115 protein-coding genes (1 of these 115 only partly in view) are annotated in these 111,807 nt (G+C 59.3%); 67 read left to right on the top strand and 48 right to left on the bottom strand.

Annotated elements, in window-relative coordinates; translation table 11 throughout:
• On the bottom strand, positions 1-192 hold the 5' portion of the coding sequence (locus tag JZX87_RS00575; protein WP_148145862.1) for a hypothetical protein. It extends 30 nt beyond the left edge of the window; the window shows 192 of its 222 coding nt (coding positions 1-192); its start codon is at positions 190-192; its stop codon lies off the left edge, out of view.
• Between the two features lie 152 nt (positions 193-344).
• Between JZX87_RS00575 and JZX87_RS00570 the strand changes: the two genes are divergently transcribed.
• Complete coding sequence (locus JZX87_RS00570; protein ID WP_148145861.1) at positions 345-533, top strand: DUF3008 family protein; 189 nt, start codon at positions 345-347, stop codon at positions 531-533.
• A gap of 80 nt (positions 534-613) precedes the next feature.
• Here JZX87_RS00570 and hutX read toward each other — a convergent pair whose 3' ends face one another.
• Both hutX and hmuQ read right to left on the bottom strand, forming a co-directional pair.
• On the bottom strand, positions 614-1,132 hold the full coding sequence (gene hutX, locus JZX87_RS00565; protein ID WP_206822982.1) for a heme utilization cystosolic carrier protein HutX: 519 nt from the start codon (positions 1,130-1,132) through the stop codon (positions 614-616).
• A gap of 9 nt (positions 1,133-1,141) precedes the next feature.
• Positions 1,142-1,489: a heme-degrading protein HmuQ gene (gene hmuQ / locus JZX87_RS00560; protein WP_112454187.1), complete on the bottom strand. Its 348-nt coding sequence runs from the start codon at positions 1,487-1,489 to the stop codon at positions 1,142-1,144.
• Between the two features lie 164 nt (positions 1,490-1,653).
• Between hmuQ and JZX87_RS00555 the strand changes: the two genes are divergently transcribed.
• The 3 genes from JZX87_RS00555 to JZX87_RS00545 are packed head-to-tail and all read left to right on the top strand — an operon-like array spanning position 1,654 to position 4,402.
• Positions 1,654-2,538 carry a heme/hemin ABC transporter substrate-binding protein gene (locus JZX87_RS00555; RefSeq protein WP_206822980.1) on the top strand — a complete coding sequence of 295 codons (885 nt, stop codon included), beginning with the start codon at positions 1,654-1,656 and terminating at the stop codon, positions 2,536-2,538.
• A gap of 14 nt (positions 2,539-2,552) precedes the next feature.
• Positions 2,553-3,623: a FecCD family ABC transporter permease gene (locus JZX87_RS00550; protein WP_286193982.1), complete on the top strand. Its 1,071-nt coding sequence runs from the start codon at positions 2,553-2,555 to the stop codon at positions 3,621-3,623.
• Positions 3,620-4,402, top strand: a complete 783-nt coding sequence (locus JZX87_RS00545; protein ID WP_206822978.1) for a heme ABC transporter ATP-binding protein — start codon at positions 3,620-3,622, stop codon at positions 4,400-4,402. Before JZX87_RS00550 ends, JZX87_RS00545 begins: the two co-directional genes overlap by 4 nt.
• Before the next feature lie 2 nt (positions 4,403-4,404).
• Here JZX87_RS00545 and JZX87_RS00540 read toward each other — a convergent pair whose 3' ends face one another.
• Positions 4,405-4,761: a YbaN family protein gene (locus tag JZX87_RS00540; protein ID WP_206822976.1), complete on the bottom strand. Its 357-nt coding sequence runs from the start codon at positions 4,759-4,761 to the stop codon at positions 4,405-4,407.
• Positions 4,762-4,949: 188 nt separating this feature from the next.
• Between JZX87_RS00540 and galE the strand changes: the two genes are divergently transcribed.
• The 7 genes from galE to JZX87_RS00505 all read left to right on the top strand — a co-directional run bounded on the left by galE (position 4,950) and on the right by JZX87_RS00505 (position 12,439).
• On the top strand, positions 4,950-5,939 hold the full coding sequence (galE, locus tag JZX87_RS00535; protein ID WP_148145854.1) for a UDP-glucose 4-epimerase GalE: 990 nt from the start codon (positions 4,950-4,952) through the stop codon (positions 5,937-5,939).
• Between the two features lie 13 nt (positions 5,940-5,952).
• Complete coding sequence (locus JZX87_RS00530) at positions 5,953-6,348, top strand: VOC family protein (RefSeq protein ID WP_206822974.1); 396 nt, start codon at positions 5,953-5,955, stop codon at positions 6,346-6,348.
• A 12-nt stretch (positions 6,349-6,360) separates the two neighbouring features.
• The gene (gene ung / locus JZX87_RS00525) at positions 6,361-7,053 is read left to right on the top strand and encodes a uracil-DNA glycosylase (RefSeq protein WP_148145852.1); all 693 of its coding nucleotides are present in this window, start codon (positions 6,361-6,363) and stop codon (positions 7,051-7,053) included.
• A gap of 145 nt (positions 7,054-7,198) precedes the next feature.
• Positions 7,199-8,128, top strand: coding sequence for a ring-cleaving dioxygenase (locus JZX87_RS00520; protein WP_206822971.1), 930 nt, complete (start codon positions 7,199-7,201; stop codon positions 8,126-8,128).
• Between the two features lie 54 nt (positions 8,129-8,182).
• The gene (locus tag JZX87_RS00515; protein WP_206822969.1) at positions 8,183-8,803 is read left to right on the top strand and encodes an alpha/beta hydrolase; all 621 of its coding nucleotides are present in this window, start codon (positions 8,183-8,185) and stop codon (positions 8,801-8,803) included.
• Between the two features lie 88 nt (positions 8,804-8,891).
• On the top strand, positions 8,892-10,316 hold the full coding sequence (locus tag JZX87_RS00510; RefSeq protein ID WP_206822966.1) for an aldehyde dehydrogenase family protein: 1,425 nt from the start codon (positions 8,892-8,894) through the stop codon (positions 10,314-10,316).
• Between the two features lie 206 nt (positions 10,317-10,522).
• Positions 10,523-12,439, top strand: coding sequence for a diguanylate cyclase (locus tag JZX87_RS00505; RefSeq protein ID WP_206822965.1), 1,917 nt, complete (start codon positions 10,523-10,525; stop codon positions 12,437-12,439).
• Between the two features lie 111 nt (positions 12,440-12,550).
• Here JZX87_RS00505 and JZX87_RS00500 read toward each other — a convergent pair whose 3' ends face one another.
• Positions 12,551-13,120, bottom strand: coding sequence for a transglycosylase SLT domain-containing protein (locus tag JZX87_RS00500; RefSeq protein WP_148145949.1), 570 nt, complete (start codon positions 13,118-13,120; stop codon positions 12,551-12,553).
• Positions 13,121-13,334: 214 nt separating this feature from the next.
• On the opposite strand from JZX87_RS00500, the gene JZX87_RS00495 reads away from it, so the two are divergent.
• Together JZX87_RS00495 and JZX87_RS00490 are read left to right on the top strand one after the other, a co-directional pair.
• Complete coding sequence (locus JZX87_RS00495) at positions 13,335-14,660, top strand: DUF3422 family protein (RefSeq protein ID WP_206822961.1); 1,326 nt, start codon at positions 13,335-13,337, stop codon at positions 14,658-14,660.
• 181 nt (positions 14,661-14,841) lie between these two features.
• Positions 14,842-15,072 carry a hypothetical protein gene (locus JZX87_RS00490; RefSeq protein ID WP_183821171.1) on the top strand — a complete coding sequence of 77 codons (231 nt, stop codon included), beginning with the start codon at positions 14,842-14,844 and terminating at the stop codon, positions 15,070-15,072.
• 79 nt (positions 15,073-15,151) lie between these two features.
• Here JZX87_RS00490 and JZX87_RS00485 read toward each other — a convergent pair whose 3' ends face one another.
• A complete protein-coding gene (locus JZX87_RS00485; RefSeq protein WP_206822960.1) occupies positions 15,152-16,039 on the bottom strand; it encodes a DMT family transporter in 888 nt (295 codons plus the stop codon).
• Between the two features lie 273 nt (positions 16,040-16,312).
• Here JZX87_RS00485 and JZX87_RS00480 point away from each other — a divergent pair, with 273 nt between their 5' ends.
• From JZX87_RS00480 to JZX87_RS00465, 4 genes are all read left to right on the top strand, one after another.
• Positions 16,313-17,611 (top strand): adenylosuccinate synthase, encoded by a 1,299-nt coding sequence (locus JZX87_RS00480; protein WP_148145843.1) that lies wholly within the window; start codon positions 16,313-16,315, stop codon positions 17,609-17,611.
• 58 nt (positions 17,612-17,669) lie between these two features.
• Positions 17,670-19,976 carry a hypothetical protein gene (locus JZX87_RS00475; RefSeq protein WP_206822959.1) on the top strand — a complete coding sequence of 769 codons (2,307 nt, stop codon included), beginning with the start codon at positions 17,670-17,672 and terminating at the stop codon, positions 19,974-19,976.
• Positions 19,977-20,126: 150 nt separating this feature from the next.
• Positions 20,127-20,570 carry a DUF2946 family protein gene (locus tag JZX87_RS00470; protein WP_206822958.1) on the top strand — a complete coding sequence of 148 codons (444 nt, stop codon included), beginning with the start codon at positions 20,127-20,129 and terminating at the stop codon, positions 20,568-20,570.
• 115 nt (positions 20,571-20,685) lie between these two features.
• Positions 20,686-22,095 carry a PepSY-associated TM helix domain-containing protein gene (locus JZX87_RS00465; RefSeq protein ID WP_206822957.1) on the top strand — a complete coding sequence of 470 codons (1,410 nt, stop codon included), beginning with the start codon at positions 20,686-20,688 and terminating at the stop codon, positions 22,093-22,095.
• Between the two features lie 79 nt (positions 22,096-22,174).
• Here the strand turns inward: JZX87_RS00465 and JZX87_RS00460 are convergent, their stop codons facing one another.
• From JZX87_RS00460 to JZX87_RS00430, 7 genes are all read right to left on the bottom strand, one after another.
• On the bottom strand, positions 22,175-23,230 hold the full coding sequence (locus tag JZX87_RS00460; RefSeq protein WP_206822955.1) for a 2,3-butanediol dehydrogenase: 1,056 nt from the start codon (positions 23,228-23,230) through the stop codon (positions 22,175-22,177).
• Between the two features lie 195 nt (positions 23,231-23,425).
• Positions 23,426-24,328: an RNA polymerase sigma factor RpoH gene (gene rpoH, locus JZX87_RS00455; protein WP_148145838.1), complete on the bottom strand. Its 903-nt coding sequence runs from the start codon at positions 24,326-24,328 to the stop codon at positions 23,426-23,428.
• Positions 24,329-24,524: 196 nt separating this feature from the next.
• Positions 24,525-25,310 carry a class I SAM-dependent methyltransferase gene (locus JZX87_RS00450; protein WP_206822954.1) on the bottom strand — a complete coding sequence of 262 codons (786 nt, stop codon included), beginning with the start codon at positions 25,308-25,310 and terminating at the stop codon, positions 24,525-24,527.
• Positions 25,311-25,674: 364 nt separating this feature from the next.
• Entirely contained in the window at positions 25,675-25,980 is a 306-nt protein-coding gene (locus JZX87_RS00445) for a DUF1127 domain-containing protein (RefSeq protein WP_206822953.1), read from the bottom strand.
• Positions 25,981-26,066: 86 nt separating this feature from the next.
• Positions 26,067-26,240: a hypothetical protein gene (locus JZX87_RS00440; protein ID WP_206822950.1), complete on the bottom strand. Its 174-nt coding sequence runs from the start codon at positions 26,238-26,240 to the stop codon at positions 26,067-26,069.
• A 119-nt stretch (positions 26,241-26,359) separates the two neighbouring features.
• On the bottom strand, positions 26,360-27,196 hold the full coding sequence (locus JZX87_RS00435) for a helix-turn-helix transcriptional regulator (protein WP_286193979.1): 837 nt from the start codon (positions 27,194-27,196) through the stop codon (positions 26,360-26,362).
• 124 nt (positions 27,197-27,320) lie between these two features.
• A complete protein-coding gene (locus tag JZX87_RS00430) occupies positions 27,321-28,346 on the bottom strand; it encodes an RluA family pseudouridine synthase (RefSeq protein WP_206822949.1) in 1,026 nt (341 codons plus the stop codon).
• Positions 28,347-28,373: 27 nt separating this feature from the next.
• Here JZX87_RS00430 and JZX87_RS00425 point away from each other — a divergent pair, with 27 nt between their 5' ends.
• Complete coding sequence (locus JZX87_RS00425; RefSeq protein WP_148145834.1) at positions 28,374-28,760, top strand: hypothetical protein; 387 nt, start codon at positions 28,374-28,376, stop codon at positions 28,758-28,760.
• Positions 28,760-29,581 carry a TrmH family RNA methyltransferase gene (locus JZX87_RS00420; protein ID WP_206822948.1) on the top strand — a complete coding sequence of 274 codons (822 nt, stop codon included), beginning with the start codon at positions 28,760-28,762 and terminating at the stop codon, positions 29,579-29,581. The genes JZX87_RS00425 and JZX87_RS00420 overlap by 1 nt, the downstream gene beginning before the upstream one ends.
• A gap of 12 nt (positions 29,582-29,593) precedes the next feature.
• Here the strand turns inward: JZX87_RS00420 and JZX87_RS00415 are convergent, their stop codons facing one another.
• Positions 29,594-30,733, bottom strand: a complete 1,140-nt coding sequence (locus tag JZX87_RS00415) for a coiled-coil domain-containing protein (RefSeq protein ID WP_206822945.1) — start codon at positions 30,731-30,733, stop codon at positions 29,594-29,596.
• Positions 30,734-30,841: 108 nt separating this feature from the next.
• Positions 30,842-31,351 carry a DUF1134 domain-containing protein gene (locus JZX87_RS00410; protein ID WP_244654349.1) on the bottom strand — a complete coding sequence of 170 codons (510 nt, stop codon included), beginning with the start codon at positions 31,349-31,351 and terminating at the stop codon, positions 30,842-30,844.
• Positions 31,352-31,859: 508 nt separating this feature from the next.
• Here JZX87_RS00410 and chpT point away from each other — a divergent pair.
• A complete protein-coding gene (gene chpT / locus JZX87_RS00405) occupies positions 31,860-32,507 on the top strand; it encodes a histidine phosphotransferase ChpT (protein WP_148145830.1) in 648 nt (215 codons plus the stop codon).
• A gap of 106 nt (positions 32,508-32,613) precedes the next feature.
• Positions 32,614-32,976 (top strand): response regulator, encoded by a 363-nt coding sequence (locus tag JZX87_RS00400; RefSeq protein ID WP_148145829.1) that lies wholly within the window; start codon positions 32,614-32,616, stop codon positions 32,974-32,976.
• A 147-nt stretch (positions 32,977-33,123) separates the two neighbouring features.
• Here the strand turns inward: JZX87_RS00400 and ctrA are convergent, their stop codons facing one another.
• Positions 33,124-33,825 (bottom strand): response regulator transcription factor CtrA, encoded by a 702-nt coding sequence (gene ctrA, locus JZX87_RS00395; RefSeq protein WP_046794530.1) that lies wholly within the window; start codon positions 33,823-33,825, stop codon positions 33,124-33,126.
• 422 nt (positions 33,826-34,247) lie between these two features.
• Here ctrA and JZX87_RS00390 point away from each other — a divergent pair, with 422 nt between their 5' ends.
• Positions 34,248-34,598 carry a flagellar export protein FliJ gene (locus JZX87_RS00390; RefSeq protein ID WP_112454130.1) on the top strand — a complete coding sequence of 117 codons (351 nt, stop codon included), beginning with the start codon at positions 34,248-34,250 and terminating at the stop codon, positions 34,596-34,598.
• A 121-nt stretch (positions 34,599-34,719) separates the two neighbouring features.
• Here the strand turns inward: JZX87_RS00390 and JZX87_RS00385 are convergent, their stop codons facing one another.
• Positions 34,720-34,998, bottom strand: coding sequence for a GNAT family N-acetyltransferase (locus JZX87_RS00385; RefSeq protein ID WP_183821180.1), 279 nt, complete (start codon positions 34,996-34,998; stop codon positions 34,720-34,722).
• 111 nt (positions 34,999-35,109) lie between these two features.
• Between JZX87_RS00385 and JZX87_RS00380 the strand changes: the two genes are divergently transcribed.
• The gene (locus tag JZX87_RS00380; RefSeq protein ID WP_183821181.1) at positions 35,110-35,580 is read left to right on the top strand and encodes a paraquat-inducible protein A; all 471 of its coding nucleotides are present in this window, start codon (positions 35,110-35,112) and stop codon (positions 35,578-35,580) included.
• Positions 35,581-35,643: 63 nt separating this feature from the next.
• On the opposite strand, the gene sciP is transcribed toward JZX87_RS00380, so the two are convergent.
• A complete protein-coding gene (sciP, locus tag JZX87_RS00375) occupies positions 35,644-35,919 on the bottom strand; it encodes a CtrA inhibitor SciP (protein WP_105414767.1) in 276 nt (91 codons plus the stop codon).
• Between the two features lie 243 nt (positions 35,920-36,162).
• On the bottom strand, positions 36,163-37,194 hold the full coding sequence (locus JZX87_RS00370; RefSeq protein WP_183821182.1) for a DUF2793 domain-containing protein: 1,032 nt from the start codon (positions 37,192-37,194) through the stop codon (positions 36,163-36,165).
• Between the two features lie 273 nt (positions 37,195-37,467).
• Between JZX87_RS00370 and JZX87_RS00365 the strand changes: the two genes are divergently transcribed.
• From JZX87_RS00365 to JZX87_RS00310, 12 genes are all read left to right on the top strand, one after another.
• The gene (locus tag JZX87_RS00365) at positions 37,468-38,721 is read left to right on the top strand and encodes a sarcosine oxidase subunit beta family protein (RefSeq protein ID WP_183821183.1); all 1,254 of its coding nucleotides are present in this window, start codon (positions 37,468-37,470) and stop codon (positions 38,719-38,721) included.
• 8 nt (positions 38,722-38,729) lie between these two features.
• The gene (locus JZX87_RS00360; RefSeq protein ID WP_183821184.1) at positions 38,730-39,002 is read left to right on the top strand and encodes a sarcosine oxidase subunit delta; all 273 of its coding nucleotides are present in this window, start codon (positions 38,730-38,732) and stop codon (positions 39,000-39,002) included.
• On the top strand, positions 38,999-41,956 hold the full coding sequence (locus JZX87_RS00355; protein WP_206822944.1) for a sarcosine oxidase subunit alpha family protein: 2,958 nt from the start codon (positions 38,999-39,001) through the stop codon (positions 41,954-41,956). Before JZX87_RS00360 ends, JZX87_RS00355 begins: the two co-directional genes overlap by 4 nt.
• A 6-nt stretch (positions 41,957-41,962) precedes the next feature.
• Positions 41,963-42,514, top strand: a complete 552-nt coding sequence (locus JZX87_RS00350) for a sarcosine oxidase subunit gamma (protein WP_206822943.1) — start codon at positions 41,963-41,965, stop codon at positions 42,512-42,514.
• A gap of 173 nt (positions 42,515-42,687) precedes the next feature.
• Entirely contained in the window at positions 42,688-45,114 is a 2,427-nt protein-coding gene (locus tag JZX87_RS00345; RefSeq protein WP_206822942.1) for a GcvT family protein, read from the top strand.
• A 267-nt stretch (positions 45,115-45,381) separates the two neighbouring features.
• Positions 45,382-46,284: a branched-chain amino acid ABC transporter permease gene (locus JZX87_RS00340; RefSeq protein WP_148145820.1), complete on the top strand. Its 903-nt coding sequence runs from the start codon at positions 45,382-45,384 to the stop codon at positions 46,282-46,284.
• A gap of 37 nt (positions 46,285-46,321) precedes the next feature.
• The gene (livM, locus tag JZX87_RS00335; RefSeq protein WP_404945113.1) at positions 46,322-47,674 is read left to right on the top strand and encodes a high-affinity branched-chain amino acid ABC transporter permease LivM; all 1,353 of its coding nucleotides are present in this window, start codon (positions 46,322-46,324) and stop codon (positions 47,672-47,674) included.
• Positions 47,674-48,552, top strand: coding sequence for an ABC transporter ATP-binding protein (locus tag JZX87_RS00330; RefSeq protein WP_148145818.1), 879 nt, complete (start codon positions 47,674-47,676; stop codon positions 48,550-48,552). The genes livM and JZX87_RS00330 overlap by 1 nt, the downstream gene beginning before the upstream one ends.
• A complete protein-coding gene (locus JZX87_RS00325; RefSeq protein ID WP_206822939.1) occupies positions 48,552-49,280 on the top strand; it encodes an ABC transporter ATP-binding protein in 729 nt (242 codons plus the stop codon). The genes JZX87_RS00330 and JZX87_RS00325 overlap by 1 nt, the downstream gene beginning before the upstream one ends.
• A 39-nt stretch (positions 49,281-49,319) precedes the next feature.
• Entirely contained in the window at positions 49,320-49,673 is a 354-nt protein-coding gene (locus JZX87_RS00320) for a DUF6867 family protein (protein WP_112454103.1), read from the top strand.
• Between the two features lie 140 nt (positions 49,674-49,813).
• Positions 49,814-50,938, top strand: coding sequence for a branched-chain amino acid ABC transporter substrate-binding protein (locus JZX87_RS00315; RefSeq protein WP_148145816.1), 1,125 nt, complete (start codon positions 49,814-49,816; stop codon positions 50,936-50,938).
• A 187-nt stretch (positions 50,939-51,125) separates the two neighbouring features.
• A complete protein-coding gene (locus tag JZX87_RS00310; RefSeq protein ID WP_206822937.1) occupies positions 51,126-51,626 on the top strand; it encodes a PAS domain-containing protein in 501 nt (166 codons plus the stop codon).
• A 316-nt stretch (positions 51,627-51,942) separates the two neighbouring features.
• Here the strand turns inward: JZX87_RS00310 and JZX87_RS00305 are convergent, their stop codons facing one another.
• The 5 genes from JZX87_RS00305 to JZX87_RS00285 all read right to left on the bottom strand — a co-directional run bounded on the left by JZX87_RS00305 (position 51,943) and on the right by JZX87_RS00285 (position 58,147).
• On the bottom strand, positions 51,943-52,869 hold the full coding sequence (locus tag JZX87_RS00305) for a response regulator (RefSeq protein WP_206822936.1): 927 nt from the start codon (positions 52,867-52,869) through the stop codon (positions 51,943-51,945).
• Positions 52,862-56,248 (bottom strand): hybrid sensor histidine kinase/response regulator, encoded by a 3,387-nt coding sequence (locus JZX87_RS00300; protein ID WP_206822934.1) that lies wholly within the window; start codon positions 56,246-56,248, stop codon positions 52,862-52,864. Before JZX87_RS00300 ends, JZX87_RS00305 begins: the two co-directional genes overlap by 8 nt.
• A gap of 183 nt (positions 56,249-56,431) precedes the next feature.
• Entirely contained in the window at positions 56,432-56,776 is a 345-nt protein-coding gene (locus tag JZX87_RS00295) for an SMR family transporter (RefSeq protein WP_148145812.1), read from the bottom strand.
• A 3-nt stretch (positions 56,777-56,779) separates the two neighbouring features.
• On the bottom strand, positions 56,780-57,340 hold the full coding sequence (locus tag JZX87_RS00290) for a TetR/AcrR family transcriptional regulator (protein WP_148145811.1): 561 nt from the start codon (positions 57,338-57,340) through the stop codon (positions 56,780-56,782).
• A 75-nt stretch (positions 57,341-57,415) separates the two neighbouring features.
• Positions 57,416-58,147 (bottom strand): DUF1194 domain-containing protein, encoded by a 732-nt coding sequence (locus tag JZX87_RS00285; protein WP_206822932.1) that lies wholly within the window; start codon positions 58,145-58,147, stop codon positions 57,416-57,418.
• A 254-nt stretch (positions 58,148-58,401) separates the two neighbouring features.
• On the opposite strand from JZX87_RS00285, the gene JZX87_RS00280 reads away from it, so the two are divergent.
• The 19 genes from JZX87_RS00280 to JZX87_RS00190 all read left to right on the top strand — a co-directional run bounded on the left by JZX87_RS00280 (position 58,402) and on the right by JZX87_RS00190 (position 75,311).
• Positions 58,402-60,294: an acid phosphatase gene (locus JZX87_RS00280; RefSeq protein WP_206822930.1), complete on the top strand. Its 1,893-nt coding sequence runs from the start codon at positions 58,402-58,404 to the stop codon at positions 60,292-60,294.
• 208 nt (positions 60,295-60,502) lie between these two features.
• Entirely contained in the window at positions 60,503-61,792 is a 1,290-nt protein-coding gene (gene urtA / locus JZX87_RS00275; RefSeq protein ID WP_206822929.1) for an urea ABC transporter substrate-binding protein, read from the top strand.
• Positions 61,793-61,979: 187 nt separating this feature from the next.
• Positions 61,980-63,584, top strand: coding sequence for an urea ABC transporter permease subunit UrtB (urtB, locus tag JZX87_RS00270; protein WP_206822928.1), 1,605 nt, complete (start codon positions 61,980-61,982; stop codon positions 63,582-63,584).
• A complete protein-coding gene (gene urtC / locus JZX87_RS00265; protein WP_206822925.1) occupies positions 63,581-64,756 on the top strand; it encodes an urea ABC transporter permease subunit UrtC in 1,176 nt (391 codons plus the stop codon). The genes urtB and urtC overlap by 4 nt, the downstream gene beginning before the upstream one ends.
• Positions 64,757-64,760: 4 nt before the next feature.
• Positions 64,761-65,522, top strand: coding sequence for an urea ABC transporter ATP-binding protein UrtD (gene urtD, locus JZX87_RS00260; protein ID WP_206822923.1), 762 nt, complete (start codon positions 64,761-64,763; stop codon positions 65,520-65,522).
• Between the two features lie 265 nt (positions 65,523-65,787).
• A complete protein-coding gene (gene urtE / locus JZX87_RS00255) occupies positions 65,788-66,483 on the top strand; it encodes an urea ABC transporter ATP-binding subunit UrtE (protein WP_148145804.1) in 696 nt (231 codons plus the stop codon).
• A 203-nt stretch (positions 66,484-66,686) separates the two neighbouring features.
• On the top strand, positions 66,687-67,844 hold the full coding sequence (locus tag JZX87_RS00250) for a CE1 family esterase (RefSeq protein ID WP_206822921.1): 1,158 nt from the start codon (positions 66,687-66,689) through the stop codon (positions 67,842-67,844).
• Positions 67,781-68,602 carry an urease accessory protein UreD gene (locus JZX87_RS00245; protein WP_206822920.1) on the top strand — a complete coding sequence of 274 codons (822 nt, stop codon included), beginning with the start codon at positions 67,781-67,783 and terminating at the stop codon, positions 68,600-68,602. Before JZX87_RS00250 ends, JZX87_RS00245 begins: the two co-directional genes overlap by 64 nt.
• A gap of 33 nt (positions 68,603-68,635) precedes the next feature.
• Positions 68,636-68,938 (top strand): urease subunit gamma, encoded by a 303-nt coding sequence (locus JZX87_RS00240; RefSeq protein WP_112454072.1) that lies wholly within the window; start codon positions 68,636-68,638, stop codon positions 68,936-68,938.
• An 11-nt stretch (positions 68,939-68,949) separates the two neighbouring features.
• A complete protein-coding gene (locus tag JZX87_RS00235; protein WP_183821201.1) occupies positions 68,950-69,213 on the top strand; it encodes a DUF1272 domain-containing protein in 264 nt (87 codons plus the stop codon).
• A gap of 11 nt (positions 69,214-69,224) precedes the next feature.
• Positions 69,225-69,530: an urease subunit beta gene (locus tag JZX87_RS00230; protein WP_148145800.1), complete on the top strand. Its 306-nt coding sequence runs from the start codon at positions 69,225-69,227 to the stop codon at positions 69,528-69,530.
• Position 69,531: 1 nt separating this feature from the next.
• Positions 69,532-69,891 carry a GFA family protein gene (locus JZX87_RS00225; protein ID WP_148145799.1) on the top strand — a complete coding sequence of 120 codons (360 nt, stop codon included), beginning with the start codon at positions 69,532-69,534 and terminating at the stop codon, positions 69,889-69,891.
• A 4-nt stretch (positions 69,892-69,895) separates the two neighbouring features.
• Positions 69,896-70,312: a lysozyme inhibitor LprI family protein gene (locus JZX87_RS00220; RefSeq protein WP_206822919.1), complete on the top strand. Its 417-nt coding sequence runs from the start codon at positions 69,896-69,898 to the stop codon at positions 70,310-70,312.
• Between the two features lie 71 nt (positions 70,313-70,383).
• Positions 70,384-72,093 carry an urease subunit alpha gene (gene ureC / locus JZX87_RS00215; protein ID WP_206822918.1) on the top strand — a complete coding sequence of 570 codons (1,710 nt, stop codon included), beginning with the start codon at positions 70,384-70,386 and terminating at the stop codon, positions 72,091-72,093.
• Positions 72,094-72,104: 11 nt separating this feature from the next.
• Entirely contained in the window at positions 72,105-72,548 is a 444-nt protein-coding gene (locus tag JZX87_RS00210) for a GNAT family N-acetyltransferase (protein ID WP_206822917.1), read from the top strand.
• 10 nt (positions 72,549-72,558) lie between these two features.
• Entirely contained in the window at positions 72,559-73,230 is a 672-nt protein-coding gene (locus tag JZX87_RS00205; protein WP_206823849.1) for a TIGR02117 family protein, read from the top strand.
• A 175-nt stretch (positions 73,231-73,405) separates the two neighbouring features.
• On the top strand, positions 73,406-73,948 hold the full coding sequence (locus JZX87_RS00200; protein WP_206822915.1) for a peroxiredoxin: 543 nt from the start codon (positions 73,406-73,408) through the stop codon (positions 73,946-73,948).
• A 136-nt stretch (positions 73,949-74,084) separates the two neighbouring features.
• Entirely contained in the window at positions 74,085-74,585 is a 501-nt protein-coding gene (gene ureE / locus JZX87_RS00195) for an urease accessory protein UreE (RefSeq protein ID WP_206822913.1), read from the top strand.
• A 54-nt stretch (positions 74,586-74,639) separates the two neighbouring features.
• Positions 74,640-75,311: an urease accessory protein UreF gene (locus JZX87_RS00190; RefSeq protein ID WP_502711290.1), complete on the top strand. Its 672-nt coding sequence runs from the start codon at positions 74,640-74,642 to the stop codon at positions 75,309-75,311.
• Positions 75,312-75,346: 35 nt separating this feature from the next.
• Here JZX87_RS00190 and JZX87_RS00185 read toward each other — a convergent pair whose 3' ends face one another.
• Positions 75,347-75,538 (bottom strand): hypothetical protein, encoded by a 192-nt coding sequence (locus tag JZX87_RS00185; RefSeq protein ID WP_206822912.1) that lies wholly within the window; start codon positions 75,536-75,538, stop codon positions 75,347-75,349.
• Positions 75,539-75,827: 289 nt separating this feature from the next.
• Between JZX87_RS00185 and ureG the strand changes: the two genes are divergently transcribed.
• A complete protein-coding gene (ureG, locus tag JZX87_RS00180) occupies positions 75,828-76,439 on the top strand; it encodes an urease accessory protein UreG (protein ID WP_148145792.1) in 612 nt (203 codons plus the stop codon).
• A gap of 178 nt (positions 76,440-76,617) precedes the next feature.
• On the opposite strand, the gene JZX87_RS00175 is transcribed toward ureG, so the two are convergent.
• From JZX87_RS00175 to JZX87_RS00120, 12 genes are all read right to left on the bottom strand, one after another.
• On the bottom strand, positions 76,618-77,301 hold the full coding sequence (locus tag JZX87_RS00175) for a Crp/Fnr family transcriptional regulator (protein ID WP_183821210.1): 684 nt from the start codon (positions 77,299-77,301) through the stop codon (positions 76,618-76,620).
• Positions 77,302-77,453: 152 nt separating this feature from the next.
• Positions 77,454-80,792 (bottom strand): efflux RND transporter permease subunit, encoded by a 3,339-nt coding sequence (locus JZX87_RS00170; protein WP_206822909.1) that lies wholly within the window; start codon positions 80,790-80,792, stop codon positions 77,454-77,456.
• The gene (locus JZX87_RS00165) at positions 80,789-82,000 is read right to left on the bottom strand and encodes an efflux RND transporter periplasmic adaptor subunit (protein WP_206822907.1); all 1,212 of its coding nucleotides are present in this window, start codon (positions 81,998-82,000) and stop codon (positions 80,789-80,791) included. Before JZX87_RS00165 ends, JZX87_RS00170 begins: the two co-directional genes overlap by 4 nt.
• Positions 82,001-82,300: 300 nt before the next feature.
• A complete protein-coding gene (locus tag JZX87_RS00160) occupies positions 82,301-83,278 on the bottom strand; it encodes an ABC transporter substrate-binding protein (protein WP_206822905.1) in 978 nt (325 codons plus the stop codon).
• Between the two features lie 55 nt (positions 83,279-83,333).
• Entirely contained in the window at positions 83,334-84,461 is a 1,128-nt protein-coding gene (locus JZX87_RS00155; RefSeq protein WP_206822903.1) for an ABC transporter permease, read from the bottom strand.
• Complete coding sequence (locus tag JZX87_RS00150) at positions 84,458-85,357, bottom strand: ABC transporter permease (RefSeq protein WP_206822902.1); 900 nt, start codon at positions 85,355-85,357, stop codon at positions 84,458-84,460. The genes JZX87_RS00155 and JZX87_RS00150 overlap by 4 nt, the downstream gene beginning before the upstream one ends.
• Positions 85,357-85,692 (bottom strand): hypothetical protein, encoded by a 336-nt coding sequence (locus tag JZX87_RS00145; RefSeq protein WP_206822901.1) that lies wholly within the window; start codon positions 85,690-85,692, stop codon positions 85,357-85,359. The genes JZX87_RS00150 and JZX87_RS00145 overlap by 1 nt, the downstream gene beginning before the upstream one ends.
• Positions 85,689-86,072 carry an endonuclease domain-containing protein gene (locus JZX87_RS00140; protein ID WP_206822900.1) on the bottom strand — a complete coding sequence of 128 codons (384 nt, stop codon included), beginning with the start codon at positions 86,070-86,072 and terminating at the stop codon, positions 85,689-85,691. The genes JZX87_RS00145 and JZX87_RS00140 overlap by 4 nt, the downstream gene beginning before the upstream one ends.
• A gap of 184 nt (positions 86,073-86,256) precedes the next feature.
• Positions 86,257-87,048, bottom strand: a complete 792-nt coding sequence (locus tag JZX87_RS00135) for an ABC transporter ATP-binding protein (protein WP_206822899.1) — start codon at positions 87,046-87,048, stop codon at positions 86,257-86,259.
• Between the two features lie 7 nt (positions 87,049-87,055).
• Positions 87,056-88,510 carry a dihydropyrimidinase gene (gene hydA, locus JZX87_RS00130; RefSeq protein WP_206822898.1) on the bottom strand — a complete coding sequence of 485 codons (1,455 nt, stop codon included), beginning with the start codon at positions 88,508-88,510 and terminating at the stop codon, positions 87,056-87,058.
• A 112-nt stretch (positions 88,511-88,622) separates the two neighbouring features.
• Positions 88,623-89,099 carry a GNAT family N-acetyltransferase gene (locus JZX87_RS00125; RefSeq protein WP_206822896.1) on the bottom strand — a complete coding sequence of 159 codons (477 nt, stop codon included), beginning with the start codon at positions 89,097-89,099 and terminating at the stop codon, positions 88,623-88,625.
• The gene (locus JZX87_RS00120) at positions 89,096-90,349 is read right to left on the bottom strand and encodes a Zn-dependent hydrolase (RefSeq protein ID WP_210348959.1); all 1,254 of its coding nucleotides are present in this window, start codon (positions 90,347-90,349) and stop codon (positions 89,096-89,098) included. The genes JZX87_RS00125 and JZX87_RS00120 overlap by 4 nt, the downstream gene beginning before the upstream one ends.
• Before the next feature lie 237 nt (positions 90,350-90,586).
• On the opposite strand from JZX87_RS00120, the gene JZX87_RS00115 reads away from it, so the two are divergent.
• Positions 90,587-91,228, top strand: coding sequence for a TetR family transcriptional regulator C-terminal domain-containing protein (locus tag JZX87_RS00115; RefSeq protein WP_206822894.1), 642 nt, complete (start codon positions 90,587-90,589; stop codon positions 91,226-91,228).
• A gap of 415 nt (positions 91,229-91,643) precedes the next feature.
• Here the strand turns inward: JZX87_RS00115 and JZX87_RS00110 are convergent, their stop codons facing one another.
• Complete coding sequence (locus tag JZX87_RS00110; protein WP_148145780.1) at positions 91,644-92,678, bottom strand: glutamine synthetase beta-grasp domain-containing protein; 1,035 nt, start codon at positions 92,676-92,678, stop codon at positions 91,644-91,646.
• Between the two features lie 416 nt (positions 92,679-93,094).
• Here JZX87_RS00110 and JZX87_RS00105 point away from each other — a divergent pair, with 416 nt between their 5' ends.
• Positions 93,095-93,286 (top strand): DUF2735 domain-containing protein, encoded by a 192-nt coding sequence (locus JZX87_RS00105; protein WP_183685231.1) that lies wholly within the window; start codon positions 93,095-93,097, stop codon positions 93,284-93,286.
• Positions 93,287-93,332: 46 nt separating this feature from the next.
• Here JZX87_RS00105 and JZX87_RS00100 read toward each other — a convergent pair whose 3' ends face one another.
• Complete coding sequence (locus tag JZX87_RS00100) at positions 93,333-94,370, bottom strand: YeiH family protein (RefSeq protein ID WP_206822892.1); 1,038 nt, start codon at positions 94,368-94,370, stop codon at positions 93,333-93,335.
• 114 nt (positions 94,371-94,484) lie between these two features.
• On the opposite strand from JZX87_RS00100, the gene JZX87_RS00095 reads away from it, so the two are divergent.
• Complete coding sequence (locus JZX87_RS00095) at positions 94,485-95,405, top strand: LysR family transcriptional regulator (protein WP_206822889.1); 921 nt, start codon at positions 94,485-94,487, stop codon at positions 95,403-95,405.
• A gap of 68 nt (positions 95,406-95,473) precedes the next feature.
• Here the strand turns inward: JZX87_RS00095 and JZX87_RS00090 are convergent, their stop codons facing one another.
• From JZX87_RS00090 to JZX87_RS00080, 3 genes are all read right to left on the bottom strand, one after another.
• Positions 95,474-96,094 (bottom strand): acetate uptake transporter, encoded by a 621-nt coding sequence (locus JZX87_RS00090; RefSeq protein WP_206822887.1) that lies wholly within the window; start codon positions 96,092-96,094, stop codon positions 95,474-95,476.
• A gap of 253 nt (positions 96,095-96,347) precedes the next feature.
• Positions 96,348-98,255 carry a methyl-accepting chemotaxis protein gene (locus tag JZX87_RS00085; RefSeq protein ID WP_206822885.1) on the bottom strand — a complete coding sequence of 636 codons (1,908 nt, stop codon included), beginning with the start codon at positions 98,253-98,255 and terminating at the stop codon, positions 96,348-96,350.
• A gap of 390 nt (positions 98,256-98,645) precedes the next feature.
• A complete protein-coding gene (locus JZX87_RS00080; RefSeq protein WP_206822883.1) occupies positions 98,646-99,050 on the bottom strand; it encodes a rhodanese-like domain-containing protein in 405 nt (134 codons plus the stop codon).
• 82 nt (positions 99,051-99,132) lie between these two features.
• On the opposite strand from JZX87_RS00080, the gene ftrA reads away from it, so the two are divergent.
• On the top strand, positions 99,133-100,134 hold the full coding sequence (ftrA, locus tag JZX87_RS00075; protein WP_502711289.1) for a transcriptional regulator FtrA: 1,002 nt from the start codon (positions 99,133-99,135) through the stop codon (positions 100,132-100,134).
• Positions 100,135-100,176: 42 nt separating this feature from the next.
• Here ftrA and preA read toward each other — a convergent pair whose 3' ends face one another.
• Together preA and JZX87_RS00065 are read right to left on the bottom strand one after the other, a co-directional pair.
• On the bottom strand, positions 100,177-101,490 hold the full coding sequence (preA, locus tag JZX87_RS00070) for an NAD-dependent dihydropyrimidine dehydrogenase subunit PreA (protein ID WP_183821223.1): 1,314 nt from the start codon (positions 101,488-101,490) through the stop codon (positions 100,177-100,179).
• A gap of 15 nt (positions 101,491-101,505) precedes the next feature.
• Positions 101,506-102,867 carry an NAD(P)-dependent oxidoreductase gene (locus JZX87_RS00065; protein ID WP_206822877.1) on the bottom strand — a complete coding sequence of 454 codons (1,362 nt, stop codon included), beginning with the start codon at positions 102,865-102,867 and terminating at the stop codon, positions 101,506-101,508.
• A 223-nt stretch (positions 102,868-103,090) separates the two neighbouring features.
• Here JZX87_RS00065 and JZX87_RS00060 point away from each other — a divergent pair, with 223 nt between their 5' ends.
• From JZX87_RS00060 to JZX87_RS00040, 5 genes are all read left to right on the top strand, one after another.
• A complete protein-coding gene (locus tag JZX87_RS00060) occupies positions 103,091-104,086 on the top strand; it encodes an MDR family oxidoreductase (RefSeq protein ID WP_206822875.1) in 996 nt (331 codons plus the stop codon).
• 360 nt (positions 104,087-104,446) lie between these two features.
• The gene (locus JZX87_RS00055) at positions 104,447-104,872 is read left to right on the top strand and encodes a hypothetical protein (protein ID WP_148145769.1); all 426 of its coding nucleotides are present in this window, start codon (positions 104,447-104,449) and stop codon (positions 104,870-104,872) included.
• Between the two features lie 159 nt (positions 104,873-105,031).
• Positions 105,032-105,355 carry a FliM/FliN family flagellar motor switch protein gene (locus tag JZX87_RS00050; RefSeq protein WP_148145768.1) on the top strand — a complete coding sequence of 108 codons (324 nt, stop codon included), beginning with the start codon at positions 105,032-105,034 and terminating at the stop codon, positions 105,353-105,355.
• A gap of 162 nt (positions 105,356-105,517) precedes the next feature.
• Positions 105,518-105,928, top strand: coding sequence for a DUF2325 domain-containing protein (locus tag JZX87_RS00045; RefSeq protein WP_148145767.1), 411 nt, complete (start codon positions 105,518-105,520; stop codon positions 105,926-105,928).
• Positions 105,909-106,130: a hypothetical protein gene (locus JZX87_RS00040; RefSeq protein ID WP_183821228.1), complete on the top strand. Its 222-nt coding sequence runs from the start codon at positions 105,909-105,911 to the stop codon at positions 106,128-106,130. The genes JZX87_RS00045 and JZX87_RS00040 overlap by 20 nt, the downstream gene beginning before the upstream one ends.
• A 22-nt stretch (positions 106,131-106,152) precedes the next feature.
• Here JZX87_RS00040 and JZX87_RS00035 read toward each other — a convergent pair whose 3' ends face one another.
• The 4 genes from JZX87_RS00035 to JZX87_RS00020 all read right to left on the bottom strand — a co-directional run bounded on the left by JZX87_RS00035 (position 106,153) and on the right by JZX87_RS00020 (position 107,607).
• The gene (locus JZX87_RS00035; RefSeq protein ID WP_183821229.1) at positions 106,153-106,503 is read right to left on the bottom strand and encodes a DUF423 domain-containing protein; all 351 of its coding nucleotides are present in this window, start codon (positions 106,501-106,503) and stop codon (positions 106,153-106,155) included.
• Between the two features lie 22 nt (positions 106,504-106,525).
• Positions 106,526-106,915, bottom strand: a complete 390-nt coding sequence (locus JZX87_RS00030) for a group II truncated hemoglobin (RefSeq protein ID WP_206823844.1) — start codon at positions 106,913-106,915, stop codon at positions 106,526-106,528.
• 122 nt (positions 106,916-107,037) lie between these two features.
• Positions 107,038-107,217: a hypothetical protein gene (locus JZX87_RS00025; RefSeq protein WP_206822874.1), complete on the bottom strand. Its 180-nt coding sequence runs from the start codon at positions 107,215-107,217 to the stop codon at positions 107,038-107,040.
• Positions 107,218-107,304: 87 nt separating this feature from the next.
• Positions 107,305-107,607 (bottom strand): hypothetical protein, encoded by a 303-nt coding sequence (locus JZX87_RS00020; protein WP_206822873.1) that lies wholly within the window; start codon positions 107,605-107,607, stop codon positions 107,305-107,307.
• A 424-nt stretch (positions 107,608-108,031) separates the two neighbouring features.
• Here JZX87_RS00020 and JZX87_RS00015 point away from each other — a divergent pair, with 424 nt between their 5' ends.
• From JZX87_RS00015 to JZX87_RS00005, 3 genes are all read left to right on the top strand, one after another.
• Positions 108,032-108,754, top strand: a complete 723-nt coding sequence (locus tag JZX87_RS00015) for a response regulator (RefSeq protein ID WP_148145762.1) — start codon at positions 108,032-108,034, stop codon at positions 108,752-108,754.
• 3 nt (positions 108,755-108,757) lie between these two features.
• Positions 108,758-110,125 carry an ATP-binding protein gene (locus JZX87_RS00010; protein WP_148145761.1) on the top strand — a complete coding sequence of 456 codons (1,368 nt, stop codon included), beginning with the start codon at positions 108,758-108,760 and terminating at the stop codon, positions 110,123-110,125.
• Positions 110,126-110,485: 360 nt separating this feature from the next.
• Entirely contained in the window at positions 110,486-111,550 is a 1,065-nt protein-coding gene (locus tag JZX87_RS00005) for a porin (RefSeq protein ID WP_206822872.1), read from the top strand.
• Positions 111,551-111,807: the final 257 nt, after the last annotated feature.

Here is a 111,807-nt window from a genome sequence, read left to right as displayed (position 1 = left end):
CATGGGGCTTGGGCGACCATCTGGCTGGTCGCCGTCTTCGCGCTGATCCGCATCCTCCAGATCTGTTTCGACAAGGTAGGCGTCCCTGTTGCCGAGGCGTGCAGCCTCTTTCAGCGCTTCGGGATTGGTGGTGTCGAGCTGCTCGCGTTCGATGTCCGTTGCAATAGGCTTATTCGGATTTGCAGTGTTCATGGTCGTTTCCTTCCCGTTGAGTGTGCCAACTACAGGTGTGCCGTAGGCTGTCTGAGAAACCCTTGGCGAATGCAGAGGTTCCGCGCTTGTCGATTGGAACGAAAATCGCAGTCGGCGTGTTGGAAATGGAGATAATCCCAAGGAGGAGAAACATGCCGGCGAAATCGAAGGCACAGCAGAAGGCAGCAGGCGCAGCCCTTGCGGCCAAGCGCGGCGATGCAAAGAAAAGCGATCTCAAGGGCGCTTCGAAAGAAATGGAAAAATCGATGAGCGAGAAGCAGCTGGAGGAGTTTGCTTCGACCAAGCATAAGAGCAAACCCGAACACGTCGCGCATCGCTGAATTGCATATTTCCGGTCCGAACCCGGACTTCCCGGAAAGGCGGGTGCTTCAGCAGGCACCCGCCTTTTCCTTTTTGTCGATCAGGCGTAGCTGGCGCGCAATGCGTCGAATTTTGCCAGCTGTTCGGGGAGCAGTTCGCGTGCCTCGTCGCGCTTGACGAAGACCTTGAACATTGGCGCGCCCTTGGCATTCATGAACCAAATGGAACAGGAGCGCCGCCCGTGGAAGGCGCGGTCGACAAAGGTGATCGAGGCGCAGTTGTCCTTCTTGATGTGACCGCCGATCGGGCTGTCACCATGAATGTTGAACCAGCCATGGCCTTCCGAACCGACCGGCAGCTCACCATCGATCTCGGCTACAAGATCCTCGGTGTGGACGAGGAAGAGGACGATGCCCCAGGTGGTCAGCTCGTTCCAGATGTCGAGAAAGCTTTCTTTCGGCGCAATGACGGCCGAACCCTCGGGCAGAATTTCAAGAATCTCGGCGGGGGTAACGTCTGCAGCGGCAGCGATCGACTCGACGATGCCATCGGGCTTTTCGGCGAGTGCAGCCAGAGCCCGTTCGCGACGGTCAGCTGTGATTTCGGATACGGCGTTCATCGATGATCCTCAGGCCGCGTCGGCGGCGCGTACGCCGTTCTTGTCTTCGTGGATGATGACTTCGAAACCCTCGAAATGCGGGCCGGAGAGATATTCCACCTTGCCGCGGTTGTTGCCGGCATTGGCATGGGCTGCGCGGAATTGTTCGGAAGTCGTCCAGGCCTTGAAATGCTCGAATGTTTCCCAGACCGTGTGGGACGCGTAAAGCGAATGGTCTTCGGCCTTGGGGCCTTTCAGCATGTGGAATTCGATATAACCTGGCAGTTCCGCAAGGCGGCCCTGACGGTCGCGCCAGATCGCTTCGAATGCTTCTTCGAAGCCCGGAACGACGCGAAAACGGTTCATTGCAATATACATGAAAACTTCCCTCACTTAAGTTTCATTTGCCAGTCAAGATATCTGCCGGCCCTCCCCTTGAAAAGCCAAAAAAACTTGCGTAGTCAACTCAAGTTATTGAAATTTGCAGCGCTGCCTAATCCTGCTTTCATCAGATGTGCGGCAACGCCAAGGGGTGGATCACAATGGTTTCCTGTTCCAAATTCGGGCGTCTTCTTGCAATAATTCTGCTGGGATCGACGATAAGTGCGGGCGGCGTTCTCGCTGCCGACAAGGGCAATCCCGAAGCAAAACGCATCGTCTCGGTCGGCGGAACGATCACCGAAATCCTTTATGACCTCGGTGCTCAGGACCGTATCGTGGCGCGCGACTCGACCAGCTTTTATCCGGCTGACGCCAATTCCAAGCCAGATGTCGGCTATATGCGCCAGCTTTCGGCGGAGGGTATTCTGGGGCAGAAACCAGACCTGATCCTGATGGAGGAAGGCTCCGGCCCGCCGCCGGTGCTGGAGATCCTGAAGGCCAGCGAGGTACCGATGGTCGTGATCCCGACACCTCCAAAGGCGGACAAGATCGGTCAGAAGATCCGTGATGTCGGTGCGGCCGTCGGATTGTCCGACAAGGCGGAGGCGCTGGCGAAGAAAACCGAGGATGGCTTGAAGGCGGTTGCAGCCGATGTGGCCAAGATCAGCGGCGGCAAGAAGAAGGTTCTTTTCGTTCTGTCTATTTCGAATGGCCGCCTGATGGCTGGCGGTGCCGATACCGAAGCGGGTGCGATCATCGAGATGGCAGGCGGCGTCAATGCCGCGCCGACGATCAACGGCTACAAGCCGCTTTCCGATGAGGCGGTGATTGCTGCCGCACCGGATGTAATTCTGTCGATGTCGCGTGGCGATCATTCGATTACGCCGGAACAGATGTTCGCTCTTCCCTCGATGCAGACTACGCCGGCTGCGGCAAACAAGGCGCTGGTTTCGATGGATGGCCTGATGCTGCTGGGCTTCGGGCCTCGCACACCGGAAGCTGCGCGGGCACTGGCAGCCAAAATCTATCCGGGCGTAATCAACTGATGAAGGCGCTCGCCATGCCCTTTCGCCGGACGGGTGAGGGAGACCGGACGTCTCAGGGCGTGCTGGTGCTCTTTCTGCTGGCTGTCCTGCTCGTCTTTTCCTGCCTGCTCTCGCTGCATGTCGGGCCAACAGGTGTGGGTTTGCGAGATCTTTTCTCCTATCTCACCGGCAATGGTGACAGCCTGACAACACAGGAACGGGTGATCCTCGAAGCGGTGCGCCTGCCGCGCACGGCGCTCGGGTTGCTGATTGGTGCGGGGCTCGCGGTTTCCGGCGCGATGATGCAGGGCCTGTTTCGAAATCCGCTCGCCGATCCTGGCATTGTCGGGGTAACGTCGGGAGCGGGGCTTGCCGCCGTCTGCGCCATCGTGCTCGGAGGCGGCGTGCTCGCACCTATAGCCGTAGTGCTTGGCAATCAGTTTTTGCCACTGATGGCATTTTTCGGCGGACTGCTGGTCACGTGGGCTCTTTACGCGATCGCCACGCGGGACGGACGTACCTCGACCACCGCGCTTATTCTCTGCGGTATCGCGATTGGCGCGCTTGCAGGAGCTTTCATGGGGCTTCTGATCGTTATGGCAGATGACCGGCAGCTGCGCGACATTACTTTCTGGAGCCTTGGCTCTCTAGGTGGCGCCACCTACGGCCGCGTGCTTTCGATCCTGCCTTTCATCGTTTTCGTCATGGGGATCATTCCTTTTGTCGCCAAAGGTCTCGATGCGTTGATTCTCGGCGATGCGGCGGCCTTTCACATGGGCATTCCGGTTCAGCGGTTGAAGAAAATTGTCGTCGTCGCCGTGGCGGCCGCCTGTGGCTCTACCGTGGCCGTAGCCGGATCTATCGGATTTGTGGGCATCGTTGTGCCGCATCTGCTCAGGCTTGCGATGGGGCCGTCCCATCGTTTCCTTTTGCCGGGATCAGCATTGGGGGGAGGAGCATTGCTCCTGATCGCGGACAGTGTTGCGCGCACTGTCGCAGCACCTGCTGAACTGCCGATCGGTGTCATTACCGCGCTGTTCGGCGCACCTGTCTTCCTGTTCCTGCTGATCGGCAAGAATGGTATCGGCGCGCGGGATCTGCCATGATCATTGCCGATAAGGTCACCGTCAGCCGTTCAGGTCGCAAGCTGATCGACGACATCTCGATCGAGCTGAAGCCCGGCCAGTTTACCGTCGTCATCGGCCCGAACGGAGCCGGCAAATCGACGTTGATGAAGGTATTGTCGGGCGAGATGCAGCCGGATAGCGGTCTTGTCTCGTACTATGGGACGAGCGTCGATCTCTGCCAGCCGGCCGATCTTGCCAGACGCCGTGCAGTGCTGCCGCAGGCGACGCAGCTTGCTTTTCCGTTTACGGCACTGGAGATTGCGCGCATGGGCGCGGTTGCGCATGGCGCACTCAATCCCGGCGAAGAAGCGCGCAAGGCCCTGTCGCGCGTGGGGCTGAGAGGCTTCGAGAGCCGTCCTTATCCGTCAATGTCGGGCGGCGAGCAACAGCGGGTGCAGTTTGCCCGCGCGCTCGCACAGGTGCCGCAGGCCGTCGTCGATGGCGTGCCGCGAGCGCTGTTTCTCGACGAGCCGACGGCAAGCCTCGATCTCGGCCATCAGATTTCGGTGCTCGAGACTGCTCGGGATTTTGCGTCAGCCGGCGGCATGGTGCTTGCCATCCTGCACGATCTCAATCTGGCGGCGGAATTCGCCGATCATCTCGTGGTGCTGCATCACGGCCGGGTGGTCGCGGAAGGCGCCTGCCACGAGACGGTGAGCGACGACATCATTGCTTCGGTCTATGGCATTGCGGGTGCCGTCGGTCGCGTGCCTGCGGCGCATATTCCCTATGTTCTGCCGCAGTCGCGGAACCGGTGATTTTAGGCGCTCGGCCTTGTGATCATAAAAATCGCGGGGCCGATCATAAGGGCTGCGACGAGTATGGCCAGCCATGCCGAAGGGTGGGAGCCAAACCAAAAACCGGCATAACTCAGACCCATGAGCGAGATCGCCGTGATTTTCGCGCGCCGTGAAATCGCGCCGCGCTCACGCCAGTTTTTCAGCGGCGGGCCGAATGTGTTGTGGTTCATCAGCCAGGCCTCAAGCTTCGGCGAGGAGCGCGCGAAACAGGCGACGGCCAGCAACAGAAAAGGCGTCGTCGGCAAAACGGGCAGAAATGCACCGACCACGCCGAGTGCCACAAAGAACCAGCCGAGACAGAGAAAGACGTAACGCATGAAGGGCCTATGGCGAAAACCTGAACAGGATAGACAAGTTTGCTTGCCGCGTCCTCATGTAAAGAGTCAACTCGGCCCGACAAGATCGCACCGCAATTTTTAGCTGCTGTGCATGTGCAGCATGCGCCCTTCCCATTTGATCCCGGGGAGCTATATTGCCGCCGGCTTCAACAACCTTTGAGGACATGATGTCGAAGAAGAAAGTGCTTGTGGTGGGCGGTGCCGGTTATATCGGCTCCCATACGTGTCTGGTACTGGCTGAAAGAGGTTACGAGCCCGTCGTTTTCGACAATCTCTCGAATGGACACGCGGAATTCGTCCGCTGGGGCGAGCTCGAACAGGGCGATATCCGTGACCATGCGCGACTGGATGAAGTGTTTGCAAAACACAAGCCCGAAGCGGTTCTGCATTTCGCGGCTCTCATCGAAGTAGGGGAATCGGTCAAGAACCCGGTCGGTTTCTACGACAACAACGTGGTGGGCGCGCTGACGCTGATGTCGGCTGCGATTCAGGCCGGTGTGAAGGCCTTCGTCTTCTCCTCCACCTGCGCGACCTATGGTCTGCCGGTTCAGGTGCCGATGGACGAGAGCCATGGCCAGGCGCCGATCAATCCCTATGGCCGCACGAAGTACATTATCGAGCAGGCATTGAAGGATTACGGCCAGTATATGGACCTGAAATCGGTCATGCTGCGCTATTTCAATGCCGCAGGCGCTGATTTCGAGGGCCGGATCGGTGAGTGGCATACGCCGGAAACCCATGCGATCCCGCTCGCCATCGAAGCCGCCCTCGGCCGTCGTCAGGGCTTCAAGGTGTTCGGCGACGATTACGACACACGCGATGGCACCTGTGTGCGCGACTATATCCATGTTCTCGACCTTGCCGATGCGCATGTGCGCGCCGTCGACTATCTGCTGGCTGGTGGCGACATGGTTGAGCTCAACCTGGGCACCGGCACCGGCACGACAGTGAAAGAGCTGCTTGCGGCAATTTCGGACGTTTCCGGCAAGCCGTTCCCGGTGGAATATGTCGGCCGTCGTGAGGGCGATTCCACCTCGCTCGTCGCCAACAACGACAAGGCGCGCGAAGTCCTGGGCTGGGAGCCGCAATATACGCTCAACGACATTATCAAATCAGCCTGGGACTGGCATAAGCGCTCGAACCACGTGATGAGTTAAGGAAAACATAGCCATGGCCAAGATGGTCCATTCGATGATCCGTGTTCTCGAAGAGGCGCGGTCAGTCGATTTCTATGACAAGGCCTTTGGTCTGAAAGTCGCCAGCCGCGTGCCCTTCGACGGCTTCACGCTGATCTATCTCTCGAACCCGGAAACCGGGTTCGAGCTGGAGCTGACCGTCAATGCAGGGCGCGAGCAAGCCTATGATCTCGGAAACGGTTACGGCCATCTGGCCGTGACGGTCGAGGATATCGAGGCCGAATATAAGCGCTTCACTGATCTGGGCCTCGCCGTCGGCAAGCTCGTCGAGATGCCGCATGAGGGCAAGCCGTTTGCGCGCTTCTTCTTCGTGACAGATCCGGATGGCTACAAGACGGAAGTCATCCAGCGTGGCGGACGTTTCCAATAAAAGGTGAATGGCATGGCTGAAGGTGAGATCAAGCTGGAAGAGAGCTGGAAATTCGCTCTGGAGGGCGAGTTCGCAGACCCGTACATGGCTGATCTCAAACGTTTTCTCGTCTCCGAAAAACAGGCGGGAAAACGAATCTTCCCAAAGGGTTCCGAGTATTTTCGCGCGCTGGACCTTACCCCGCTCGATGAGGTGAAAGTGGTCATTCTCGGTCAGGACCCGTATCACGGGTTTGGCCAGGCGCATGGTTTGTGCTTTTCGGTGCAGCCGGGGGTGAAGACGCCGCCTTCGCTCGTCAATATCTACAAGGAAATGCAGGCCGATCTCGGCATTCCGCCGGCAAAACATGGCTTCCTCGAAAGCTGGGCCGAACAGGGCGTGCTTCTCCTGAACAGCGTACTTACCGTGGAGGAAGGCAAGGCGGCCGCCCATCAGGGCCAGGGCTGGGAAAAATTCACCGATGCCGTCATTCGCACGGTGAACGACGAATGCGACGGGATCGTCTTCATTCTCTGGGGTTCCTACGCGCAGAAGAAAGCGTCCTTCGTCGATCAGGAGCGGCATCTGGTGTTGAAATCCGCGCATCCATCGCCGCTTTCTGCCCATAACGGCTTTCTCGGCTCGCGCCCGTTTTCCAAGACCAACGAGTATCTGCAGTCGATCGGTAAGGATCCTGTCGATTGGCAATTGCCGGAAACCGTCTGATCAGTGAACGGTACGCATTCTTCGTCAACGATAAGCGAACAATCCGTTCGGATGTGTTTATCTATCCAATCTGCGTCTGATCGACCAAATATCACCCCATGAACAGCGGGCCGCGAGGCGGCTCCACAGGAACAAGGGGTTTGATATGATTACCCAGATCAGGGGCCTGCACCACGTCACGTCGATGGCCGCGAGTGCCTCCACCAACAATAAATTCTTCACCGACACGCTCGGCCTGCGCCGGGTCAAGAAGACCGTCAATTTCGACGCGCCGGATGTCTATCATCTCTACTACGGGGACGAAGTCGGCACACCGGGTTCGGTGATGACTTACTTTCCCTTCCCGCATATCGCACAGGGACGTCCCGGCACCGGCGAAGTGGGTACGACCGTGTTTTCCGTGCCTGAAGGTTCTCTCGGTTACTGGACCGATCGGCTGACCAAGGCTGGTGCCGATGGGTTGAAGGCCGATGATGCTTTCGGTGAGAAGCGACTGCATTTTGCCGGCCCCGATGGCGACGGTTTTGCGCTTGTCGAAGTCAGGGATGACAATCGTGCGCCCTGGATCGGCAATGGTGTCGGTGCAGAGGAGGCAATCCGTGGGTTCCACTCCGCCTCGATGCGTCTTCGTGATGATGGCTCAACGGCCGAGCTTCTGAAGTTCATGGGCTATGAGCAGGTCGATGCCAGGGATGGCGTTACCCGCTTCGGCGTTCCGGGCGGCAATGGTGCCGACTTCATCGACGTCGAGACGATGCCGAATATTTCGAGCGCGCGTCTCGGGGCCGGTTCGGTGCATCACATCGCCTTTGCCGTCGACAACCGCGAAAAGCAGCTCGAAGTCCGCAAGGCTCTGATGGATACCGGTTATCAGGTCACCCCGGTAATCGACCGGGATTATTTCTGGGCGATCTACTTCCGCACGCCGGGTGGCGTGCTGTTCGAGATCGCCACCAACGAGCCGGGCTTCGACCGCGATGAAGACACCGCGCATCTCGGCGAAGCTCTGAAGCTGCCGACCCAGCACGAGCATCTGCGCAAGGCGCTCGAAGAACATCTGGAACCGATTGCCTAAGATTATTTCAGGGCAGGGCGTTTGCGTCCTGCCACCGTCATTCAGGAGATTTCAATGGGTTACGACAGCTATCTGCATCGGGTGCGCCCCGGTGCGCCCGGATCGCCGATCCTGTTCGTCTTTCACGGTACGGGCGGCGACGAAAACCAGTTCTTCGATTTCGGTAGCCGCCTTCTGCCTGGCGCTACTGTGGTCTCGCCGCGCGGCGACGTTTCCGAACATGGTGCTGCGCGCTTTTTCCGGCGCAAGGCTGAAGGTGTCTATGACTGCGACGACCTGGCGCGTGCCACGGAGCGGATGGGCGACTTCATTACCGCCAATCGCGAGCGTTACGAGTCCTCAACCGTGCTTGGCCTCGGCTTCTCCAACGGCGCGAACATCCTCGCCAACATTATGATCGAGAAACCCGGCCTTATCGAAGCCGGTGTGCTGATGCATCCGCTGATCCCGTTCCAGCCGGCCGAGCGCAAAGTGGCAGAAAAGGCGCATGTTCTGATTACGGCTGGCGAGCGTGATCCGATCTGCCCGGTGCCGGCAACACTTGAGCTCGGCGAATATTTCAAGCGGCAGGGCGATGCTGTGACGTTCGAATGGCACGCAGGCGGCCATGAGATCCGGCCGAACGAGATCGAGGCGATCAAGGCATTCCTCGCTCCCTATGGCGGACAGGCCTGATATTTCAAAGTCTGCTCTCCGGGCTTGCGGAAGCGCATGGTGTTGGCCGATAGTGCCTTCTTCATAGCGCGCAAGCCCGGAGGACGGCATGAGCAATCACCTGAAATTCTTCATCAATGGCGAATGGGTGGAGCCGGTGGTCCCCGTCGCACTCGATGTCATCGATCCCTCGACGGAAGAGCCCTTCACGCAGATCGCACTCGGCTCCAAGGCCGATGTCGACAAGGCTGTCGCTGCTGCCAAAGCTGCGTTTCCGGTATTTTCGAGATGGACGCAGAGCGAGCGGCTTACGCTCTTGAAACGAATTCTCTGGGAATATGAAAAACGTGCCGAGGATATCGCCCAGGCAGTCAGCCGCGAGATGGGCGCGCCGATTGCGTTCGCTCGCAATTCCCAAGTCGCAGCCGGCCATGGCCATCTGAGTGCAACGATCACTGCGCTCGAAACCTACAAGTTCACCGAGGATCGCGGTACGACGCGCATCGTCAAGGAACCGATCGGCGTCGTGGCGCTGATTACGCCATGGAACTGGCCGCTCAACCAGATTACCTGCAAGGTCGGTCCGGCAATCGCCACCGGCTGCACGATGGTGCTCAAACCCTCCGAGATCGCACCGATCTCCGGCGTTATCTTCGCCGAGGTGATGGAGGCGGCGGGAGTGCCGAAGGGTGTGTTCAACATGGTCAACGGCACCGGCCCGGATGTGGGGCAGGTGATGGCGGGGCATCCGGACGTCGACATGGTGTCCTTCACCGGCTCGACGCGTGCCGGCATCATTGTGGCGAAGACGGCTGCCGACACTGTCAAGCGCGTGGCGCAGGAACTTGGCGGCAAGTCCGCAAACATCATTCTGCCTGATGCTGATCTCAAACAGGCCGTGGCCGATGGGGTAACCGGTTGTTTCGGCAATTCCGGCCAGTCCTGCGATGCGCCGACGCGCATGCTGGTGCCGCGTGCCTGGCATGAAGAGGCGCTCAACGTTGCACGGGAGGCTGCCGAGAAGCTGGTCACCGGCGATCCTCAAGCTGAGGGAACTGATCTTGGTCCGGTTGTCAGCAAGGTGCAGTTCGACAAGATTCAGCGTCTGATCGAGGCAGGTATTTCGGAAGGCGCTACGCTGGTCACCGGCGGTCCGGGGCGACCGGAGAACCTGAACCGTGGCTATTATATTCGCCCGACCGTGTTCGGTAACGTCAACAATAACATGACGATCGCGCGGGAAGAGATTTTCGGTCCGGTTCTGTCGATCCTGCCTTATGACGGCGAGGAAGAGTCAATCGAGATCGCCAACGATACGCCCTATGGTCTTGCCGCCTATGTGCAGGGCGAGCCGGAACATGCGAGGAAGATCGCGCCGTATTTGAGGGCCGGGTCGGTTTATCTTAATTATCCCGATTGGGATCTGTTTTCTTCCTTCGGCGGCTACAAGCAGTCCGGCAACGGGCGCGAATATGCCGACTGGGGCATTCACGACTTCCTCGAGATCAAGAGCGTCGTCGGTTACGGCAATTGAAGGCTGCTGTCCGCGGGCGGCTTTGCCGCTCGCGGGGATATTCTCGCCGGGTCCGGCGCTCAGGCCGATAAAACTGAGTAAGTTTCTGTTAACTCTGGTTAAAGCTTTTCCCTCCGGCGTCGATCTCCGCTAATCCAACCTTGTGGGGGAAACCGTACAATGGGTCGGATAGAAGCCAGCATGATGCTGGTGCGAGGGTTAAAGATTTGAACAGTCTCTGGGTTGGATTGCTTGCGAATATGGCGGTGGTGGCGCTGGTCATATCGCTCTGGTCCAACATTCGCCTGCCGGTTTTCGGTCAGAAAGAATCCATTCGGGGATGGGCTTTCGGTATCCTGTTCGGCCTTGGGGCGATCAGCCTGATGTTGATCCCGTTCCAGCTCGGCTCAGGTTTCTTCATCGATCTGAGGATGACGATGATCGGGACCTCTGCGTTTATCGGCGGCCCTCTTGCGGGTATCGTGACCACGATCATAGCGGCGGCTTTCCGCGTTTATCTTGGTGGAGCAGGGGCTACGATCGGACTGGTCGGAATAGCATTCGCCTGCGCTGCCGGGCTTGTCGGTTGGCGTTTGAAGACGAAGGATGCGCCGTCTCTCAAGGCGAACGTGCTGTTTTCACTGGTGATGGCGATTGGCGCGATGGCGCCGGGTTTTGTCTATGCCCTCTATCAGGATATCGATACCGGCCCTCAGATTCGTTTGCCTTACATGACGCTTGTTTTCGTGGCGACCTTGATGGCTTGTGTCGCGCTTGCCAACGAGATCAGGCGAAGGGAGACGGAGGCGCGAAACCACATGTACCGCCATGTCATCAACAGCTTGCCGGAGGCGCTGAACGTCAAGGATCGTGAAGGCCGGTTCATCATGGCGAACCCGGCCACCGCCACCCTGATGCAGGCGGAGAATGCCGATGCGCTGATCGGAAAGACAGACTTCGATTTCTTCTGCCAGGAAGTGGCCGCAGCTTTTCGTGCCGACGAGGAAAAGGCGTTGAAGGCTGGAACCGCGATAGTCGAAGAGCAGATGCTTGCCCGAATGGATGGCAGCCGGTCTTATCTTTCCACGCTCAAGGCCCCGTTCACCGACATTGATGGTAATATCATCGGGCTCATCACCCATAGCCGCGATACGACCGACAAGAAGCTGCTTGAGGCAGCCCTTACACAGAGCGACAGGCGTGCTGCCGAAGCTCTGTCCAGCATTTCCGATGGTCTCGTGATGTTCGACAAGGATCTCACGCTCGTCTTTTGTAATGAGCGCTACCGGGCAATGTTTTCCGTTACCGCCGATCTGCGCGTTCCCGGCACGCCGGCAGCCGCCATTCTTTATGCTTCGATTGCTCGCGGCGAACTCGTCGGGATACCGCAGGAGCAGGTCGCGCAGTGGGTGGATATCGCGCTTGGGCGATTGAAACAGGGTGGCACTGTTCAGTTTCCGCTTGCCGACGGGCGCTGGATCGAATCTCGTACACGCCCGACGCCGGAAGGGGCCTGTTTTGTCATCTGCTCCGACATTACTGCCGCCAAACAGCATGAACTGGAACTGCAGAACCTGAATGACAGGCTTTCCGTGCTTGCCGAGACCGATAGTCTGACCGGGCTTTTGAACCGCCGCGCTTTCGATGCGGTGATGGCCGAGGAGCTCGATCGGGTTGCGCGTGGCGAAGGGTCGCTCGCACTTCTGATGATCGATGTCGATTACTTCAAACGCTTCAACGATACCTATGGCCATGGAGCGGGCGATTCCTGCCTCAAGACAGTCGCCGATTGCCTGAGAGCGGCAGCCCGCCGGACCAGTGACCGGGCCGCCCGTTATGGTGGAGAGGAACTCGCACTGGTTCTGCCGGATATCGATGAAGCGGCGGCACTGAAGATTGCGGAGGAGTTCTGCGAGCGATTGAGGGGGCTGCGCATTCCTCATACGGGAAGCGACAAGGGTATCGTGACTGTCAGCATCGGTGTTGCCACGCTTGGGCCTGGTTCGGGGCCGACGGATGCAGTACGCCTCATTGCTCGCGCTGACGAGGCGCTTTACACGGCAAAGCGTGATGGGCGGGATGGTGTCAGGATCTGGGAACCCAGCCGGCCGCGCATTGTCCATTCCGATAATGCGCGGTCCTGATTATCTTCGGATGTGAGGCAGGTGTTGCGAGAAAGAGCGGGCTGCCCTTTCTCCAGATACGCCGTCGCGTGATCGAAGGGTTCGCAAGCCCGCTTGGCTCCGCCTTCATGCTCAGTATCCGCAACCCTTCAACTGTGCTGCGTAACGTGCTGCCATTCCTGCCGATTTCTGAGCGGTCTGCCTCAGGCTGCCGCTAAAATTGCCGCGGTCATATCCCGCATGTCCGGCGTAGTAGGCGAGGTAAAGATTGTAAGCGTCGTTTCGGGCAACGCCGTTCCGTGCCGCAGTCTGGTTATGATACCAGGCAACGAAACGGATCGCATCGCCGAAGTCATTGCGGCGAGCTGCCCAGCGGCCGGTGGCACGCTGATAGGTGGCCCAGGTGCCATCGAGGGCTTGCGCGTAACCATAGGCCGATGATGCCCGCTTGCCGGGGATGAAGCCGAGGAACCATTTGCGGGGCGGACGGGCATTGGCCCGGAAGCTTGATTCGACGTAGATCGTCGCCATCAGGATCGGTACGGGCACGCCGTATTCGCGCTCTGCGGCACGCGCTTGTCGCTCCCAATTGTTGAAGAAACCGTCGCGCTGCTCGAAAATCGCGCAGGCGTTGCTAATCCTGCTGGGTGCGCTGGCGCAGCCGGCGAGAGTGAGGAGCGCGATGAAAAACGCAATACGCATCGCAGAAACACGGGTCATGCCCGATAGATGACTCTTAAGATTTAATGAAAAGTTTAAGGATCGCATGTTCCCCGAAGTTGTGAGCAGCATGGTCCTTGCAAGGATGCTTTGAACAGCGGATTCTGCGGCAAAGCGCCACGTCGTGCGGTTGCGCGCATTTGATAATAGTCAAGCATGAAGGTGGGTTTTGAAAAGCCCAATTGGGGAAGCATGCATGTCCAAGCGCAGTTTTTCGTTTCCGGTCGCTGATGTAAGAGCGCGAGCGCTCGGTGAAATCCATGCGCGACCCTACACGCTGCTGCCGCTACCACGGGTTATCTTCCAACTGGCGTTCCTTACGGAAGCCAATCTGTCCGCAGACCATTCCATCCTTGCGGAGCTTTCTTTGGGGCAGGGCGTCCCTGCACCGTCTCCCGATACCAGCCACCACACGATGAGCTGGGGCAGCGGCACGCTGCGCTGGGAACGACATACGGAATTTTCGACCTACTTCTGGGACACGCCTGCGCCGGCGACATTCGGAGGCGAAATTGCGGTCAACCCGTTCGGCGCGAGCTTTGCCGCGCCTGGTCCGTTTATCTCCGGTGTGCGTATCGAGGTTCGGCCTGCGGGCGACGATATGTCGGATATTACCTCCCGTTTCGATCCGACGAGCCTCTGCCAGAGTATGGTGGCCGACAATCAGGCAACGCTGATCACCGATTTTCGGCAGGATGGCGATGGGCTGACGAAGTTTTTGGTGCTTGATCATGGCATGACCGATGCTGCGCGTGGCATGCTCGTCCAGCGTATTCTCGATATAGAGACCTATCGCACGCTGGCGATGATGGGCTTGCCGATGGCGCAGAGCCTTTCACCGGAAATCAGGCAGTTCGAGGCCCGGTTTACCGCAATCACGCAACGCATGAAGCAGCATGCGCGTGACGAGGCGGACGAGATGCTTCTGGAAATCACCACGCTTGCGGCGGAGCTGGAAGCCAATGCCGCGCTCAGCCTTTACCGGTTCGGCGCAAGCCGCGCCTATAACGACATCGTTCTCGACCGTGTGGGCATGTTGGCGGAAAAGGCTCTGCCCGGCAGTGAGACGCTGGGCGCCTTTCTCCATCGCCGTCTGGCGCCTGCCATGCGAACCTGCCAGTCGGTCGAAGAGCGGCAAATGAACCTGTCCCGCAAGCTGACCCGTGCTACTGCGCTGCTGCGTAGCTGGATCGATGTCGATCTGCAAAAGTTCAATACCGAGATACTTGCTTCGATGGACAAGCGGTCGCATCTGCAATTGCGTCTGCAGCAAACCGTCGAAGGTCTGTCGGTTGCTGCAATTTCCTATTATGTGATCGGGCTGGTCGGTTATCTTGCGAAGTCGCTGCACTATGTCGGGCTGGCGATCATGCCGGAGGTACTGACCGGGGCTTCCGTGCCTATCGTTGTGATAGCGATATGGCTGCTTGTTCGACGTATCCGCAACAGGCATGATGACGATGGTGGCCGCAAGCTCAACTGGCGTCAACGTCGTGCGGATGAGCGTGATGCCGAAAAATGACCGGTTGCCTATTCTGTTTTCTGCCTGACGGGTGATCTTTCCTGTGCCAAGCCGGGAAAAAGAGCCATTTCAGTAAAATTGCATCTTTCCATTTAAGCCCGCCGAAAAGTTGTCCCGCCTAAAGTCGTGCCAGAACGAAACGCGATGGTCAGAGAGCCGTCCGTAAAACAGGGTTCAGGCAATGATCAGGAAGCTTATTATTTCGGCGGCTGTTCTGGCCGCACTTATCCACGGCAAGGAAGCCAGTGCTGCTGGCCCAGGCGGCTTTGCACGCGAACTTGCATCCGTTGTCGTCAAACAGGCCGAAGTGGACCATGCAATTACCGACGTGGATGTCTATTTCGACATGTTTGGCTCAGATGAAGCCAAGTCGATAGCCGTGCAGGATTGCTTCGACTGCATCGACATCTAGTGCTCGCGGATGGTCGGCGCTGATTGCCGGCGGGTGTTGCGCCTGTCTCTATTGTCTCTATTTCGACATTTGCCGGACCTCAGGTGAGGGCCGGCTTTCCGCGTTCGGCTATGGCTATGCCGCCAAGCGCCAGGACCAGTGCGATGACATGGAACAGCTGTAACTGCTCGCCGAGAAGCATGACCGAGAGAAGCGTACCGAAGACGGGCACGAGATTGATGAACAGCCCGGCGCGGTTGGCGCCAATGTCCGTCACGCCTCTGATATAGAGGACCTGAGCCACGAGTGAGGCAAATACGGCCGTGTAGAGCGCCACCATCCAGCCCGTCATATCCGGCCAGATCATACCGCCACTCGAATATTCCCAGCCTGCGAGCGGAATGCTGAAGACAAGCGCAAATAGCGCCGGCACTGCCATCAGGCTTTTCCAGCTGATCGGCGGGCGCCATCTGAGTGCGATCGTGTAGAGAGCATAGGCGGCGATCGCTATGATCATGATCGCGTCACCGAAGTTGACCGTCAGGGTGACGAGCGTGGCGAAATCCCCGTGAGCTGCAGTCAACAGACTACCGATTGCGGTCAGGCTGAAACCGACGATCTGGAGCCAGGACACTTTCGTTCTGAACAACGCGAAATTCAGGATGAAGATGAGGACGGGAATCAGCGTCTGCTCGACTGTGACGTTGATCGCGCTTGTATAGGTTGCGGCTGTGTAGAGCACCGCGTTGAAGACGACGTAGCCCACGATGCCGAGGAAGCCGAGCACGGGAATATTCGCGCGGATCACCGGCCAGTCCCGGCGCAAATCCTTCAGCGAGATGGCGAAGATGATGACGACGGCAAAGAACCAGCGCCAGAAGGTCAGCATCATCGGGCTGATATGGCCGATCGCAAGCTTGCCTGCGACTGCATTGCCGCCCCAGCACAGCGTGGCGATGACGAGAAACAGATAGGCTTGGCGATGCACGTTGCCTCCTAGACACGCCGCCCTGCCGACGCCAGTATGCTCTTACGATTTGGCAAATAGCGTGCGGTTTTGGCCTTTGTCACGCAAAAACCTTGTCGCAGTCACAAACAGGTCGCTTTCCTCACGCCAAGGCATTATAGATGCGCGCGTTTGTGGAGCCGTTGGCCGTGACCGACCGGCTTCGAGAAAAAGAACTTGTGTAAGGCTCGCTGTCGATCGAGGTCATAGACCGGCATCGTCGAGCGGGTTTCGTCCAAAGGGCAGGAAGCAGATATGACGAACTGTGTCGTAGTGGGTTCGCAATGGGGGGATGAGGGCAAGGGCAAGATTGTCGACTGGCTCTCGGAGCGCGCCGACATCGTTGTGCGTTACCAAGGCGGTCATAATGCCGGCCATACGCTCGTCATCGATGGCGTCAGCTACAAGCTGTCGCTCCTGCCTTCCGGCGTCGTTCGTCCAGGCAAGATGGCTGTCATCGGTAATGGCGTCGTCGTCGATCCGCATGCGCTGATTGCCGAAATGGGCCGGCTTGCTGCCCAGGGTGTGACCGTAACCCCCGAAAACCTGCGAATCGCTGAAAATGCCACGCTGATCCTGTCGCTCCACCGCGAGCTCGACGGCATGCGTGAAGACGCCGCCTCCAACAGCGGCACGAAGATCGGCACGACCCGGCGTGGCATCGGCCCGGCTTACGAAGACAAGGTCGGCCGCCGCGCCATCCGCGTCATGGATCTGGCCGACCGCGATGCGCTGGAAGCCAAGGTCGAGCGCATTCTCACCCATCACAATGCCCTGCGTCGTGGTTTCGGTGCTCCGGAAGTCGAGCACAAGGACATCATGGAGGAACTGACCTCCATCGCCGATACGGTCCTGCCGTTCATGGACAGCGTCTGGCAGTTGCTGGACAAGGAGCGCCGCAAGGGTTCGCGCATCCTGTTCGAGGGTGCGCAGGGCTCGCTGCTCGATATCGACCACGGTACCTATCCGTTCGTCACCTCGTCGAACACCGTTGCCGGCCAGGCCGCTGCCGGTTCCGGCATGGGGCCGGGTTCGCTCGGTTATATCCTCGGCATCACCAAGGCTTACACGACACGCGTCGGCGAAGGCCCGTTCCCGACGGAACTGACGGACGAAATCGGACAGTTTCTTGGGGAAAAAGGTCATGAATTCGGCACCGTGACGGGCCGCAAGCGCCGTTGCGGCTGGTTCGATGCTGCTCTTGTGCGCCAGTCGGTTGCAACCAACGGCATTACCGGCATCGCGCTGACCAAGCTCGACGTTCTCGATGGTCTCGAAGAGCTGAAGATCTGCGTCGGCTATATGCTTGACGGCCAGAAAATCGATTATCTGCCGGCTTCGCAGGCCGCTCAGGCGCGTGTCGAGCCGATCTACATCACGCTCGAAGGCTGGAAGGAATCGACGGTCGGCGCCCGCACCTGGGCCGAACTTCCTGCCCAGGCGATCAAGTATGTGCGCCAGGTCGAAGAGCTTATCGGTGCCCCGGTTGCACTGTTGTCCACAAGCCCGGAACGCGACGACACGATACTTGTGACCGACCCGTTTGAAGATTAATGTCAAGAATTGATTATCCATTCGGCCGGCCGATGCCGGCTACCATGAGAAAGTGCTGATGGCTGATTTTGTAGCGGTGATCCGCCGCGCTGTTGACGGTTTGGCGACCAACACGCCCGAGGCGCGCACGCGGGTTTATGAAAAGGCCCGCGGTGCCGTCCAGCGCCAGCTTGAGAACATGAAGCCTCGTCCGCCGGAGGAAATGCTGCGGCGGCAGATGGACAAGCTGGAAGCGGCCATCATCGAGGTCGAGACCGAGCATGCGGAAGCGCTTCCGGCGGAGCCGGAGGTAGCTGTCGCTCCTGCGCCGGTGCCCTATGAGGCGCCGGAACCGGTCGAGGAATATGCCGAAGAGCCGGCAGCAGCCGCGGAACCACAGTATGCGGAAGAGCTTGCCGCTTCGCATTCTCTTGCCGAACCCTATAGGGAAGAGGAACCTGCCGAGGCAGAAACCGTAGCCGAACCCTATCGCGAGCCGGAAACGCATTGGGAAGAAGCGCCACATTCCGAGGCCGCAGCGAAACCGGCAGAGCACGACTGGCGGGAAGCCGCCGAAGAGCCTGTGGCAGAGCGCTACGGCGATTGGCGTGACGATGTTCCCGAGGAAAAGGTCGAATATCCGCAGCAGGTTGCTGTCGAGGAGACGACCTATAGCCCTGAAGCTGATTCGCGCGAGGAAGCCTCTCCATTCGCCGAAGAACGCCATGAAACGCATTCCTTTGCGGAACGTGACTCTGCTCCCGCTGAATGGCAGGTAGAACCGCAGGCGCCGACGCAGGATTACGTCGCACCGGAAACCGTATCTGCGGACCACACGACATGGGCCGCCCCGGAACGGGAGCCGGTTCACCAGGCCGAAGAACATCGTGCAGACTCGGCGTGGAACGAGGTCGACGCCCTTACCCGCCATCTCGATGCCGGACATCGCAGCGCGCCGGTTGCCGCCCATTTCGGGGAGGAGATGCATGTCTCCGCCGAGCCGGTCCGCATGCCGCCAGCGACAGATATGCCGCAGACATCCCGGCCGGCGGACGAAGTCGACGAAGACCCGTTCGCAGCCTATGTAAACGCGCAGCCTTCCGCGCCCGTGGAGCAGCCGAAACAGGCACAGCCGCAGTCGCAGCAGGATGAGCAGCGTGACCCGTGGAGCGATCTGGAAGATCTGATCGGCTACACGAAGGATGCACCTTCTTCGGAGCAGAAGCCGCAAAAGGCGGCCGATGAAGATGATTTCAGCGATCTGCTGTCGCCGCCGGCCAAGCCCTATCGGGTGACGCCGGTTCGCAAGCGCAACTATGCCGGCATGATCCTCGGGCTTCTCGGCCTGATCATCATCGGCGGTGGCGCTTATGGTGCCTGGATGTATCGCGACAAGCTCAACGACATGGTTGGCGGTCTGATGCCGTCGGGCTCCAGCACGAGCGAAACGGCTCAGCAGACGCCTGCTGCGAGCGCGCCGGCAAATTCCGGTACTGCCGCACAGCCGCCCGCTGCCCAGCCTCAGCAGAGCGCATCAACGCCTGCGCAACCACAGACGACCACGCCGCCGCCGGCTGACGGTTCGTCGACCGCGACGAAGTTCACGCAGAGGCTTCTCGAAAACGGAAGCGAAGTCGATGCAGGCCCGGGTGATGCGGGTAGCCTCGCGCAAAATGCCGAGGGACAGTCTGTTGCCCAGTTGAATGCCCCGCCGGCCGATCCCGCACCCGCAGCACCTTCGACCACCGGTACGGCAACTCCTCCTGCCGGAACTGCGGCACCGGCAACGCCCAGCGCGTCGGCGACAGAAGTGCCTGCTGCTGCCGGCGAGAAGATGTTCCTTTACGAGGAGCGTATCGGGCAATCCGCGCCAACAGCTATCGAAGGTAGTGTCTCCTGGTCTCTCCAGCGTGAGCCGGGCCAGAATGGGGGGCCGGCGGAACCCGTGGTCCAGGGCCGTATCACAATTCCGGGTCGTGGCCTGACCGCCCTTCTGACCGTCAAGAAGAACAGCGATTCGTCGCTGCCGGCGAGCCATCTGATCGAGATCGTCTTCGCAGTCCCACCGGACTTTGAAGGCGGTGCCATCGACAGCGTTCTGCGGATCGCGATGAAGCAGACCGAGCAGGATCGTGGAAACGCACTGGTTGCCGTTCCGGCGAAGATCACCGACGATTTCCACATGATCGCTCTCAACGACTTCCCGGATGCGCAGAGGACCAATCTCGAGCTCCTGCGGACCCGCAATTGGATCGACATCCCGCTTGCCTATCGCAACGGTCGCCGCGCTCTGCTGACCCTGCAGAAGGGACCTGATGGCGTGAAGGCTTTCGACGAGGCGATCCGCGAGTGGAGCCAGAACACGACCGGCCAGACCGGCCAGTAAGTATCGCTCAAGCAAAATCAGAAGGCCCGCAGGTTTGAAAACCTTGCGGGCTTTTTCTTTTGGTGGGTTGTGGTTGGGCCGAATGTCGCGCGACGATATGCGCTAATGTCGCATTGACAATCATCACCTTGATTGTGATGAGGTTCAGCCATGCGTTTCCTTCGGCACCTTATCAGAGACGGATTTTGCGGCGGCCCTTCGGCCGCTCTGATCGGCGTGCTGATGGCGCTGCAAGCCTTGATCGGCGGATTCGGCACCGGTGCGATGGCATTTGCCTCTCCTGCGGAAATGGTCATCTGTTCCACCGATAGTGTCGGTGATCATTCGCAGCATGCGGTTGATCCGCATGCTGGCCATGGCGGGAAGCATGGTTCGGGTGAGCCGAAAAACGCCAAGCATGCCACGGATTGCTGTCTGACCGCCTGCCAGGTGGCGGCTGCGGTCCATGTCGGTATTCCGTCCAAGGCGCCGGCACCGGTCGGGCGCATCGCGATCGACGCGGCGACGCTTGTTTCCGTAGTCGAGGCGTCCGTCACCCCGCGGAAGCTCGGCCTTAGCGGCGATGCAAGAGGCCCGCCGATCCTTCCAGTCTGACGTCACGTTTCCCGCCGGTTTCTACCGGCTGTCGTCCTATTGGAGATCATCATGACCTTTTCCCGGATAGTTCTTCCGGCGTCGCTGTGCGCAGCGTCCTTTTTGGGAGGCGCATATGCAGGCTGAGCCCGCGCAACCGTCCTTTGCCGCCATCAGGCAGTTCATCACGCGCCTTCACTTCTATGTCGGCCTGTTCGTCGGGCCTTTCCTGCTTGTTGCTGCGGTAACCGGCACGCTTTACGTGCTCACGCCGCAGATCGAGAGCATGTTTTACAGCGATCAGCTAGTCGCGCGCACTGCCGGCCCCGAGCATCCGCTGTCGGAGCAGATCGCGGCGGCAAGGGCATTGATCGGAGAGGCGCCGCGGCTGTTTGCCGTGAGGCCCGCGACCGCGCCTGGGCTGACAACGCGGGTGATGTTCACCCAGCCTGATCTGGGGGAATCCGAAACCCGCACTGTGTTCGTCGATCCGGCATCGCTGGCGGTTCAGGGCGAGTTGATCACCTATGGTACGAGCGGCATCCTGCCGTTACGCATCACGCTCGATTACCTGCATCGCAACCTGCTGCTCGGTGATATCGGACGGCATTACAGCGAGCTTGCCGCATCCTGGTTGTGGTTCTCGATCCTCGGGGGCCTGCTGCTGTGGTATTGGCAGCGAAGCGTGGCGCGTCCCAAGGCTGCCAAGGTCAGTGGCTGGCAGCGTTCGCGCAGGCTCCATACGCTGATCGGCCTGTGGACGGCGCTGGGCCTGCTGTTTCTCTCCGCAACCGGGCTTACCTGGTCGCGCTGGGCGGGTGGCAATATCGATACGTTCCGCAACGAAGTCGGCTGGATCACGCCGGCCATCACCACGGCGCTCAATCCGCAGGCGGAAGAGCCGGTTCTGGGCGAGCATGCGGCGCACGGCATGGGTGCGGCGGTCGAGACGGCACCGCCGGTTTCCGAAGCGGATATGGTTGCCCGTTTTGATCGAGTGGTCAGCTCAGCTCGCGCAGTCGGTATCGATTCGCCGATGATCGAGATCCGGCCGCCGCGCACCGTTGGCCAGGCATTCCGTGTCAGCGAGTATGATCGCAGCTGGCCGACGCAGGTGGATACGATCGCCGTCGATCCCTCCAATTTCAACGTCACGAGCCGGGCGGATTTCGAAGCGTTTCCGATCGTCGCCAAGCTGATCCGTTGGGGGATCGATGCCCATATGGGCGTGCTGTTCGGTGTTGCCAATCAGGTCTTGATGGCGGTGCTCGGCCTCGCGCTGACAGCGATGATCATCTACGGCTACCGCATGTGGTGGCTGCGCCGTCCCGCGCCCGGCGCATCGGCACGAACGCTGATCCGCAGCTTTTCCTACCTGCCGCCCGTCGCCAAGATCACGGCGCTTGCGGTGGCTCTTGTCTTCGGTATCGCCCTGCCGGTGATGGGTGTCAGCCTGCTGGTCTTCCTGTTGATCGATTTCTTCCGTGCGGCGCTTGCGGAGATGATGGAGGCCGAACGGCGCAACATGCCGCCGGGCATGCGCTGAGGCGAAGAGCTGCAACAAAAAAACAAGCCCGCGGTGATCGCCGCGGGCTTGTCGTTTATCTAAGCGATTTTGGGACCGATCAATCGGGGGAGCGAACCAGAATCTTGATCTGGCTCTTTTCCGCAACCAGCGTATCGAACCCTTGGGCAACGATATCGTCCAGTTCGATGCGCTTGGTCACCAGTTTCTCGGCGGAGAAATAGCCCTGGACCATGAGGTTCATGACGGCCGGGAAGACGTCGCGATAGGCGATCGTGCCCTTCAGGCTCTTTTCCTTCAGGACCACCGTGTTGGGCTGGAAGGGGGCTTCCTTTTCCCAGATCGAGACGATGACCGTCTCGCCCTCATAGCGGGTCGCGTCGATGCATTGCTGAAGGACGGCAGGCACGCCGGTGACTTCGAACGTGACATCAACGCCGCCGGGCGTCAGTTCGCGGATCCGCTGGGCTGCGTTTTCCTTGGACGGGTCGATTATGCTGGTGGCGCCGAGTTCGATCGCCTTGGCGCCACGCTGCGGAGAAAGCTCGACGACATGGATGGCGGAAGCGCCTGCCACCTTCAGGGCTTCGACCACGAGCAAGCCGATCGGGCCGGCGCCGAAGACGGCTGCGGTGCCGCCAGCCTTTAGGCTGGAAATGCGCACGGCATGCAGGGCGACCGCTGCCGGCTCGACGAGAGCGCCCTGTTCGTAAGACAGCCCCTCGGGCATCTTGTGGACCCAGCGCTCGCCCACCGTCGTGTAGCCGGCAAAACCGCCGCCGCCACCGGAAAGGCCGTGGAAGCCGAGATTGTCGCAGAGATTGTATTTGCCGTGGAAGCAGGCATCACACTTGCCGCAGGCGAGGATCGGCTCGACCACGACGCGGTCGCCCGGCTTGACGCGCTCGACACCTTCGCCGATTTCGGACACTTCGCCGGAGAATTCGTGGCCCATGATGATCGGGGCGACGTCGTGGCTGACCGGATGCGGAGCCTTGACCGGCACGAAGATCGGGCCTGCCACATATTCATGCAGGTCGCTGCCGCAGATGCCGGCCCATTTGACCTTGATCTTCACCTGTCCTGCTGCGGGCTTCGGCTCGCTGACTTCCTCGACGCGAATATCCTTGGCGCTGTACCAGCGTGCTGCTTTCATTGCTTATTCTCCTCTAGGCTCTGACTTGCGCAGTCAGTCGGTTCTATCGGGGAAGCATGCGGAACTTGATGCACGACAGCGTGAGGGAAACTCGAAACCTGGTCAAAGTGTCGCAGCTTTGAGACAGGTGCGGATACAAAAAAGCCGCAACCATTTGGCCGCGGCTTTTCTAAATTAGTCTTTATTTTTGGATGATTAGGCGTCGACCACGCGCAGGGCCTGGGCCTGTGCGAGGGCTTCCTTCTGAACGGCGTCCTGCACTTTTTCGAAGGCGCGGACCTCGATCTGGCGCACGCGCTCGCGGCTGATGTCGAATTCCGACGACAGCTCCTCCAGCGTGATCGGATCTTCGGTCAGGCGACGGGCCTCGAAGATGCGGCGTTCACGATCGTTCAGCACGCTCAGCGCCTTTGCCAGCATACGGCGGCGCGTATCAAGCTCGTCCTGTTCGATCAGCACGTCTTCCTGGCTGTCCGAGTCATCCACCAGCCAATCCTGCCACTGGCCGGCTTCGCCTTCGGAGGCGCGGATAGGCGCGTTCAGCGATGCGTCGCCAGAAAGCCGGCGGTTCATCGAGATGACCTCTTCCTCGGACACATTCAGCTTGGTGGCGATCTCTGCGACCTGATCAGGCTTCAGATCGCCTTCATCGATCGCCTGAATCTTGCCCTTGAGGCGGCGCAGGTTGAAGAACAGGCGCTTCTGGTTGGCGGTCGTGCCCATCTTCACCAGCGACCACGAGCGCAGGATGTATTCCTGGATCGAGGCCTTGATCCACCACATGGCGTAGGTGGCAAGGCGGAAGCCGCGTTCAGCGTCGAATTTCTTCACGGCCTGCATCAGGCCGACATTGCCCTCGGAGACCACTTCGCCGATCGGCAGGCCGTAGCCGCGATAACCCATGGCGATCTTTGCCACGAGACGAAGGTGGCTGGTCACCAGCTTGTGGGCGGCATCACGGTCGCCATGCTCGGCGTAACGCTTCGCAAGCATGTATTCCTGCTGGGGTTCCAGCATGGGGAACTTGCGGATTTCGTCGAGATAACGATTGAGGCCGGCTTCCCCGGCGGTAATGGAAGGCAAAGTATTGCGGGCCATAAAGCACCCCTTTCCAAACGTTGTCGGCTCCCTCAGACGTCTATTGTCCCTGCTTGAAGGCGAACCGAATATGGCGCGGATCGTTCCCGATCCCGCACCAATGCAGGTATCAAGTAAGTACGGCGGAACAGTGATTCAAGATATCACGAAGGCGTTATATCATTACGTTTTGGTAATGCTTCTGCGCCTTTTCGGGTCACCGATAGACCCGTTCCGAAAGGGCTCTCATTCCTGACCTGACCATCATTTCATAGACCATGCGGCGGGCTATCGGATTGTGCAATCTTACTGCCTTGGAGCCGAGGAAGTCGGTTTCGACGTGATCGAAGGCGCGAAGGTCGGCGGCATCATCGATGATGCGGCGATAGAAATCGTGAAACTGCCTGCGACACACATAGGTCTTGTACTTGGTCATGCAGAAGGTTGCGAGTTCGTGCTGTCGTTCCCGCAGAAAGTCGGTCACGCCGACGGTCACTTCCGGCCATGCCGGATTGAACGTGTCGTCGAACGCGATGATGCCGTGCGGAGCCAGCGTGCTGAGCGCCAGCATGCTGTCAGCGCTCACATGATGCAGCATATGTCCGCCATCAATGCTGAAGAAGCGCGTATGGCCGATCTTGCCGACGATCTCGTCTGGCTGAAGCTGCGTGCTGTCGCCGCTGATGACCAGATCCTGATCCACCGGCAGGTTCAGCCTCTCTCCATTGTCGATGAAACGCCGATATTGCGTAACCGTTTCTCCCGCCTTCTGCTCTATGTCGAACAGGTCGATCGCGAGGATCTTTTCGGTGCTGCCGCAGACTTTTTTGAAGAGAAAGTAAGAGCGTCCGTAAAACACGCCGATCTCGGCAATGCCGCCGCTCAAGCCATGTGCGCTTTGCGCCTGCAGCAAGGCCATGAACACAAGCGCATCGGGCGGATCGATATAGCCCTCGACGGTTTGCAGGTCCTTGAAGATGAATTTCCGGATATCTCCGTTCATATCGCTGGTCCTCTCCCGTTCGTAGGGCTGCCCCGGTGAGGCGAATGTGACAAGGAAAGTCGATGCGGACGGATGATCTATGAAGTCCTGATTTTCCTGATGTTCTTGCTGCTCTGCAGCAAAAAAGATTGATTCTGGTCTTTATTGTCTGTTTTCAAGGAATCTTCCTCGGTCTAGGTATTCCAAATAAGTACATTGTTTTCATAAATTGGAAATGTATTATTTTAATATTGTTTTTATGCAGTCGTTTCAGCCGCTGGTTGCTTTTATCTCTCTGGATGCATCGAATTCGGCCGTGCATCGATTTTCAGATGCACGGCCGCCACAATTGGTGGGTGGTTTGGTTGGCATGAACGTACCCGGGTTAGAGGCTGCGTTTTTCCAGATCATGTGCGCTGCTTCGGCGATAGCGGCTATAGCCGCCCCAGGCCTGGCAGCGGGAAAGGCCTATATCCTTGAGCTGTTCGTCATTCAGGTCCATCAGCGCAAATGCGGTGCGGCGCCGATTGAGCCATGCGGCGATCCTGCCAATGGGATTGGTGAAGAGGTTTTCCTTCTTCGCCGACTCCGATGAGACGCTTGTATTGCCATCCGCGTCGGGCGGCAGATCGAAGGCATAGTCTATCGGTTCCGGTGCGCGGCCAAAGGCCGCCCGGTTTTCATTCTTCATGATATCCTCCTGGGGTGTCGGCCTAATCTTTTCTGGCCGGGAAGGGGCGGCTGTTCAGCCGCTCCCGTTATTGCCATGCCCGAGGCTCAGCGGCCGGTATGGGCTCCTGTCGATGCGGCTGCGCGTGCTGCAGCTTCCGCTTCACGAAGAACGGTGGCGCATTCCTCGCAGCATACTTCGACGGTCTTTCCGCCTATCCTGACGGCGATGCGGGTGTCATCCAGTTCGCAATCGCACACGGCGCAGGTATTATCCTTCATCTCATCTCTCCGGTGTTTGGTTTCGATACGCTGAGGAAACACCCATCAGGGATTTTGCGCTGTCAGAATCTTTAGCGATCTGCAGTTCGGCGCCGCTGAAACGGTCATGTCGGCGCCAGTCAGCGCAGTCCGGCAAAACGCTGGAATTCGGCCGGCGTGCGGCCATAGGCTTGCCGGAAGGCAGAGGAAAAATGGCTGTGGCTGGAGAAGCCGAGATCGAGACCGAGCTCGGTCAGGTCGTCATAGCTGCCGAGCATGTCGAGCGCACGAGCAAGCCGGAGGCGCAGCTGGTAGCGATAAAGCGGCATGCCTTCCACCTTGCGGAAGACCTGGGTGAGATAGACGGGCGACACACCGGTCTCGTTGGCAATCTCCGACAATGTCCAACGTCGCGCGAGGTCGGAGGAAAGCAGTAGCTTGGTGCGGTTGACGAGTTTCTGGGTGCTGAAACCGGGTGTCGGGGGACGTGCGGTCCGCTCGCCGACGGAGCGGCGTACAAGTGTGAGCGCCAGAGCCTCGCCTTCCAGCGGTTCGGCGATCCGGTTGAGCAGGCTGTGGCGCAAGAGGGCCACCTGTGCCTGCGCGCGAGCATCTATGCCGAGGCGCTGCTTGTTGAAGGCGAATTTTTCTCCCGCGCGGCGATGGAGGGCGGGGACCACTTCGTCGAACAAGGCTTCCGGCAGGCCGACGCTGATCGAGCAGTCGCCACCTTCGACCGGGTGGCTTATGCGATAGACGTCTCCCTTGTTGAAGAACAGAACCTGGCTGGCCTCGGCCACCGCCTCGTCATCGCCAATATGGCGCATGAAGACGCCGCGATAGGGAAAGACGAGGCATGTGTTGTTCGCCGTCTCTTCCTCACTCATATGCCGGCATGCGCCGTCGCAAACGACATCCCAGACCGTAACGAGCTCGGTCTCCAGTAGTTTGGTCGATTGCATATGGCTCACGGACATGGCGACAGGGCATTCTCCCGGTAATCATCGCCGAGATATACGCTTGTTCGCGTTTTGTTTCCATACCCAAAAAATGGGGCGTAATCCTTCGCGACGAGGTTACGCCCGCTTCGCAAGTTTTGTCTTAGCCGCGCAGAGCTTCGACCAGTGCCACCATATCGTCTGGCATCGGTGCTTCGAATTCCATGATCTCGCCGGTGCGGGGATGTTCAAAGGCCAGCAGGAAGGCATGCAGGGCCTGGCGCGGGAAGGCGGCGACGACGCTTCTTACCGGTTCGGGTAGACGGTTCGCCTTGGTGCGGAAGCCGCCGGAATATTCCGGATCGCCGACCAGCGGATTGCCGACATGCGCCATGTGAACGCGGATCTGGTGGGTGCGGCCCGTTTCAAGCCTGCATTCGATCAGGGAGGCAAGCGCTGTGGCGTCAGGCGTTTCCTGAAAGCGCTCCATCACCTCGTAATGGGTGACCGCATGACGGGCGTCGGCGGAATCCTCGCGCTTGACCGCGCGCTTGGTGCGGTCGCCCGTGGCGCGGCCGAGCGGCGCGTCGATCGTGCCCTTCAACTGGCTTGGACGGCCCCAGACGACGGCTTGATAGGCGCGCTCCAGATCTCCCGAACGGCCGTGATCGGCGAATTGCTCGGCGAGATGGCGGTGGGCGATGTCGTTCTTGGCGGCAACCATGACGCCGCTCGTCTCCTTGTCGAGGCGATGAACGATGCCGGGACGCTTGACGCCACCGATGCCGGAAAGGCTTGCGCCGCAATGATGGATGAGCGCGTTGACCAGCGTGCCGGTCCAGTTGCCGGCGCCTGGATGGACGACTAGGCCGGCCGGCTTGGCGATGACGATCAGGTCGTCATCCTCATAGAGAACTTCAAGCGGAATATCCTCGCCCTTGGGCTCTGGATCCTCGGGTTCAGGCTGGACGAGTTCGATCACGTCGCCGGGCTGAATCTTCTTCTTCGGCTCGGTCACGACCTTTCCGTTGATCGTGACCGCACCTTCCTCGATGAGCGCCTTGATGCGGTTGCGGGACAATTCTCCGTTAACCTGTGCCGTCAGCCAGGCATCCAGCCTTCCGCCGTCGTCCTCTCCGGCATTCAGGACTTTCCTTGGCAGCCCGGCTTCGCTAAAGGTCTCGCTCATTCAATCATTCCGTTCAAAGGACAGTCCATGCCGCAGCCCGATCTCGAGGACAAGGAACAGCCACTCGATCCGGCCATGGAGCGTATCCGCCAGAAGATGGTGCGCCTGCAGCTCATTTCGGGCGGTATCTTGGTGGTGTGCTTTATGGCGGTCATTGCCGCCATTGTCTACAAGATCTCCCAGCGCCCGGAAGCGCCTGCGATTGCCGCTACCTCCGGTGGTTTCTCCGTTCCTGCCGATCAGCCGCTTGCCGTAACCGCGGCCCTGCCGCCGGGCTTCGATATCCAGCAGGTTTCGCTTTCGGGTAGCCAGGTGCTGTTTTACGGCGCACTGAACGGCACTCCGAAACTCTTCATCTTCGATCTCTCCGTCGGTCGAGTGATCGCCGACGTGACGGTCGGCCAGGGGCGGTGATGAATGTGATCCGCATCGAAAATGCGGATGATGCCCGCATCGACGAGTTCCGCTCCATTCGCGAACGGGATCTCGTCGGAAGGCATGGACGTTTCATCGCCGAGGGAACGGTAGTGCTGCGCATGCTGGCGGCGGCGCATAAGCGCGGTGGCGAGTTTTTAGCCGAGAAAATCCTCATTCTGGAAAACCGGCTTGCCGGGGTGGCCGACATTCTGGCCGATTTTCCGGCCGATGTGCCCGTCTATGTCGCCGACAGCGCGGTGCTGGACGGTATCGTCGGCTTTCACCTGCATCGTGGCATCCTTGCTGTCGGCAAACGGGTGAGGGACGTGCAGGCTTCGGAATTGCTTGCTTCGTTGCAGGACCGTGCGCTTGTGGCGGCCGCGATCGGCATATCCAATCACGACAATATCGGTTCGATCTTTCGCAATGCGGCAGCTTTCGGTGTCAGCGCCGTACTGCTCGATGAAAGCTGTTGCGATCCGCTTTATCGCAAGTCCCTGAGGGTGTCGGTCGGTGCCGTTTTGCAGGTTCCTTACGCGCGGGGCGGAACGACACTGGAGTTGGTGTCTGGTCTTTTCGAGAAAGGCTTTTCCGTGTGGGGGCTTTCTCCTGCCGGTCGAACGGAAATCCGCAAGGTTCAACCGCAGCCGCGGATGGCGCTTTTGACCGGAAGCGAGGGAAATGGCCTGCCCTCGGCGTTGATGGAAAAAATCGAGACGGCCAGCATCGCTCAGGCGCCAGGTCTCGACAGTCTCAATGCAGCGACAGCAACAGGTATCGCGCTTTATCAAATTGCCAGTGCCCAAGGGGGCATCTGACCGATCCCAGGCTTATTGATTTGTTGTCGATCCGCTGGTCGTTTCGAGCAGCGAGCGGACGCGTGTCGCGAGGCTCCGGCGTTCGCCTCCCGCAGGCTTGCCGGCAATCATGGCATTGATCGGCGATGATTTGCCCTCGGAGAGCGAAGTCATGGCCACCATGTTGGCGGCGATCGTTGCCATTTCCTCGCGCAATACGTCGTCGTTAGTGGTCGTCTTGGCATTCGCCACGCGCTCCGAAAGCGCCGTCGCACGGTTTCGCGAATCACCGGCAAGCTGGGTAACGCGGGCTTGCGTATCGTCATCCGATTTTGCCGGAGGGGCCTTTGTCGAGCTATTGGCGGGTGTTTCCTTTGCAACTGCCAAGGCCGGCTTCATCTCGCTCTTGACCGTCATCTTTTCACGCAAGCGGGCCAGCTCCTCGTTGCGACGCTCCAGCGCCGTTTCCTTGTCGGTCCTCAGGGACACTTCCTTGGTGAGTTTGTCTTCCAGCTTCGTAGAACGGTATTCCTCGTTGGCAAGGCGCGTTTCGGCTTCCTTGGCCCTTGCCGTCTGGATACGGACATCCTTGCGAAGAGTATCACGTTCCTCTCGCAGGGCACTGATGCGGAATTTCAGGTTCTCGACTTCGGTCTCTCGGGTCGAAAGGTCTATCCGGGTATTGTCCCGCTTGGATACGAGAAGCTCGATCTCCTGTTTCAATTCCTGGATATCTATATCCTTGCCGATGCTCTGTTCTTCCGAGGCCTCCAGCGCGGCCTTCAATTCGGCGATATAGCTTTCTTCCTGACGCAACTGCGATTTCAAGTCTGCGGCAGCAACATCCAGATTTTCGGCAACGGCCTTCAGTTCGATATTGTCGGCAGTGAGCCTGCGGACTTCGTCCCTGAGGTTGTCGCCCTGCAACGTCAGAGAGACGATCTTGTCCTTCTCCTGCACCAGCTCCTGCTTGGTGCGCGCATTTTCTGCTGCGTAGACGGCGCGCGCCATGTCGCGTTGGGCCCGCACTTCCTGCGGGCTGATCGGTACCGTGGCCCTAATGCGGTTTTCGGTGAAGACAACGATGCGGCGATGAATTGCAGGCGCAACCAGCATCGCGATCAGTAGGGCGCTCAGGAAGCCAAGGCCAAAAAGCAGAGCAAATTCGATCACGACCGGGCCGTCTTGGTGTGGATGTGCAGGGATGCACGTTTAAGCATGCAGATCAGAAAGCGGCAAGCACGCAGTTTGTCGTCAACTCGCCTCAACCCACAAGGAAAATCAGAAGGGGTTCCAGGTGGGCGAGCGGGTCAGCTTCAGATAGCCGATATTGACGCCCAGGCGTGCGCCAACACCCGTCCTGATCGGAACGAGGATGACGTTTTCGTTGCGCAGCACGGTCATGCCGACGCCTGCGACGACAAATGCGGAGCCGGATACGCCGCCGAACCTGGCATAAAGCGAATCAACCGATGGGAGATCGTAAACGAGCATCATCACGCGCGTGCCCTGACCACCATAGTCGATGCCAAGCGACGGGCCCTGCCAGAAGCTCGGGTGCTGGCCGGCATTCTTGGTGTAAAGCTGGCCTTCCCCATAGGTGAGGCCGGCGATGAAGGCGCCGGAGCCTTCCTGGCCGAGGATGTAACCATTCGGCAGACCGAATTTCTGGAAGGCGTTTTCCACCACCTTCGCAAGTCCGCCACTGGTAGAGCCGAAGAAGCCGTGACCTGCATCGACGACTTCCTGCAGCGAATACTGGTTGCTGTTTTGCTGCGCGGCAGCCGGCATGGCGCAAAGCCAGACAGTCGCAAACGCAGCGATCAGGGCATTCAGGCGAAGGGCGAGAGCGGAGACGTGGAGGCGGCGCATGTTCAGGTCCGTTTTTAATTCGTCCGTAAGGCGTAGCATCATGCTTCAGCGCGTACCATTCTGGCGAGATGATATTAACAACCAGTTAAGCATTTCAAATACTAAGATGTTGATATCTTTAAGGATGGGTACTGCTACGCATCGCTGACGTGACTTTTGCCATTCTTCCGGCAACCGTCTCCGACCCGTTACTGCAGCATGATTGGCTCGCTGAACTTGTCATTGTTGAGGCGTCGCCCGCCGTCATGGATGAAGAACAGATTGCCGAAATGGGACAATTCGACAATCTTTGTCATCTTCTTGAGCGTGGGCTTAATGGTCAATTTACCAAACGTAGTGTCATTATGCCGGCCTTATCGTTCCATCCCCGCACAACCTTGCCATGGCAAAGAGCGGCGGTTGGCGCCAGATGCATCAGGAGAACAGCATGCCGAAAAACCCCAATCTCACCCTGAGCGGTCCGGATCTGGCGGCACTCCTGTGCAGCCGTGTCTGCCATGACGTGATCTCGCCGGTCGGTGCAATCAACAATGGTCTCGAGCTCCTCGACGAGGGGGCTGCCGATGCCGACGCGCTCGATCTCATCCGCACTTCGGCGCTTAACGCCTCGGTACGTTTGAAGTTTGCTCGGCTTGCCTTCGGTGCTTCTGGTTCTGTTGGCGCATCTATCGATACCGGCGAAGCTGAAAAGGCTGCCAAGGATTTCGCTGCGGCAGAAAAGAAGACTGAGGTTACCTGGAGCGGTCCGAGGGCGATCATCCCGAAAAACCGGGTCAAGCTGCTGCTTAACCTGTTTCTCGTGGCCTATGCCGGCATCCCGCGTGGGGGGTCGGTGGAGGTCGAGCTTGAGAACCCGGAAACGGACGCCCGTTTCACAATCACGGTCAAAGGTCGGATGATGCGGGTTCCGGCCAAGTTCGTCGAGATCTGCACCGGCGTTCTGGAAGAGGCTGTCGATGCTCACACGATCCAGCCTTATTATACGGTTCTGCTTGCTGAAGAATGCGGCATGGATCTGAAGCACGTCGTTTCCGAAGACAAGATCAGCTTCATTGCGGAAATGGCGACCGAATAAGCTTAGGCGAGGGCGCCCCTTTCGGGGGCGCGTAACGTTTCGTTAGCCGCGATCCGCTATATCTGCAGGGTCTACCGCCGTGGCGGTCGCTGAAGGGGAGCGGGTGATGCAACGTCTGATGATCGCAGATAGTACTGATATTGTGCGGAAAGTCGGCAAGCGTATTCTTTCCGAACTGGGATTTCTTGTCGCTGAAGCGGGCGATTCTCGCGATGCGCTGAGAGGCTGCCAGACCGAACTGCCGAATTTCATGATCGTCGATGCGAGCCTCGACGGGGCGCTGGACCTGATTGCTGCCGTGCGTGCGCTACCCAACGGAAAGAGCGTTAAGATTTTCTACTGCGTCATTGAGGCTGATCTGAAGCGGATGATGGCAGGCAAGCGGGCAGGGGCCGACGATTTCCTGCTGAAGCCATTCGACCGCAAGATCCTCACTTCGGTGTTTTCTCCTTACGCTGCCGCAGCCTGATCGCGGCCGAAGTTCTGACGTCCAGGTTTGAACGGCGACCTCGGTCGCCGTTTTTTGTTGGGTGCACTTAACATGCCTAAGGCGGACAAAATAAAACCCGCCTGGCGCACCAAGCGGGTTTTAAGGCAAAGGGGAATGCCGTAGGCGTCAGGCCGTTTCGGCGTATTCCGCACCATCCGGCTCGCGAAGCACGTAGCCGCGTCCCCAGACGGTTTCGATGTAGTTTGCGCCACCGGCAGCGTTTGCAAGCTTCTTACGCAGCTTGCAGATGAAGACGTCGATGATCTTCAGTTCCGGTTCGTCCATGCCGCCGTAAAGGTGGTTGAGGAACATTTCCTTGGTGAGCGTGGTACCCTTGCGGAGCGAAAGCAGCTCCAGCATCTGGTATTCTTTGCCCGTCAGGTGAACGCGCTGGCCGCCGACTTCGACGGTCTTGGCGTCGAGGTTCACGATCAGTTCGCCGGTGATGATGATCGACTGGGCGTGACCCTTGGAGCGACGGACGATCGCATGAATGCGAGCAACCAGTTCGTCCTTGTGGAAGGGCTTGGTCATGTAGTCGTCGGCGCCAAAGCCGAGACCACGTACCTTGTCCTCGATGCCGGCCATGCCGGAAAGGATGAGGATCGGCGTCTTGACCTTGGACAGACGGAGCGTCCGCAGAACTTCATAACCCGACATGTCGGGCAAGTTCAGGTCAAGAAGAATGATGTCGTAGTCGTATAGCTTGCCAAGATCGACGCCTTCTTCACCAAGATCAGTGGTGTAGACATTAAAGCTTTCCGATTTCAGCATCAGCTCGATGCTCTGCGCTGTCGCGCTGTCATCTTCGATGAGTAGAACCCGCATATTTTTCCCCTTTACCGCCGCGCAAGGTTACCTTTTGCCCCCTCACTCGTTACGGATCCAGACTGTGCCTGATTTGGAAGCTGCCACCAAATGGTTAACAAACTGTGACCTGATTTGGCAAGGTGCATCAATTTATTAAGCAAAATAAGTAGCAGCCTGTTTTCCTTTACGGATTGGACATCACCATGTTGAATCAGCGAACGAGGAAGTTTCGCTAAGTGATTCTTGCGGCTGACACATTGCCGCTGTCCAATTCGGACTTGGTATTTACCGACCCTTAAACGATCGTCTTTATCATTAATGATGCCCGTAAACGAAAAGTTAACGCCGCGTCAAATTTATTAACGCGTCAGAAATTTTTTGATCTGCAGTGTAACAGGCAGATCACGGGCCGGGGTGTTGGTATCCACGGAGTATTGCGTATGAAGTCGCGTGACAGCCTTGTTCGCCTGAAGGGATTTCAGGTTAACGAAAAGCGTCGTCAGCTGCAGCAGTTGCAGATGATGATGGCAGAATTCGAACGGATGGCGAAGGAACTGGAACACCAGATCACGCTTGAAGAGAAAAAGTCCGGGATCACCGATCCGGGTCATTTCGCTTATCCGACCTTTGCAAAGGCCGCACGGCAGCGGGCGGATAACCTGCAGGTCTCGATTCGAGAACTGAAGGTTCAGCAGGATAGTGCCGAACTGGCACTGGAAGAGGCGGAGGCGGAACTCGCCAAGGCTTCGGCGCTCGAAGAGCGCGACGGCGGGATGCGCGCCCGCGCCTAAAGTGCGGATGCATCGAGGAGTTGAAGAGGGCGACCCGCAAGGGGCGGCGCCCTTTTTCCATTTTCTGTACGGCTGCAGATCGTTCAGCCGATCGTCTTCTGCTTCGAAGTGAAGCGATGATTTACTTGATGACGTCCTGCCATTCGGGGTGGCGCTCGACCTGGGCCTTGAAGAAGGGGCAAAGCGGAATGATCTTCCAGCCGCCCCGGCGTGCATCATCAACCGCGAATTTTGCCAGAGCCTGGCCGACGCCCTTGCCGCGCAGAGCATCCGGAACGCCGGTGTGATCGATGATGATCAGTTGCGGCGAGGTGCGGGAATAGGTCATCTCGGCCTCATGTCCCTCGACACTTGCGGCATAACGTCCACCCGATGTTTTCTCTTCGCGGCTGATTTCCATTTTGTTGCTCCTGTCGCATTCACATGTCGGCTTGGAGCATAAACCGATTTGCGCCATGTTATGAAGCTCAGCTTTCGACTTCAGTTTTGAGGCGTCTTTCAGGGAGTTTGCTTGAGCCGGATTGTACCGTTTTCGATACTGGGTCTATCGGCAGTGCTTCTCGCATTCGGCGTGAGCCTGCCGATCATGCGGTTCGATCAGCTTTACTTTTTCAGCAGCGAGCCATCACTGCTGCAGCTTGTCGGAGAGTTGTGGGGAGATGGGAATTTCGGGCTGGCCATTGCTGTCGGCGCTTTTTCGCTCGCGTTTCCAGCAGTCAAGCTGATCGCTCTCGGGCTTGAGGTCGCGGCCGGCGAGGGGAGGTCGCAATTGCTTAGCCAAGCGATGCCGCATCTTGCCAGATGGTCGATGATGGACGTGATGCTTGTCGCGATCGTCATCTTCGCGGCGAAGACGAGCGGCGTTGCGACTGCCGTCACGCTTCCCGGTTTCTGGTGTTATGCGGCGTCCGCCGTGATTGCGGCCATCTTTCCCTCTGTGGTCAAACTGGGAAAGACGGATCGGCAATCGGAAAAGGGATAAAACAAAGGATGCCGCGACCTTGATCACAGCACCCGGATAAGGGTGGCTTTTCGCCGGATGCGCCTAGTGGCGGTACTGCTGGATACGCGTCGTACGCAGGCCGGCAAGGCCATGATCGTTGATCGACGACTGCCAGGAGAGGAATTCTTCGACGGTAAGCGTATAACGGTCGCAGGCTTCCTCCAAGCTCAACAAGCCACCGCGAACAGCCGCGACAACCTCAGCCTTACGACGGATAACCCAGCGGCGCGTATTGGCCGGGGGAAGGTCCGCAATCGTAAGGGGGCTGCCATCGGGGCCGATGACATATTTAACTCGTGGACGGATCATTTCGGTCATTGGAACTCTCTACACAACACAAGACCACGCCGAGGAGCCTAGTCCGGCAGTTTTAACATTTGACTAAACAGGTTCCGCAAATGTGACCTAACTCGCAAAGGTCGTATTTTTTCTGTGCCTTAGCCCTCAATCCCCTGTGAAATAAGGCTTGCAGGGGAGGGGGAGAGGGCGAGAAAGTCGAATTGAGCGTGGCGGGCTGTGCGAATTTGGCACGGGCCTGTATCATTTTTTGAAGTTTTTTCGCTAAATCATTGCGACTGAAAGGATAGTTCCTGTTGGTCCGGCATTGAGCGTGGCGGAACCTGTATGGCTGAATGTCAGCGTATCCCCTTGTTGCAACTGGACGATAGCGGAAGACGACAATGTCGTGGAATTCCCGGCCGCGCCGGCAAGCGTCAGCAGGCCCGGACTACCATTGCGCGAAACCGTCACGCCATAGGCGGCGGCGGCCGCTGCAATAGAAAGCGTGAGGGCTATAAGATAAAGGCCGGTTGCGGGTATGACGATCGCGTTGCCTCCGCCCGCAACAGCCGCTCCGAGCGTAAAGCCGCCCCGGTTCAAGGCGAAGTCCGACATGCCGCTCTGTTGTCCCGAGGTCGGCGCGAAACTCGTGCCGCTACGATAGAGCCTGGCTGCAGGCTGGTTGGGCATGGTGACGCGGCCGGCGCCGTCGATGACAAGGCCGTTTTTCCAGTCTGATCCATTGCTGACCTTGATGGAAAAATCGGTATTTCCTGCCAGCCCCATTTCCGCATGCCCTGTCCAGCCTGACTGGAAGAGCAAGGTGGCGGTATCTGAAGCCGACGCCTTGTTGATCTTCAGCCTATGGCTGTCGCCCGCATGATTGAAGAGGCTGGCGGAAGAGGAGAGGGAAAGTCTATTGGTGCTGTCGGCGGTGGCAGCAATCCCGAGCGTCATGACGCCGGCGTTCTCGGGCAAGGGTAGGTCCTGCCATGCGGATCCGTCGAAGACCTTCAGCCTGCCGGCTGTTTCGAACCACGCGCGCCAGCCCGTGCCCGGCTTAGCAAAGGCCCAATAACCATCCTGCCAGATGGCCATCTGGCCGTCGCGACCGCTCCATGCATCCGTTGCGCCGGTTGCGACGACGAAGCGATCTCCGGGCTCAGGCGTTTCCGGAGGACTGACGCTTTCCCCGATCACGGAAAGCTGAACGATCGCATCCAGCAGCAGCAGGGCCTCGTTATGGGTGACGTGTTTCTGTGCCTGCGAGGGCATTATGAAAGGCATGTCGAGATTGGTGGTGCGGTCGCTCATGGTCATCTCCGGCAATTATGTTTGCCGGATTTTACGGCCGTGCCGATGCTGCGGGGACGAAGTTGAAGCCAAGCTATTGAAAGCACTTGCGCGACCTTGCTATTCATCCCCGCGGTCTGCTTCGGGGATAGTGTCGCGGGCTCCGTCCTATCGGCGCAAGAACCTGATGTGATGCAGGGAAAGCTGTCGCAAACGGAACCGGTGGTGTCCTCATTGCGCTTGTCCTTATCCCTGCATATGCGAAGGTGGACCGGACATGAACGGGACGGATGGATGCGATATTCGGCATATTCGATCATCAAGCAGGCGCTTTCGGGCAACCGGCTATGGAAACCGGCATGGCGTGAGCCGGAGCCGAAATCGCATTACGATGTGATCATTGTCGGTGGCGGCGGGCATGGCCTGTCGACGGCCTATTATCTTGCCAAGGAATTCGGCATCACCAACATCGCGGTGCTGGAAAAAGGCTATATCGGCTCCGGCAATGTCGGCCGAAACACGACGATCATCCGCTCCAACTATCTGCTCGAAGGCAATATCCCCTTCTACGAATTTTCGCTGAAGCTGTGGGAAGGGCTCGAGCAGGATTTCAACTATAATGCCATGGTCAGCCAGCGCGGAGTGATGATGCTGGCGCATTCGGACGGGCAGCGCGATGCCTATGCGCGGCGCGGCAACGCCATGCGTATGCACGGGGTCGATGCTGAATTGCTCGACCGCAAGCAGCTCCAGGCATTGATGCCTTATCTCAATTACGATCACGCACGCTTCCCTATCCTTGCCGGCCTTTTGCAGAAGCGTGGCGGAACGGTGCGGCACGATGCGGTCGCCTGGGGCTATGCGCGCGGCGCCGACATGCGCGGCGTCGATATCATTCAGCATTGCGAGGTAAATGCCATCCGTCGCGACGGGCAGGGCCGGGTAACTGGCGTCGACACCAACAAGGGCTTTATCGGCTGCAACAAGCTGGCGCTGGCGACTGCCGGCCATTCCTCCGAGACCGCGCGGATGGCGGGGCTTGAACTGCCGATCGAGACCCATGTGCTTCAGGCTTTCGTCTCCGAAGGGATCAAGCCGGCGATTGATCATGTGATCGTCTATGGCGCCGGGCATTTCTACATTTCGCAGTCCGACAAGGGCGGCTTGGTCTTCGGTGCGGATATCGATTATTATTCGTCCTACGCCCAGCGCGGCAATCTTGCGACCGTCGAGCATACGATGGAGGAGGGCGTCTCGCTTATCCCCGGCCTATCCCGCGGTAAGGTTCTGCGCTCATGGGGTGGGGTGATGGACATGTCGATGGATGGTTCGCCGATCATCGACCGGACGCCGATCGACAATCTCTACCTCAATGCGGGATGGTGTTACGGCGGGTTCAAGGCGACGCCCGCCTCGGGCTTCTGTTTCGCTCACCTGATCGCCAAGAACGAGAGCCACCATGTTTCGCGCTTCCTGCGGCTCGACCGCTTCGAGCGCGGCCACATGATCGACGAAGCGGGCAAAGGCCCCCAGCCGAACATTCACTGAGATAGTCCATGGCAAGCCTCATTACCTGTCCGCATTGCGGTACCAGACCCAAGGAAGAGTTTTCCATTCGCGGCGCGGCGCTGGCGCGCCCTCATCCTGCCGCGAGCGAGGAGGACTGGCACGCCTACGTCTATCTGCGGGAAAATCCGAAAGGCCGTTACCAGGAATACTGGCACCATGCGGCCGGCTGCCGCCGCTGGCTGATTGTCGACCGCGACAACGTGACTCATGATGTGTTCAGCGTCGTCGATGCCGCAGCGATCAGGGAGCCAAGTGAATGACCTCCTATCGTCTGGGATCCGCAGGCCGGGTCAATCGCGGCCAACCGCTGACCTTCACGTTCGACGGCAAGACCTACAAGGGGTTCGAGGGCGATACGCTCGCGTCTGCCCTGCTTGCCAACGACCAGATGCTGATGGGCCGCAGCTTCAAATATCACCGTCCGCGCGGTCCGGTTACGGCCGGCTCTGCCGAACCGAATGCGCTGATGACGATCGGCGCCGGCGCGCGCGCCGAGCCGAATGTGCGCGCGACCGTCGCCGAGCTTTACGACGGGCTGACGGCGGTCAGCCAGAACCGCTGGCCTTCATTGTCATTCGATATCGGCGCGATAAACGGCCTGCTTTCGCCGATGCTGGGTGCGGGCTTCTACTACAAAACCTTCATGTGGCCGGCAGCGCTTTGGGAAAAGCTCTACGAGCCGGTCATCCGTCGCGCAGCCGGCCTCGGCAAGCTGACGATGCAGGCCGATCCGGATCGCTACGAGAAATCCTGGGCGCATTGCGATCTGCTGGTTATCGGTTCCGGTCCCGCCGGGCTGATGGCGGCGCTGGCCGCAGGGCGTGCCGGCGCACGGGTTATCCTCGCGGACGAAGGTTTTCGGCTTGGCGGATCGCTTCTGTCCGAAAGCGCCTCGTTGGGTGGTATTGCGGCTGCCGATTTCGCCAAGGCGATGATCGAGGAACTGGCGGAACTTCCAAATGTCACGCTGATGCCGCGCACCACCGTGTTCGGCTGGTATGACGATATGGTTTTCGGTGCCGTCGAGCGGGTGCAGAAACATGTCTCCGCACCGTCGCCGGACCTGCCGATGGAACGTCTCTGGCGTATCGTCGCCAAACGCGCCATCCTGGCGTCCGGCTCGGAAGAGCGGCCGCTGGTTTTCGGCGGCAATGACAAGCCGGGCGTGATGACGGCGAGCGCGATGCGCACCTATGCCAACCGATATGGCGTGGCGGCGGGCGGCAAGGTCGCCATCTTTACCAATGGTGGATCGGGTTATCGCACGGCAGCCGATCTGGTGGCGGCTGGCGTCGATGTCACGGCAATCATCGATGCGCGCGCACAGTCTGCGGATGTCGGGCCAGATGGCGTGCGGGTGATCCGCAATGGTGGTGTCGTCGGCACCAAGGGCCGCAATCGCATCGATGCGCTGATTGCCGAACGGTCCGGTTTTCAGGAACAGATCGCCTGCGATGCGCTGGCGATCTCGGGCGGCTGGTCGCCGATCGTACACCTGATGTGCCAGCGCGGCGCAAAACCCGTCTGGTCCGACGAAGCCCAGGCCTTCATGGCACCGGATGTCGGTTCAGCCTTCATTGCTGCTGGTTCCGCTGCCGGCGCCGATACGATTTCGGCCTGTCTGCAAGATGGCGCCGGTAAAGCCACGGCGCTTGCACGCGAACTCGGCTTTGCCGCCTACGAGATGAACATCCCCGAGGTGGAAGGCGAATATGATCCGGCTTTTGCGCCGGTCTGGTACGTGCCGGGGGCCAAGGACAAGGCCTTTGTCGATTTCCAGAACGATGTGGCGGTGAGCGATCTCGGGCTCGCCCAGCGCGAAGGGTTCGGCCATATCGAGCACACCAAGCGCTACACGACCGCCGGCATGGCGACCGACCAGGGCAAGCTCGGCGGCGTCAACACGGTCGGCATCGTCGCCGGCATGCGCGGCGTCTCTCCTGCCGAAATCGGCACCACGACGTTTAGGCCGTTCTACACGCCGGTTTCCTTCGGCGCGCTGGCGGGCACTGCGCGCGGCGAGCATGCGGCTCCGGTGCGCACCTCGCCCTTGCATGACTGGGCGAAAAAGAACGGCGCCACCTTTGTCGAGGTCGGTCTGTGGCATCGCTCGGCCTGGTTTGCGCGAGCGGGCGAGAACAGCTGGCGGGAAAGCGTCGACCGCGAGGTCAAGAATGTCCGCAGCAATGCCGGGCTTTGCGATGTCTCGACGCTCGGCAAGATCGAGATTTTCGGCACCCACGCGGCGGAATTCCTGAACCGTATCTATTGCAACAATTTCCTCAAGCTGCCGGTCGGCAGGGCACGGTACGGCCTGATGCTGCGCGAGGACGGGATGATCTTCGACGACGGCACCACGAGCCGCCTTGGCGAAAACCACTATGTGATGACCACGACGACGGCCTATGCGGCAGAAGTGATGGCGCATCTAGAATTTGCGTCGCAGACCTTCTGGCCTGACCTCGACGTTCGTTTTGTCTCCGCGACCGACCAGTGGGCGCAGATGTCGCTCGCCGGGCCACGCGCCCGGACGATCATGAGCCGGGTGGTGGAAGACGATATTTCCGATGTTGCCTTTCCTTATCTTGCCGCCAGGACAGTGACGCTTCGCGGCGGGCTGAAGGGGCGGCTGTTCCGTATCTCCTTCTCAGGTGAACTGGCTTACGAGCTTGCCGTTCCGGCCGGTTACGGCGAGGCGGTTGCGGACGCGATCATGGAGGCGGGCAAGGGTGAGGGGATCTGCGCCTATGGCGTCGAGGCACTCAATGTCCTGCGCATCGAGAAGGGTTTTGTCACCCATAGCGAGATGGATGGCCGCACGACGCCGGACGATCTCGGCTTTGGCCGGATGATGGCGCTGCAAAAGCCGGATTTCATCGGCAAGCGACAGTCGAGCCGTTTCGGCCTCACCGCTGCCGACCGGTTGCAGCTCGTGGGCTTGAGGCCGTTGGAAAAGCTCGATGAATTTTTGGCCGGCGCGCATCTGCTGAAGGAAGACGTGCCGCCATCGATGGCAAGCGACCAGGGCTGGGTGTCCTCGGTCTGCCACTCGCCGACACTCGGTCACACGATCGGCCTTGCCATGCTGAAATCCGGCCGGGAACGCTATGGCGAAACCATCGTCGTCTGGGATGGATTGCGCGGAAAAGAGGTGCTGGCGCAGGTCTGCCCGCCTGTCTTCGTCGATCCCGACAACAGCAAGCTTCAGGGGTAGGCCATCATGTCGCTCACTCTCTATCACCGGCATGTGCTGGAAGATTATCTCGCAGGCTTCGAGGCCAAGGCCAATCCGAACCATCTGTCCGTCATCCGCCGTCCGGCGATTTTTTCGGTGTTGGCGCATCGCGGCAATGAGGCTTCCGTCAAGCAAGCGCTGAATTCGATCAATGGTGCTCTGCTGCGTGACTGCGCGCCGGGCGAGTGGCTGGTCGTCTCGACGGCGTCAGACGCTGCGGTGGTCGAGAACCTTCTCGGTGAAATCACAGGCGCTTCGGCTGTCGATCAGAGCGATGGCCGCGTACTGCTTAGGATTTCCGGCCCGAATGTGCGCAAGATCCTGGCGAAATGCGTGGCGGTGGATCTGCATCCCGATGCATTCTCCATCGGCGCTTCGGCCAACATGCTCTGCTGCCATGTGGCTGCCAATCTGGCGCGCACCGGAGCCGAGGCGTTCGAGATCATCGTGCCGCGTTCCTTCGCAGGCTCGGTATTCGAGGAAATGATGGAAATGGGCCGCGAGTTCGCGCTGACTGCCGCTTTTGCGGAGTGGTGAGGCGGATCGTCAGTCAGAGTGATGACTGATGACGCTCGCTGGATAAGTATTTTTCGCTAAGCGACATTGGGCTTCGCAGAACGGTCTACTGAGCCGTTCTGATTGTCATTAGGCTGCGGTGAGTTGCAGCATTCAACGCATGACGAAAGTCCTGCTCTCACCGGAGAATTTGAATGAAAAGCCATGCCCGGGTTGTGGTGATCGGCGGCGGTGTCGTCGGATGTTCCATCCTCTATCACCTGACGAAATTCGGCTGGACGGACGTGGTTCTGGTCGAGCGGTCCGAGCTTACTTCCGGTTCCACCTGGCATGCGGCTGGCGGCATGCACACGATCAACGGTGACCCCAACGTCGCCAAGCTGCAGAAATACACGGTCGAGCTCTACAAGGAGATCGAGGCCTATTCCGGCCAGGATATCGGGCTGCACATGACGTCCGGCCTGATGCTGGCGGCGACGAACGAGCGTTTCGACTGGTTCAAGTCGCTACTCGCAAAGGGGAAATATGCCGGCGGCGAGGCGCGGCTCGTGTCGGTGGAAGAGGCGCATGAGATGATGCCGCTTCTCAATCCCAAGGAATTCGTCGGCGCCGTCTTTGATCCGCATGAGGGCCATCTCGATCCTTACGGCACGACACACGCCTATGCGAAATCGGCGAAGAAGAACGGGGCGGAAATCTATCTCCACACCAAGGTGGAGGAGCTGATCCAGCTGCCGGATGGCATGTGGCGGGTGGTGACGGACAAGGGGGAGATCCGGGCCGAGCACGTCGTCAACGCTGCGGGGCTCTGGGCGCGTGAGGTTGGCCGCATGGTCGGGCTGGAACTGCCGGTGCTTGCCATGGAACATATGTATCTGATCACCGAGGACATGCCCGAGGTGATCGAATTCAACCAAAAGTCCGGCCGCGAGTTGATGCACTGCGTCGATTTCGACGGCGAGATCTATATTCGCCAGGAACGCAACGGCATGCTGATGGGCACCTACGAAAAGGACTGCCGCCCGTGGTCGCCGATCGAGACGCCGTGGACCTTCGGGCACGAGTTGCTGGCCGAGGATATCGAGCGGATTTCCAGTGAGCTTGAGGTCGGCTTCCGGCACTTTCCGGCCTTCAATACTGCCGGGATCAAGACGATCATCAACGGCCCCTTCACCTTTTCGCCTGATGGTAATCCGCTGGTCGGGCCTGTTCGCGGCATGACGAATTTCTGGTCGGCCTGTGCGGTCATGGCCGGTTTCTCCCAGGGCGGCGGGGTCGGGCTGGCGCTGGCGCAGTGGATCATCAACGGCGATCCGGGCTTCGACGTCTTCGCCATGGATGTCTGCCGTTACGGCGATTACGCGACGCTCGGTTATACCAATGCCAAGGTACGCGAAAACTATTCGCGACGCTTCTCGATCCGCTATCCGAACGAGGAACTGCCCGGCGCCCGCCCGCTGCTGACGACGCCGATCTACGACAAGCTGAAGGCTGCCGGTGCCGTGTTCGGCGCATCCTACGGGCTGGAAACGCCGTTGTGGTTTGCGCCCGAGGGCGTTGAGGATGCGTTCTCCTGGCGGCGCTCGACGGATTTCGAGTATGTCGGAAACGAAGCCAAGGCGGTGCGCGCTTCCGTCGGCATGATGGAAACCTCGGGTTTCGCCAAATACCTGATCGCAGGTGGGGGCGCGCGGAGCTGGCTGGATCGCATGCTTGCCGGCTGTATTCCGCCGGAAGGGCGCATGGCGCTGACGCCGATGCTGAACGAGGCGGGCAAGCTGATCGGCGATTTCACGCTTGCTGCGCTGGAGGATGAGGAATTCCTGCTGATCGGCTCCGGCATTGCCGAGGATTATCACATGCGCTGGTTCGAGCAGCATCTGCCCGAAGATGGTTCGGTTGAAGTGGAGGCGCTCAATCTCGGCCTGCTGGGCCTGTCGGTTGCCGGGCCGAAGGCACGCGAGGTGCTGCAGAAGCTGACGCATCTCGACCTGTCGGATAGAGCCTTTCCCTTTATGTCGGTGCGCGAGATCGATCTCGGCATGGCGCCGGTCATTCTCGGCCGGGTCACGTATACCGGTGATCTCGGCTATGAAATCTGGATGAAGCCGGAATATCAGCGCTATCTGTTCGATGCGTTGATGGAGGCGGGTGCGGAGTTCGGCATTTCGCTTTTCGGCCTGCGGGCGCTCAATGCTCTTCGCGTCGAAAAATCCTTCGGCAGCTGGTCACGGGAATATCGTCCGCTCTACGGGCCGGCGGAGGCGGGGCTTGGCCGTTTCATCTCCTATAGCAAACCGGCCGATTTCATAGGCAAAGAGGCGGTGCTCGACGAAAAGCTTACCGGCGGCGCATTGAGGCTCATCACCCTGATCGTTGATGCCGTGGATGCCGACGTCATCGGCGACGAGCCGATCTCGCTTGATGGAGAGGTGAGGGGATGGGTGACTTCGGGCGGTTATGCTCATGCATCTGGAGTCTCGGTCGCCATGGGCTACGTGCCGAAGGCGATCGCCGAGGTGGTGAATGGATGGCAGATCGAGATTCTGGGAGAAATGCTGCCGGCGCGCCTGCAGCCTGTGCCGCTGTTTGACGCAAACGGGTCGCGAATGCGCTCTTGATAGTTGTAAACTCTATAGAAAATCACTGGTTGGGTAGGGCGTTATTGCACGCCGAAAACGCTCATTTTCTGTGAGGTTCATGCCGCATTTCTGGCATTCCTGAGTGTATTTGCGCCATCCTGGGCAAAAGCTCGTGAAAATTGATCTGCCTCTTTCTTTTGCACTTCACATTTTTAACGAAACGGATAGGAATCAAAAAAATTGAAGATCTCATCAGGTCTTTGAAAGAATGGTGCGGCCGCAAAGGACCGCATTAGGGGAAACTATATGGAATACTTTATCCAGCAGCTCATCAACGGGCTGACTCTCGGATCCATCTATGGCCTCGTGGCAATCGGCTATACGATGGTTTACGGTATCATCGGCATGATCAACTTCGCCCATGGCGATATTTTCATGCTCGGCGGCTTCGCTGCCCTCATAATCTTCCTGATCCTGACATCCTTCTTTGCCGGCATTCCGGTAGCGCTGCTGCTGCTGCTGATGCTGCTGGTCGGTATGCTGATGACGGGCCTGTGGAACTGGACTATCGAGCGCGTGGCCTACCGGCCGTTGCGCGGATCCTTCCGCCTTGCGCCGCTGATCACGGCGATCGGTATGTCGATCGCCCTGTCGAACTTCATCCAGGTGACGCAGGGACCGCGCAACAAGCCGATCCCGCCGCTCGTCACCGACACCTATCACCTCGGCGCGATTACCATTTCGCTGAAGCAGATCCTGATCGTGGTGATTACCTCGATCCTGCTGTTCGCCTTCTGGTACATCGTCAACAAGACACCGCTCGGCCGCGCCCAGCGCGCTACCGAACAGGACCGCAAGATGGCGGCACTACTCGGCGTCGATGTCGACAAGACGATCTCGATAACCTTCATCATGGGTGCAGCACTCGCGGCGGTCGCCGGGGCGATGTACCTGATGTATTACGGTGTCGCATCCTTCAACGACGGATTCATTCCGGGCGTAAAGGCTTTTACCGCGGCCGTTCTCGGTGGTATCGGCTCGCTGCCGGGCGCTGTTCTCGGCGGGCTTCTGATCGGCCTGATCGAAAGCCTGTGGTCGGCCTATTTCTCGATTGCCTACAAGGACGTAGCGACCTTCGCCATCCTTGCTATCGTGCTGATCTTCAAGCCGACCGGCATTCTCGGTCGTCCGGAAGTGGAGAAGGTCTGACATGGCTTACACCACTGAAAACAACCAGTCCGGCCTGATGGCAAAGGCCGTCAAGGAAGGCATTTTCGCGGGCCTGATCGCGTTCGGCATGTTCCTGCTGTTCGTCGGCATCGAGACCTATCAGGACATCAACAACCAGCTGGTCTGGCGGACGCGCTGGGGGCTGCTTGCGGTCTTCGTCGCGGTCGCCGCGATCGGCCGCTTCGTGACGGTCGGTTTCATCAAGCCGCATCTCGACAGCCGCAAGCTCGCCAAGGCGAAGAGCGGCGTTCTGGAGATCTCGGACGAGAAGGGCTTCTTCCGCACGCATTTCCTCAAGATCGCGCTGATCTTCCTGCTCTGCTATCCGTTCCTGGCAATGCTGATCTTCGGTCGTCAGGGCTCGCTGAAATATGTCGACAACTTTGGCATCCAGATCCTCATCTACGTGATGCTCGCGTGGGGCCTCAACATCGTCGTCGGCCTCGCGGGCCTGCTCGATCTGGGTTATGTCGCCTTCTATGCGGTCGGCGCCTATTCCTACGCGCTGCTGTCGGCTCATTTCGGTTTCTCCTTCTGGCTGCTCCTGCCGATGGCCGGTATCTTGGCCGCTCTCTGGGGCATCATCCTCGGTTTCCCGGTTCTGCGGCTGCGAGGAGACTATCTTGCGATCGTGACGCTCGCCTTCGGTGAAATCATCCGCCTCGTGCTGATCAACTGGACGGATGTCACCCGCGGCACGTTCGGCATCTCGGGCATCGAGAAGGCAACCTTCTTCGGCATCTGGTCCTTCGACGCAGGCACGCCGAACAATTTTGCCAAGGCCTGGGGTCTGCCGACCTCGTCGGTCTATTACAAGATGTTCCTGTTCTACATCATTCTGGCACTCTGCATGCTGACGGCATACGTCACCATTCGCCTGCGGCGCATGCCGATCGGCCGCGCCTGGGAAGCACTGCGTGAGGACGAGATCGCCTGCCGTTCGCTCGGCATCAACACCGTCACCACCAAGCTGACGGCGTTCGCCACGGGCGCAATGTTCGGCGGTTTCGCCGGCTCGTTCTTCGCTGCCCGCCAGGGGTTCGTCTCTCCGGAAAGCTTCGTCTTCCTGGAATCGGCGGTCATCCTCGCCATCGTGGTCTTGGGCGGCATGGGTTCGCTCACCGGTATCGCCATTGCGGCGGTGGTCATGGTCGGCGGTACCGAGCTGCTGCGCGAAATGGAATTCCTTAAGCACATCTTCGGACCGGACTTCACGCCGGAACTCTACCGCATGCTGCTCTTCGGTCTGGCGATGATCATCGTCATGCTGTTCAAGCCGCGCGGCTTTGTCGGCACCCGTGAGCCAACCGCCTTCCTGAAGGAGAGAAAAGCTGTCTCCGGCAGCTTCACCAAGGAAGGCCACGGCTGATGACGACCGGGACCATGACAATGACAAAAGACGCTATCCTCAAGGTCGAACACCTGTCGATGAAGTTCGGCGGCCTGATGGCCATCAACGACTTCTCGTTCGAAGCCAAGCGCGGCGAAATCACCGCACTGATCGGCCCGAACGGTGCCGGCAAGACCACGGTGTTCAACTGCATCACCGGCTTCTACAAGCCGACCATGGGCATGATCACGCTGTCACGCGACAACGGCAAGGAGTTCCTGCTGGAGCGCCTGCGCGATTTCGAGATCAACAAGGTCGCGGGTGTCTCCCGCACCTTCCAGAACATCCGGCTGTTTTCCGGCCTGACGGTTCTGGAAAACCTGCTGGTCGCGCAGCACAACGTGTTGATGAAGGCTTCGGGCTTCACGATCCTCGGTCTCCTTGGGTTGCCGACCTACAAGAACGCCGCGAAGGCGGCGATCGAGAAGGCGCAATACTGGCTGGAAATGGCCGATCTCGTCGATCGTGCCGACGATCCGGCAGGTGACCTTTCCTATGGCGCGCAGCGCCGCCTGGAAATCGCCCGCGCCATGTGCACCGGGCCGGAACTTCTGTGCCTGGACGAACCGGCAGCCGGTCTCAATCCGAAGGAATCCCTGACGCTCAACACGCTGTTGCGCGCCATCCGCGACCAAGGCACGTCACTGCTCCTGATCGAGCACGACATGTCGGTCGTCATGGAGATTTCCGACCATGTCGTCGTTCTGGAATATGGTCAGAAGATCTCCGACGGCACGCCGGATCATGTGAAAAACGACCCGAAGGTCATCGCAGCCTATCTCGGCGTCGAGGATGATGAAGTTGAAGAAATCGAGGAAAAGCTGGACAAGGGCATTATCGAAGAGGGGACCGTCTGATGGCCGGTGAAACCCTTCTGAAAGTCCAGGGTGTCGAAACCTATTACGGCAATATCCGCGCGCTCTCGGGCGTCGATGTCGAGGTCAACAAGGGCGAGATCGTCAGCCTGATCGGTGCCAACGGTGCCGGCAAGTCGACCCTGATGATGACCATCTGCGGGGCACCGCAGGCCAAGAACGGCCAGGTCATCTTCGACGGCGAGGATATTACCAAGCTGCCGACGCATCTGATCGCGCGCAAGCGCATCGCCCAGTCGCCGGAAGGCCGCCGCATTTTCCCCCGCATGACGGTGCTGGAAAACCTGCAGATGGGCGCCAATCTCGACAACCTGAAATACTTCAAGGAAGACGTCGAGAAGGTATTCGTCATGTTCCCGCGCCTGAAGGAGCGGCAAAGCCAGCGCGGCGGCACGCTTTCGGGCGGCGAGCAGCAGATGCTGTCGATCGGTCGCGCGCTGATGTCGCGTCCGAAACTGCTTCTGCTCGACGAGCCGTCGCTCGGTCTGGCTCCGCTGATCGTCAAGGGCATTTTCGAAGCGATCAAGACGCTCAACAAGGAGGAGGGGCTGACCGTCTTTCTCGTGGAGCAGAACGCATTCGCGGCACTGAAACTGTCGGACCGCGCCTATGTCATGGTCAACGGCAAGGTGACGATGAGCGGCTCCGGCAAGGAGCTTCTCGCCAATCCGGAAGTCCGTGCCGCCTACCTCGAAGGAGGCCGGCATTGAGCGCGATCACCATCTTTACGGCCAGCGGGGTATACTGACATGCAGGGCCTGTTTTTCGAAACCGATACGGTGGTCCGCTATTTCCTGCGCGGCATCGTGCTTCTGCTCGGCTTCTGGACCGCCTGGCGGTCCGGCAAGGCCGCGGCCGAGGGCTGGAACGGCTATCGCGAAGTCGTGATCTATGCGGTCCTGCTCACCGTCGCCATGCAGTTCCTGCATTATGCGCTGTTCCAGGGGCCGTTCATCAACGCCTTCTACTTCATTCTGGACCTCATTCTCCTGTTCGGCTTCGCCCTTGCGGGTTTCCGCATCCGCCGCACCCGGCAGATGGTCCAGAACTACTACTGGCTCTACGAGCCGACCTCAGCTTTCTCATGGAAGAAGAAAGATTGACACCAGAACAGTTCTGAATTCAGATCGGTTTTGGCAAAGATAAATACACCAAAAGGTGGAACAGCTTCCGGCGCAATAATGGTGGGTATTGTGTCGGACCCCAAAAAACCTCTCACCTCATAATAACTGGGAGTTATTCTATGAAGAAGTCTCTTCTTTCCGCAGTTGCGCTGTCGGCCATGGTCGCCTTCGGTGGCAATGCATGGGCTGATATCGTCATCGCCGTCGGTGGTCCGCTGACCGGTCCGAACGCAGCCTTCGGTGCACAGCTGCAGAAGGGTGCCGAACAGGCTATCGCCGACATCAATGCTGCTGGCGGCATCAACGGCGAAAAGCTGACGATCGCGCTCGGCGACGACGTCTCCGACGCCAAGCAGGGTGTATCTGTCGCCAACAAGTTCGTTGCCGACGGCGTCAAATACGTGGTCGGTCACTTCAACTCGGGCGTTTCGATCCCGGCTTCGGAAGTCTATGCCGAAAACGGCATCCTCGAAATCACCCCTGCTGCGACCAACCCGGTCTTCACCGAGCGCGGCCTGTGGAATACGTTCCGCACCTGCGGCCGTGACGACCAGCAGGGCGGCGTTGCCGGCAAGTATCTTGCCGAAAAGTTCGCTGACGCCAAGATCGCCATCATCGACGACAAGACGCCTTACGGCCAGGGTCTCGCTGAAGAAACCAAGAAGGCTTACAACGCCCTCGGCAAGAAGGAAGTCGTGCGCGAAGGTGTCAACACCGGCGACAAGGACTTCTCCGCTCTCATCTCCAAGATGAAGGAAGCCGGCGTTTCGATCATCTATTGGGGCGGTCTGCACACCGAAGCCGGCCTGATCATCCGCCAGGCGAAGGACGCAGGCCTCAAGGCAACGCTCGTGTCTGGTGACGGTATCGTCTCCAACGAACTTGCCTCGATCGCCGGCGATGCCGTCGAAGGCACGCTCAACACGTTCGGCCCCGACCCGACGCTGATCCCGGAAAACAAGGCACTGGTCGAGAAGTTCAAGGCCGCCGGCTTCAACCCGGAAGCCTACACGCTCTACTCCTACGCCGCCGTCCAGATCATTGCCGAGGGCATCAAGGCTGCCGGAAGCGCGGACGACGCCGAGGCCGTTGCCAAGATCCTGCACGAAAAGGGTCCGTTCAAGACCGTTCTCGGCGACATCGCCTTCGACGAAAAGGGCGACCCCAAGCTTCCGGGCTACGTCATGTACGAATGGAAGAAGGGTCCGGACGGCAAGTACAGCTACTTCCAGCAGGGCAGCTAAGCTCTAGCGACATATGATGCTTCATGGAAAAGCCCGGTTTCGACCGGGCTTTTCTCGTTTCCAGGTAAGCAATCGTTCTGTTACCCCCAAAAAAACGGGGCCAATTCTTAATAGGTCATAAACTGTAATTTACGAATTTCTTATATTTCAAATAAGTGATCTGAGAATGTTTCAGAAAAGGATTCGCATGTTCCCGCTGAATACTGAACTCAGTGCTGCATTTTTATCTTGTGGGATGGCTTTTTTCAGTTGGGATCTGGCTGAAGATCGGTTCTACGGCGACGTTGCCTTGGCGGAGCTCTTCGATATTGACGCGAGCGTCATGGCTGCGGGGCTACCAATCCTGTCGCTGATCGAGCGAATATCCGTTGAAGACCGCAGTAGGGTCGCTGCATCCATTCATCGAGCAATTACCAGCGGCCTTGTCTATCAGGAGCAATACCGCATCAATCACGGCAAACGAGGCGCCGTGGATGTGCTTTCCGTCGGTCGTTGTCTCAGGGATGATGCAGGGATCCCATTCATCTACAACGGCACGATCATGGAAATTTCGAGCAGCGTCGCCTCTTGCATTCCCGACCCGCTTGCCAGTCACTGCAGGTCGGCGCTTGAGCTTGCCCAGAAACGAGGCAATGATCTTGCTGCGCGTTATCTTTCTTCAGCGCTGAAGGTCATCGGTGCCGCTTGAGCGGGAACGGGCGGGAATTTCGCCAGCTTCGCGATTACGTCAAAAATCTTGGCTTCCTTTTCGGAGGCCGACAAGTGTCGTCGGTTGCTGTCCTGTTTCAACGTCTTTACGAGGTTGAGGAGGGAGGCGATGGAAGAGTTGCTATCGTCAGATGTCATCAGCTCGACCTTGTGGGTACCGTGATTCTCTATCCGCTTCGCTGCGGCGCAACAACGAACGTCAGATTGTAATTAGGAATATAATATATTCTATTTGGAGAATGTAACTATGGCGTACATTTTTCCGAGGTTCGCGTGGGTGCCAAGGTCAGGCGTATTCAGCTGTCCTCATGCAGGACATGTGCTGCCCTCACTGCCGCCGATGCCCGGTTTTCCACGCCAAGCTTGACGTAAATCTGCTCCAGGTGCTTGTTGACCGTGCGTGCAGAGAGGCCAAGAATTTCGCCGATGTCGCGGTTTGATTTGCCTTTGGCGATCCAGAGGAGGACGTCGGATTCCCTTGCCGTCAGCGGGAAATGCTGGCGCAGGACTTCAGCGCCGGGCCGGCGATTGTTCGCCGTCAGCCGGAACAGGAATTCATCGGCACTCAGGCCTCCCAGATAGGAGAGCTGCAGGCCCTTCTCGTCGCCGTCTTCTAGCGAGAAGGCGGCATCGCGCGAAAAGCCTGGACGATCGCGCTCAGCCATCCATGTCGCGATGCGCCCGGCAATCAATTCCAAACCGTCATCGCGGTTGGTGGCGGCATTGATCAGCCGGGTTGCCTGTGGCGTCGACCATTGAATGCTGCCGTCGGCCCTGACGGCAAGCAGGTGCCGGCCGGCGGCATCGAGTGCAACTCGGGCGCTCTGAGCAGAACGGGCATTGGTGAGATGAACGCGGATGCGGGCTCTGAGTTCATCGATGTTGATGGGCTTGGTCAGATAGTCGACGCCGCCTGATCCAAGTGCGTGGACGACATGCTCCGTCTCGGTGAGGCCGGTCATGAAAATCACCGGTACCTGTGCTACACCGGCATTGGTTTTTAGCCGGCGGCAGGTTTCGAACCCGTCCATGCCGGGCATGACTGCATCGAGAAGAATGAGATCGGGCGTGATCTTGTCGACGATATTGAGCGCCGACAGACCCGATGTTGCGATCAGTACGGAGAAGCCGGATTGCTCCAGTGCTTCGGTTAGAAAGCCGAGCGCATCGGGGCTGTCATCGACCAGGAGAACAATGTCGCGGGGCGTCGTGGTGTCAGCCATCGCTTATCTCCTCCTTGTCCAGGCGTTCCAGAAACTTCATGTAGCCGGCCATGTCGAAGGCCTTGAGATAGAGACCAAGCTCGTCCGCGAAGGGGCGATTGGTCTCGTCAGCGGCAAGATCGGCAAGCTTGGCTTCTATACCCCGCACGTAACCAATCTCTCCAAGGCGCAGCAAGTCCTGCAGATGGCTCGTCCCCGGACTTATGACCGGTTTTTTCGCCGCAGCGATGGGCAAGGGCGGTGTTTCGCCCTCATAGACCCAGGAGAGCCCGAGATGCGAGGCGAGCTTGTCGGCGAGCCGGCGCAGATTAACCGGCTTGGAGAGCGTATCGTCATGGCCTTCGCCCGCAGCATCGGCCGTCGTTCCGTCGCCGATATTGGCCGAGAGCATGATGATCGGTGCATTCTGCCCTTCATCACGCAGGCGGGTGACGAGCTGCCAGCCGCTCATGCCAGGCATGGAAATGTCGATCAGGAATATGTCGGGCTTCACCCCTTCGATCAGCGTCAGGCATTCCGGGCCGCCGGCAGCGGTCAGCACGACGAAATCCATGGGAGCCAGCACTTCCCGCATCAGGTCACGGTGATCCTGATTGTCGTCGACCACGACAACCGTGCGGCGCGGACCGGTGTAGGAGACGATCTTGCGCTCGGTGGCGGGTGTGGTGTTCGGCCGCTCGACGGCAGACAGCATCAGTCTCACGCGGAAGGTCGAGCCTTCGTCCTTGACGCTCTTGACCGAGATCTCGCCGCCAAGGGTATTGGTGAGAAGCTGGGTGATGGTCAGGCCGAGACCTAGCCCCGGCATCGGCCTCACGCTTTCTGCCTCGCCGCGCTGAAACGGTTCGTAGATCCGGCCGAGGTCTTTTTCGGCAATGCCGCGCCCGGTGTCTGAAATGGTGAAGGTTGCGACCTGGCTACGATAGGCGATCTCGAAGCGCACCCTGCCTTCGTCCGTGAACTTTATCGCGTTGGACAGCAGGTTGACCAAAATCTGCCGCAGCCGCTTTTCGTCGGTGCGGACATAGTGCGGCAGTGATGCGGCTCTGATGTGCTCGAATTCCAGCCCCTTGGCCTGAGCCTGAAGGCCGAACATTTCGACGATCTGGTCGAGAAAATCCTGGATATTGATCTCGTTGGAATAGACCTGCAGACGGCCCGCCTCGATCTTTGATATGTCGAGAAGACCGTCTATGAGGCCCGAAAGATGGTCCGCCGAACGCTTGATGACCTTGATCGCCGACTGGCGCGGGGCAGGGATGGTCTCGTCACGCTCGAGGATCTGGGCGTAACCGAGCACGGCGTTGAGCGGCGTGCGCAATTCGTGGCTGAGGCCGACGACATAACGGCTCTTGGCGCGGTTGGCTGCCTCTGCCGTTTCCTTGGCGTCCTGGAGTGCTGCGTCGGTCTTCTTGTGGGCGGAAATTTCTTTCAGGAGCAACGTGTTCTGGCGCGAGGATTCCTCTTCCGCCACGACTCGGCTGTCATGGGCGAGCACGTAGAACCACGAGACGATGCCGGCGATGATGGCGAAGACGAAAAAGACGATGGAGATCGTGCCGTAGATGATCTCCGCATTGGCCGGTGCCGCTTCGCCCGCCTGATAGGCGACCATGGCAAGAATCGAGCCGATCAACGAGATCGAGACGACGGCTGTCGTTGCATAACGTCCGAGCCGTGTGGTCAGCTTATCGATAATCCGGTCGGACAGGAAAGTCCGGGCGACCGTTCCAACCTGTGTGTTGAGGCGGGCATGCGGCTTGCACATATCATGGCAGCGGCTGTCGAGCGAGCAGCAGAGCGAGCAGATGGGCGCCGCGTAGGCCGGACACCAGGCCATGTCCTCGTGTTCGAAAGGATGTTCGCAGACGGAACAGGTGATCGAACCGAGCGTCTTCCAGCTCTGGCGCGGTTTGCGGGCCAGGTAATATTTGCCGCGGGTGGCGAAGGCGATCGCCGGGGAGATTACGAAAGCGGACAAGGTAACATAGGTCGCGAGCGACACCATCAGCTCGCCAAATGCACCGAAATGTGCGGCAAGCGCAATTGTCGTCGCACCGAACATGGCGCCAAGGCCGACCGGATTGATGTCGTAGAGATGGGCGCGCTTGAACTCGATGCCAGGAGGGGAAAGGCCGAGCTGTTTGTTGATGAACAGATCGGCGGAGATCGTGCAGAGCCAACTCATGGCGACGATCGAGAAAATGCCGAGCGTTTCCTCCAGCAGCCGATAGATACCAAGTTCCATCAACAAAAGCGCGATGGCGACGTTGAAGACCAGCCAGACGACGCGGCCCGGGTGGCTGTGGGTCAGCCGCGAGAAGAAATTCGACCAGGCGAGCGACCCGGCATAGGCGTTCATCACGTTGATCTTCAACTGCGAAACGACGACGAAGGCGGCCATCAGCAGCAGTGCCGCAGTCTCGTTGGGGATCATGTAGCCGAAGGCTGCCAGATACATGTGCGCCGGATCGGCTGCCTCGTTTGCTGGGACAGCCGTCGACAGGGTCAACACGGCGAGGAAGGAGCCTGCCAGAAGTTTCGGCACGCCCACCACCACCCAGCCGGGGCCGGCAAGGAAGACGGCGAACTTATGCCGCCATTTGCGCATGCCCTCAGGAGGCAGGAAGCGAAGGAAGTCGACTTGCTCGCCGATCTGCGGCATCAGCGCCAGAATGACAGCGGATGCTGCTCCGAATTCCACGAGGTCGAAGGGGGCAGTGCCGCCGATCTCGCCATTGGAATGCCCGATCCCGGCAAAGGCGCGCCAGAGATCGAATTTCTCCCAATCGAGAAAAGCGATGAAGATGAAGGGCAGGACGTTGAGAACGATCCAGAAGGGCTGGGTCAGGAGCTGAAAGCGTGAGATCAGTTGCACGCCGTATATGACGAGCGGGATCACCACGATTGCGCTGATGATGTAACCGAGCCAGAGGGGAATGCCGAAGGCGAGTTCGAGTGCGCCCGTCATGATGGATGCCTCGATGGCAAACAGCATGAAGGTGAAGCTGGCATAGATCAGCGAGGTGATCGTCGAGCCGATATAGCCGAAGGACGCGCCGCGGGTCAGGAGGTCGATATCGACACCGTGGCGGATCGCGTAACGGCTGATCGGCAGCCCTACAAGCAGCATAACGACCGCAGCCGCCATGATGGCGAAAAAGGCGTTGGTCGTGCCGTAGGAGAGCGTGATCGCACCACCGATCGCCTCTAGCGCCAGAAAGGAGATCGCGCCGATCGCCGTATGCGAGATACGGCTGGACGAAAATCTTCGCGCGCTCTTTGCGGTGAAGCGAAGGGCATAATCTTCCAATGTCTGATTGGCGACCCAGCGGTTATATTCCCGCCGGACCGGAATGATCCGCTGTCGCGCTGCCATGCCTTGTTTTTGATCCCTTGGGAGGAGTGATCGTCAAAAAGGCACTTTCGATGCTGGATCGCGGTTTTGCAACCGAATTGACGCGGTTAGAGCGTTTCGGCTGCCGGAATCGCTAAATCGCTCTATTCTTTATTTCCACGCAATTCCGGACACAAAACCGGTACCCACTTTTGCTGGCATTGCTCAGTGCGCAACCGTCTTCGAAAAGACGTTGACGATGACAACGCCGGCGATGATGAAGCCGAGACCGATCATTGCTGCCATGTCCAGGCTCTGGCGAAAGACGATCAGGCCGACTGCCGAGATCAGCACGATGCCGAGACCGCTCCAGATCGCATAGGCGATGCCGACCGGCAGCACGCGCAGCGTGATCGACAACAGATAGAAGGCCGCGCCGTAACACAGAGCCATGCCGAGCGTCGGCAGGATGCGGGTGAACTGCTGACTCTGCTGCAGAAGTGTTGTGCCGACGACTTCCAGTGCGATGGCGGAGAGCAGCGAGCCGTAGGTGATAAGGGCGGGATTCACGTCTTATGTCTTTCGTGTCATTGATATGAGTTGTTCGATCAGGGCGTCCTGGCCTGTCGCCTCGACGCCCGAATATTCCAGAAGGCCGGCAAGCCAGAGGCCATCGGCGGCATAACGGGCAATGCCCAGTTCAGGTCCGGCATCCGTTTCTGCGTGTCGTGCAAGCCGGGACGCGTACCAGTCGGACCACATCGCCTTCATCTCGGGATCCGTCAGCGAAGAGAGGGGAAGCGCGTTCCAGTTGCTCGCGCCCTGGCTCTCGGCATTGGCAAAGGCCCGGATGTAAGCGCGCGTGAAACGGCCATAGGCGTCCCGGTCGTCTTCCAGAAGCGCATCGATCTGGGCGTCCAGTTGCTCCAGAAGATCGTGAAAGACGGCCTGAACGAGCGCCTGCTTGTTGGGGAAATGGTGCAGCAATCCGCCCTTCGTCACATGCGCAGCATCCGCAACCGCCTGCAGTGTTACTGCAGGCAGACCCTGTTCCTGCGAGATCTGGGCGGCGCAATCCAGAAGCGCGCGGCGAACGATTTCCGGCTGTTTCTTGCGTTCGTGAGCTTCAGTCATACCTAAACATACCAGATGGTCGGTTTGTTTTGCAAGTCGTCGAACGATCACATGTTTTCGTCGTCACTCATCGATTCAATGGGGCGCAGAAGAGGGGTGGGCAACACTTGCAACAAATCTCGGCGACAGTTCGCGTTTCAGCTTCTGACGGATAGCAGCCGCGTAATCGTCCTGACTTCTGATTGTCATTGTGAAGCCGCCGGTGCCGCGTATGACATCCTGCGCATAATATGCGGCAAGACCGTCATCATCATCGGCGATCGCAAGAGCGTTGATCGTCACGCCCATCCTAATCGTCCGTAGGCGGGCCTGATAGAGCGTCGCCCTGACGCGCTGTTTCGGCAGCATCGTCTCGCGGCCGTCGCCGGACAGATTGATGATCAAGCGCCGCGCACAGACGCCGGGCTCAGATAACTTGTCGAGGGCGGACCAGAGGCCGCTGCCGATATTGGTGTCGCCAAAGACGTGCCGTTCGTTTCGCTCCAGCCCCTGGGCAAAACCTTCTGCTCCCACTCCGTCATAGACCACGAACCAGCCGAGATCTTCGGTCGGAAACTCGCCGTCACCCCAGAACACCGCGGAAAGCATCACCGTACCGGCATCCTTCAAGGCCGACACGACGCCATCATCCCTGAGGGCTGCCGCTATCGCCGATTTCTGAAACCGATATTCGCTGTCGGTAACGCTGCCCGATCCGTCGATCGCCAGTACCAGTGCGACATCGGCGCATATTGGCTGAGCCGATGCGACGCTACCGCATGCCGAAAGCAGCAGCGTCAGCGACGCCGCTTTCCCCCATCGAGACATTTCGTTGCCCTCCAACCCCGCTCGATTGGAGTATTTTAGCACATCTTTAAATTCTGGACATGAAGAAATGTGGAGCGGCGGAATACGGTGGTCGGCAGATCTCTAACAAACACTCCGCCGAACTTGCATCCGGTGATACACCTATCTCGATATGGCGATGGAATTGAACCGGTGAAAGCCATGTTGCCGCAACATACATGTAACAAAGTCGCGCTAGTTAGCTGATATCCCTTCATGTTTTTAGAGGTTTTACAGTGTCTGTTTCGATCAGGTTTCGCGGTGCAACGGCGCTTCTCACCGTGCTGCTCCTTTCGCCATCCATAGTTTTGGCGGAAACACGAGCGGCACCTTATGTGGATACAGGCGCCAGCAACAAGCGCGGCGATGCCTGTTTTGCGACCAAGGACACGAATGCCGCTGTCCATGTTCTATCCGGTTTTCTTGAAGTCTGGACACCGCGTTCGGCTTTTGTCGATGCAGGGGTGGAAGCGCCTGCGAAGGGTAATTGCCCTGCAATCAGCAAGTCTGACTGGGATGGCATTCCGTACAGCGCCACCGACGGTACGATTGTCAATCAGGCGCTGCACAGGGCCAATATCGATTATGTGGTGAAAATCACGCGCGGCCGCACCGCCGAACAAGCACTTGCCGCGTATCTCGATGATCGCCGCGGCAAGAACGCCAGCATTGTCGATGGCCTCGGTCCCCTGGCCGATGCCTGGAGAGAAGGCGCCAGGCAGACGACGACGATTAGGGATGTCGCCGCAGACGCAGCCACGGTCAAGCATGATGACGATGGCAACAATCGCGGCCTGGGAAGCCAGCCTGACGAGGAGGCCAAGACTGCGGCCAATCCCGATCTCGGCCTGGCTGTCGATTTCATCAACATGGCAAGCGAAGAAGCTTCGACGGAGCCCGCTAAACGTTATTTCAAATATGCTCGCCCCTATCGCTGGAGCAACGATGTCGTGGTGCTGCCGACGCTGGAGCCGGCCAAAAGCCAAAAGCCGGCCGAAGATGGCGGTTTCCCGAGCGGCCATACGGCAGAAGCTTGGCGCGACGCGATTGCGATGGCCTATCTCGTGCCGCAGCGTTACCAGGAAATGCTTACGCGGGCCGCTGTGATGGGCGACAATCGTATCATCGCCGGCATGCATTCGCCCTTTGATGTGATCGGCGGCCGGGTGCTGGCAACGGCGCAGGTCACCTACAATCTCAACAGGTCGCAGAATGCGGATCTGAAAAAGCAGGCTTATGATCAGGCACAAACCTGGCTGAGCGCAAAGGTCGGTGTGGAAAGCGAAAGCGAACTGGCACGGTTCGCCCAGTCACAGCCGGTATCCAGTGATCGCTTCGCGGATCGCGCCGTCAATGCCGCCCTGATCGAAAAGACGACGACCTACGGCCTGCCAGCAATCCATCCGATCGACCAGCCGGCCCGCGTGCCAGAGGGGGCAGAGGTGCTGCTCGAAACGCGCTTGCCTTATCTCGACGCCGATCAGCGCCGTGACGTGTTACGCACCACCCAGATCCGTTCCGGCTTTGCCGTTCTCGATGACGAAGAAGGCTATGGCCGCCTCAACCTTTTTGCTGCCGCCGATGGTTACGGCGCATTCGATGCGATGACCACGGTGACGATGACAGCCGGGAAGGGTGGCTTCAACGAGATCGATACCTGGAAAAACGACATTTCCGGCAAGGGCGGCCTGACGAAACGCGGTGATGGCACGTTGGGCCTGTCCGGCACCAACACTTATGGTGGCGGCACCATGGTCGAAGCCGGCCTGCTGGTTGCCTCTTCGCAGTCGGCGTTCGGCACCGGCAATCTCGAGATCGCCGGCGGTGAAGTTGTCATGGCCGCACAACAGCCGGTCCTTCTGGGCGGAACTTTCAGGCAGGCCGATGCGGGCCAGCTGACGCTGGTTGTCGAAGGCGGCAAGCCTGTCGTGGCAATCAAGGGGGCGGCACAACTTGGCGGTTCGCTTGTGGTGCGGATGACCGAGGATAACCTGCCGAAGGCTGGCGAAAGCATTCAACTGATCAAGGCAGGCTCGCTTTCCGGAACCTTCTCGAAGGTCGAGATCAATGGCGTCGAAGGTAATGTCGAATACACGCCGGACGGTGTGATCCTGACCGTTGGCAAGTAATGCTCCGGTAAACCGAACGGACTGATCCGATCGCCGCGACCGCAATGATTGCGGCGATCGACGTCCCGCCGCAACCTGCTACCACTTTCCCCCTCTGCATACGTCATTTTGCGTATGTGGTTTTGGGCTGTCGCACCCGATAGTCCCCTCAGGCAACGGTCAACGTCACCGTTGTGCCAACAAACCAAAAAAGAGGGGGTTTGATCCTATGAGCTTCAAGGCGAAACTGGGCGGAGCGCTGCTGGCTGCCGCACTCTCCACAACGGCCTTCCACGGTGCATTTGCAGCCGACGATACGATCAAGATCGGCGTTCTTCATTCGCTCTCCGGCACAATGGCGATTTCGGAAACCACGCTGAAAGACGCCATGCTGATGCTCGTCGAAGAGCAGAACAAGAAGGGCGGCGTGCTTGGAAAGAAGCTCGAAGCCGTTGTCGTCGATCCGGCCTCCGACTGGCCGCTGTTTGCCGAAAAAGCCCGTCAGCTGATCTCCCAGGACAAGGTCGCGGCCGTTTTCGGTTGCTGGACGTCCTCGTCGCGCAAGTCTGTCCTGCCGGTATTCGAAGAGCTGAACTCGATCCTCTTCTACCCGGTCCAGTACGAGGGTGAAGAATCCTCGCGCAACATCTTCTATACCGGTGCCGCTCCGAACCAGCAGGCCATTCCGGCCGTCGACTATCTCGCTTCGACCGAAGGTGTCGAGCGCTGGGTTCTGGCCGGTACCGACTACGTTTACCCGCAGACGACCAACAAGATCCTGAAGGCCTACCTGATGTCCAAGGGCGTCAAGGAAGAGGACATCATGGTCAACTACACGCCGTTCGGTCATTCCGACTGGCAGACGATCGTCTCCGACATCAAGAAATTCGGCTCGGCCGGCAAGAAGACTGCCGTCGTCTCGACCATCAACGGTGACGCCAACGTGCCGTTCTACAAGGAACTCGGCAACCAGGGCATCAAGGCTGAAGACATCCCGGTCGTTGCCTTCTCGGTCGGCGAAGAAGAGCTTGCCGGTCTCGACACCACACCGCTGGTCGGTCATCTCGCTGCCTGGAACTACTTCCAGTCCGTCGATGCGCCGGTCAATGCCGAGTTCATCAAGACCTGGCATGCCTATACCAAGAACGACAAGCGCGTAACCAACGACCCGATGGAAGCCGCCTATATCGGCTTCAACGCCTGGGTAAAGGCCGTCGAGGCTGCCGGCACGACCGACACCGACGCAGTTCTCGACTCGATCATCGGCGTCGCCGTGCCGAACCTTTCGGGCGGCACCTCCACCGTCATGCCGAACCACCACATCACCAAGCCGGTGCTGATCGGTGAAATCCAGGCCGACGGCCAGTTCGACATCGTGCAGGAAACGCCTGCCGTCGTTGGCGACGAGTGGTCTGATTACCTGCCGGACTCGAAGGACCTGATCTCCGATTGGCGCAAGCCGATGTCCTGCGGCAACTTCAACGTCGCCACCGGCAAGTGCGGCGGCAAGGGTAGCTGATCTCTCACCGCTCGGGGCAAATACCCCTCCCAACCCTCCCCACAAGGGGGAGGGCTTAACCTAGCCGCCCCGCCGCAGTTGACCTGAACCGAGGCGGATGCCGCGAGTTTTCTCCCCCTTGTGGGGGAGATGGCCGGCAGGCCAGAGGGGGAAGACGCCCCCGCCACGCCATCCGGGGGACAGACACATGCTTATCCGTTTCATCACACTGATCTTTCTGGTCCTTGCATCCGCGGCGACATCCTTCGCGCAAGGCAGCGACCCCAAGCCGCTGTTTGACCAGCTGGCGGACGCCAATTTCAACCAGGCGGAAACGCTTGTCGGGCAGATCGCTGCGACCGGGGATCCGCGCGTGGTGCCGGCGCTGAACGCCTTTTCCGAGGGTGACCTTTATTTCCGCAAGTCCGACAAGGCAGTCTTTTCCGCCAAATCTGCCGGTTCTCAGCTTGAGCTGATCGACCCGGTTACCGGTGAGAGCGCCGGCCAGGTGGCAAAAGGTGCGGTCACCAAGATCAAGGTCAACAACAATCTGCGCCGCGCTATCCGTGCGGCTCTCGGCGGCCTGACGCTGATGAGCCCGGATCGTGGTGCGCGCCTTTCCGCCGCCGATGCGATCCTGCGCTCCCCAAGTGCCGAAGCTCTCGAACTCGTCGAGGCCGCACTTGCCAAGGAAACCGACACGGAAGTGAAGGCCCGCATGGAAGAAGCGCGTGCGGTGTCGCTTCTTTCCTCCGATCGCTCGATCGATGAAAAGCGCGCGGCAATCGAAACTATTTCCGGCCTCGGTGCGAGCGGCCTCGGTGTGCTGAATTCCGTTTCTTCATCCATCGATCCCAGCCTGAAGCCGGATCTCGACAAGGCGATCGCCTCGATCCAGAACGCACAGCAACTCTGGAACCTCGCCCAGAATGTCTGGTACGGCATGTCGCTCGGCTCGGTTTTGCTGCTGGCCGCCATCGGCCTTGCCATCACCTTCGGTGTGATGGGCATTATCAACATGGCGCATGGCGAAATGGTCATGCTCGGCGCCTATTCCACTTTCATGGTGCAGGAAGTGATCCGCGAGAACGCGCCCAGCCTGTTCGACTGGTCGCTGGCAATCGCGCTGCCCGTCGCCTTCCTCGTCACCGGCGCCGTTGGTTTCGTCATCGAGCGCGGTGTCATCCGCTTTCTCTATGGTCGGCCGCTCGAAACGCTGCTCGCCACCTGGGGCGTGTCGCTGATCCTGCAGCAGGCGATCCGCACGATCTTCGGTCCGACCAATCAGGAAGTCGGCAATCCGTCGTGGATGTCCGGTTCCTTTCCGCTCGGCGGCATGACAATCACTTATAACCGCATGTGGATCATCGTCTTTTCGCTGACGATCTTTTTCGCGCTGCTCTTCGTGATGAAAAAGACGGCCTACGGCCTCAACATGCGCGCCGTCACCCAGAACCGCCGCATGGCGTCGTCCATGGGCATCCGCACCCCTTGGGTCGACGCGCTGACCTTCGCTCTTGGTTCGGGTATCGCGGGCATTGCCGGCGTGGCGCTTTCCCAGATCGACAACGTCTCGCCGAACCTCGGCCAGAGCTACATCATCGACAGTTTCATGGTCGTGGTCTTCGGCGGGGTGGGCAATCTGTGGGGCACGCTGGTCGGCGCGCTGTCGCTCGGCATCCTCAACAAGTTCCTCGAACCGTCCGTTGGGGCAGTGCTCGGAAAGATCCTCGTGCTGGTCCTCATCATCCTCTTCATCCAGAAACGTCCGCGCGGCCTGTTCGCGCTCAAGGGAAGGGCGGTGGAAGCATGATTTCCGGCTTCATTCTTCGTGCACTCGAAGGCAGGATCGTCGTCGCCGTCGGTATTCTTCTCGCCGTCGCCATCATCGTGCCGGCGCTCAACCTGCTGACCGCACCGGACAGCGCGCTGCATATCCCGACCTATGCCATGGCGCTGATGGGCAAGTATCTCTGCTACGCGCTCCTGGCGCTCGCGCTCGATCTCGTCTGGGGCTATTGCGGCATCCTCTCGCTCGGCCACGGCGCATTCTTCGCGCTCGGCGGCTATGCGATGGGCATGTATCTGATGCGCCAGATCGGTTCGCGCGGCGTCTACGGCAATCCCGACCTGCCGGATTTCATGGTCTTCCTCAACTGGAAGGAACTGCCGTGGTTCTGGTACGGGTTCAACATGTTCCCGTTTGCGATGGCCATGGTGCTGATTGTGCCGGGCCTGCTCGCCTTCGTCTTCGGCTGGTTCGCCTTCAGGTCCCGCGTCAACGGCGTCTATCTGTCGATCATCACCCAGGCGATGACCTATGCGCTGATGCTCGCCTTCTTCCGCAACGACATGGGTTTCGGCGGCAATAACGGCCTGACCGACTTCAAGGATATCCTTGGCTTCCAGGTGCAGGCGGGCGGTACGCGGGCCGTGCTCTTCGCCATGTCGGCGATCATGCTGGCGCTCTGCCTGATCGTCGCCTCGGCCATAACACGGTCGAAATTCGGCAAGGTTCTGGTGGGTGTGCGCGATGCGGAAAGCCGGGTGCGCTTCCTTGGCTTCCGGGTGGAAAACATCAAGCTGTTCACCTTCGTCGTCTCGGCCATGTTTGCCGGCATCGCCGGTGCGCTGTTCGTGCCGCAGGTCGGCATCATCAATCCGGGGGAATTTGCGCCTGCCAACTCGATCGAAGTCGTCGTTTGGACCGCCGTCGGCGGACGCGGCACCCTGATCGGCCCGATCATCGGCGCGATCCTCGTCAATGCGGGCAAGAGCTATTTTACCGGCGCATTCCCTGAATTCTGGCTGTTTGCTCTTGGTGGGCTGTTCATTGCCGTCACGCTGTTCCTGCCTAAAGGTATTGTCGGCACGATCCAGCATGGCTGGAATGCCCGCAAGGCGCTCAAGGCCGCGGCAGATGCGGAAAAGGGCAGGAATGCCGGCGCTGCGCCGGTCACGCAACAGGCTCAGGCAGCGGAGTGAGACGATGAACACGATTGCCGAAACCAGAAGCAAAAGCCTGCTCTATCTCGAAGACGTCTCCGTCTCCTTCGACGGGTTCAAGGCGATCAACTCGCTGTCGCTGGTGGTCGAGCCGGGCGAGCTTCGTGCCATCATCGGTCCGAACGGGGCCGGCAAGACGACGATGATGGACATCATCACCGGCAAGACCCGACCGGACACGGGCAAGGTGATCTTCGAGGATACGATCGACCTGACGAAAAAGGACGAAGCCGATATCGCCCAGCTCGGCATCGGCCGCAAGTTTCAGAAGCCGACGGTGTTCGAAAGCCATACGGTCTGGGACAATCTGGAGCTGGCGCTCAACCGTTCCCGCGGCGTGTTCGCCACGCTGTTCTATACGCTGAGCGCCGACGACAAGGCGCGGATCGAGGAAATCCTCTCGACGATCCGCCTGACCCATCGCGCCCACGAATATGCTGCCAATCTATCCCACGGTCAGAAACAGTGGCTGGAGATCGGCATGCTGCTGGCTCAGGAGCCGAAGCTGCTTCTCGTCGACGAGCCGGTGGCCGGCATGACGGATGCAGAAACAGCCGAGACGGCAATCCTGTTGCGCGAGATCGCCAAGACCCGCTCGGTCGTCGTGGTCGAGCACGACATGGGCTTCATCCGCGATCTCGGGGTGAAGGTGACGTGTCTGGCGGAAGGTTCGGTTCTGGCGGAAGGTTCGATCGATTTCGTCTCCAGCGATCCGAAGGTGATCGAGAATTATCTGGGGCGGTGATGGAGAGCGCAGTGGTCTTGATACCCCCCTCTGGCCTGCCGGCCATCTCCCCCACAAGGGGGGAGATCGGCTGGGAGCGATCCTTCTGCCTCAAGCACGCATCTCTTCCGGTTTCGATTTCATCGCGGGATGATGTCTCGCCTCCACTCGACCTTCAAAGGGGGGCGAGTGGTCGCCTTCCTCCGATCTCCCTCCTTGTGGGGGAGATGCCCGGCAGGGCAGAGGGGGGTAATGCCATCCTCCTGAGCAAACAGGGAGGCTCCCCATGCTGACAGTCAACAACGTCAATCTCCACTATGGCGCAGCGCAAGCCCTTCGCGGGGTCTCCGTCAATGCCGAAATGGGCAAGATCACCTGCGTGCTCGGCCGTAACGGCGTCGGCAAATCCTCGCTCTTGCGCGCCGTCACCGGCCAGCATCCGGTCTCCGGCGGCACGATCAGCTTTCAGGGTGAGGTGCTGAACGGGCTTGCGCCTTATTCTCGGGCCAAGCACGGTATCGGTTATGTACCGCAAGGGCGCGAGATCTTTCCGCTTCTGACCGTTCAGGAAAATCTGCAGAGCGGTTATGCGCCGCTGGCGCGCAAGGATCGCTATATTCCCGACGAGATCTTCTCGCTGTTTCCGGTGCTCAAAACCATGCTTGGCCGCCGAGGCGGTGACTTGTCCGGTGGACAGCAGCAGCAGCTTGCGATCGGCCGGGCCATGGTCACGCGACCGAAAATCCTCGTTCTCGACGAGCCCACCGAGGGTATCCAGCCCTCTATCATAAAGGATATCGGCCGTGCGATCCGCTATTTGCGCGATTCAACCGGCATGGCGATCCTGCTGGTCGAGCAGTATCTGGACTTCTGCCGCGAGCTTGCCGACCAAGTCTACATCATGGATCGCGGCGAGATCGTGCATGAAGGCCCTGCCGAAACCTTGGATACGGCAGAAGCAAGGCGGCATCTAACAGTTTAATGGTGAATGTTTGCATTGCTTACTTTGATCCAAGGCATATCAATGCTTCAACAGGTGTGTTAGATGAACCGCAGATGAACGACATCTCCGAACATCGTTGACAACCCGCACCCCATGATGAGGCGCTGATGGTCTTTGCATGCATTCCTGGTCACCGTTCCCGCTCCGCTCTTGTTCGCTTCGTCGCGACCGGAGCGTTTTTCTTGGCTGCAGGCTCAGTTTTCGCTGCTTGTGGTCAGCCGATGGCGCCGGGTCGCCATGCGATGACGATCGAGAGCGACGGTGTTGACCGTCAGGCCGTCTATTATGTTCCGTCTTCCTATACCGGCCGCGACAAGGTTGCCGTCGTGTTCGATTTTCACGGCAGCAACAGCAATCCTGATGGTCAGCTGAACCGCTCCTCCTGGGACAAGGTTGCCGAAAAGAACGGCTTCATCGCGGTTGCGCTGCAGGGCAGCCTGCCGGGCAAGACGCCGGGCACCTATGCCTGGAACGTGCCTTTCGTTCAGGTCAGCAAGGCGATTATCCCGACCGGTGCGCAGGGCGGTCTCGACGAGATCGCCTTCATCGATGACGCCGTCGATGAGGTGAAGGAAGATTTCTGCGTCGATGCCAACCGCATCTTTGCTTCCGGTTATTCCGGTGGCGGGCGCATGCTGTCGGCTTATGTCTGCTCGGGACAGGATGATTTTGCCGGTGCCGGTTTCGTCAATTCGCTGCGCGCCGGCCGCCCGGTCGAGGTCGATGGAAAATGGGGGCCTGACAAGGCCAATTGCAATCCGGCAAAGCCGATCTCGATCGTCGCCTTTGCTGGCGAAAAGGATGCACAGAACCCCTATGCGGGTGGCGGTTCCGCCTATTGGCAATATGGTTTCAACACGGCGATCCAGCGCTGGAATGATCTAGACGGCTGCAAGGGCAATGGCGACCCTAAAACCGTCGATGGCGTGACCTATACGATGTACGGGACCTGCAAGAACGGCGCGCGGATTGCAACTTACGTGTTCGAAAAGGGCACGCATGACTGGCCGAAGCCGCTTGCTGCCAAGGAAGCCGTCATGGCTGCCGCCAAGGATGGTGCTGCGAGCGTGACTAAGGTTTCAGCCGTGGTACCGGCCAAACAGCCAGCCTTCGACGCCAATGTTGATCCGGCTTTCCGGATGTGGGACTTCTTCGGCAAGGCCGACGCGACGGATGTGGTTGCGACTGTCACTCCCGCCAAGCCGGCTGCGTCTGCGAAGTCTGGCATGGCCATTGCTTCTGACTGCGCAACACAGGCGGAACTTGAAGGTACATCGTGCAGCAATCCTCAGTCGAACACTATGCGCCGCAGCGGGCAAGGGGTTCAGGGCGCCTTGTAACCAAGGCTTTTGACGGGCGTACACGGCTCGACGAGTTCTTCCAGGAAGGCTGCGCAAAAATACGCCTTCCGGAAACCTTTTCGCCTGAAATGGAGGCGATTCTCATCAATACGTCAGGGGGACTGACGGGCGGCGACGTGATCGATTGGTCCGTCGCCGCTGCGGCTTCCACCAGGCTTTCGGTCACCACCCAGGCGAACGAGAAGATCTACAAGGCGTCCTCCGGCACCGCCTCGGTTTCCACTCATATCACTGTTGGCGACAATGCCTCCGTTCATTGGCTTCCGCAGGAGACCATCCTGTTCGATCGGGCGTCACTCAGTCGCCGCCTCGATGTCGATCTTGCCGAAAGCGCTGAATTTCTCGCCGTCGAAGCCGTGCTTCTGGGGCGCCGCGCGATGGGCGAGGCGGTCGTCAACGGGTTTTTCCGTGATCGCTGGCGGGTGCGCCGCAATGGTCAGTTGATCCATGCCGAGGAGATGCGCTTCGAGGGCGAGATCGCGCAGATGGCGCAGGCCGCGGCCGTGCTTTCCGGCCAGGTCGCCTTCGCCACACTTTTCCATACAGGCCCGTTAAGCGAATCCAGGCTGCCCAAATTGAGGGAGTGCATCGGCAATGCCGGTGGTGCCAGTTACTGGAACGGCAAGCTGATCGCGCGGATCGCCGCACCCACGGGCTTCGAGCTGAGAAAAATCCTGGTACCGGCAATTTCCGTATTGCGTAACGGCGCGCCAGTGCCGAAAGTCTGGCATATCTGATTTGCCATATCCGAGTTCGATTGCGGGATTTCCATGAACCTGACCCCACGCGAAAAAGACAAGCTGCTGATTTCCATGGCGGCAATGGTTGCCCGCCGCCGCCTGGAGCGGGGCGTAAAGCTGAACTATCCCGAAGCGATCGCGCTGATTACCGATTATGTCGTCGAGGGTGCGCGTGACGGCCGTTCGGTTGCAGACCTGATGGAGGCGGGCGCACATGTCATCTCCCGCGATCAGGTGATGGAAGGCATTCCGGAAATGATCCACGACGTGCAGGTGGAAGCGACTTTTCCGGACGGCACCAAGCTGGTGACCGTGCACGAACCGATCCGCTGAGGAGCCTAGCCATGGCACTGGAACTACGCCCCAACTGCGAATGCTGCGACAAGGATCTTAATCCCGACAGCCGCGAGGCGATGATCTGCACGTTTGAGTGCACATTCTGTGCGGATTGCGCGGCGGATGTGCTTGGTGGGATCTGCCCGAACTGCTCGGGAGAACTGGTGAGGCGCCCGATCCGTCCGGCGGCGGCACTGGTTCGTAACCCCGCATCGACGGTGCGTGTCTTGAAGGCGGAGGGTTGTATCCCCCAAACCGCTTTAACAGCCTGAGGAGCTGATTCATGATTCCTGGTGAAGTCATTGCCGCAAAAGGCGAAATCGAGCTCAATGCCGGCGCGCCGACGATATCCATCGAAGTTTCCAATACCGGTGACCGCCCGGTGCAGGTCGGCAGCCACTATCATTTCTTCGAGACCAATAATGGTCTATCCTTCGATCGCGACAAGGCGCGCGGCATGCGGCTCGATATACCTGCTGGAACCGCTGTGCGCTTCGAGCCGGGCCAGACCCGATCCGTCACGCTGATCCCGCTTTCGGGTGCGCGACGGGTCTATGGTTTCCAGCAGAAGATCATGGGAGGACTCTGACATGGCGACCAAACATTATCTCGGCAGCTGCCAGTGCGGCGCGGTTTCCTACGAAGTCGAGGCGGATCTCGACCAGACGGTCACCTGTAACTGCTCGCGCTGCCAGCGACTGGGCATTGTTCTCGCCTTCGCGCCACGTGGTGCATTTTCGCTGACGTCGGGCGAGGGGAGCCTTACCGAATACAGGTTCAACACGAAGAAGCTGCAGCATCTGTTCTGCAAGACCTGCGGCATCGAGAGTTTTGCCTATGGGGACTCGCCGAAGGATGGTTCCCCCATGGTGGCGATCAACGTCAACTGCCTGGAAAGCGTCAATCCACGGGCTTTGACGTCGCATCACTATGACGGGGCTGCGGCCTGAGCCGATGCTGAAACTCGCCCTCTTGCCGTTGCTGTGTGGATGCGTGCTTCTTCTCGATGCACCGACATCCGCGCAACAGCCGCGACCGGATTGCAAGGAGCCGCAGACGCAGGCGGATATGACGATCTGCGCCGGCCTCGATCTGGCCGATGCGGATACGGCGTTGAACGCGCAGTATCAGGTGACACGCAAGGCGCTGAAGGAGCGGGATGCCGGGGTTTCCACTGAGCTGAAGGGCGGCGAAGAGGCTTTGGTCAAGGCGCAGCGCGCCTGGCTCTCCTATCGCGATGCCCAATGTGCTTCCGTCGGGTTTCAGGCGCGCGGCGGCTCGATGGAGCCGATGCTTGTCTCCAGTTGCGAGGCCGATCTGACGCGCAAGCGTACGGCCGAGCTTAAGGCGCTTGTCGATAACATGCTGTAATTTTTGGAATGGCTCGTCGCCATCCAGGTGAAATGTCCGAACTCATATTGCCCGAAGGATTGAGGTAATTCATGTCCTACAAGATGTCCCGCGCCGCTTATGCCTCGATGTTCGGTCCGACCACCGGCGACAAGGTGCGGCTTGCCGATACCGAATTGTTCATCGAGGTGGAGCGCGATTTCACCACCTATGGCGAAGAGGTGAAATTCGGCGGCGGCAAGGTCATCCGCGACGGCATGGGGCAGAGCCAGGCGACACGCGCCGAAGGCGCAGTCGATACCGTCATTACCAATGCGCTGATCGTCGATCATAGCGGCATCTATAAGGCCGATGTGGGCTTGAAGAACGGCCGTATCCACGCGATCGGCAAGGCTGGTAATCCGGATACGCAGCCGGGCGTGACGATCATCGTCGGCCCGTCGACGGAGGCGATCGCCGGCGAAGGCAAGATCCTGACGGCCGGTGGCATGGATGCCCATATCCACTATATCTGCCCGCAGCAGATCGAAGAGGCGCTGATGAGCGGTGTCACCACCATGCTTGGTGGCGGTTCAGGCCCGGCGCATGGAACGCTCGCCACCACCTGTACCGGTGCGTGGCATATCGAGCGGATGATCGAAAGTTTTGACGCCTTCCCGATGAACCTCGCACTTGCCGGCAAGGGTAATGCCTCGCTTCCGGCACCGCTCGAAGAAATGATCCTCGCGGGTGCTTCGTCGCTGAAACTGCATGAGGACTGGGGCACGACACCGGCTGCGATCGACAACTGCCTGACCGTGGCAGACGCGTTCGACGTGCAGGTGATGATCCATACCGATACACTGAACGAAAGCGGTTTTGTCGAAGACACGGTCGCCGCCATCAAGGGCCGCACGATCCATGCCTTCCACACCGAAGGGGCGGGCGGTGGGCATGCGCCCGATATCATCAAGGTCTGCGGCAATCCGAACGTCATTCCGTCTTCGACCAACCCCACGCGGCCCTATACGGTCAACACGCTGGCCGAGCATCTCGATATGCTGATGGTTTGCCACCACCTGTCGCCGTCTATTCCCGAAGACATCGCCTTTGCCGAAAGCCGTATCCGCAAGGAGACGATCGCGGCGGAAGACATTCTGCACGATATCGGCGCGTTTTCGATCATCTCGTCGGACAGCCAGGCCATGGGCCGCGTCGGGGAAGTCGCGATCCGCACCTGGCAGACAGCCGACAAGATGAAGCGGCAGCGCGGTGCGCTCAAGGACGAGACCGGCGACAACGATAATTTCCGGGTCAAGCGCTACATCGCCAAATATACGATCAACCCGGCCATCGCCCATGGCGTCTCTCACGAGATAGGCTCGGTGGAAGTGGGGAAACGCGCCGATCTCGTGCTTTGGAGCCCGGCATTCTTCGGCGTGAAACCTGAAATGGTGCTGCTCGGCGGTTCGATTGCCGCTGCGCCGATGGGCGATCCGAATGCTTCGATCCCGACGCCGCAGCCGATGCATTACCGGCCGATGTTTGCAGCCTATGGCAAGCTCAGGACCAATTCATCGGTCACCTTCGTTTCGCAGGCCTCGCTCGATGGCGGTCTGGCGCAAAGGCTTGGCGTCGCCAAGAAGCTGGTTGCGGTGAAGAACGTGCGCGGCGGCATCGGCAAGGCGTCGATGATCCACAATTCGGCAACGCCGCATGTGGAAGTCGATCCGGAAACTTATGAGGTTCGCGCCGACGGCGAGTTGCTCACCTGCAAACCGGCAACGGTGCTGCCGATGGCGCAGCGGTATTTCCTGTTCTGAAGGGAGATGGAATGAGCCTCTCCATCCGGGGATGCGCTGCGGCCGACATTGCCGAGTGGGCCAGGCTGCGACACGCATTATGGCCGGATGGAGCGGTTGAAGAGCATCGAGCCGAGATTGCTGCCGCTCTGTCGGACGGTGTTTTGCGGGGCTATCTTGCAGTTGACGAACAGGGGCAGGGGATCGGCTTTGCCGAAGTCTCCATTCGGCGTTACGCCAATGGCAGCACGCAATCTCCAGTGCCGTTTCTGGAGGGGATCTGGATTGTGCCGGAGCATCGGCAGCAAAAGATCGGGCGCTTGATGATCGAGCGGATTTCGGCGGATTGTGCGGCGGAAGGCTTTGTCGAACTCTGCTCGGATGCCGAGATTGACAATCTCGCATCCCGTCATGCACATGAGAGTTGGGGTTTTGCCGAGACGGAGCGGGTAGTGTATTTCCGCAAGGCCCTTTGAATTGTTCGGCATGAGATTTATCCTCCGAATATCGATTGCTGTCGTCGCCGTTGTTGTGTTCGCGGCGGCTGCGGGCACAATCGTTCCGCGGCCGCTGTTCGCACTGGACCGATCAGGTTCCTCTGCTGAAACCCGGCGCATTCTGTTGCTCTCCAATCCCATTCACACGGATATCGCCATTCCTCTCGACGAGGAAACACGTGCCGACTACGCGTTTCTCGAAGCGTCCGGCATTCCGATTACTGATCCGGTCGCGCAGTGGCTGGTGTTGGGCTGGGGAGGTCGCGCATTTTATCTTGAGACGCCGACCTGGAGTGACCTGAAGCCGATGCCGGTGTTTCGGGCGCTGACCATTGATCGCTCGGTAATGCATGTGGACGTGACAGGAAGCATAGATGAAACGCATCCGGCTATACGCTCCTTCAATCTGCCACCGGCAGAATTTCAAACTCTCTCGAACTTCATCAAAGCCAGTTTTGTAAGGGATCGCGGTGAGATCGTGGCCATTCCCGATGCAGGCTACGGAGTTTATGACCAGTTCTTTGAGGCTCATGGCTCATTCAACGCCCTCCTCGGCTGCAATACCTGGACAGCCCAGGCGCTTCGTTCCGCGGGCATTCGCACAGGCTGGTGGAACCCGTTGCCTCAGACGCTGGGTCTGTCTTTGAGACTCTTCAACTGAAAACAAAGTTCACCCTTGGCGATCTCGTTCACTCGCTCCAAGCCCTGCTTTCTGTGAATAGCAGGTTTGCGTTGCGTCAATTTTCGCCTGACTTTGCTGCATCGCAAGAGAAATGCGGTTAAGGGAGTGCATCTGCCTCTTACCGGGGCGAATATTCATTCTCATGGAGGCATTGATGCTGGGCAAAAAGGTTCCGCAAGTCACTTTCCGCACCCGCGTACGCGATGAGGCCGTTGGCGGCCCGAACCCCTTCCGTTGGCAGGACGTTACCTCGGACGATTATTTCGCCGGTAAGCGCGTCGTGCTCTTCTCGCTGCCGGGCGCATTTACGCCGACCTGCTCGACCTACCAGCTTCCCGATTTCGAAAAGCTGTTTTCCGATTTCCAGGCTGAAGGCATCGACGCGATCTACTGCATGTCGGTCAACGACGCTTTCGTCATGAATGCATGGGCCAAGAGCCAGAATCTTGAAAACGTCACGGTTATTCCGGACGGTTCGGGCGAATTCACCCGCAAGATGGGCATGCTGGTTGCCAAGGACAATCTCGGCTTTGGCATGCGCTCCTGGCGTTATGGCGCGATCGTCAATGACGGCATCGTCGAACAGTGGTTCGAAGAAGAAGGCTATTCCGATAATTGCGAGAGCGACCCCTATGGTGCGTCTTCGCCGCAGAACATCCTTGAGAACCTCAAGGCCCTGAAGATCGCTGCCGAATAAGGCATTTTGCGATCTGCATTTCTTCCAGCCCGGCTCTCGAGTCGGGCTTTTTCATATCCGTCGATAACTCCCCCTTGTGCGCCGCCCCGCCTTTGGCAATGATGGCAAAGATTTTGCAGTTCAACGGGTTATCATCATGCAGCACATCCATTCCTATCGCCCTGCCGGCGAGATTTCCGACCCGCCAATCGACACCGTCAGCCTGCCGCACGATCTGCGTCACCTGCGCCGCAAGCTGCTGCATCTTTCGAATGGCGATATGGTGATGCTTGATCTCAAGGAGGCCGTGCTCTTCCATCATGGCGACCGGCTGGTTCTCGACAATGGTGATACGGTGGAAGTACAGGCGGCGCCGGAAAAGCTGTTCGAAGTCAAAGCGCGCGACACGCTGCATCTGATCGAACTCGCATGGCATCTCGGTAATCGGCATCTTTCCGCCCAGATCGAGGAAGGCCGTATCCTGATCCTGCGCGATCATGTGATCCGCTCCATGCTGCAGGGGCTGGGCGCCAGCGTCAGCGATGTCGAGGAACCGTTCCAGCCGGCTCGCGGCGCCTATCACTCGCATGGTTCCCATGGCAGCCATTCGCATGATCATGGGCATTCCCATGGTCACGACCATCATCATCATGACTGATCGCATATCGTGACAGAGCATCCGCGGCCGAGCGACCCGGTGACAGAGGCGAAGATTAGCAGAGCAGTGGACACGAGGGCCTTGCTGCGGCTGATGGCCTGGCTTTCGCCGGCCTTTCCGATTGGCGGCTTCGCCTGGTCCGGCGGGCTGGAGCGTGCTGTCGAAGATAGGCTGGTCAGAAATGCCCAGGGTCTTGAGGACTGGCTGTCGACGGTGCTTCAGCATGGTTCGCTGTGGAACGATGCCGTGCTGTTCTATGAAGCCTGGCGCCAGGCCGATAAACAAGGCCCGCTTTCAGAGGTAGCGGCTCTCGGGCTGGCGCTGGCGGGTTCGGCTGAGCGCTTCAACGAGACGCTGTCACTTGGAAAGGCTTTCATTGCTGCAGCTTCGGCATGGCCGCATCCGGTCTTCGAACGGCTTCCGGCCAATGTGCCATTTCCCGTGGCCGTCGGAGCCGTGGCTGCAGGTCATGGCCTGCCTTCTGCGCCGGCGCTTGCCGCATTCCTTCACGCAGCCGTATCGCAGGCCGTTTCGGCCGGAATCCGGCTGAGCGTTGCCGGTCAGGCGGAAGGGGTTGCGATCATTGCGAGGCTCGAAGCCCGGATAGAAGATCTTTCGCTCAGAGCGGCTTCAACCGGCCTCGAAGATTTGGGTGGCGCGGCCGTACAGGCCGAAATAGCGTCTCTTCGTCACGAAACGCAGCATTCCCGGCTTTTTCGATCCTGAAATGCCGGAATTGCATTGTCGTTGGGCAGTTCAGTTCAGGCATCCTGTGCGATGAGAAGGATCTGGTCGTCAATCGCGTCTGCCAGCGACAGGACAACCTCGGTTCTGTCAAAGCCGTAGGATTCCAGCATTTTCAACATGCTGCAAAGAGCAGCTTCTGCCGCCTTGTGGCAGTCGTGTTGTTTTTCCAATACTTCGGATGTGGATGCAGTCGTTTGATAATCCATTCTGATTTCCCCGTTTCCCAGTTGAGGTAAGGTCTCAGCATGCGATATTAAATTGCAACTACAATACGTATTATGACGGTCTTATCTCGCTACCACAATTTGTGTAATGAGTTTTCTACAGGTATCTAGGGATATACTTAATTCACAAATCTGCGTTGAATGTTTACTTTTGTGATACCCGGCCGCTCGTGGCTGCCGACTGATGACGCCGCAGGTGGGGCATCCACTTTCCGATTGCGCGGATTTCCCGCGGCATTATTGTCATCTCATCATACCGAAAGGACATTTCATGAAATCGGCAAACGGTCCCCTTCGTGTCGGCATCGGTGGGCCGGTCGGATCCGGCAAGACGCATTTGACGGAAAAACTCTGTAAGGCGATGCGGGACGAATTCTCCGTCGCGGTCGTTACCAACGATATTTACACCAAAGAAGACGCCGATGCGCTGGTGCGGATGCAGGCGCTTTCCTCGGATCGTATCGTGGGTGTCGAGACAGGTGGTTGTCCGCACACGGCGATCCGCGAAGATGCGACGATCAATCTCCAGGCGATTGCGGGTCTCAACGAACGTTTTCCGGATTTGGATGTCGTGTTCATCGAGTCTGGCGGAGACAATCTCGCAGCCACATTCTCTCCGGATCTGGCGGACATCACAATCTATGTCATCTCCACTTGTCAGGGTGAGGAAATACCGCGCAAAGGCGGGCCTGGCATCACCCGATCTGATCTGCTGGTGATCAACAAGAAGGATCTGGCGCCTTATGTCGGCGTCGACATGGATGTAATGGACCGGGATGCCAGCCGCATGCGGGAAATGAAGCCTCATGTCTTCACCGACCTGAAACGCGGCGAGGGGGTCGGCCATATCGTGGAATTCCTGAAGGTCCAGGGCGGACTTTAAAGCCGGCCTATAACCGTAAAAGAAAAAGGCCGGCGGTCTAATGACCCGCCGGCCTCGCCTGTCGCCGGACACCCCTGTGGCAACAGGCCGCTGCGAAGGCTGCGTCGTCTCGCGCGCCTTCGAGCCTGTAGCAATTCCGCCTTTCTTCGAAACGCGAAACTGCTCAATGTTTTATGCTTCAGATATTTCTGAGCGCCTGAACGTCTCCGACCTGGATGATACGTCCCCTGACTGTCACGCCGACGCGGCGCAGGCTGGAGAAGGCGCGGGAGAGCGCTTCCGGCGCAAGGCCGAGCATGCCGGCAAGCAGGCTCTTCTGGAATGGCAGGCGGATCGAGGCGGAGCCTCCGTCAACCGGGCAGCGGCTGAGGATGTAGTTGGCGACCCGTTGCGGTGCGGTGAAAAGACGGTCGTTGGCGATGCAATCCATCGTACCGACGAGATGCCGCGATATGGCGGCAATCAGTGCCTTGGCGATTTCTGGATCCTGCTGGGCAAGGTCACGCACGGCCTGCATGTCGAAGCGGGCGAGCGTTGCCGGCTCCGCCGTCTGGGCGTTGCAAAGATAAACGTTGTCGCTGAACAGAAGGTGCTCTGCAAACGTATCGCCCGGGGCGCAGACCATGATGTCGGCTTCGCGACCTTCACGGCTCAGCCGGAAAAGCCGGACATAACCGTTGAGAACGCAATAGAAGGCGTCGGCTGTTTCGCCTTCGCGCATCACGAATTTGCGGGCCGGAAGCGTGCTGATCGTCATCATGGACATCAGCCGGACAAGGGCACTGTTGCCCAGCCCTGCCAGAAACGGTGCCTTCATGAGCACTGCCCGGTCTCGATTGCTGAGTTTCAGACTGCTGTTCATCTCGCTATCTCTTCCCTTTTTTGCGAACACTGCCAAATCCTTGAGAAGCAGGATAGCGTGTGAGGCAGAGAGGGATTTGATACTGATCAATCAATCACGCAATTCGGAGCGTTGTCTGACAATCGGACCGGGGAGATTGCCTCCATCAGGCGTCATTCGGCTGCCATAGGTGGCAACCGAAGCACACGTTGGCCTGCCTGTGCTCCTGAGTGGGAGCCGGAAACTGTTGTTTTCTCATTGTTTTCCAAGCGGTTTAGCCGTTCTTCCAACTCCGAAAGGCTGCGACGATTTTGTCGGGTATGGTGGGCGACTTCTTCCGACGACATCAAATCCTCTTCTTCCTTCTTTCCGACGAAGCGGCCGAAGAGCTTGCCGAGCAGGCGCGACAGATCGTCCATGATGAGGAAGAAGGAGGGTACGACGAGCAGCGAAAGCACCGTCGAGACGATGATGCCGCCGATGACGGCGATCGCCATGGGAGCACGGAAGGAGCCGCCTTCGCCGACGCCCATGGCAGACGGCAACATGCCGGCCGACATGGCGATCGAGGTCATGATGATGGGCCTTGCGCGCTTGCGGCCGGCCTCGACCATGGCGTGAACCCGCTCCAGCCCGTGCCGTTTCATCTCGATGGCGAAATCGACGAGCAGGATGGCGTTCTTGGTGACGATACCCATCAGCATCAGGATGCCGATGAGGACGGGCATGGAGAGCGCATTCTGTGTCGCGATCAGCGCCACTGCCACGCCGCCGATGGCGAGCGGCAGGGAGAATAGGATGGTGAAGGGCTGGATGACATCCTTGAACAACAGGATCAGGACGACGAGAACAAGCATCAGGCCCATCAGCATCGCATTACCGAAGCTCTGCGTCATTTCGGCCTGGACCTTGGCGTCGCCGCTTTCCGCCAGACGCACCGTCGGCGGTAGCTCAGTCTCGTCGACGATCCGCTTGAACTCGGCGGTCGAGGTGTCGAGCGCCGTGCCGAAGGGAACGTCGGAGCCGATCGCCACGACGCGGTTGCGGTCGTTACGCTTGATTGAGCTTGGACCTTCCGAATAGTCGATATCGGCAACGCTGTAGAGCGGCACCATCGTGCCGGACGATGTCTTGACCTTGAGATTGCGGATCGACTGCAGGTCGCGGCGCGTGTCGAGCGATGTCTGCACGCGGATCGGGATCTGGCGGCTGTCGAGCGAAATCTTTGCGAGGTTGGCGTCGATATCGCCAATCGTTGCGACGCGTACGGTTTCGGAGATCTGCTGCGGGGTGATGCCGAGGCGGGAGGCTTCTGCCATGCGCGGACGAATCTGCAGTTCGGGACGGGGCAGGGCGCCTTCCGAAGAGACGTTGACCAGGATCGGCGAGGCTCGCAGCCTGGATTCCAACAGGCTCACGGCATTGTTCAGGTCTTCCTCGTTCGAGGAGAGGAAGTTGAACGAAAGTTCGCGTTCGGCCCGGTCGTTGACCTTGGAGATACGTACGTCGGGGATGGAGCGTACGGCGGCGAAGATATCCTTCTCCACATCCCATTGCGCGCGCGTGCGGCCATGTTCGGGCAGTTTCGGCAACAGGTCGCCGATCAGCGGGAGAGAGCCAAGGCCTTTGTTGACCAAGGTCTTCACCAGCGAATGGTCGATATTCTGCAGGATGATTCGGACAGTTGCCCGGCGCAGTTCGAGATCGCCCTTGGGTGAGGCGCCGCCCAGCGTGAAGACGCTTTCGACGCCGTCGATACCCTTCACCGCATCATAAACGCTGGTGGAGACCGCATCCGTCTCTTCGAGCGTTGCGGTCGGCGGCAGTTCAAGAGATAGGACCACGCGGGAACTGTCATCCGGCGGCAGGAAGCTGCCCGGCACCTTGCTCAGAAGGAACAGCGAACCACCCAGGAATGCAACAGCTGCGACCATGGTCGCGTAACGCCAGTACCATTTTCGGGTCGTGGCGGTGACGACGCGGGTATAGGCCTTCATCAGCCTTCCGTCGTTGTCTTGGTGGTCGTCTTCGCGCCCGTCTTCGGCGCGCATCAGATAGGCGGCCATCAGCGGTGTGATCAGGCGCGCCACCGCGAGCGAGAAGAATACCGAGAAGGCCACCGTCAGGCCGAACTGGATGAAATACTGGCCCGGAATGCCGGGCATGAAGGAGACGGGGACGAAGACGGCGATGATGGTGAAGCTGGTGGCGATCACCGCAAGGCCGATTTCATCGGCCGCCTCAAGCGCCGCCCGATAGGGCGTTTTGCCCATCTTGATATGGCGGGCAATGTTCTCGATCTCGACGATCGCATCATCGACAAGGATGCCGGTTGCCAATGTCAAAGCGAGGAACGAGACGAGGTTCAGCGAGAACCCCATCATGTGCATGATCCAGAAAGTCGGGATGGCGGATAGCGGGAGGGCGACTGCCGCTATCAAGGTCGCGCGCCAGTTTCGCAGGAACAGGAAGACAACGATAACGGCGAGGATCGAACCTTCCATCAGCGTGTGTAGCGCCGCCTCGTAATTGCCATAGGTGAAGTAGACAGAGTCATCGACCATCTCGATCGTGACATCTGGATGCGCCTTGCGGATGCCGTCCAGGCCCTCGGCAACGGTTTCCGCCACCGAGACTTCGCTTGCACCCTTGGCGCGGAAGACGGCGAAGGTGACTGACGGCGTGCCGTTGAAGCGCGAGAAGGATTTCTGCTCCTCATAGGTGTCAGTCACCCGCCCGAGTTCTGAGAGTTTTACGAAGCGGCCGTTCGAGAGCGCGATGTTGGTATCGGCAAGTTGCTGGACATTGCGAGCGTCGCCGAGCGTGCGGATCGTCTGCTCGTTGCCGGCGACCTGGCCCCGGCCCGAGCCGAGATCGACATTGGTGCCCTTGATCTGCGTATTCACGTCTGCCGCGGTGATGCCGTAGGCGTCGAGCTTTGCCGGGTTGAGGGCGACGCGCACTTCTCGGTCCGCGCCGCCGTAGCGGTCGATACGACCGATACCGGGCTTGCCCTGAAGGTCGCGGGTGATCGTGTCGTCGACGAACCAGGACAGCTCCTCCAGCGTCATGTTGGGCGAGGAGACGGCGAAGGTCTGGATCGCCTGTCCTTCGACATCGACCTTGGTGACGATCGGTTCCTCGATGCCGGCAGGCAGGTCGCTGCGGATCTTGTCGATCTGGTCCTTGGTGTCCTGCACCGCCTCTTCTGTGGGCTTTTCGATGCGGAAGACAATCGTCGTGAGCGACTGGCCGTCGGTGACGGTTGACTGGATCTCGTCGATGCCGCTGATTGAGGCGACGGCGTCTTCGATCTCCTTCGTCACCTGCATTTCGAGTTCAGCCGGCGAGGCGCCGCTCTGAACCACTGTCACGGAGACAACGGGGACGTCGATATTCGGGAAACGGGTGATCGGCAGGGCGAAGAAGGATTGCAGGCCGACATAGAGCAGCAGGCCGAAGGCAAGCAGGGGAGCTATCGGGTTGCGGATAGACCAGGCGGAAAAGTTCATTGCGAAGCCTCCGTGCCCTTGGTGGCTGCCGCCTTTTCCGGAACCGGTGCGATATGATCGCCGTCTCGGACGAAAGCGCCGGCCTTGGCGACGACGACATCGCCGGGCTGCAGGCCGTTCAAGACCTGAATGAAGCCGCCGTCCTGGAAGCCGATATCGATCTTCACCTGTTTGACGACACCATCCTCCACCTTGCGGGCAAAGGAGCCCTCGCGGCCTGTGGTGACGGCGGAGAGCGGAAGGGCGAGCGTATCTGCCTGATCCACAACGATTGCCGCGCGCCCATACATGCCGGCGCGCGCGCCGCTATCGGGGTCGATCTCGATATGGACGAGGCCGAGCCTGGTTGTCTGGTCGACAGTCGGGGAGACCAGCCGCACACGGCCCTCGATCTCTCGCTGGCCGCCGGCGACGGTCACCAGTGCCTTCTGGCCGAGTTTGACCTTCTGAATGTCGGATTCGGAGATGTCGGCAACCAGCTCGATCGCGCCGTCCTTGATGATGGTGAAAAGCGGATCGCCGTTGCCGGACGCGATGGCGCCGACCTTGGCATTCTTTGCCGAGATGACACCGGCAACGGGCGCCTTTACGCCGGTGCGGGCGAGCTGCAGTTCGACATCGGCAAGCTGGGCGTCAATGACGTGGACATCGGCTTCTCCCACCGTCACCGCCTGGCGGGCGGCATTCAGCCGGGCGCGTGCGACGTCGACCTGGGCATTCGCCTGTTCAAGCTGAGAGACCGTGCTCGTGCCGCTCTCGTTGAGCTTTTTCGTGCGGTCGCGTTGTTTGACAGCGTCATCGAGGTTTGCTTCGGCCTCGATCACCTGAGCCTGGTATTGCGCGACCGATGCTTCGGCCTTGGCCTTGTTTGCCTGATACTGGCTCTTCTGGAGCAGCAACGCATCGTCGTTCAGGGTGGCCAGAACCGCGTTGGCCTCGACCTCGTCGGAGACATCAACATTGATCGTTTTCACCGAGAGGCCCTCGACAAGCGGCTGCACGTAGATCTCGTCTATGGGACGTATGGTGCCGGTTGCAATGATCCGGTCTGTCAGCGATTTCTTCAAGGCCTCGGTCACGATGATCGACGGGAGCTTTGCTTCCGCGGCGGCAGGCTGGCCGGTTTGCTGTGCCGCAAGCGGTGAGGCTGCGACGGAGGAAAGCAGCAGAACGAGGGCGGGGATCGATTTCGACAAGCTATGCGGCATGCGGCAAATCCACTGTTTGGAGGAACGGGCATGCGCCGACCATCGGCATCCCTCGAGTCATACTTCCTCCCTGTATGACGCGGGACCAAAGCTTCATCCGACACTTCTTTCTGGTTCAACCGAAAAAAGTCGGCGTCGGCTTCGGCAGCTACCTTTACGTGTTCATTCTCAGACGATCAATCCATGCAGGCAGTGACGGGTTGACATGTCCTGATGGCAAAAAAATGCCCGACTAGGAAGCCGGGCAGGAAGAAGTATCAGAGACATTTGTTGCTGGATTATTTCAGCATGATTTCATCATTATTTCAGGGCTGCGCTGGTGATATCGGCCGTGTAGGCGCCTTCAGGGGCCTTGCTGATGATCTTCTGGTCGGTCAGCGCCTTCACCGTGCGTTCGTAAGTCGCCATTTCGAGCTTGCCATCGCCGATCAGCTTGGCGACTTCGCCCATCATCCGTTTCTGGTGGTTTTCGTCCTGGCCGCCATTTTCCATCACGATCTCGGCGGCTTCATCCGGATTGTCGATAGCGTATTTCCAGCCCTTCATCGAGGCACGGACGAACTTGACCATGTTCTCCTTGAACTTTTCGTCCTTCAGCTTGGTATCGAGGACATAAAGCCCGTCTTCCAGCAGGTCGTTGCCGAGCGCCGTGTAGTTGAAGACGACAAGGTCTTCTGCCTTGAAACCGGCATCGATCGCCTGCCAATATTCGTTATAGGTCATGACCGAGATACAGTTTGCCTGTTTCTGGACGAGCGGCTGCACGTCGAAACTCTGTTTCAGGACGGTGACGCCATCCGTGCCGCCTTCGGTCTTCAAACCAAGCTTGTTCATCCAGGCGAAGAACGGATATTCGTTGCCGAAGAACCAGACGCCGAGCGTCTTGCCCTTGAAGTCGGCTTCGGTCTTTACCGGGCCGTCCTTGGGGCAGATCAGTTCCAGGCCGGACTTTTGGAACGGCTGGGCGATGTTGACGAGCGGAACGCCCTTTTCACGGGCGACCAGTGCGCCGCCCATCCAGTCGACGATGACATCTGCGCCGCCGCCGGCAATCACCTGTTCCGGTGCGATATCCGGGCCGCCCGGCTTGATCGTGACGTCGAGGCCTTCTTCTTCATAGAAACCCTTGTCCTTGGCGACGAAATAGCCGCCGAACTGGCCCTGAGCGACCCATTTCAGCTGCAGCGTCAGCTTGTCGGCGGCCATTGCCTGGGCTGCCGAAAGCGCCACGGTGGTTCCGATGGCGCCGGCCATCAATGCCTTCATGATCTTTTTCATTGCTGCTACCCTCTCTTTTCCGCCCTTGCGATGTTACGCCAGCGGTTCGTTGCGCCTAACCCCCACGGTTAGACGGATGCCAGAAAGTCAGTGCACGCTCTCCCAGCGCGACCACACCATAAAAGATCGATCCGACGAGTGCTGCAACCGCGATTTCGGCCCAGACCATGTCGACATTCATGCGGCCGATTTCGGTCGAGATACGGAAGCCCATGCCGACGATCGGCGTGCCGAAGAATTCTGCGACGATCGCGCCGATCAGCGCCAGCGTCGAATTGATCTTCAGCGCGTTGAAGATGAAGGGCATGGCCGCGGGAAGCCTGAGCTTCGTCAGCGTCTGCCAGTAATCCGATGCGTAGGAGCGCATCAGGTCGCGTTCCATCGAGCCTGCTGCGCTCAAGCCGGCGATCGTGTTTACCAGCATGGGGAAGAAGGTCATGACGATGACGACGGCAGCCTTCGACTGCCAGTCGAAGCCGAACCACATGACCATGATCGGCGCGACACCGATGATCGGCAGGGCCGACATGAGATTGGCGATCGGCAGCAGTCCGCGGCGGAAGAAGGCGATGCGATCGGCAAGGATCGCTACGGCAAAGCCCGCAGCGCAGCCGACAAGATAACCGAAGATGACTGCCTTGAAGACGGTCTGCTGCACATCCGCCCAGAGCGTCGGTATCGAGGAGGCGAAGCGAACGCCGATCGCCGATGGTGGCGGCAGGATGATGAAGGGGATGCCGAAACCACGGGTCGCCGCCTCCCAGAGGATGAGGATCCAGGCACCGAAGATTGCCGGGATGACGAGGCGCAGGAGGCCGTCTACCGCCTTGGAGCGGAGCCGGAGTTCGGAGAGAATGCTGACGCAGCGCCAGGCCAGCAACCAGTTGGCAGCAAGTGCCAGGAAAAAGGCCGTCGATGCCATTCCCTCATTACCGGCAAGGCGCGCAATCAGCAGACCGGTGGAGAAGTGCGCGCAGACGAGGAGCGTGACTGCCACGAACAACGAGGGCAGGGGCAGGAGGGAGACGACCGTCGCGCCGATCGTCAGGACGAAGATGGAGAAAATCCGCATCGGATTGTAGGCGAATGGTGCCTCAGCCGAGAGAAAGGGGAGTGCCGCCAATGCTGCGAGCGCAAGCGCCAGTGCAAGCCACGATTGCCAGGATCGTCTAAGGATGGTCATCCGAGCCTCCTTTCCGGCTTTGCACCCATCGCCCGTTCCACGAGCTTTCCGACCAGTGCGACGATGGCCACCAGCAGTGCCGCGAGCACTGAGCCGGCGATCAGGGCTGCCCAGATGTCGATGGTTTGGCTGTAATAGGCGCCGGCGAGCAGTTTCGAACCGATGCCGGCGACCGCGCCGGTCGGCAGTTCGCCGACAATCGCGCCGACGAGGCTGGCTGCGATCGCCACCTTCATCGAGGTGAACAGGAAAGGCACGGATGCCGGGACGCGAAGCTTCCAGAAGGTCTGCGCGACGCTGGCGTTATAGGTGCGCATCAGGTCGAGCTGGATGAGTTCCGGCGAGCGCAGGCCCTTCACCATGCCGACCGCGACGGGGAAGAAGGAAAGATAGGTCGAGATTAGCGCCTTGGGCAGAAGGCCTGTGATGTTGACCGCGCCGAGAACTACGATGACCATCGGGGCAATCGCGAGGATCGGTACCGTTTGCGAGGCGATGATCCAGGGCATCAGGCTGCGATCCAGCGCCTTTACATGGACGATGCCGACGGCAATCAGGATGCCGAGAAGCGTGCCCAGCGTGAAGCCAACGGCGGTGGACGATAGCGTGACCCAGGCGTGGTAGACGAGGCTGCGGTTGGAGGTGACCTTTCTGAGAAACGTGTTTTCGAAAACGTTCGAGGCGACCTGATGCGGAGCCGGCAAGGTCGGCTTCGGTTGCGACATCGTCTTTTCGAGGAATTCGATCGCCGTCGAAGTGACGTTAGCGCGGCGGTCGAGATCGCGCTGGAAGGGGGCGTTCATGAAGTAAGCGCCGACATACCAGATGGCGATGATGGCGAGCACGATCACCGTGACGGGCATGATCCGATGTTGGATGAGTTTTTCCCGTTCCATCAGCCTTTCGCTCCGACCGGAAACAGCATCAGCACCATGGCGATGACACCGAGGCCTACGCCGGCCATCTGGGTGGCTGTGAGGCGTTCGCCGAAAAGGGCGAAGGCGATGAGGTTGATGAGCAGCAATTGAGCAATCGCCGAGACCGAGATCGCCAGACCCAGCCCGCCTTCACGCATCAGCTTCACCATCATCAGGTTGCCGACACAGTAGAGCGCCAGCGACAGGATCAGCAGGACGATGTTGCTGGAGGTGATGTAGGCGCGAGAGGCGGTGGCGGCCGCGAGGAAGGTCGCCATGGCGCCGGTGAGCCAGAGGAAGAAGGCGGGGGTCATGGTGAGGGTTCCTTTGTAAGGAACGGTGCAAGCTGAGTTTCGATCTTGATGAAAACGTGGTCGGGCGCATTGATTACGTCGAGATTGTCAAACCTGAGAATTTTGAACCCTTGGCTTCTCATGAATGCGTCGCGCCTCAGATCATGCCTGCGGCCATGATCCGTCTCGTGAGTGTCCCCGTCGACTTCAATGACAATGCGGGCCGAGAGCCAGGCAAAGTCTGCGATATAAGGGCCGATCGGTGTCTCTCTGCGAAACCTTGCACCGAAGGGGCGGAGATCCCGAAGCATGTCCCACATGGCGGCTTCTGCCTTGGTGATCTCCCGCCGTAACCGTTTTGCGCGGGTACGGGTTTTCGGATCGATGTTGGAGTGCTGCATGCTGGCATCCTCCCGATCTCTGGCTACGCGATACCGCCTCTGGTCTGCCGGCCATCTCCCCCACAAGGGGGGAGAAGACCCGCGGCGGCCGCCAGTCTCCATTGAGTTTCGAAGGCGCGGCTGGGTTAAGTCCCTCCCCCTTGTGGAGAGGGGTTGGGGAGGGGACTTTTTCTCAAGCGCAGACCTATTCCTCATAACTATGCCCCGCTCTCAAACCTTCCCGGACCCGATGGGCAATCGCGAGAAACTCCGGTGTCTCGCGGATTTCCAGCGGGCGGTCTTTTGGCAAAGTCGAGGTGATGACATCCGTTACCCGGCCTGGGCGGGGGGACATGACGACGATCTTGGTCGACAGGTAGACGGCTTCGGGGATGGAGTGGGTGACGAAACAGATGGTCTTTTCCGTGCGTGCCCAGAGTTTCAGAAGCTGTTCGTTCAAATGGTCGCGAACGATTTCGTCCAATGCACCGAAAGGTTCGTCCATCAGCAGGAGGTCAGCGTCGAAGGCCAGCGCACGGGCGATCGAGGCGCGTTGCTGCATGCCGCCGGAAAGCTGCCACGGGTATTTTTTGCCGAAGCCGGCGAGATTGACGAGATCGAGTGTGCGTTCGATGCGTTCCTTCCGCTCTGCCGTCGAGTAGTTCATGATCTCCAGCGGCAGCGCGATATTCTTTTCGATCGTGCGCCAGGGATAAAGCGCCGGTGCCTGGAAGACGTAACCATAAGAGCGCGATTTGCGGGCGTTTTCCGGCGTCATGCCGTTGACGGTGATTTCGCCCGAGGTTGCGCTTTCGAGGTCGGCGATGACGCGCAGAAACGTCGTCTTGCCGCAGCCGGACGGGCCGATGAAGGAGACGAAATCGCCTCGCTTCACCTCCAGATCGACATCGGAGAGCGCATGGACCGGCCCGTCATTCGTCTCGAAGGTCAGGCCCAGTTTTTTCGCGGAGACGACGGAGAAAATGTTCTCTGCCATGTCACGATCACACGCCGCTTGCCGGAATTCCCGTTCGTTCGACCTTGCGCGGTGCGGTCAGTTCCTTCCAAGTGGAGAGAGCCTTGCTGACCGCCGGATAGGGCTCGCGGGCGACGAACTGGCCGTGGCCTTCGCGGCTTTTCATCGTGCCGTCCTCGACGACGACAACACCACGCGAGAGGGTGTAGCGCGGCAGGCCGGTGACCTGCTTGCCCTCGAAGACGTTGTAATCGATCGCCGATTGCTGGGTCTTGGACGAGATCGTCTTCGACTTTTTCGGATCGAGTACGACGAGATCGGCATCGGCGCCGACGAGGATCGCGCCCTTTCTCGGATAGAGATTGAGGATTTTTGCGATGTTGGTCGAGGTGACGGCGACGAATTCGTTCATGGTGATGCGGCCGGTGGCGACGCCATGGGTCCAGAGCATCGGCAGGCGGTCTTCCAGGCCGCCGGTGCCGTTCGGGATCTTTCGGAAATCACTGAGGCCATAGCGTTTCTGGTCGGTGGTGAAGGCGCAGTGGTCGGTTGCGACACATTGCAGCGAACCCGACGCGAGGCCGGCCCAGAGACTGTCCTGATGCTGCTTGTTGCGGAAGGGGGGCGACATGACGCGGCGGGCGGAATGATCCCAGTCCTTGTCGAAATATTCGCTTTCATCCAGCGTCAGGTGCTGGATCAGAGGTTCGCCATAGACCCGCATGCCGTTCTGGCGCGCCCGGCGGATCGCTTCATGCGCCTGTTCGCAGGATGTGTGGACGACATAGAGCGGCACGCCCGCCATGTCGGCGATGATGATGGCGCGGTTTGTGGCTTCGCCCTCGACGGAAGCTGGGCGTGAATAGGCGTGGGCTTCCGGGCCGTTATTGCCTTCGTCCATCAGTTTCTGCTGCATGGCGGCGACGATGTCGCCGTTTTCGGCATGGACGAGGGGCAGCGCGCCAAGCTCGGCGCAGCGCGAGAACGAGGCGAACATCTCGTCATCGTTGACCATCAGCGAGCCCTTGTAGGCCATGAAGTGCTTGAAGGTGTTGATGCCTTTTTCCTGAACGACGGTCTGCATCTCGTTGAAGACCTGCTCGCTCCACCAGGTGACTGCCATATGGAAGGAATAGTCGCAGTGCGCGCGGGTCGCCTTGTTGTCCCAGCGCTTTAGGGCATCCAGCATGGACTGGCCGGGATCGGGAAGACAGAAATCGACCACCATGGTGGTGCCGCCGGCAAGGGCTGCGCGGGTGCCGCTGTCGAAATCATCGGCGGAATAGGTGCCCATGAAGGGCATTTCGAGGTGGACATGCGGGTCGATGCCGCCCGGCATGACATAACACCCGTTGGCGTCGAGCGTTTCGTCGCCAGCAAGGTCCGGGCCGATCTCGACGATCTTTCCGCCGTCTATCTTCAAATCCGCCTTGTAGGTCAGGTCGGCGGTAACGATGGTTCCGTTCTTGATTACTGTGGCCATGGTTGTTCCCCTTATCGTGTGCCGCAGTCAATCGCCCGAGATCTAGGACCTCAGGGACTGAACATCTCGGGTGGTGATCGTTTTATTTTCGGTTTCGATGCGAAGAAGGCGCTCATTGCGCAGCCTCCCGCTGTTTGAGATCCTTCGTCATGAACAGGCTGTGCGGATTTTCCTCGTAATCCGCAAACGGGCCACAAGATTGGTAGCCGAGCGCTTCGTACAGCCGAACGGCTTCGACATTCAGCGGGCCGGTTTCGAGATAGAGACGGATGACATTGCGCGAAGCTGCCTGCATCTCGAGTTCGGCCATGATCTTCCGGCCGATGCCGTGGCCGCGTGCATCATCATGGACGAAGATGCGTTTCAGTTCGGCACTGCCATCCGCAAACCATTTGATGCCGCCACAGCCGACCGCTTTGCCGTCCAGTCTTCCGACCAGGAAGGAAATGTCGGGCTGGCACAATGCGTCGAGATCCACGGCGAAATTGCCTTCGGGCGGATAAAGCGATGCCATGTAGTCGTCGGAAAGCCCGATCAGGGCGGCGACGTCAGGCTGTTTCGGCTGCTCAATGGCAATGGTGACGGTCACTCGACGATCTCCGCCGTCTCGACAACCGCGTGGAAGAGCACGTCGCAGCCGGCGGCGGCCCAGTCCTTCGAGATGTCTTCGGCCTCGTTATGCGACAGTCCGTCGACGCAGGGGCAGAAGATCATCGTGGTCGGGGCAAGCTTTGCAGCCCAGCAGGCGTCGTGGCCGGCGCCGGAAATGATGTCCATGTGGCTGTAGCCGAGCTTTTCGGCGGCATCGCGGACACGACCGACCAGCGTCGGGTCGAAGGTGACCGGATCGAAGTGACCGACTGCCTCGACAGAGCAACCGACGCCTAAGGCTTCGCAGACTTCCGTTGCCGCCGCCTCGATTTTGGCGCGCATGCGGTCGAGTTTTTCCTGGCTCGGCGTGCGCAGGTCGACGGTGAAGACGACCTTGCCGGGCAGCACGTTGCGGGAGTTCGGGGTGAAAAAGGCCTGACCGACGCCGGCGACAGCGCCCGGCTGTTCGGCCATGGCGATTTCCTGCACCTTCTCCATGATACGGCCGAAGGCGAGGCCGGCATTGACGCGCATCGGCATCGGTGTGGAGCCGGTATGGGCTTCCTTGCCGGTGAGGGTAAATTCCAGCCACCAGAGACCCTGACAGTGGGTGACCACGCCGATCTGCTTGTCTTCTGCTTCGAGGATCGGGCCCTGTTCGATATGATACTCGAAATAGGCGTGCATCGTTCTGGCGCCGACTTCCTCATCGCCCAGCCAGCCGATGCGCTTCAGTTCATCACCATAGGTCTTGCCTTCGGGATCCTTGCGACCATAGGCATAATCGATCGTATGGACGCCGGCGAAAACGCCTGAGGCGAGCATGGCAGGGGCAAAACGCGCGCCTTCCTCGTTTGCCCAGTTGGTGACGACGATCGGATGTTTCGTCTTTATGCCGAGGTCGTTCATCGAGCGGACGACTTCAAGGCCAGCCAAAACGCCGAGCACGCCGTCGAACTTTCCGCCGGTCGGCTGGGTGTCGAGATGGGAGCCGATATAGACGGGCAGGGCGTCGGGATCCGAGCCGGGGCGAGTTGCGAACATGGTGCCCATCTTGTCGACGCCGACCGTCATGCCGGCCGCTTCACACCAGCGCTTGAAAAGGTGGCGGCCTTCGCCATCGGCATCCGTCAGGGTCTGGCGATTGTTGCCGCCGGCAATGCCGGGACCGATCTTTGCCATATCCATCAACATGTCCCAGAGACGGTCGCCGTTGACGCGCAGGTTCTCGCCCGGTGCTGCCACCATTTTGAAATTCCTTATCTGTTTATGCTCTGCTGACCGGCAGCAAATCTGTTCGTTCCCATGGGCCTCGTCCGGCCTTGAATCCGGAAGATCGGCATTGCGTTTGAGCCGCTTGTCGCCGATAATTTAACCGCTTGGTAAAAGCTTACAATTTCCCCAGCCGCACTCAAGCTGAAAATCGTCACGCTTCGAATGTTTTCGAGGATTGGGCGGCGGGTAACCACAAGGGCATAAGACGGCATGGCTATTCCGAGGGCCGCGAAGACGCAGCGGCGCACGCGCATCCAGGAGGAGAAGGAAGAGCGCATCCTGGAGGCTGCTCTGGACGTATTCTCGGTGAACGGTTTCCGCGGCTCTACGATCGATCAGATTGCCGAGGCGGCTGGCATGTCGAAGCCTAATCTTCTTTATTATTTCCGCACCAAGGAAGCCATCCACCGGCAATTGATCGACCGGGTCCTAACCACATGGCTGGAGCCGCTTAGGGTCTTTGACGCGGCAGGTGATCCGGAAAGCGAAATCCGCTCCTATATTCGTCGCAAGCTGGAGATGGCGCGTGATTTCCCGAGGGAAAGCAGGCTTTTCGCCAATGAAATCCTGCAGGGCGCGCCGCGTATCGAGGACGAGCTGAAGGGGCCGCTGAAAGAGCTGGTGGATGAAAAGGCCGAGGTTATCCGGACCTGGGCGCGTGCCGGCAAGATCGCCAGATGCGATCCCTATCACCTGATCTTCTCGATCTGGTCGACCACGCAGCATTATGCCGATTTCGATGTGCAGGTGAGGGCGGTGCTCGGGCAGGCGCATTCCGGCGACGGTCGATTCGAGGATGCTGCGCGGTTTCTGGAGCAGCTGTTCATGAATGGGCTACGGGTGCGGGCGTAATATTGGCAGGGTTGCTGTCTGCGTGCTTTGCCAAATTCGCCAGCTTTTCCAGTTGTCCGGATGAGAAGTACCAGCCTCCGCTCAGCTTTGGTCCCTCAATCTGGATCTCGTAATAGCCTTTACGTCGCCCAATTGTTTTCCCAGAGATGTGTCTGATCGTTACAACGTGATCAGGTATGGCCCCATCCAGATAAGGCCCAATGTCTGCGGCAATGCCCGGGTGCAGGCGTCGCCCAGCCAGCAATGTGCCGAGCAGCACAAAAACATGATGGACTGGGCTTGCTCGCCAAGTTGCTGAATATTCTTCCATAGGTTCCACTGAGACGGGCAATAGCTGCTGCTGTCAACAGCCTGAGCAAAAACGAAAACGCCGGCTTGAAGCCGGCGTTTCCGTTTATCCTTGGGAGGACTTTTATCAGGCAGCAGCCGACTTTGCGGTCGGGACTTCCGAGATCGTCTTCAGAACCTGGGAAGCGATCTGGTAAGGGCAGCCCTGGGAGTTCGGACGACGGTCTTCGAGGTAACCCTTGTAGCCGTTGTTGACGAAGGAATGCGGAACGCGGATCGAAGCGCCACGGTCAGCAACGCCGTAGGAGAACTTGTTCCACGGAGCGGTTTCGTGCTTGCCGGTCAGACGCAGATGGTTGTCCGGGCCGTAAACGTCGATGTGGTCCTGAAGGTTCGTTTCGAACTGAGCCATGAGGGCTTCGAAATATTCCTTGCCGCCAACTTCGCGCATGTACTTGGTCGAGAAGTTGCAGTGCATGCCCGAGCCGTTCCAGTCGGTGTCGCCGAGCGGCTTGCAGTGGAATTCGACGTCGATGCCGTACTGTTCGCAAAGGCGGAGCAGGAGGTAACGAGCCATCCAGATCTGGTCGGCGGCGCGCTTGGAGCCCTTGCCGAAAATCTGGAATTCCCACTGGCCCTTGGCCACTTCGGCGTTGATGCCTTCGTGGTTGATGCCGGCTTCGAGGCACAGGTCGAGGTGCTCTTCAACGATTTCGCGGGCAACCGAACCGACATTCTTGTAGCCGACGCCGGTGTAGTACGGGCCCTGCGGAGCCGGGTAACCCTGTTCCGGGAAGCCGAGCGGGCGTCCGTCCTGGTAGAAGAAGTATTCCTGCTCGAAACCGAACCATGCATCTTCGTCGTCGAGGATGGTTGCGCGGCTGTTGGACGAATGCGGGGTAACGCCGTCCGGCATCATGACTTCGCACATGACCAGAGCACCGTTGGTGCGGGCCGGATCGGGGTAGATTGCGACAGGCTTCAGAACGCAGTCAGACGAACGGCCTTCAGCCTGCATCGTCGAGGAACCGTCAAAGCCCCAAAGCGGAAGCTGCTCGAGCGTCGGGAAAGAATCGAATTCCTTGATCTGCGTCTTGCCGCGCAGGTTCGGGACGGGAGTGTAGCCGTCCAGCCAGATGTACTCGAGCTTATACTTGGTCATGTTTTGTCTCTCAGGCCGTAGTGTTCATCGTTGAGCCAATCCGAGGACGCCTTTCATCAAGGCCAGCATCCCGGGCTTAAACAAATGAATGCATGCTGCGTGCCAGTTTGCGCCCGCGTGAGCCGGCGGCGATGAAAAAAATGTCACTGCCGCTCAAATGGGCCGTTTTCGACAAGCCGTCTTGTTTGGATTTGCTTAATAAACAAGCCGAATTCGAAGATAGACTCCCTCCTCCGGAACTCAGGAGGGTGCGTAACGTTGATTCGAGTTAATGGCGTGCGGCGTTGTGCAAAGTTATTTGATTACAATCTCCGCTGGCGGAAACTATAGGAATGATGTAAAATGCAGCAATTGGATTAAATAATAGGCAGAATATGTGCCTGTCCAATGTGATGCAGTCTTTCAGGAGGCGATTGATGGCAGGCATCCATCGTGAAACAGCAAAAATTTATGAGTTTCCCCTGATGCAGCGGAGACGTCTCGATAACGGGCTGACAGCGCCGGCTTCTTCCAAGGAGGTGATTTTCTCCGTGGTGGATACTTGCTGGTATCACGGCGAGGCCATTCGTGAGGATGAGCACGCGCACGACACGCCCAAACCCTGCTGACCCGGATTTCCAAAGTGTTCGAAGCCACCCGCTCGCGGGTGGCTGATCAGAAGCCGAAGAGCTTCAGTGCGGCATAGCCGAAGGCTGCGATGAAAATCCAGCCGAATGCGCCCAGCGCCAGCGGTCGCCATCCCTCAGCACGCAGTTTGCCGATATTTGCCTGCAGTCCCATTGCAGCAAGCGCCATGGACAGCAGGAAGTTGGTCAGCATCACGATGTGGCGGCTCATGTCGGCCGGGATAGAAACAGCACTATTCACCAGCATCATCGCAATAAAGCCCAGGACGAACCACGGCACGGGTGTCGAGACGCGCTGGCCTTCGCCCGTGTCTGCGCCTGCGTCCGAACGCATCGCCAGCGCCAGCGTCATGATCAGCGGCGCGAGCAGGACGACGCGTGCCAGCTTGGAAATCGTGCCGAACTGGCCGGCCACATCACCCGCCTGAAACGATGCCGCGACGACCTGCGCAACTTCGTGAATGGTTGCGCCCGACCAGAGGCCATAGGCGCGTTCGTCCAGACCTAGCGGTACGGCCAGCAGCGGGTAGGCGATCATCGAAATCGAACCGAAGAGGGTGACGCAGGCCACGGCATAAGCGACATGTTCCTGCCTGCCGCGCACGACGGTATTGGCGGCGATGACGGCCGATGCGCCGCAGACCGAGGTTCCGGCCGCAATCAAATCCGTCAATTGACGGTCGACGCCCATCAGCCTGCCGGCCAGGCGCATTGCGAGGAAAGTCGCCACCAGCGTCAGCGTCACCATGATGAGGGCCGAGCCGCCGAGCGACAGGATCTGGGTTACCGTGACCTGCAGGCCAAGCAGAATGATGCCTGCTCTCAAGATGCGCTTCAGCGAGAACTGGATGCCGGTTTCGACGATCTGCGGCAGGGCGATGGTATTGCGGATAAGCATGCCGAAGATGATGGAGAGAATGAGCGGGCTCAGTGCCATCCAGCCGGTTGCTGACCTGATCGCCAGTGCCGCCGCCGCGATCGCGGCCGTCAGCGCAAGGCCAGGCAGAAGCAGCTTCAGTCCGGATAGAGATGAGTAAGGACGTTCTGCCCAATCGGAAAACGACATCGATAAAATTCCAAAAAATCACAGTATTCTCGAATGTCATTCTCCATTTCGCAAAAGAACAAATCCAATTCATAAGTTTTGTGGTATTGTTCGATAAAATCGAATGGTTTGCCGATGACGCTGGAACAGTTGAAGATATTTCTGGAGGTTGCGCGGCTTGAGCATGTGACGCGCGCAGCAGAAACGCTCCATCTCACGCAGTCGGCTGTCAGTGCCGCGATCTCGGCGCTGGAAGCCCGCCATGGCGTTATTCTGTTCGACCGGGTCGGACGGCGTATCGGACTAACGGAAGCGGGCCGTCTTTTCGTCGATGAGGCGCGGGCGGTGATGGAACGGGCGCGGGCGGCCGAGCTGGCACTCGCTGATCTTGGTGGCTCGGCTTCCGGCGTTCTGCGCGTCCATGCGAGCCAGACGGTGGCGAGCTATTGGCTTCCCTCCCGGCTGGTTGCCTATCACGAGCGTTTTCCGCGCGTCGACCTGCGGCTGATCGTCGGCAATACGCAGAGTGCCGTTGAGGCGGTAGTGAGAGGTGAGGCGGATCTTGCCGTGGTCGAGGGGGAGGTCGTGGTTCCTGACCTGCAGCGCTCGACCGTGGCGGAGGATCGACTTGTGCTCGTCGTCGGCCGTCGCCATGCCTGGGCGGATGGGCGAAAACTTGTGGCGAGTGATCTTCTGGAAACCAACTGGATCATGCGCGAAGCCGGGTCGGGAACGAGGGCCGCCTTCGAGAGCCAGCTTTCTAGCCTCGGTCTCGATCCGCAGGCGCTTTCCGTCGTGCTTGAAATGCCGTCAAACGAGGCGGCGATGGCGGCGGTGGAGGCGGGGCTTTCTGCGACCGTGCTTTCCAGTCGTGCAACGCAGTTTCACTCGATGGCCGGGCGGCTGCATGTGGTGGATTTTCCCATGCCGCTACGGCGATTTTCCGCCGCCTATCATTCCGAGCGGCATGCGACGCGCGCTTTGCGCTCGATGCTGGATCTTCTCGATGAGGATTTTGGAGACGAGGGGCTGGCAGGCGTCGCCGGCGCCGGATGATACAAAAATGGCCCCGTCCTTGAAAAAAGACGAGGCCGTGCAATGTCGGTAGTCTCGGTGGATCTTGTTTAGATCATCGGCTTGCCGACCGGCAGCACGTCACGGCCGAAGGCGTCCTTGTAAATCTGGTGTGCCATGACATAGAGCGCCAGCGCGCCGCAGACCATCAGTTCGTAACCGGCGATGACGTTGAAGACATGCGGTCCGAAATGGCCGATGACGAGCAGAACGAAGCCGATGAACAGGGTGATGAAGACCAGGCCGAGGCCAGTGCTGGCGCGCATCGCGCCGGGGGTCATGATGGCGGTATAGATTGCCCAGATGACGAGGAACAAGCCGAGATCGGTTTCGCTGACTGCGAAGAGGCCCATCGCATTGCCGATCTGGATCAGGCAAAGGGCGATCCAGAAGCAGCCATAGGCGGTGAAAGCGCTATAGCCGAAATTGTTGCCGATCTTGCCTTCGTGCAGGCCAGCGATCAGCTGGGCCAGGCCGCCGAAGATCAGGCCCATCCAGATGACCGGTCCGAGCGATGCCCAGCCGACATTGTGGAACTGAAGGACAATGGTGGTCATGCCGAAGCCGGCGAGGCCGACGACGGCGGGATTTCCGTGGCCGCCATGCGAGGCCGCCGCGTGTTCGGTTGGTGTTGCTGTGCTGGTGGAGGACGGAGGGACGTTCGCGTTCATCTGAGATCCATGGTTGGGGTGGCTGTGTTCAACATGCTGCCACCCTCCTCATGTGTGCAGCGCGCATTAGGGTGCGCTGACTAACGCGGCGTTTGCCGAGTGAGAGTGATCTCGATCAAGTGCGGCGGTTGGTCTCATCCGATAGTTGTCTTTTGCAATTTCTGTTGGCGGCTGGTGCTATGGAGGATGTGGTTTGCCACAACGAAAAAAGCCCGGCATTGCCGGGCTTTCTCATGTCTGATGCGTGATGCCGTCAGGCTGCGTAGCGCATGCCGCGAGCGGGGGCGGCTTCCGCGCCGCCGAGCTTGAAGCTCGACAGGATCTGCTGCAGCTGGCGGCTTTCTTCTGCGAGCGTTTCGCTGGCTGCAGTGGTCTCTTCGACCATGGCTGCGTTCTTCTGGGTCATCTGGTCCATGTGGTTGACCGAGGAATTGATCTCGGCGAGCGCCGTTGCCTGTTCGCGGGCGGCAGTTGCGATCGATTCCACATGCTCGTTGACCTTGTTGACGAGGCCTTCGATCTCAAGCAGCGCGTCGCCGGTCGAACGGACGAGCGACACGCCGCCTTCGACTTCGGCAGCAGACGCGCTGATCAGGGTCTTGATTTCCTTGGCGGCGTTTGCGGAGCGCTGTGCCAGTTCACGGACTTCCTGTGCGACGACGGCAAAGCCACGACCGGCTTCACCCGCACGGGCAGCCTCGACGCCGGCATTGAGCGCGAGCAGGTTGGTCTGGAAGGCGATTTCGTCGATCACGCCGATGATCTGGCTGATCTTGCTGGATGAATCCTCGATGCGGCCCATGGCGGTGACGGCCGAGCGGACGATGTCGCCGGACTTCGTGGCGCTCTGCTTGGTGGCATGCACCATGTCGCGGGCCTCAGTGGCGCGCGAAGAGGCGGCGCGGACGGTCGCGGTGATCTCGTCGAGAGCGGCTGCGGTTTCTTCAAGCGCGGCTGCCTGCTGTTCCGTGCGCTTCGACAGATCGTTAGCGGCCGACGACAGTTCGGCGGAGTTGTTGTTGATCGTGCCGGCTGCGCCGCGGACATTGTTCATCGTGCCGCGCAGGCGCACCATCGTATTATTGACGTTGGTCTGCAGTTCGGCGAACGCGCCCTGGAACTGGCCGTTCATGCTTTGCGTCAGGTCGGCATCGGCGAGTGCGGCGATAACGCGGCGGACTTCGGTGGTGGCGGCGTCGACGCTTCCGACCAACTCATTGACGCCCGAGGCGAAGCGGTTGAGGTCTTCGTTCTGGTAATCCTTGGAGATGCGGCCGGAGAAGTCGCCGGCGACGGCGGAGGCAACGACGGTGGAAATGCTCGACTGCAGGTCGCTGCTGTTGCGATGCAGGGCGGCTTCCTGGGCCTTGAGTTCGTTCATGGCGAGCGCGTTGGTGCGGAAGACTTCGACCGCGCGGGCCATCTCGCCGATCTCGTCCTTACGGGCGGCATCGATCCTGAGGTTGTCGAGTTCGCCGTTGGCGAGGCGGGTCATGGCCTGGGTCAGCGAACGGATCGGGCTGACGATGCCGCGGGTCGCAACCATCAGGCTGATTGCAGCGCCGATGACGATGAAGATGACGGCGGAGATTGCCGAAATCAGGATGGCGGTCGTCGAGGAGGCGACGGCGGCTTCTCGCGCTTCGGCCAGCGACTTGCCGGAATAGGTGCTATAGACCTTGACCGTGTCCGTGACGGCCTTCTGGCCATCAAGCGCGGCCTTCAGGCCGCCGGCGATCGCAGCCGTATCTGCCGGGTTCTTTTCGGCGATATCAACCATGCCGCGGATCGAAGTGAAATAGCTGTCAAGAGCGCCGCGGATCGCCTTCAGCTGATCCTTTTCGGCAGCATCGGCGGTGGCTTCGATCTTCGGCAGGCGGGCGAGCATTTCGCCGGCGCGCTTTTCGGCATCCGCGCGAAAATCCTTCGCCTTGTCCGGCGCTGCCGCCAGCTGGTAGGTCATGCGGCTGATGGCAATGATATCGACGCGCAGGTCCATCGCCTCGCGGGCGACTTCCTCGCGGGCGCCGACGGAAATCATTGCTTTCTGAAGGCCGAACAGGCCAGACGCCGCAACGCCCGCAATAATCAGGGAAGAAAGGCCCATCACGACGGTGACTAGACCGAGTTTCTTCGAAATAGCCATATCTCGAAATGCCATAATGCACACCATTTAGTTTGCCCAACACATCAGCTCGCTGCCGTCTTACGAGACGTGTCAGGATGCCGCGCTAAAATATTGTCAGGGTTGAACTAATTGTGAGTTAAAATGCTCTCGATGCTGCATTAATTGCTTGCAGGCTCATTATGCTGCTGTAGTTATTTTTTGAGCAAAACATCGAAGATTGGGCAATTGCTCGTAAAAGATGTGGCTAAAATTCATTGTTTGCCCGACACTTCATCTCCGGCGAGTACAACGGAGTGGATGACTTGCTGCAGTGCAGCATAGGGTTGATTTTTTTATTCGGTCCGCTGGGATTCTGTTCGATATTCCTGCTTTTTGTCAGGAAACGGCTGCCGGCACTGCAACTCCGCAGCCGTTCCTTCCTCGTCATGCCGCTGTAGCGGCGTCATAGACGAAGCCTTCATCCGCCCAACCGGTCATGCCGCCGATCATCACCTTGACCGACAGGCCGAGGCGGGAGAGGCGCAGCGCGGCCTTGTCCGCGCCGTTGCAATGAGGCCCGGCGCAATAGACGACAAACAACGTATCCGCCGGCCAATGCGACATCTTATGTGCGGTCATCTTGCCGTGGGGCAGATTGAGCGCGCCCGGAACATGCGCCTGTACGAAGAGTGCGGGAGCGCGCACATCGAGCAGGACGAAATCGACCGTGCCCGAGGCGAAAGAGGCATGCACATCCCAGCAATCCGCTTCAAAGGCGAGCTTGCGGGAAAAGTGTTCGGCGGCATCCTGCGGGGCGGTGGCGGGGAAATCCGAGACGGGGCTTGGCATGACGCGATCCTTTTCCTTGTGTCGCTGAGGCTGTGTTGCGGGGGATCATGCCTGATGATAGAGATGGCTGAAATTGGCCATTGTGACTTGCGGCGTAAAAAACATGCCAAAGCAACTTACTCACCGGACAAGCGGTCCGCATGTCGTCACCCTTGTCTATGACGGGCTCTGCACCTTCGAATTCGGCATCGCCCATGAGGTCTTCGGTCTGGCGCGACCGGAAATGGGGGAGGGCTGGTATCAGTTCTCCGTCGCGGGCGTGGAGCCGGGGCCGTTGCGCGCCGCCGGTGGCTTGACTGTTTCCGTCGATGCCGGGCTGGAGGTTGTGGCCGCGGCCGACCTTATCATCGTTCCGGGCTGGCGCGGGATCGGCGAGCCGGTGCCGGCGCCGCTGATCGAGGCGCTGCAGGCAGCGCATCGGCGGGGAGCGCGGGTCATGTCGCTCTGTTCGGGCGTTGCGGTTCTGGCCGCTGCCGGCCTTTTATCCGGACGGCGCGCGACGACGCATTGGCGGTATGTGGAGGCAATCGCTAAGGCTTATCCCGATGCCGCCTTCGATGCTGATGTTCTCTATATGGATGAGGGCAATACGCTGACAGCTGCAGGAAGCGCTGCCGGCATCGATCTTTGCCTGCATGTGGTGCGCGGCGATTTCGGTGTCGAGGCGGCCAACAGCGTTGCCCGCCGGCTTGTCGTACCGCCGCATCGCGAAGGAGGGCAGGCGCAGTTCATCGCTGCACCGGTGCCGCAACAGAGAGAAGGTCTCAGGCTTGGGCCGCTGATCGAATGGATGCGCGAGCGGCTTTGCGAGGAGCAGCCGATCCGGATGCTGGCGGAGCGGGCGGGGATGAGCATGCGCACCTTCCAGCGCCGGTTCGAGGCTGCGACCGGCGACAGCGTGGGGGAGTGGTTGGTGAAAGAGCGCGTGAGGCTGGCGCGCGACCTGCTCGAAAAACGGGTTTCATCCTCGCTGGACGATATCGCAATCGCCTGCGGTTTCGGCACACAGGCCACCTTGCGCCATCATTTCCGCAAGCGGCTGGGCACAAGCCCGGCAGCTTACAGGAAGACATTCGGGCAATAGAAGGTCGGTCGAACTGAGGGCGACCGACCTTCTTCTCTAATCCTATTCCGCCGCCTGTCGCGCCATCGGGTTGTTGGGATGGCTTGTCCAGTTGGCATAGTTGGGATCGACTGGCCGGCCGGTGCGTTTGTCGAGGGTGCCGGCGGGGAGCGCTTCCATGGTGATGCAGTTCTCCACCGGACAGACGTTGACGCAGAGGTTGCAGCCGACGCAATCCTCTTCCTTCACCTCGAAATGCCTGACGCCGTCGACCATCGCGGTGATCGCCTGGTGGGACGTGTCCTCGCACGCGATGTGACAGCGGCCGCATTTGATGCAGGCGTCCTGATCGATATGTGCCTTGGCGATGTAGTTGAGGTTGAGATACTGCCAGTCGGTGACGTTCTGCACCGCGCGGCCGGTGATGTCGTCCAGGGTTTGATGGCCCTTCGTGTCCATCCAGTTGGACAGGCCTGTGATCATCTCCTCGACGATCTTGAAGCCGTAAGTCATGGCCGCGGTGCAGACCTGCACATTGCCGGCGCCGAGCGCCAGGAATTCGGCCGCATCACGCCATGTCGTCACGCCGCCGATGCCGGAGATCGGCAGGCCGTAGGTTTCCGGATCGCGGGCGATCTCGGCGACCATGTTGAGCGCGATCGGCTTGACCGCCGGGCCGCAATAACCGCCGTGGCTGCCCTTGCCGTTGATCGACGGGTTGGGCGAAAAGCTGTCGAGATCGACCGAGACGATCGAGGAGATCGTGTTGATCAGCGACACGGCATCGGTACCGCCGCGCTTTGCTGCACGGGCAGGGTGCCGGATGTCGGTGATGTTCGGTGTCAGCTTGGTAATGACCGGCATGCGGGTATACTGCTTGCACCAGCGCACCACCATCTCGATATATTCCGGCACCTGACCGACGGCGGAGCCCATGCCACGCTCCGACATGCCGTGAGGACAGCCGAAGTTCAGCTCGATGCCGTCGACTTCCGTCTCTTCCACCAGCGGCAGGATAGCCTTCCAGGCGTTTTCCTCGCAAGGAACCATGATCGAGGCGACGATCGCCCTATCCGGCCAGTTCTTCTTCACCTGCTTCATCTCGATGAGATTGGTGTAGAGGTCGCGGTCGGTGATCAGTTCAATATTGTTGAGGCCCAAAAGCCTGCGGTCTGCGCCCCAAATCGCGCCATAGCGCGGGCCGTTGACGTTGACGACCGGCGGTCCCTGTTCGCCCAGCGTCTTCCACACGACGCCGCCCCAGCCGGCCTTGAAGGCGCGCTCGACATTGTAGGCCTTGTCGGTCGGCGGGGCCGACGCGAGCCAGAAGGGATTGGGGGATTTGATGCCGATGAAATTGTTGCGGATATCAGCCATGGTTGAAAACTCCCCTCAGGCCACTGCACTGGCCGGCTGAGCGCCGGCTGCGAGCATGCTGTTGATGCTTTCGGCAGCATCGCGCCCTTGAGCGACCGCCGAAACGGTGAGGTCTTCGCCGGTGCCGATACAGTCGCCACCGGCCCAGACGTTTTCGATCGACGTGCGGCCTTGGCTGTCGACAACGATCTTGCCTTTGTCGAACTGCAGGGCGCCGAGGCCGGTGGCGACAAAGCTCTGGCCGATGGCCTTGAAAATCTGGTCGGCGGCGATAATGCCGGTCTCGCCGGTGGTGGCGAGCTTGCCGTCGGTCATCGCGGTATAGTCGACTTCGATGCCGGCCACTTTTCCGTCCTTGCCGATGATCGATTTCGGGGCCAGCCAGTGGCGGATGATGACGCCTTTTGAGGCTGCAAGATCCTGCTCCCAGGTCGAGGCGTTCATGTTTTCCTTGCCGCGGCGGTAACAGATCGTCACTTCCTCTGCGCCGAGCAGCTTTGCCTGGATCGCGGCGTCGATCGCGGTCATGCCGCCACCGATGACGACGACACGGCGGCCGATCGGGACAGTTGCCTTGTCCTCGGTCTGACGCAGTGCCGCGATGAAATCGACGGCGTCATCGACGCCAAAGAGGTTTTCGCCCTCGACGCCCAATCCGTTGACGCCGGAGAGACCCATGCCGAGGAAGACGGCATCATATCCTGCGGTCAGGTCCGAGAGCGAGTAGTCGCGGCCGAGCACCTTGTCGTGTTCAATGGCGATACCGCCGATGGCGGTGACATAATCCACCTCGCGCTGGGCAAAATCGTCCACCGCCTTGTAGGTGGCGATGCCATATTCGTTGAGGCCGCCGGATTTTTCGCGGGCTTCAAGAATGGTGACATCGTGGCCGTTGACCGCCAGCCGGTGTGCCGCGGCAAGGCCCGCGGGGCCCGCGCCGACAACGGCAATCCTCTTTCCGCTCGATGCCTTGCGCTCGAAGAACTGCCGTCCGGCCTCCATGGCGATGTCGGTTGCGTAGCGCTGCAGCCTGCCGATCTCGACCGGTCGGTCCTCGGCTGTGTTGCGGACGCAGACGTCCTCGCAGAGCGTTTCTGTGGGACAGACGCGGGCGCACATGCCGCCCAGTATGTTCTGGGCGAAGATGGTCTGTGCCGATCCGAGCGGGTTGCCAGTCGATATCTGCCGGATGAAAAGCGGGATATCGATGGCGGTGGGACAGGCCGTCATGCATGGTGCGTCATAACAGAAGTAACAGCGGTCTGACGCCACAAGCGCCTCATGCTTGTCGAGGCGCGGGTGAAGGTCGGAAAAATTCGATGCGTATTCGTTGGTCGAGAGCCTGCCGGCCTCGATCCCGCTTCCCAGTCGCTCCATCCGAGTTCCCTCATTATATGGTTATGGACAACTATTGGGCAGATCGTAACACGGCTCAAAATTTTATCAAACGGTAAAATTTCTGCCGGCAAGCTTGACGATGATGCACCATGCGGCGGATCGCGGGGGTATTCGGTTCCGGCTATCGTGACCTGCATCAATAGCCGGAACCGGCGGCGGCCCTAAATACGGATCCGTAGATCAAAGCAATTGGAGTGACGAAATGGTTGAAACGTTCAGGGCGATGGTCATCGACACTGTCGACGGCAAGCCGGCAGCGGGTTTTCGGGAAGTTTCCCTCACAGACTTGCCCGACAACGATGTCCTCGTCGAGATCGCCTACTCGACGCTGAACTATAAGGACGGGCTGGCAATCACTGGCAAAGGTCGTATCGCCCGCCGCACGCCGCTGATCGCCGGTATCGATATTTCCGGCACGGTCGTCGAGTCACGGTCGGCAGAATGGAAGCCGGGCGACAAGGTGATCCTGAACGGATGGGGCCTTTCGGAAACCGAACCGGGCGCATATGGGCGCTATCAGCGGGTGAAGGCCGAATGGCTGATCCCGCTGCCGGAGGCATTTTCCCTGCAGCAGGCGATGGCGATCGGCACGGCGGGTTACACGTCGGCGCTTTGCGTCGATGCGCTTGAAAAATGGGGCGCGATCAAGCCGGGCGAGGGCGAAGTGCTGGTGACCGGCGCTGCCGGCGGCGTCGGTTCGGTGGCGATCGCGCTGCTTTCCGCCCGCGGCTACAATGTCACCGCTTCGACAGGCCGGCCCGAGACCCATCCCTATCTTGAATCGCTCGGTGCGACGAATTTCATCGATCGCGCTGAACTGCAGCAGAAGGGCGGACCTCTGCAGAAGGAGCGCTGGACGGGTGGCGTCGACAGCGTCGGTTCGACAACGCTTGTCAACGCGCTGGCGCAGACGGCGCGGGGCGGGGCGATCGCCGCCTGTGGTCTGGCGGGCGGTGCGGATCTTCCGGGGACCGTTCTGCCGCATATCCTGCGCAGCGTTGCCCTGATCGGTGTGGACTCGGTCATGGCGCCGAAGGAGCAGCGTCTTTCTGCATGGAGCAGGCTGGCGCGCGATCTGGACAAGTCGAAACTCGACGCCATCACAACTGTCGAGCCAATGTCGAAGCTGCCGGAACTTGCGCAGGCCATCATCGACGGCCAGATCAGAGGCCGTGTCGTCATCGACGTCACCGCCTGAGCGGCTCTGCGTTTCTATTTTCTGCGGCCTTCACTCGACTGTGAGGGTCATGATCCAAGGGCAATCGGCCGCCTGCCATGCGGGCGGCCTTCCCGCGGAGCGCAAGCTGTAAAGCTTGCGGTTGCCCGCGTCGGGACAGGTGTCCTTCCTCCCGTTTTCCGTCAAGCCAGCGGCTTGCCGACAGTTTCCAGCCCTCCGATAAGCATTTTCACTATTCACGACGGCCTCCCATCGCGGGCGGACTTAATCCTTCTGTGAATATGCCAAGTCTCTGAAATACCCCTCAAATCTGATAATTGAACGTGTTTTCCCAGTCCGGTACGGTGTTAAGATTGTTTTAACCATTTCCGGGTCGCCATCATGTTGGAGAACAGCAAGCCTCGCCATTATCTTGCTCAGTTCTATGGGGCGAACGACAATCCGCACGTCCGATATCGTAGGACTAATATTATCGCTCGTGCCGTTTATCCGAATGGCGGAGTGAAGTCCTTTTCCAGCCTGCAGGTCCGGATTGTCGGGATATGCGAGACCGGCGCCCTCATTCAGGCCGGGGCGGTGGAGTTTCTGCCTGACCACTTCTATCTCTGTCTTGGTGAGAACGAGGTCATCTTTACCTGTGCCAAGCGGAACGTAATGAAGGATAAGATGGTCCTTGTGTTTTCGCAGGCGGAAGACACGTTTTTTATCAATTCCCTGGCCAAGGGCGGATTGCCGCTGACGACACTGAAGCGCATGCGCGCTTCCACCGTTGTACGGACACGTACGATGCGCAGCGGGCATTCGTAATCGGTTTCGTGATCACCTGTCGTGTTTGCGTCTTTATGATCCGTCAACTGTGGAAGTTAACGACTCGTTAAGGACGGCGGTCTGTCCGGGGCGAATGCGGGGGGCGCAGCGTTTATTTTCGAGTGAGTCGCGCCCCACACATTTCAGAAGGTGACCATTATGATCAACGACCTTGCCGGCAAGCCGTCTCCAGTATTTCCAGAATTTCCGGTGTCGGAGGAAAGCTCAATGCAGCCGGCTCCCTCTCGCGCCCGTCTTGGTGAAATTCCCGTCGAAGTTCAGGTTGTTATCGGTAGGGCGAAAGTTTCCGTCGCTCAATTGGCAGCAGCCAAGCAGGGATCATGGTTCAGGCTCGACAAACGCTTTGGTGAGCCTGTCGAGATCCAGGTGAACGGAAAGACGATCGGCCATGGCGAAATCGTATCCGACGACCGCGACAATTTTGTCGGCATCCGCATGACGTCGGTCGAAAACCGCCTCTAAGAGACGTTGGAGAGGTGATCTTCGGTTGCTTCCAATTGCTGTCTCGACTGCTCGATAAATATGAGTGTGATCCTCACGTTTAATCTTTACTCTGATAGTCAACTTATCTAAGGTGCCGCTCACCGAAGGTTCCCGAGACGAGAATCGATCAGGCGAGGCGTGATGGCGAAGAAGCAGAAACGGAAGAATGGCGGCGCAAGCGAGGCGGCATCTGCGGCCCAGCAGGCGAAACCGGATCGTGATGCGATCGATGTCCGCAGCTTCCTTTATGTCGGTGGCCGTGACTGTCAGGTCGCTCATCTGCGTGAAATCGCGACTCGTCACGGGGCCGAACTGATCCATCATGACGGTGGCCTGCGTGAGGCCGTCTCCCGTATCGATACCGTGCTTCCCTCCGTCGACTGCGTGTTCTGCCCCATCGACTGTATCAGCCACGATGCGTGTCTGAGGGTGAAGACCGGCTGCAAGAAGTTCGGCGTCACCTTCGTCCCGCTGCGCAACGGCTCGAAATCGAGTCTTGAACGTGCGCTCCAGACGATGAAGGAAAAAAACGATGAGAGACGAGCGTCCTGATCCCAGCCTGTTTATCGGCCTGCACAAGCTGGCGGAGCAAAATGGCGAGGGACTGGTGCCGGAGCTTTACGAAATTCTGGCAAGCCGCAGCCGTGACGACCGGAGTGATGACAATGTCATCCGTTTTCCCGCCCATGCCACTGTAAGCCCCACGACCGTACCGTCATGGGAGGCGGGCAAGGTGCTGTTGTTCCGCCGGTAAAATCGGCGGACGACATGAGGGGTCAGGTGCGGCGGCCAAGGAAGGCGCCCGCCGCTACCAATAGCCAGCCCAGCATCATCAACGAGCCGCCTGCCGGTGCCGCGAACGGAAAAAGCCTGTCTCCGAGATAATGCCGCGACACGAGATCGCCGGCAAACAGGATTGTCCCCAAACCAAGGGTGAGGGCGGAAAGCGTTGCCGTCCTGAATGTTGCGTGACCAAGATAAAGCGCCAGCAGAACCGGTGCGTGGGCAAGGCACATGGTGGAGGCATTGCCAAGGAAATGCGTGTCGCCGCCATGGCTTGATGCGGCTGCGAGCGCCACGCCGGACAGACCCATCAAGCCGCTGACGAAGACAATCAACGGGCGCATTTTCGCTAAATTTTCCAAGAGCCTATTCCCTGTTCTGCATGTGATGGCCAAGGCGCTCGATCGGCGGCCAGATGATGTCGCGTAGTTTTGGGTTTTCAATGGTTTCGTCCAGCGCGCGGCTGAAGCATAAAAGCCATTCGTCGCGTTCGGCCGGCCCTATTGCTGCGCCGAAGTGGCGGGAGCGCAGTCGCGGATGGCCATACTTCTCGACATAGACGGCAGGACCGCCGAGATACCCCGTCAGGTATTCATAAAGTTTTGCTTCACTGTCCTGGAGATTCTCTGGATGGATCGCACGGCAATTGCGTGCCTCGGGCAAGGTGTCCATCAAATCGTAAAAACGCTTCACCAACGCTTTTACCGCCACATCGCCGCCGATCGCTTCATAAAGAGTGATGGTCCCGCCCATCATCATGCCCATCCCGCGTTATCCTCACGCGGTGTTAACCGGCGGGAGAGGGGCGGGCAAGTGGATTAACCGTAGCGCTCACATGGGAAAGCGGACGCCCAGGAAACGACGACACCGCTTTTGGTTCATTCCGGCCCGGAATCGGTGTCCTTGCTGTCCTTTGTAGGCAGAGATCCTGTGCCCGGTGTCTTATCGTGGTCCGTCAGGCTATCCTTGGCGTGAGGTCCGGCTGCCGGGTGGCGTCCGGTCCCTGCGTAGGCACTACCACGTTCAATCGCTTCGCGCGCGTCTCTGTCTTCTGCCATTGTGGCCTCCATTTTTGTTGGGAGGAAAACGACTGCCGGGGCGGTCTGTTCCGCTAGGTGACAAACGCTGTTGCGCAGATGAGCTAACTAGCGTCCGTGGCTGATGGTGATCGGCGTGATCCGGCGGCTGTAGATGTCGAGGCTACCATCTTCGAGGACGCGGTAACGCTCTTCGACACGGCTTCCGAAGCTGTTGAAAAACTCGTGGGTGAAAGTATAGCCGACAGGCATGTTTCCAAACCGGGCGTTGGCTTTCCCGCCATATGTGAGACTGCCGGCGATAGGTGCTATGCCGGGTCCGTAATCTATTGCACGAAATTCGGGGTTGCCCGTGGAGTTGCAGGCGGTCAGCGTTGCTGCCGCAAGAGCTATGACAAGCAATTGTTTCATTGAACAGCTTCCTTCGCTGGGTGCGGCTTTTGCGATGAACAGAAACCCGTGACACGGGATTTAGTTCAAGCAGGCGGACAAAGGAAGACGGTTGCCTGTAGGGAGGGTTGAGGCTGGAAGCGCAACCGAGTGGTGTCCTGACTGGAGGTCGAGAATAAACCGGCGGTTCCGATTGCGCTTCCAAAACAAGGAGCTGTGAAAGGTGGTTCTTTTCACGGCGTCAACATCAACGGAGAATTCGACGCTACCATTGACCGGGTAAGAATTTCGAACTCTTCGACGAAATCCTTATAGCGAATGTTTGTCTCCGGATTATCCCTGACAAAAGCCAGAATGGTATCGGTTTGTCGCAGTCGAAGTATCTGCGACGTGCCGTTACAAAAATCCTGATGCGTGGCGATCTGGCATCGGATAAATCGCTACCATGGCAAGCTCTCCTAATATCCTGATTGTCGACGACCACGCCCAGACCCGTGATGCCCTGAGGCTCTACCTGGAGAAGGTAGGCATGCGGGCGGTTGCGGTCGACAGCGGCAAGGAAATGGACAGGGTCCTGACGTCCGGAGGGTTCGATCTGATCGTTCTCGACGTCATGTTGCCGGGCGAGGACGGATTGGCGATTTGCCATCGGCTCAGAGCAACAAGCAAGATTCCAATCCTGATGCTGAGTGCGCTCAATGAGGAGACGGACCGTATCATCGGCCTTGAGCTCGGAGCGGACGACTATCTCGCAAAACCGTTCAATCCGCGCGAAGTTGTGGCGCGCATCAAGGCGATCCTGCGGCGTTACGAGCCGTCGGCGCCTTCGCTCGGAGGGGAGCATGGGGGGCAGGTGCTTCGTTTCGGTAACTGGTCCCTTCAGATTGATCGCCGTTGCCTCGTCGACGAGGACGGTGTGGAAACACCGCTCACCGTTGCCGACTTTCAGTTGCTGATGGCGTTTCTCGAGCGACCAAGGGTCATCCTGTCACGGGAGAGGTTGCTTGAGCTGACTTCGGCGCGCAGTGCAGGCCCGTTCGATCGCGCCATCGACAATCAGGTCAGCCGATTGCGGCGAAAGATCGAACAGAGTAAGGATCGTCCCGAACTCATCATCACCGTGCGCGGAGGCGGCTACTGCCTCGTTGCGGATGTGACCAAGGTCTGAAACATGAAAATCGGCGTTCCCCAAAGCGTTCGAGGACAGCTTATCCTGCTGCTCCTCGGCTGTCTGCTTGCGGCGCAGATACTCAGCATTTCCTATTTCATGCATGACAAGAACAAGCAGATTCTTGGGTATCGGGCTTTCGATGCAGTCGAGCGACTGCTCAGTACCGCAAAATTGCTGAGGACACTGCCTGCAGCTGACGATGAAGCGATCATCAAAACCCCCTCAGAATGGGGCATGCAGTTTACGATTACCGATGCGGCTCCACAGGTGCGCGATGAGCTGCTGCCCTCTGATGACATCGCAATCTTTCTCAAGAACAAATTCGGTGTAACCGTCGGGGATGGTTTCATCCTTGCTGCAACAGAAATTGCGCCGAGCCATGAAATAATGGGCCACGCCAGCAAGCCCGGCCGTAATTTGGTGCTTCTGGCTTCCATCACTCTGGATGACGGCCGGTGGCTTACTGCGCGTGACGTGATGCGCCTGCCAAAGACATGGGCATGGCAACTCATGGCAACAATCCTTGTAACGATCCTGATCGTCGTGGCGGTCGTGTGGATCATCGTTGCAAAGATCACCACGCCGCTTCAGCATCTGTCCAACGCCGCCGACAATCTTGGTCGAGGCGAAAGCCCACAGCCCATCTCGGCTTCCGGTCCTTCCGAGCTTAGAAAGCTCACTCATGCCTTCAACGACATGGCGGCACGCCTCACCAGATTGCTCAACGAGCGCGCCAAGATGCTCGGGGCGATCGGCCACGATCTGAAATCTCCGATCACTGCGATGCGATTGAGGATCGAGCTTCTCGATGACGGTGATTCCAAGGATCGGCTTGGCGTGTGTCTCGATGAGATCCAGGAACTGGTTGATGGCGCGCTCTCGCTTTCCCGCGGCTATGACACCACGGAGACGGAAACCGTATTCCAGTTCGAAGATCTGATGCAGGAGTTGATTGCGGACCTGGTCGTCGCCGGAGGCGACATCACTCTCGTCAATCCACACCGGTTCTTTATCCATGGCCGCCGGGGCGCCTTGAAGCGTGCGGTCCGCAATGTCGTGGAAAATGCCCTGCGCTACGGCTACCGGGCGAGGATTTTCGTTCGTCCGGCAATGGGAGACGTATGTCTCCTTATCGATGATGACGGCCCGGGCATTCCCGAGGCGGACCGGACCCGGGTCTTCAACCCGTTTGTTCGCCTTGAAGAATCACGCTGCAGGGATACGGGCGGAAGCGGCCTCGGCCTTGCCTTGGCCAAGTCGATTATTGACGCCCATCAGGGCAAGATCCGTTACGAGGAAGCCGATTCGGGCGGCGCTCGCGCTGTTATCATGCTACCGCGATTGATGGACCAGGCAGGCGCCGCATAAGCCCTGTTTCGTGGTGTTTCTGCGTCTTTGGCAGCTTTTTCCACCAATCTCGGCATCGGGAATCAAGCCGCTATGCGTGGCCGGAATACGAGATAAGGCCTCCGCGTCTTTGTCGCAGAAACATGGCCGCTTCTCGTCGTTGATACGGTTTGATTACCATCAAATTACGTACGGTTACAAACCGATGCGGCTGGGCAACATCCTTGATCACGGCACTCCGTTCTCGCCCTGACGGCAAGTGCTGCTGCTTTCACCTCCCGGCAGCCCCTCGTATTCATTGCTCACCGAATATGCCTTCGGTTTTTCAATTTGGTGGGTGGGGGCTCCGAGCCGCGGTCCATCATCTCAATGGAGATCATAATGAACATCAAGAGCCTCCTTCTCGGCTCCGCTGCAGCTCTCGCAGCAGTATCAGGCGCGCAGGCCGCCGATGCGATCGTCGCGGCAGAGCCCGAGCCGATGGAATATGTCCGCGTTTGTGACGCCTTCGGCACCGGTTACTTCTACATCCCGGGCACCGAAACCTGCCTCAAGATCGGCGGTTATGTCCGCGTACAGCTCGATGGCCGCAGCGACGATGATCTGTCCGGCGACGACGCTGGCTACCGCACCAACACGCGCGCTCAGCTTTACCTCTCGGCAAAGTCCGACACCGAATTCGGTGCACTTGGTTCACGCATCACGCTTCGCGCCAACAACAATGCCAATGACACGAGCGATTTCGCTCTGAACGAAACCTATATCGAGCTGGGCGGTTTCCGCGTTGGTTACTTCTACAACTACTTCGATACGGGACTTCCGGGTGAAACCGTTCTCGCCGATGACCGTCCGTACAACAACGGTGGCGAAGGCGCTGACACGCTGAACAACTCCATCCGTTACACCTATGATGGCGGTGCGTTCTCGGTTTACGGTCAGGTTGACGCGTTCAACTCTCAGGCTGGCTACAAGACCGATGATGCAGGCAATGCTGACGAAATCGGCATCAACGGCGTCATCACCGGCAAGTTCGGCGGCGTAACTGCAGACTTCTTTGCTGGTTACGACTTCGACAACGAAAATGCAGCTCTTGCTTCCACGCTGACTGCAGAGCTCGGCCCGGGTTCGCTCGGCATCTTCGCTGCTTACTCCTTCGGACAGAACCGTTACTTCGACGCTTCCGAATGGACGATCGGTGCAGAATACGCCATCAAGCTCACCGACAAGTTCAGCCTGACGCCGGGTGCTCAGTACTGGGATAAGGTCAGCCTCGACAGCGACGGCGACTTCGACGGCGGTGACGCATGGCGCGTAGGCCTGACGGCTGACTATGCCATCACCCAGAACCTTGCTGCCAAGGCAACGGTCAACTACACCGATGTTGATAACGGCACCGACTCTGCCGACAAGTGGGACGGTTTCCTGCGTCTGCAGCGCTCGTTCTAATTCGACCGCATATTCTAAGCGAAAGCCCGGAGCAATCCGGGCTTTTTGCGTTTGGACACTCGCAGGGAAACAGGTCGTGCGACATCGGGCAATTTGTCGACTGCCTTGACGAGGTCAAAATCATTTCGCCCGCTGAAAACCTTGGGTAATCTCAGTGAGAGCTGCCTATCGATCGATATCCTTGATGTTGGAGTGGACGGCCCCTGAACGGCATCGAAATGTGCCAGAATGAGCTGTTAAGATCTCAATCGAAGGGG

The organism is Agrobacterium sp. Ap1 (assembly GCF_017313375.1).
GTDB classification, from domain to species: domain Bacteria; phylum Pseudomonadota; class Alphaproteobacteria; order Rhizobiales; family Rhizobiaceae; genus Neorhizobium; species Neorhizobium cellulosilyticum.
This window is presented reverse-complemented; position numbering and strand designations above follow the sequence as displayed.

Bases quoted from the DNA above. Each gene is read 5' to 3' on its own strand.
- JZX87_RS00175 (WP_183821210.1), bottom strand. From the start codon at position 77,301: ATGAACAGCAGTCTGAAACTCAGCAATCGAGACCGGGCAGTGCTCATG.
- rpoH (WP_148145838.1), bottom strand. From the start codon at position 24,328: ATGGCCCGCAATACTTTGCCTTCCATTACCGCCGGGGAAGCCGGCCTC.
- JZX87_RS00420 (WP_206822948.1), top strand. From the start codon at position 28,760: ATGAATGTGATCCGCATCGAAAATGCGGATGATGCCCGCATCGACGAG.
- JZX87_RS00100 (WP_206822892.1), bottom strand. From the start codon at position 94,370: ATGTCGTTTTCCGATTGGGCAGAACGTCCTTACTCATCTCTATCCGGA.
- JZX87_RS00325 (WP_206822939.1), top strand. From the start codon at position 48,552: ATGGCCGGTGAAACCCTTCTGAAAGTCCAGGGTGTCGAAACCTATTAC.
- JZX87_RS00445 (WP_206822953.1), bottom strand. From the start codon at position 25,980: ATGAAGAATGAAAACCGGGCGGCCTTTGGCCGCGCACCGGAACCGATA.
- JZX87_RS00315 (WP_148145816.1), top strand. From the start codon at position 49,814: ATGAAGAAGTCTCTTCTTTCCGCAGTTGCGCTGTCGGCCATGGTCGCC.
- JZX87_RS00200 (WP_206822915.1), top strand. From the start codon at position 73,406: ATGCTGGGCAAAAAGGTTCCGCAAGTCACTTTCCGCACCCGCGTACGC.
- hmuQ (WP_112454187.1), bottom strand. From the start codon at position 1,489: ATGTATATTGCAATGAACCGTTTTCGCGTCGTTCCGGGCTTCGAAGAA.
- JZX87_RS00320 (WP_112454103.1), top strand. From the start codon at position 49,320: ATGCAGGGCCTGTTTTTCGAAACCGATACGGTGGTCCGCTATTTCCTG.
- urtD (WP_206822923.1), top strand. From the start codon at position 64,761: ATGAACACGATTGCCGAAACCAGAAGCAAAAGCCTGCTCTATCTCGAA.
- JZX87_RS00235 (WP_183821201.1), top strand. From the start codon at position 68,950: ATGGCACTGGAACTACGCCCCAACTGCGAATGCTGCGACAAGGATCTT.
- JZX87_RS00155 (WP_206822903.1), bottom strand. From the start codon at position 84,461: ATGACCATCCTTAGACGATCCTGGCAATCGTGGCTTGCACTGGCGCTT.
- JZX87_RS00210 (WP_206822917.1), top strand. From the start codon at position 72,105: ATGAGCCTCTCCATCCGGGGATGCGCTGCGGCCGACATTGCCGAGTGG.
- JZX87_RS00025 (WP_206822874.1), bottom strand. From the start codon at position 107,217: ATGGCAGAAGACAGAGACGCGCGCGAAGCGATTGAACGTGGTAGTGCC.
- JZX87_RS00300 (WP_206822934.1), bottom strand. From the start codon at position 56,248: ATGGCAGCGCGACAGCGGATCATTCCGGTCCGGCGGGAATATAACCGC.
- JZX87_RS00230 (WP_148145800.1), top strand. From the start codon at position 69,225: ATGATTCCTGGTGAAGTCATTGCCGCAAAAGGCGAAATCGAGCTCAAT.
- JZX87_RS00040 (WP_183821228.1), top strand. From the start codon at position 105,909: ATGAGAGACGAGCGTCCTGATCCCAGCCTGTTTATCGGCCTGCACAAG.
- ureC (WP_206822918.1), top strand. From the start codon at position 70,384: ATGTCCTACAAGATGTCCCGCGCCGCTTATGCCTCGATGTTCGGTCCG.
- JZX87_RS00530 (WP_206822974.1), top strand. From the start codon at position 5,953: ATGGCCAAGATGGTCCATTCGATGATCCGTGTTCTCGAAGAGGCGCGG.
- JZX87_RS00440 (WP_206822950.1), bottom strand. From the start codon at position 26,240: ATGAAGGATAATACCTGCGCCGTGTGCGATTGCGAACTGGATGACACC.
- JZX87_RS00090 (WP_206822887.1), bottom strand. From the start codon at position 96,094: ATGAACGCGAACGTCCCTCCGTCCTCCACCAGCACAGCAACACCAACC.
- JZX87_RS00225 (WP_148145799.1), top strand. From the start codon at position 69,532: ATGGCGACCAAACATTATCTCGGCAGCTGCCAGTGCGGCGCGGTTTCC.
- JZX87_RS00020 (WP_206822873.1), bottom strand. From the start codon at position 107,607: ATGAAACAATTGCTTGTCATAGCTCTTGCGGCAGCAACGCTGACCGCC.
- JZX87_RS00120 (WP_210348959.1), bottom strand. From the start codon at position 90,349: ATGGTGGCAGCACCGGGCGAGAACCTGCGCGTCAACGGCGACCGTCTC.
- ureE (WP_206822913.1), top strand. From the start codon at position 74,085: ATGCAGCACATCCATTCCTATCGCCCTGCCGGCGAGATTTCCGACCCG.
- livM (WP_404945113.1), top strand. From the start codon at position 46,322: ATGGCAAAGGCCGTCAAGGAAGGCATTTTCGCGGGCCTGATCGCGTTC.
- JZX87_RS00290 (WP_148145811.1), bottom strand. From the start codon at position 57,340: ATGACTGAAGCTCACGAACGCAAGAAACAGCCGGAAATCGTTCGCCGC.
- JZX87_RS00435 (WP_286193979.1), bottom strand. From the start codon at position 27,196: ATGTCCGTGAGCCATATGCAATCGACCAAACTACTGGAGACCGAGCTC.
- JZX87_RS00050 (WP_148145768.1), top strand. From the start codon at position 105,032: ATGATCAACGACCTTGCCGGCAAGCCGTCTCCAGTATTTCCAGAATTT.
- JZX87_RS00510 (WP_206822966.1), top strand. From the start codon at position 8,892: ATGAGCAATCACCTGAAATTCTTCATCAATGGCGAATGGGTGGAGCCG.
- JZX87_RS00015 (WP_148145762.1), top strand. From the start codon at position 108,032: ATGGCAAGCTCTCCTAATATCCTGATTGTCGACGACCACGCCCAGACC.
- JZX87_RS00355 (WP_206822944.1), top strand. From the start codon at position 38,999: ATGACCTCCTATCGTCTGGGATCCGCAGGCCGGGTCAATCGCGGCCAA.
- JZX87_RS00220 (WP_206822919.1), top strand. From the start codon at position 69,896: ATGCTGAAACTCGCCCTCTTGCCGTTGCTGTGTGGATGCGTGCTTCTT.
- JZX87_RS00350 (WP_206822943.1), top strand. From the start codon at position 41,963: ATGTCGCTCACTCTCTATCACCGGCATGTGCTGGAAGATTATCTCGCA.
- JZX87_RS00135 (WP_206822899.1), bottom strand. From the start codon at position 87,048: ATGGCAGAGAACATTTTCTCCGTCGTCTCCGCGAAAAAACTGGGCCTG.
- JZX87_RS00495 (WP_206822961.1), top strand. From the start codon at position 13,335: ATGTCCAAGCGCAGTTTTTCGTTTCCGGTCGCTGATGTAAGAGCGCGA.
- JZX87_RS00470 (WP_206822958.1), top strand. From the start codon at position 20,127: ATGCGTTTCCTTCGGCACCTTATCAGAGACGGATTTTGCGGCGGCCCT.
- JZX87_RS00170 (WP_206822909.1), bottom strand. From the start codon at position 80,792: ATGAACTTTTCCGCCTGGTCTATCCGCAACCCGATAGCTCCCCTGCTT.
- ctrA (WP_046794530.1), bottom strand. From the start codon at position 33,825: ATGCGGGTTCTACTCATCGAAGATGACAGCGCGACAGCGCAGAGCATC.
- JZX87_RS00555 (WP_206822980.1), top strand. From the start codon at position 1,654: ATGGTTTCCTGTTCCAAATTCGGGCGTCTTCTTGCAATAATTCTGCTG.
- urtE (WP_148145804.1), top strand. From the start codon at position 65,788: ATGCTGACAGTCAACAACGTCAATCTCCACTATGGCGCAGCGCAAGCC.
- JZX87_RS00185 (WP_206822912.1), bottom strand. From the start codon at position 75,538: ATGGATTATCAAACGACTGCATCCACATCCGAAGTATTGGAAAAACAA.
- JZX87_RS00060 (WP_206822875.1), top strand. From the start codon at position 103,091: ATGGTTGAAACGTTCAGGGCGATGGTCATCGACACTGTCGACGGCAAG.
- JZX87_RS00340 (WP_148145820.1), top strand. From the start codon at position 45,382: ATGGAATACTTTATCCAGCAGCTCATCAACGGGCTGACTCTCGGATCC.
- JZX87_RS00500 (WP_148145949.1), bottom strand. From the start codon at position 13,120: ATGCGTATTGCGTTTTTCATCGCGCTCCTCACTCTCGCCGGCTGCGCC.
- JZX87_RS00005 (WP_206822872.1), top strand. From the start codon at position 110,486: ATGAACATCAAGAGCCTCCTTCTCGGCTCCGCTGCAGCTCTCGCAGCA.
- JZX87_RS00110 (WP_148145780.1), bottom strand. From the start codon at position 92,678: ATGACCAAGTATAAGCTCGAGTACATCTGGCTGGACGGCTACACTCCC.
- JZX87_RS00240 (WP_112454072.1), top strand. From the start codon at position 68,636: ATGAACCTGACCCCACGCGAAAAAGACAAGCTGCTGATTTCCATGGCG.
- JZX87_RS00490 (WP_183821171.1), top strand. From the start codon at position 14,842: ATGATCAGGAAGCTTATTATTTCGGCGGCTGTTCTGGCCGCACTTATC.
- JZX87_RS00400 (WP_148145829.1), top strand. From the start codon at position 32,614: ATGCAACGTCTGATGATCGCAGATAGTACTGATATTGTGCGGAAAGTC.
- JZX87_RS00515 (WP_206822969.1), top strand. From the start codon at position 8,183: ATGGGTTACGACAGCTATCTGCATCGGGTGCGCCCCGGTGCGCCCGGA.
- JZX87_RS00345 (WP_206822942.1), top strand. From the start codon at position 42,688: ATGAAAAGCCATGCCCGGGTTGTGGTGATCGGCGGCGGTGTCGTCGGA.
- hutX (WP_206822982.1), bottom strand. From the start codon at position 1,132: ATGAACGCCGTATCCGAAATCACAGCTGACCGTCGCGAACGGGCTCTG.
- JZX87_RS00480 (WP_148145843.1), top strand. From the start codon at position 16,313: ATGACGAACTGTGTCGTAGTGGGTTCGCAATGGGGGGATGAGGGCAAG.
- JZX87_RS00545 (WP_206822978.1), top strand. From the start codon at position 3,620: ATGATCATTGCCGATAAGGTCACCGTCAGCCGTTCAGGTCGCAAGCTG.
- JZX87_RS00550 (WP_286193982.1), top strand. From the start codon at position 2,553: ATGCCCTTTCGCCGGACGGGTGAGGGAGACCGGACGTCTCAGGGCGTG.
- JZX87_RS00165 (WP_206822907.1), bottom strand. From the start codon at position 82,000: ATGCCGCATAGCTTGTCGAAATCGATCCCCGCCCTCGTTCTGCTGCTT.
- JZX87_RS00105 (WP_183685231.1), top strand. From the start codon at position 93,095: ATGGCAGGCATCCATCGTGAAACAGCAAAAATTTATGAGTTTCCCCTG.
- JZX87_RS00385 (WP_183821180.1), bottom strand. From the start codon at position 34,998: ATGGAAATCAGCCGCGAAGAGAAAACATCGGGTGGACGTTATGCCGCA.
- JZX87_RS00145 (WP_206822901.1), bottom strand. From the start codon at position 85,692: ATGACCCCCGCCTTCTTCCTCTGGCTCACCGGCGCCATGGCGACCTTC.
- JZX87_RS00450 (WP_206822954.1), bottom strand. From the start codon at position 25,310: ATGAACGGAGATATCCGGAAATTCATCTTCAAGGACCTGCAAACCGTC.
- JZX87_RS00115 (WP_206822894.1), top strand. From the start codon at position 90,587: ATGGCTATTCCGAGGGCCGCGAAGACGCAGCGGCGCACGCGCATCCAG.
- JZX87_RS00425 (WP_148145834.1), top strand. From the start codon at position 28,374: ATGCCGCAGCCCGATCTCGAGGACAAGGAACAGCCACTCGATCCGGCC.
- JZX87_RS00465 (WP_206822957.1), top strand. From the start codon at position 20,686: ATGCAGGCTGAGCCCGCGCAACCGTCCTTTGCCGCCATCAGGCAGTTC.
- JZX87_RS00310 (WP_206822937.1), top strand. From the start codon at position 51,126: ATGTTCCCGCTGAATACTGAACTCAGTGCTGCATTTTTATCTTGTGGG.
- JZX87_RS00410 (WP_244654349.1), bottom strand. From the start codon at position 31,351: ATGCCGGCTGCCGCGCAGCAAAACAGCAACCAGTATTCGCTGCAGGAA.
- JZX87_RS00055 (WP_148145769.1), top strand. From the start codon at position 104,447: ATGTTGGAGAACAGCAAGCCTCGCCATTATCTTGCTCAGTTCTATGGG.
- JZX87_RS00010 (WP_148145761.1), top strand. From the start codon at position 108,758: ATGAAAATCGGCGTTCCCCAAAGCGTTCGAGGACAGCTTATCCTGCTG.
- JZX87_RS00205 (WP_206823849.1), top strand. From the start codon at position 72,559: ATGAGATTTATCCTCCGAATATCGATTGCTGTCGTCGCCGTTGTTGTG.
- galE (WP_148145854.1), top strand. From the start codon at position 4,950: ATGTCGAAGAAGAAAGTGCTTGTGGTGGGCGGTGCCGGTTATATCGGC.
- JZX87_RS00370 (WP_183821182.1), bottom strand. From the start codon at position 37,194: ATGAGCGACCGCACCACCAATCTCGACATGCCTTTCATAATGCCCTCG.
- JZX87_RS00365 (WP_183821183.1), top strand. From the start codon at position 37,468: ATGCGATATTCGGCATATTCGATCATCAAGCAGGCGCTTTCGGGCAAC.
- JZX87_RS00330 (WP_148145818.1), top strand. From the start codon at position 47,674: ATGACGACCGGGACCATGACAATGACAAAAGACGCTATCCTCAAGGTC.
- JZX87_RS00140 (WP_206822900.1), bottom strand. From the start codon at position 86,072: ATGCAGCACTCCAACATCGATCCGAAAACCCGTACCCGCGCAAAACGG.
- JZX87_RS00520 (WP_206822971.1), top strand. From the start codon at position 7,199: ATGATTACCCAGATCAGGGGCCTGCACCACGTCACGTCGATGGCCGCG.
- JZX87_RS00085 (WP_206822885.1), bottom strand. From the start codon at position 98,255: ATGGCATTTCGAGATATGGCTATTTCGAAGAAACTCGGTCTAGTCACC.
- JZX87_RS00475 (WP_206822959.1), top strand. From the start codon at position 17,670: ATGGCTGATTTTGTAGCGGTGATCCGCCGCGCTGTTGACGGTTTGGCG.
- urtC (WP_206822925.1), top strand. From the start codon at position 63,581: ATGATTTCCGGCTTCATTCTTCGTGCACTCGAAGGCAGGATCGTCGTC.
- ung (WP_148145852.1), top strand. From the start codon at position 6,361: ATGGCTGAAGGTGAGATCAAGCTGGAAGAGAGCTGGAAATTCGCTCTG.
- sciP (WP_105414767.1), bottom strand. From the start codon at position 35,919: ATGACCGAAATGATCCGTCCACGAGTTAAATATGTCATCGGCCCCGAT.
- JZX87_RS00540 (WP_206822976.1), bottom strand. From the start codon at position 4,761: ATGCGTTACGTCTTTCTCTGTCTCGGCTGGTTCTTTGTGGCACTCGGC.
- JZX87_RS00570 (WP_148145861.1), top strand. From the start codon at position 345: ATGCCGGCGAAATCGAAGGCACAGCAGAAGGCAGCAGGCGCAGCCCTT.
- JZX87_RS00065 (WP_206822877.1), bottom strand. From the start codon at position 102,867: ATGGAGCGACTGGGAAGCGGGATCGAGGCCGGCAGGCTCTCGACCAAC.
- JZX87_RS00095 (WP_206822889.1), top strand. From the start codon at position 94,485: ATGACGCTGGAACAGTTGAAGATATTTCTGGAGGTTGCGCGGCTTGAG.
- chpT (WP_148145830.1), top strand. From the start codon at position 31,860: ATGCCGAAAAACCCCAATCTCACCCTGAGCGGTCCGGATCTGGCGGCA.
- JZX87_RS00080 (WP_206822883.1), bottom strand. From the start codon at position 99,050: ATGCCAAGCCCCGTCTCGGATTTCCCCGCCACCGCCCCGCAGGATGCC.
- JZX87_RS00150 (WP_206822902.1), bottom strand. From the start codon at position 85,357: ATGGAACGGGAAAAACTCATCCAACATCGGATCATGCCCGTCACGGTG.
- JZX87_RS00160 (WP_206822905.1), bottom strand. From the start codon at position 83,278: ATGAAAAAGATCATGAAGGCATTGATGGCCGGCGCCATCGGAACCACC.
- urtA (WP_206822929.1), top strand. From the start codon at position 60,503: ATGAGCTTCAAGGCGAAACTGGGCGGAGCGCTGCTGGCTGCCGCACTC.
- ureG (WP_148145792.1), top strand. From the start codon at position 75,828: ATGAAATCGGCAAACGGTCCCCTTCGTGTCGGCATCGGTGGGCCGGTC.
- JZX87_RS00305 (WP_206822936.1), bottom strand. From the start codon at position 52,869: ATGGCTGACACCACGACGCCCCGCGACATTGTTCTCCTGGTCGATGAC.
- JZX87_RS00045 (WP_148145767.1), top strand. From the start codon at position 105,518: ATGGCGAAGAAGCAGAAACGGAAGAATGGCGGCGCAAGCGAGGCGGCA.
- JZX87_RS00285 (WP_206822932.1), bottom strand. From the start codon at position 58,147: ATGTCTCGATGGGGGAAAGCGGCGTCGCTGACGCTGCTGCTTTCGGCA.
- preA (WP_183821223.1), bottom strand. From the start codon at position 101,490: ATGGCTGATATCCGCAACAATTTCATCGGCATCAAATCCCCCAATCCC.
- urtB (WP_206822928.1), top strand. From the start codon at position 61,980: ATGCTTATCCGTTTCATCACACTGATCTTTCTGGTCCTTGCATCCGCG.
- JZX87_RS00360 (WP_183821184.1), top strand. From the start codon at position 38,730: ATGGCAAGCCTCATTACCTGTCCGCATTGCGGTACCAGACCCAAGGAA.
- JZX87_RS00035 (WP_183821229.1), bottom strand. From the start codon at position 106,503: ATGCGCCCGTTGATTGTCTTCGTCAGCGGCTTGATGGGTCTGTCCGGC.
- hydA (WP_206822898.1), bottom strand. From the start codon at position 88,510: ATGGCCACAGTAATCAAGAACGGAACCATCGTTACCGCCGACCTGACC.
- JZX87_RS00030 (WP_206823844.1), bottom strand. From the start codon at position 106,915: ATGATGGGCGGGACCATCACTCTTTATGAAGCGATCGGCGGCGATGTG.
- JZX87_RS00430 (WP_206822949.1), bottom strand. From the start codon at position 28,346: ATGAGCGAGACCTTTAGCGAAGCCGGGCTGCCAAGGAAAGTCCTGAAT.
- JZX87_RS00390 (WP_112454130.1), top strand. From the start codon at position 34,248: ATGAAGTCGCGTGACAGCCTTGTTCGCCTGAAGGGATTTCAGGTTAAC.
- JZX87_RS00460 (WP_206822955.1), bottom strand. From the start codon at position 23,230: ATGAAAGCAGCACGCTGGTACAGCGCCAAGGATATTCGCGTCGAGGAA.